Genomic DNA, 115,343 nt, shown 5'->3' with positions numbered 1-115,343 from the left:
ATAATCGTGGAGTTGAACTTGATGGAAAAACAGTTGGAATTATTGGTTATGGCAATATGGGAAAGGCTTTCGCAAAAAAACTTCGAGGTTTTGATGTTAAGCTTATTTGCTATGACATCAAAGAAAATGTTGGCGACGAAAATGCCAAACAAGTATCTCTTGCAGAATTACAAGAACAAACTGATGTTATAAGTCTTCATACACCACAAACGCCATTAACTTTAAATTTGATAAATGCTGAATTAATTAATCAGTTTAAAAAACCATTTTGGTTTATTAATACAGCTCGTGGTAAAAGCGTTGTGACTCAAGATTTGGTAGAAGCACTCAAATCTGGAAAAATACTAGGGGCAGGTTTAGATGTTTTAGAATACGAAAAAGCTTCTTTCGAAAACTTATTTTCTTCTGAAATGCCAGAAGCCTTTCAATATTTAATCAAAGCCCAGAATGTTATTTTGTCTCCTCATATTGCTGGTTGGACCATTGAAAGCAAAGCAAAATTGGCTCAAATTATAGTAAATAAAATAAAAGCAAAATTTTGTTAACTTTAGAAATCTAAAAAGTTGCAAAATGACATACAGTGCCAATACTCCTGAAGAGTATATTTTACAATTGCCAGAAGATAGGCAGGCTGTAATAAGTAAACTTCGCAATACTATCAAGGAGAATCTTCCTAAAGGTTTTGAAGAAGCTATAAGTTATGGAATGATTGGTTTTGTGGTTCCTCATACAAAATATCCTGCAGGGTATCACTGTTCGCCCGAATTGCCTTTGCCTTTTTTAAATATCGCATCACAAAAGAATTTTGTTGCTGTATATCATATGGGAATTTATATTAAAAAAGAATTATTCGATTGGTTTATAAACGAATTTCCAAAGTACAGCAAGACCAAATTAGATATGGGAAAAAGTTGTATCCGTTTTAAAAAAATGGATGATATTCCTTATGAATTATTAGGTGAACTTGCCACAAAAATGACTGTAGATGAATGGATACAAAGTTATGAATCTGTTTTAAAAAAGAATTAATATTTAGCAACCTATAATACCTTGAAACATGAAATTAGGAGCATTTTCAGCAAGTCTTAGTGTTAAAGACATTAAGGCATCTAAACAATTTTACGAAACACTTGGGTTTAATGTGTATGCAGGACAAATGGAGAAAAACTATCTTATCATGAAAAACGGCAATGCACTTATTGGCCTTTTTCAAGGCATGTTTGAAAATAATATTTTAACCTTCAATCCAGGTTGGGATGAAAATGCAAATAAAGTAGAACCTTTTGATGATATAAGGGATATTCAAAAGCACTTAAAGGCGAAAGGTATTAAACTTGAAAAAGAAGTTGATGAAAGTAATTCAGGTCCTGCAAGTTTTATGGTGTATGATCCTGATGGTAACGTAATACTTTTAGACCAACATGTTTAATTATCGTGAAGAGAATTTGGTTGGATATTAGATAATGATGAAAATAAAGTAGAACTTTGGGAACCTATAGACAAAGCTTTTCAATAAATACATAATTTAAAATCTATATTGACTTATTTAGAAATTCTCCAATCCTATAATTTATCATTCTTGCAATGGGCAGCTATTGGTTTAGCTGTTTTTTTATTGGGATTATCAAAAGCGGGTATTAAAGGAATTGGAATTATTATAGTGGTAATTCTTGCCTTTGTTTTTGGTGAAAAAACATCAACAGGAATTTTATTGCCCATGTTAATTTGTGCCGATATTTTAGCGGTTATTTATTACAATCAGCATGCACAATGGAAATACATTTTCAAATTATTGCCCATGATGGTTGTTGGTGTTTTGGTTGGCGTTTGGATGGGAAACGACATTTCTGAAGCAATCTTTAAAAGATTAATGGCTATTATCATAATTGGTTTGGTAATTCTAATGTTTATTTCAGAAAGCAGAAAATTAACAGCAGTGCCCAAAAGCAGATTTTTTTCTTGGATTATGGGTTTTTTGGCGGGCTTTACAACCATGATTGGTAATTTGGCAGGACCAGTTTCAAATATTTATTTTCTGGCAACAAGGCTTCCTAAAAATGAATTTATAGGAACAGCAGCTTGGTTATTTTTTATTGTCAATGTTTTTAAGTTACCGTTTCATTTTTTTGTTTGGAAAACAGTAAGTGTGGAGACGCTGGTTTTAAATTCGGTTATGATTCCAGTGGTTGTTCTTGGGTTTTTTGTAGGTGTAGCTATTGTTAAATTGATTTCAAATTTAAATTACAGACGATTTATTTTAATTGTTACAGCCATTGGTGGGGTCATTTTATTGTTTAGATAATAGGGAAAATGTTTACATAGAGATTTTTTTATTACTTTTAATTGTTTAACCAAATAAAAACCATCATGGCAGAAGAAAATAATTTTAGCGATGACCTTAAAGATAAGGCCAAAGAATTTACAGAGGAAGCAAAAGAATCAGCTTCAGAATTTACAGAAAGCGCTAAAGAAACTTTTACAGGAAGTAACAAAAAAATATTGGCAGGCGTACTTGCTATATTATTGGGAGCACTTGGTGTTCATAAATTTATTTTAGGATATACTAAAGAAGGGATTATTATTCTTGTAATCACTTTAATTCTTGGAATAGCAACTTGTGGCATTGCAGGTTGGGTTATGAGTATTTTAGGATTGATAGAAGGGATTATTTACCTAACAAAATCAGACGAAGAGTTTTACAATATGTACCAAGTAGGTAAAAAGCCTTGGTTTTAATGAACTGATATATTAATAAAAAAAGCCCAAAACTTGTTTTGGGCTTTTTTATTATATTTTTTGAGCTGTTTATGGTTACAAGTTTTCTTCGTTATTCTCTGTAAGCTTGCGTTCCAGTTCTGCCTGGAACTCTTCCATAACAGGTTTTACGGTGCTTTCGGGTAAGTCGGCAATTTTAATGTACATTAAGCCATCAACCGAATTATTAAAAAGTGGGTCAACATTAAAAGCTACCAACCTTGCATTTTGTTTGATATATTTTTTAAGAAGCACCGGTAAACGCAATGCTCCTGGTTCTATCTCGTCAATAACTTTATCGAATTTATTTAAATCGGCTTCAGTTTCATCAAACACAAAATCTTTATCGGCATCTTTAAGTTTTACCTTGAATTCTTTTTTAGGATGAACATATTGCGCCAAATACGGATCGTAATAATGAGATTTCATAAACTCAATCATGAGAGATTTTGAGAAATTTGAAAACTGATTGCTGATACTTACGCCTCCAATTAAAAACTTGTGTTCAGGAAAACGAAGCGTCGTATGCACAATACCTTTCCAAAGTAAAAATAAAGGCATCGGTTTTTGCTGGTATTCTTTAATGATAAACGCACGTCCCATTTCAATGGACTGGCTCATCATTTTGTATAGTTCGGGTTCAAATCTAAAAAGGTCCTGAAGGTAAAATCCATCAATACCAAATTCGGCAAATATTTTTGAGCCTAGACCCATTCTGTAAGCGCCAGCAATAAGTTTGTTTTCATCGTCCCAAAGAAACATATGGTGGTAATAGGTGTCAAACTCATCAAGATCAATGGCTTCATTGGTACCTTCGCCGACTTCTCTAAAGGTTATTTCTCGTAACCTGCCAATCTCTCTTAAAATGTTAGGAATTTTATCGGCCTGGGCCAAAAACACTTCGTAGTTTTTACTTTGCAATAACCTAAAATCTCCTTTTCTAAGTTCTTCAACCTCTTTAGTCATTACCTCTTGTGAGATTGGAGTCACAATACGTTTTGGGATTTTTGTCACTTTTAAAGAAGAAGAAATATTGTCTAATATTTTTGACTTCTCCTCAAAAGAGTTTGAAAGCATATAGGTTTTTCGCCTTAAAAAATCGCAGAATTCTTCAAGTGTTGCATGTTCTTTTTGATCGGCTACCGAAATAGGTTTTCCAATTCTAACTTTAATAACCCTTCGTTTTTGCGTTAATAATTCTGAAGGCAGTTTAGCGGTTCTTAACGTGTCGCTAATTTGTGAAAGTTTATAAAAAAGTCTGCTGTTTTTGGCATGAAAATAAATTGGAACCACAGGAACTTCTGCTTTTTTAACCAGTTTCATGGCAGCTTCTTCCCAAGGTTTATCTACAACAAGTTTTCCGTCTCGATACGTTGAAACTTCTCCCGCAGGAAAAATACCAAGTGGATGACCTTCTTTTAAATGTAAAAGAGAATTTTTAAAACCGGAAACACTAGACTTCACATCTTTTCTGTCCTCAAAAGGATTTACAGGCATGATGTAAGGTTTTAATGGTTCAATTCTATGCAACAAAAAATTGGCAATTATTTTAAAATCTTTACGCTGTTCAAGCATTAATTTTAATAATAAAATGCCATCAATACCTCCAAGTGGATGATTAGAAATGGTAATGTAAGCACCTTCTTTAGGTAATCGTTTTAGGTCCTCTTCCGGGATTTCAAATTTAATTTCAAAATCGTCAAGGATACTATTTAAAAAAGTGAGGTCTTTAAGGTGTTTATTACGTTTATAAATCTTATTAAGCGTCGAAATTTTAAGCAACTTAATAAGCAACCAACCAATAAAAGTTCCTAGGAACCCATAGTTATCTATATTGATAACTTTAGCAACTTCTTTTGCCGAAACTAAGCCTGGTTCTACTTTCTTGGTCATATCTACAAACCTAATCAATTTTTTTATTTTTTTACTCTAATATTTCAGCTCTGTTTGAACATTTTCAATTAAAAAAAACCAAAAAAACTCTTTAAAAAGTTAAAGCGTTACAATTTGAACAGTTCCTTGGGTTAACTGCTTAAGCAATATGGTTTTACCGTGCTCTAATTGTTGAATAGAACTTTCAGAATAATTTCTGATGGTGTAAAGTGATACATTTTCGTGACATGTTACGTTAAATTTTGCTTTTAAATGATGCAATAATTTTTCAAGATTGTTGTAAATATTATCTACACAAACTGAGAAACTAATGGCTGAATTTTGAATAACATCTACCTTCATTTTATATAAATGGAGCAAACTAAAAATCTCACTAATATTTTCTTCTACTATATATGAGAAATCCAGAGAAGATAAAGAAATCAACACCTGATTTTTCTTTACTATAAAACAAGGAATGTTAGGTTCTAACGGAGAGCCTTTGCCTACTTTGGTTCCAGGTTCTTCTGGATTAATAAAGGATTTTACATACAATGGAATTTCTTTGCGCTGTAATGGTTGCAATGTTTTTGGATGAATTACAGAAGCACCATAAAAAGCTAATTCAATAGCTTCTCTATATGATATATTATTAAGCAATTGTGCGTTTTCAAAATAACGTGGATCTGCATTTAAAACACCTGGAACATCTTTCCAAATGGTTACGCTTTCGGCATTTAAGCAATAGGCAAAAATGGCTGCTGTATAATCACTTCCTTCTCTGCCAAGTGTAGTGGTAAAATTATTGGAGTCACTACCTAAAAATCCTTGTGTAATATTTAATGTTGAGGTGTTAAAATTTGCATTTATCAAACTTTGAGTATCATCCCAGTTAACGTTTGCTCGCCTGTAATAGTTGTCGGTTTTTATAAATTCCCTAACATCCAGCCATTGGTTTTTTAATCCAATTTCATTTAAATAGTTACTTATAATAAGGGTTGAAACCAATTCTCCATATCCAATAATTTGATCATAAACAAAATTATAATCAGGAGATTTGTTGCTGTTTAAAAACCTGTTTAGTTCATCAAACAAGTTTGATATATCTTTAAAAACAGTATGCTGTTCATTTTCAAATAAGTCCAGAAGAATGGCATTATGGTATTTTTTTACTTCTTGTAAAGAGCTTTGAAGTTCATTTTTGTTATTAAAGTAATTGTGTATAACAACCTCTAAAGCATTGGTTGTTTTACCCATAGCAGAAACCACAATCAAAGTGTTTTTATAACCAACTTTTTTTAAAACTGACGCTAGATTTTTAACGCCATTGGCATCTTTTACTGAAGCACCACCAAATTTAAATACTTGCATTACAGTTTAGAAATATAATTTTTTATTGCCTGTTCATTTAAGTGTACCACATTCCATTCACGCATCACATGAGCGCCATTTTTTTCATAAAAAACAATAGCTGGCTCGTTCCAATCAAGCACTTCCCAGTTAATACGTTTTACACCTAAATGGTAACCATATTTTACAACTTCATCCAACAGTGCAGAACCTATTCCTGTACCTCTCATGGTTTCATTTACTATTAAATCTTCTAAATGCAGAGCTTTACCTTTCCAAGTGGAATATCGATTATAAACTAAAGCCATTCCTTCAATGCTGCCATTAACTTCTGCAACAAAGCAATGAAATGCAGGATTTTCACCAAATCCATCATTTTCTAAATCGGTTAAGGTTACTTCCACAGCATCTGGCTCTTTTTCAAAAACAGCTAATTGTTTGATTAGATTTAGAACCTGAGGCATGTCATTTTTACTAGCAGTTCTTATAGTAAAGTTCATAGTATTAAATTTAATTCAAAGATAGGTTAAAGTTATTTATTTAAAAACGTCATTATTTAACTAAAACGTTGTAGTTCATTTAAAAAAAATGGATATTTGCGCAACCAAATAATACATTCATGTTTAAAAAAAATCAAACTTTAGGAGAGTTTATTATTGAAAATCAAACCTCTTTTAAATATTCTTCCGGCGAGTTGTCAAGTCTTTTAAACTCCATTCGTTTAGCAGCAAAAGTGGTAAATCATGAAGTTAATAAAGCCGGATTGGTTGATATAATTGGAAGCGCAGGAGAAGTTAATATTCAAGGAGAAAATCAACAAAAGCTAGATGTTTATGCTAATGAAAAATTTATTCAAACATTAACTAACAGAAATATTGTTTGCGGCATTGCCAGTGAAGAAGAAGATGATTTTATTAGTATTAATAGCAATGATGAAAACCATCAAAATAAATACATTGTGCTTATCGACCCTTTAGATGGTTCTTCTAATATTGATGTTAATGTATCTGTTGGAACTATTTTCTCAATTTACAGACGAGTAACACCTGTTGGAACCCCGGTAACTCTTGAAGATTTTTTACAAAAAGGAAACCAACAAGTGGCAGCTGGTTATGTGGTTTATGGTACATCAACCATGCTGGTTTATACTACTGGTGATGGTGTAAATGGATTTACACTAAACCCGGCAATCGGTTCTTTTTACTTGTCACATCCTGATATGCAGTTTCCTGAAGATGGAACAATTTATTCAGTAAATGAGGGTAATTATATACACTTTCCGCAAGGGATTAAAAACTATATCAAATATTGCCAGAAGGAAGAAGATGACAGGCCGTATACCTCAAGATATATTGGCTCTTTAGTTTCTGATTTTCATAGAAACATGATTAAAGGCGGAATATACTTATATCCAAAAAGTTCATTGAATTCTGAAGGAAAGCTAAGATTATTATATGAATGCAATCCTATGGCATTTATTGCCGAACAAGCTAGAGGAAAGGCAAGTGACGGTTTCACAAGAATTTTAGATATTAAACCGACAGAGTTACATCAAAGAGTTCCGTTTATTTGTGGCAGTAAAAATATGGTTGAAAAGTGTGAGGAATTTATGAAAAATGTGATTTAAAAAAGGCAGCATTAACAATAAAATTAATGCCACCTTTTAGGGGTTTTCTTTTTCAAAGTTTTTCTCCCACTAACAATAACAATTATTCAAAAAATGTAACGGCACCTGTGTTTATGTCATACATAGCGCCAATAATCATGATCTCTCCATTTTTTTCCATCTCACTAAGTACTGGGCTTTCCGCATGAATTCTATCAATTGTCAAGTGAACATTCATATGCGATACATTATCAACAAATTCTATGTTTTTAGAATTTCTTAAGCTTGGATCTTTTGGCTCTTCAACCGCATTAACAGCAGGTTTTATTTTGCTTAACATAGCTGTTAAATTGCCAAGTTTAGCATCGTCGCAGGCGCCTTTTACAGCACCACAACTAGTATGACCCAAAACAACAATTAGTTTTGTGCCAGCCAGTTTAGAAGCAAATTCCATACTCCCTAGAATGTCTACGTTTACAAAATTTCCAGCTATACGAACGCTAAAAATATCTCCTAAACCTTGGTCGAAGACCAATTCTGCCGATACTCTGGAATCTATGCAGCTTAAGATAGTGGCAAATGGAAATTGACCATCACTAGTGTCATTTACCTGTTCTAATAAGTTTCGGTTTGCTTTTAAGTTATTTTGAAATCTTTGGTTACCTTCTTTTAAATATTGCAATGACTTTTGTGGAGTCATTGTTGCCTGTGTTTCTCTTGTATGTGCTTTCATAATATTTTCTATTTATTCTTTTTCATGATATTTTAACTTAAACTTAAGTTTGATTTGGGTCTTGTTTTAAAAAACTCGATAAAGCTTGAAGGGTTTTCAACAACACCACGTTTTGAAACTAACTTGATATCAATGTTTCTTTCTTTAGCTTTAAAAAGAAAATCTTCCAGAATTTCAATAATATCATTATCTAAATATCTGGTTTTAATTAGATCAAGTTCTAAATATGTGTTTTCTGGCAAACTATCCAATTCTTTAAGAATAGCTCCTTTGTTAAAGAATGTTACTTCTTCAGCAAGTGTCATTTTTATTTTATGCTTTCCATTGCTTTTATCTTCAATGTGAAGAAAATGCGAGTTTTGATAACTTTTCAATAAAATAACCACGATGCCAACAACAAGCCCTAAACCAATTCCATATAAGAGATCAATAAATACTATACCAAATACGGTTACAGTAAATGGTATCCACTGTTTCCATCCTAAATCGTACATTTTTTTGAATAAAGTTGGTTTAGCTAATTTGTAACCAACGACTAATAATATAGCAGCCAAAACAGATAATGGAATCATATTCAACAATTTCGGGATTAGGATTACCGAGATTAACAATAAGATACCATGTAAAATGGCAGACAGTTTTGTTCTTCCACCAGATTGAATATTAGCAGAACTTCTAACAATTACTTGTGTAATAGGAAGTCCGCCTACTAAACCAGAAAGAATATTTCCTGTGCCTTGGGCAAGTAACTCCCTATTGGTAGGTGTTACATTTTTGTGAGGATCTAATTTATCAGTAGCTTCAACGCATAATAAAGTTTCCAAACTCGCAACCAATGCAATGGTAAATGCCGTAACCCACACATCTGTATTTGTAATAGTACTAAAATTTGGAAAACTAAATTGATTTAAAAATGAAGAAGTATCTTCTGGGATAGGAACACTTACTAAGTGTTTTGGAAGAATGCCAAAAGTTTCCATTCCAGAAGTTACATAAAAATAAACAATTCCAATAACAACAGCTACTAAAGGACCTTGGATAACTTGGAAAAATTTTCCCTTTTTTGAAAGGACTTTATCCCATAATAAAATAATAGCTAACCCAATAAACCCAACAATCATCGAGCCAGTGGTAATATTATCTATAATATTTAGAATAGCTGAAAATGTATTTTCGCCCGACATTTCTATAAAACTGTCAGCCCCTTCTGGTTCAGCATCATAACCAAAAAAATGAGGGATTTGTTTTAGAATAATAATAATTCCAATACCAGTAAGCATCCCTTTAATTACTGAAGAAGGGAAATAATACCCGATAACTCCAGCTTTTAAAACTCCAAACAAAATTTGTATGATGCCTCCTAGAACTACGGCGACTAGAAAGTTTTCATACCCGCCCAAAGCGCCTATAGCTGTTAAAACTATGGCGGCAAGTCCTGCTGCAGGACCACTTACTCCAACTTTAGAGCCACTTAGTCCTCCAACCACAATTCCTCCAATAATACCAGCAATAACTCCTGAAAATAATGGAGCTCCACTAGCTAAAGCAATACCTAGACATAGAGGTAATGCAACAAAAAACACGACTATACTCGCAGGTAAGTCATTTTTAAAATATTTAAACATATTATAATAATTTTATCCTCTTAGTAAAAACTAAAAGGTGTTAAACTGAATTTTGGCTTTTTATAAGCCTAAAAAATAAAAATTATAATATGTGTAACTCTGGAGGAGGTGAAATCAGATTTAAGTGGGGTTTAGAATATTTTTTGAAGTAATATTCTTTATTATTTATTGTTTTAATTAAAGCAAAATCAATTTCATGTGATGATTGAGTGTTTAATAAAACCTTAATATGGCATATTTTTTCTTCTTCTTCAGTGATAGAATAGAAGATTGAGGTGTCAAAAGAATCATCAACCATAGAAATAATTGTAGGCGCAGAAATGAACGCTACAAAAATTAATGTTAAAAAGATTGAACTTATGTTCCTTGACATGCTTTTATAAAAATTTTGAAGTGCAAATATAATAGTTTAACACTTCTGATTTGTTAAATAAAATTTAAATCTCGTCAAACAATTTAGTTTTTTGAACTTAATTTATGGCCTATTAATCTATTCTTAAAACTTAAATTCTTGGTAAATCATTATCATCTTTTAATGGTAAATTAGATTTGCCCATTAAATAAACATCAACATGATGTGCTGCCTGCCTACCTTCAGAGATTGCCCAAACAATTAATGATTGTCCTCTTCTAATATCACCTGCAGCAAATATTCCAGGAACATTAGTCATATAGTTTTTGGTTGAAGCGTCGATATTGGTTCTAAAATCGGTTTTTAAACCAAATTGGTCTACAAGTGTTGTTTCCGGACCAGTAAAGCCTAATGCCAATAAAACCAAATCACAATCCCAATGTTTTTCTGTATTAGGTAATTCTATTAATTGAGGACGTTCACCATTTTTAAATATCCATTCAACTTCGGTAGTAATTAATCCGGTTAAATTCCCATCGTTATCACCTAAAAATTCTTTTGTTGAAATACTAAAAAAGCGCTCAACTCCTTCTTTATGTGAAGAACTGGTACGTAATCGCATTGGCCAATAAGGCCATGGTTGATTAGCAGGCCTTCCAATAGTTGGCTTGCTTAAAATTTCAAAATTTGTAACAGATTTTGCACCATGACGGTTTGATGTTCCTATACAATCTGAACCGGTATCACCACCACCAATTACAATAACATTTTTATTTTTTGCAGTTAAAATCTCATCAAATTGAGTAATGCCATCAACCCGTTGATTGTTTTGTTTTAAAAAGTCCATAGCTTGATGAACTCCTTTTAAATCGGCTCCTTTAATTGGTATTCCACGTCTTTGGGTTGCTCCGCCACATAAAACAATAGCATCAAATTCTTCTTGTAAAGTTTCAACACTTATGTTTTTACCAACATGGGCATTTGTTTTAAATACAATGCCTTCTTCTTCTAAAACAGCTACGCGTCTATCGATAATGGTTTTCTCTAGTTTAAAGTCTGGAATACCAAAACGTAATAAACCACCAACTTTTGCATCGCGTTCAAAAACTGTTACTAAATGGCCTGCTCTATTTAATTGCTGTGCGGCTGCCAATCCTGATGGTCCAGAACCTACTACGGCGACAGATTTGCCTGTTCTTGAAGTTGGAGGTTGAGCAACGATCCATCCTTCTTTAAAAGCAGTTTCTACTATGTTTTTTTCAATATTTTCAATAGTAACCGGATCTTCATTTATTCCTAAAACACAAGCTTCTTCACAAGGTGCTGGACATAATCTACCTGTAAATTCAGGGAAATTATTTGTTGAATGCAATATTTTAGCAGCTTCTTTCCATTTTCCTTTATAGACATTATCATTAAAGTCTGGAATTAAATTTCCTAATGGGCAACCACTATGACAAAAAGGAATACCACAATCCATACATCTAGCCCCTTGATTTTTCAGGGCTTTTTCTTCCATTGGAATGGTAAATTCTTTGTAATTGCTTACTCTGTTTTCAACAGCATCATACTGTTCTATTTCTCTTTTAAATTCTAAAAATCCTGTTGGCTTTCCCATGTTCTTAAAGTTTTATAAGATTTTCTTTCTCTAATCGTATTAATGCTTGTTTATATTCTTCTGGAAGTACTTTAATAAATTTAGGTAATTCAGTTTCCCATTTTTCAAGAATGCGTTGAGCTAAAGGGCTCAATGTGGCATTATAATGGTTTTCAATTAATCCTTTTAATGTGTTAATATCTTCAGTAATTGTTACTGGATCAAGATTTAATCCTTCTAAATTACAGTGTTTTTTAAATGTATTATTAGGATCATAAATATAAGCAACACCACCGCTCATACCGGCTCCAAAATTTCTACCAACTTCACCTAGAATAACCGCAATACCTCCAGTCATGTATTCACAACCATGATCTCCAATACCTTCAACAACTGCTTTAGCACCCGAGTTTCTTACACAGAAACGCTCTCCAGCTTTTCCGTTAATGTATGCCTCACCAGCAGTTGCACCATATAATGCTACATTTCCTACTATCACATTTTTTTCAGGAATAATGGTTGCTTCTTCAGGGACTTTAATGATCAATTTAGCTCCAGACAATCCTTTTCCTAGATAATCATTGGTGTTACCGCTAACCACTAAAGTTAAACCATGTGTTGAAAAACCTCCAAAGCTTTGTCCGGCAGAACCCGTAAAGTTGATTTTTAAAGTATTTTCTGGTAAACCTTGAGCTCCATAAATTTTAGAAATTTCATTGCTTAAGATAGCTCCAACGGTTCTATCCATATTATTTATTTTGAAATCTAAAACTGTTTTTTCCTTTCTGAAAAGTGCTGGATGCGCTTTGTTTATTATTGCAAAATCTAAAGATTTTTCCATATGATGATCTTGATGCTCTGTATTGTAAAGTTTTACATCTGGACCAACAGGAATTCTATGTAGAATTGGTGACAAGTCAATACCTAATGCTTTATAATGTTCAATGGCATTGTTTCTGTTTAGTTTTTGAACCTGTCCAACCATTTCATTAACAGTTCTGAAACCAAGTTTTGCCATGATTTCCCTTAGCTCTTGAGCTATGAAATACATGAAGTTAACCACGTGCTCAGGTTTCCCTTCGAATTTTTTACGTAATTCAGGATTTTGAGTTGCAATACCTACTGGACATGTGTTTAAATGACAAACACGCATCATGATACATCCAGAAGCTACTAAAGGAGCAGTTGCAAAACCAAATTCTTCAGCACCAAGTAAGCATGCAATGGCAACATCTCTACCAGTTTTTAATTGGCCATCACATTCTAAAACAACACGGTTTCTTAGGTTGTTCATCACTAATGTTTGCTGGGCTTCTGCTAAACCTAATTCCCAAGGCAATCCAGCATGTTTAAGTGAAGTTAAAGGAGACGCACCTGTTCCACCATCATGTCCTGAAATTAAAATAACATCGGCTTTTGCTTTTGAAACACCGGCAGCAACTGTACCAACTCCAACTTCGGATACCAGTTTTACGTTGATTCTTGCTTCGCGGTTAGCTGATTTTAAATCATATATTAATTGAGATAAATCTTCAATAGAGTAAATATCGTGATGAGGTGGCGGAGAAATTAAACCAACATAAGGTGTTGAGTTTCTTGTTTTTGCAATACTTGGGTTCACTTTTGGCCCAGGTAATTGACCGCCTTCACCAGGTTTAGCACCTTGTGCCATTTTAATTTGAATCTCAGATGCATTGGTTAGGTAATTTGAAGTCACTCCAAATCGTCCTGATGCCACTTGTTTGATAGCACTGTTTTTCCAGTCGCCATTGGCATCTTTGTAAAAACGTTCTTCATCTTCGCCACCTTCACCAGAATTACTTTTTCCACCAATTCTGTTCATGGCAACCGCTAAATTTTCATGCGCTTCTTTACTGATAGAACCATATGACATAGCACCTGTTTTGAAACGTTTTACAATTTCGGTCCAAGGTTCTACTTCGTCAATTGAAATGGGATCATAATTAGTAAATTCAAACAGTCCTCTAATGGTCATTAAATGACTTGCTTGATTATTTATAAGTTCAGAATATTCTTTATAAGAGCTGTGTTTATTGCTTCTTACAGATTCTTGTAATTTAGCTATAGTTAATGGGTTAAACATGTGCTGTTCTCCATTTCTTCTCCAACGATATTGCCCGCCAACTTCTAAATCTAAATCACCTGCAATGTTTTTGTCTTTGTATGCATTAAGATACCTTTTGCTAATCTCTTTTTCAATTTCATGCAAACAAATACCTTGAATTCTTGTCACTGTATTTGGAAAATATTGATTAACTACATTTGTGTTGATACCAATACATTCAAATAATTGAGAACCTCTGTACGAGTTAAGCGTAGAGATTCCAATTTTATTCATGACTTTTAAAATTCCCTTTCCAACGGCCTTATTAAAGTTTTCAACAGCACATTCAGTAGAGATTTTTACATCTAATTCGTTGATATTATCTTCAATGATTTCATTTACCATATAAGGATTAATAGCACTTGCACCATAACCAAATAGTAAGGCAAAATGATGTACTTCTCTTGGTTCGGCAGATTCTACTATTAAACTAAGCTTTGAACGTTTTCCTAATGTTCTTAAAGCACTATTTATGAATGAACAAGCTAGTAATGCCGGAATGGGAGCCATTTCTTCATTAACATTTCTGTCAGAAAGAATAACAATGTTTGTCCCTCCATTAACCGATTTTAAAATAGTGTTTAAAAGTGATTGTAAAGCTTCTTCTAAACCGTTGTGCCCCTTTTTTATTTCATACAGGATAGGGAACGATTCTACTTTAAAATCTGGATTTTGGTAACTTTTAATTTTATCTAAATCTTGTTTAGAAATTACGGGATTCTTTATTTTTAATTTTTTACAATGATCCTCGTTGATTTCAAAAATATTTGAATCACTACCAAGTGTTAGACTAATATCTGTAATAAGTTCTTCTCTAATACCATCTAAAGGAGGATTGGTTACTTGAGCAAAAAGTTGTTTGAAATAATTGTAGATTAATTGTGGGCGTTCTGATAAAACAGCAATCGGCGTATCTGTTCCCATGGAGCCTATAGGTTCATATCCGCTTTGAGCCATTGGAAGAATGATGGTTTTTATTTCTTCTTGAGTATACCCGAAAATAACCTGTCTTTTGTTTAGTTTTTCTTCATTGAAAAATACAGGGCAATCATTGTAAGGAATATCTTTAAGGTATATCAGGTTTTTGTCTAACCATTTTTTGTAAGGATGTCTGCTGGCAATTTCCTCTTTTATCTCTTCATCATTGATAATTCTTCCTGCATTCATATCAACTAAGAACATTTTTCCAGGTTCTAATCTACCATGGAGTTCAATGTTTTTAGGTTCAATTTCAATTACACCAGTTTCAGAAGACATAATTACATACCCGCTTTTTGTAACTGTATATCTTGAAGGACGTAAACCATTTCTATCTAAAACGGCACCTATATAATTACCGTCTGTAAATGGAATTGAAGCTGGACCATCCCAAGGCTCCATAAGACAGGAATTGAATTCATAAAATGCTCTTTTTGATTCAGACATTTCTGGGTTTTTTTCCCAGGCTTCCGGAATTAACATCATCATAACTTCTGGTAATGATCTGCCTGTCATTAATAATAATTCAACAACCATATCCATCGAGGCTGAATCTGATTTTCCTTGAAGTACAACGGGTAATATATTTTTTATTTCATCGCCAAACCAATCGCTTTTCATTAATTCTTCACGAGAAAACATTCTAGCTATGTTGCCTCTTAAAGTGTTTATTTCACCATTGTGACACATGTATCTAAAAGGTTGGGCCAAATCCCATGTTGGGAAAGTGTTTGTAGAAAAACGTTGATGCACCAATGCTAATCTGGTTACAAACAATGGGTCATTTAAATCTTTGTAGAAAAGTTTAATGTCTTCAGGAACTAACAGACCTTTATATATAATGATTTTAGTTGATAAGCTTGGTAAGTAGAAAAATGAGCTTTCTGAAAGTTTTGAACTATAAATTTCATGTTCAGCTTTTTTTCTGGCAATAAACATTTTAAGGTTAAATTGAAAGTCATCTTGAGCTTCATTTTCTTTTCCAACAAAAACTTGTTTAATAAAAGGTTGGGTTTTAGCAGCCAATTCTCCTAGAACTGTAGTATCTACTGGAACATCTCTCCAGCCTAAAATTTCTAGACCTTGTTCTTTAAAGTGTTTTTCAAAAACTGTTATACAGAATGTTTGTTGATTTTCCTTTTTTGGTAAAAAAACATTGCTCACCGCATAGTTGCCTGCACTAGGCAATTTGAAAGTACAGTTTGCAATAAAAAAATCGTGAGGAATATCAATTAAAATTCCAGCACCATCACCAGTTTTTCCGTCAGAACTAACTGCGCCTCTGTGCTCTAATTTCTCGAGAATTTCTAATGCTTTATGTATAATGTCATTAGACTTGATTCCTTTTAAACTACAAATAAACCCAGCTCCACAATTATCGTGCTCAAATTCTGGCAAATACATTCCTTGTTTCTTCAACATGATCAACAAATTTTAGTTTGAAATAATACTTTTCAAAGCGAATATATGCAGTAGATTTTGAATTACAGCAAGTGCTATTTCATTATTTCGATTTTTTATGTAGAAGCAATATAAAAATAATTATATATCAATAATTAAGTGATTTTTTAATAAATATTCATTTGTTAAATAATTAACAATAATTGACAAAATGTGAATTAATATCAATAAAACAGAGTATTCTCAACAAGAATAGCATGAAACAACAATAATTTCTGTCAATAATTCAAATTCTGGTTTTATCAATAATTCAAAAAATTAAAAAATAAATAATACGCCCCTAAAAAAATAGGGTTAAAATGTAAAATTTGATAAAAGTTAATTAAATACCCCTAATTTTTTAAGGGGTTAATTCTTTTTTATATAAGTTTACGCCACATTAACAAAAAAATAACATTAAAAACATTAACTTAAAATTAAACAATCATGAAAAAAATTATTACACTTTCAATGTTTTTGGTAGCACTGGGCTCGTATGCTCAAGAAGCGCCTGTAGAGGAGCCTAAATTTACTTTAAGTGGTAGCGTTGATGCTTATTATAGAGCTAACTTTACAGCTCCTAATGATGAAAATGCTATTGCTCCTAGGTCTTCTTTTGCTAATCTTCCTGGTTTCGCCTTAGGTATGGCAAATGTAGTTGCTTCTTATGAAGGAGAAAAAGTGGGGTTTGTAGCCGATTTAGTATTTGGACCAAGAGGTACAGATGCAACTTTCAATTCTCCAATGTATTCTTCAACAGGACAAATAATAAATCAATTATATGCTTATTGGAATGTAAGTGAATCTGTAAAACTTACAATGGGTAACTTTAATACCTTTTTAGGATATGAAGTAATTTCTCCAGTAGCAAACTTTAACTATAGTACATCTTATTTATTTTCTTACGGACCATTTAGCCATACTGGGTTAAAAGCTGATTTTGCTTTAGGAGAAGATTTCAGTTTAATGTTAGGGGTAATGAATGATACTGATTTAACCGAGTTTAATCCAACAGGAGACTATGCATTTGGTGCTCAATTAGGATATTCAGGACAATTCTTAAATGTATTAGTTGATCCATCATTCTTTGAAATTGACTATACAGGTGGGTTTGATTTATCAGATTCATTTTTCTTAGGAATCAATGCAGCGTATTTAAAAACAGAAGACAGCGGTCCAGGTTTTGCTGGTGGGGCATTATACCCGCAGCTTGCATTATCAGATACATTTACTTTAGGTTTAAGAGCAGAATATTTTGTTGAAGATGGTGATTTTGGAGCTATAGGTAGTGGTGTTGCAGACACAAGTGTTTTTGCAGCAACTTTAACAGGTAGTTTCGCAATTGACAACTTAACTATTAAGCCAGAGATAAGATTGGATAGTGCTTCTGATGATTCATTTATTGATAATGATTTAGCACCAACAAAAAGCTTAGGATCATTTGTTTTAGCAGCTATTTATAGTTTCTAATTTTAATAATTAAAATAATAAATAATGAAAAAAATAGAAGCAATTATTAGAAAATCAAAATACAGTGCAGTTAAAGAAGCACTGCATGAAATTGGAGTAAAGTTTTTTTCTTACTGGGATGTTACCGGGATAGGAAATGAAAAAGAAGGACACGTATACAGAGGTGTTACTTACAGCACGAGTGATATTCAAAGAAGATATATCTCTATTGTAGTTAATGATGATTTCGAAGAACCCACCATCAATGTTATCTTAACTTATGCAGCAACTGGCGAAGTTGGAGATGGTAAAATCTTCATATCTGATGTTCAAGAAACTTACAGAATAAGAACAGGGGAAAAAGGTGGAGATACCCTAAAATAATAATCAATCATTAAAAATAATTTAAAATGGAAGAAGTAGTAAAAGGAATAGCAGACATAAATGGTGTTCTAGATATCATGTGGATATTAATAGCTGGTATATTGGTATTCTTTATGCAAGCTGGTTTCACATTGGTAGAAACAGGATTTACAAGATCTAAAAACACAATAAACATCATCATGAAAAACTTAATGGATCTTTGTATAGGATCATTAGGGTTTTGGTTAATTGGTTATGCTCTTATGTATGGTGATGATGTAAGTAGTTTTATAGGAAACCCTTCATTATTTTATAATGATGCTGGAGAAATGCATAATTTATTCTTTCAAACAGTATTTTGTGCTACAGCTGCAACTATAGTATCTGGAGCCATTGCTGAAAGAACTAAATTTTCAACGTATTTAATATTTTCCTTATTAATGACAGTACTTATCTACCCAATTTCAGGGCACTGGGTTTGGCAAGGTGATGGTTGGTTAACTAACTTAGGATTTATTGATTTTGCAGGATCTACAGTAGTTCACTCTGTTGGTGGATGGGCTGCATTAGTAGCTGCAGCTATGGTTGGACCAAGAATTGGAAAATATACTAATGGTAAATCAAATGCAATTCCAGGACACAGTATATTGTTTGGAGCATTAGGTGTATTTATCCTTTGGTTAGGATGGTTTGGGTTTAATGCAGGTTCTCAGTTAGCAATTTCAGGGGATAATGCTGGTGCAGTTGCAAACATTGTAATTACAACTAATTTAGCAGCAGCAGCAGGTGCCCTTGCGTCTATGTTTTTAACTTGGGCTAAATATGGTAAACCTGATGCATCCATGACATTAAATGGTGCTCTTGCAGGTTTAGTTGGAGTAACTGCTGGTTGTGCTGCAGTAGATAATTATGGAGCAGTTGCGATAGGAATTATTTGTGGAATAATAGTAGTTTATTCTATAGAATTTGTTGACAAAAAATTAAAAGTTGATGATCCAGTTGGTGCTGTTTCCGTTCACGGTGTTTGTGGTGCAATTGGTACTTTGCTTGTTGGTGTGTTTGCTATTGATGGTGGATTAGCATATGGTGGTGGATTTGGTCAATTAGGTGCTCAAGCTGCAGGTGTTTTTGGTATTGGAGCTTGGTCAATAGTAACATCATTCATCATTTTGTTTATTCTTAAGAAAACAATTGGATTAAGAGTTTCTGAAAAAGAAGAAGTTGAAGGTCTTGATATTCATGAACACGGTATGGAGGCTTATCCAGATTTTAGGTTGAACGAGCATTAATATCAAATTCAATAAATAAGACATTTTAAAAAAAGATCCCTAATTTTTTAGGGGTCTTTTTGTTATATCAATATTTTTTGAATCTATACCCCTAATTTTTACCCCGTTTAGAAATATTTTTTTTTATTTTTAACTTCAAATTTTAAATGATAAGGTCATGAAGAAAATTGAAGCAATTATTAGGAAGTCTAAATTCAGCGTTGTAAAAGATGCTTTGCATAATGTTGGAGTAAACTTTTTCTCTTATTGGGATGTAACTGGAATTGGAAACGAAAAAGAAGGGCATGTATATAGAGGTATCAGCTACAGTACAAGTGATATTCAAAGAAGATACTTGTCTATAGTAGTAAATGATGATTTTGAAGAAGCTACTATTAAAACCATTTTAAGTACTGCAGGGACAGGAGAAGTTGGCGATGGTAAAATTTTTGTGTCAGATATACAAGAATGTTACAGAATTAGAACAGGAGATAAAGGAGGAGAAACATTAAGATAAACTATATTAAAAAACGAACATGGAATTATTAACAACCAACAATGTATGGATGATGATCTGTACAGCACTTGTATTTTTTATGCATCTAGGATTTTCACTCTTAGAAATAGGGTTAACCAGACAAAAAAATACAATAAACATTTTATTTAAAAATATTTTTATAGTTACAATTGGATTGCTTCTATACTGCTTAGTAGGATTCAACCTAATGTATCCTGGTGAATTTAATGGATTTTTAGGATTCTCAGGTTTTGGTCTAAGCTCACCGTTAACAACTGAAGGGGCTTTAGATTTAACATATAATCAAGGGTATACTTATTGGACAGATTTCTTGTTTCAAGGTATGTTTGCAGCAACAGCTGCAACTATTGTTTCAGGAGCTGTTGCTGAACGAGTTAAGATAGTTCCGTTTATGATTTTTACAGTTTTATATGTAGGTTTAGTTTATCCTATTGCTGGTTCCTGGAAATGGGGAGGCGGATTTTTACAAACACTAGAAACACCATTTTACGATTTTGCAGGTTCTACACTTGTTCACTCTGTAGGTGGATGGGCAGCTGTAATAGCAGTTTGTTTATTAGGTCCACGAATTGGTAAATTTAAAGATGGAAAACCTCAAGCTATTCCGGGTCATAACCTCCCATTGGCAACAGCTGGTGTTTTAATATTATGGTTAGGATGGTTTGGATTTAATGGAGGTTCAGTACTTTCTGCAGATCCTGCAGCAACCTCTTTAACTTTAGTTACCACATGTTTAGCAGCGGCAGCTGGTGGGGTTGTAGCAATGTTAGTTTCAACGGCCATGTACAAAAATTTAGATTTAACCATGTTTCTAAATGGAATTTTGGGAGGTTTAGTTGGAATTACTGCTGGAGCAGACCAAATGAGCCCTACGGATGCTATTTTAATAGGTTCCATTGCTGGAACTATTATAGTATTTGCAGTAAGTTTAGTTGATAAATTAAAATTAGATGACCCCGTTGGTGCTATTGCAGTTCATTTAGTATGTGGTGTTTGGGGAACTTTAGCTGTTGGTATTTTTGGAAAATTAGCTGGAATTAATCAATTTATTAGTCAATTAATCGGAATTGCTTCTTATGCTATATTCTGTTCATTAACAGCATTTATTATCATTTATGCACTTAAGAAGACTATGGGAATACGAGTTTCTGAAATAGAAGAATTAGAAGGATTAGATGGCCATGAGCATGGTATGGATGCATATCCAGATTTCAGATTGAATGAACATTAATAAAAATTAACATCTTACATAAAAGGCTATTTGTATTAAACATTTAGCCTTTTTTGATTGATAAAACTAAGGTTTTATGTTAAAAATGAGGTTATATTTTTTAATTTAGATTAATAATAATAATATTAATAGATAATGAAGAAAATAGAAGCAATTATTAGAAAGTCAAAATATCGTGAAGTTAAAAAAGCTTTGCATAATGTAGGCGTAAACTTTTTCTCTTATTGGGATGTAACTGGAATTGGAAACGAAAAAGAAGGGCATGTTTATAGAGGTATCAGCTACAGCACAAGTGATATTCAACGTAGATATTTATCAATAGTTGTAAATGATGATTTTGTAGATCCAACAGTTAATGCTATTCTGGGTTCAGCTGGAACAGGCGAAGTTGGAGACGGAAAAATATTTGTGTCAGAAATTCTAGAGTCATATAGAATCAGAACAGGCGAAAAAGGAGGAAAGACTTTAAAATAAAATAAAAGAAGAGCCTTACAAATTTTGTAAGGCTCTTCTTTTATAAGCTATTATTCGGAATTAAGCCGAATTTCTACTTGCATTAATATTACCAAATAAAGAACGCGTCACTATTTTTTCAAAAATTTTGATTTGTTCTTCATCTTTTACATCAGCTTTTTCTAATTCCTGAATTTTTTTAAGCGCATATTGTTGTATGGTCAATAAAGGCAAAACAATAGATTCTCTAACATCAATAGAAGCTTTTCCAGATGGTTCATTCTCCATTAATTCTTTATATCCAGAAAGCTTTAGAAGTAAATGTTTGCTATTTAGATATTCATCATGGATAATGTTCCAAAAAGCTCCAAATTCCTCATCTTTAGACATGTATTGGGTTAAATCAAAAAATGATTTAGTTAACGACATCATACTGTTATCCAATAACGTTTTAAAGAACTTAGAGTTTTTATATAAAGCTTCCACTTTGTAAAACTCACCTTTGTCTTCATAGGCTTTTAAAGCGGTACCAACTCCAAAGAAACCAGGAACATTTTGCTTTAATTGACTCCATGAGCCTACAAAAGGAATGGCTCTTAAATCAGAAAACACTAATTTATCAGAGTTAGATCTTTTTGAAGGTCTGCTTCCAATATTTGTTTTTGAATAATACTTTAAAGTACTCATGCGCTCCAAATAGGGAATAAACATTGGGTGTCCTTTAAAATCTTTATATGCCTGATAGCTGGTCTCAGCTAAGTCATTCATAACAATTCGGTCTTCATCAGACATAGCAAGTTTATCTTTTCCTATACGGTTAAACATACCAGAGCTTATCAATTGTTCCAAATTGTATTGAGATGAATCCAGGGTTCCAAAATTAGAACTAATGGTTTGCCCTTGAATAGTAAGTTGTACTTCTTTATCTTCAATTTTAGGTCCTAAAGACGCATAAAACTGGTGCGTTTTTCCTCCACCTCTTGCTGGTGGTCCACCGCGACCATCAAAAAATATGGCTGTAATATTGTACTTTCTTGATATTTCTGTAAGTAATTCTTTTGCTATATATATTCCCCAATTAGCCATTAAATAACCTCCGTCTTTTGTGCCATCAGAAAAACCTAGCATAATGGTTTGTTTGTTCCCTCTGTTTTTTAAATGCTCCATATATTTAGGGTTTTTATATAATTGTTCCATAACTTTTGGGGCATTTTCTAAATCGGTAATGGTTTCAAATAACGGCACAACATCAACGGTTAATTCGTCTTTAAATGCAACCATTTTTAGCATTGCAAAAAGCTGCATAACATTTAAAGCTGTTTGATTATTGCTTATAATATATCTGTTAGCACCTTTTTCACCGTTTGTTAGCTGAATCTGTTTAATGGCTTCAATGGTTTTTAAGGTATTGTAAACCATTTCATCTTCAAAGGCATCAATTTCTATTTTAGCTTCTGATACTTTTGATAAAATGTTGATTTGATCTGATTCAGATAAATCATGATAGTTTTTTGGGAATGAAGGATGGTCTGTTTTTATCAAATAGTCTATAACGGTTGTAAAAACTGAATGGTGGATTCTGCTATCCTGCCTAATATCAAGAGTCGCAAAATAATATCCAAATAGACGAATTCTGTTTATTAAATTATTTATTTCTGAAACATACAATGATTGATGTTCTTTAACAATGGCATTTCTAATTTCCAACAATTCATGAATAAGTTCTCTAGAAGTTATTTTTTCGGGAGTATTCAAATTTATACTGAAATTATACATAATAGTTTCTAATTTCACTATACGCTCCTCAATGCCTCTAAAGGTTAGTTTGCGTCTTAAATTTTTAAGATCGGCATAATATTTTTTCAGTATAGATTGTTTTAGTCTTTCAGCAACTTTTATGGTTGTATCTGGTTTTACAAAAGGATTACCATCGCGATCTCCTCCAGGCCAAAAACCAATATTTATGATCTCATTGTGTTTTCTTGTATCATCATAAATGTTTTGTTGTATGTAATTGTAAATTTCGCCAAAAGATTTGTAAAACACATTTTCTAGATACCAAATTAAACTAACAGCTTCGTCATAAGGTGTTGGTTTTTCGTGCTTAAAGAAAGGTGTTTTACCAAGTTGGGCAAATAAATTATTAATCTCTTTTAAGTTGTTCTCTTTTATTGCTTCAGTTAAATCTGTAATAATACCTAAAACAGAACCAGGATAAAACTGTGTTGGATGTGCTGTTAAAACAATACGTACTTTAAACTCATCAAGATAATTTTTTAACTCTTCAAGTCTGTTTTCTGAAACTGCAGATTCTTTAAGGTTTCTAAGCGTTCCAATACCTTCCATATTATTTACTATAGGAAAAGCGGCATCTTCAACCGCATCAAATAGTACCACTTGACGTTCTATATATTGTATAAAGCGAAACAATAAATTTATCTGACTTTCTTTAGTTCTCCTACCTTGATATTTGTTAAAAAAAGTATCAACAATGGTTGTTGGATCATCACCATTTGCAAATCCTTTTTTACAAGTTTCATGGAATAAAGGAAGCAAAACACCGGTTTTAGTAATGGCGTCAAAAGGTAATGTCATAAATATACTGTTGTAAATTTGATATTTTGACAAAACATTTTGTTTGAAACGTGATAATTTTGGTTCTACAGACATAGTATCTTTCTAATATAATTATGTGTAAAAGTAATGAAGCTTATATTAATCAATGCTTCAACTATTAAATTTTATTGATTTTTATAAGATTGTGAATTCTAATTATGAATAATTAAAAAAATAGGGCAGTTAATTAATATCTTTTAATGAGGTTCTGAAATATGTCTTTTATAGATTATTCATTTATAAATATTGAACAAAAAAATTAAAATGGTTTTTTCTTAAATTCTAAAAATAAATTGCATATTTATCTCATAACAAGTAAATTATAGAATTGTTAATAACATGTTTAATAACTCATTTTGCCTAGTCTTTTATATGTTAAAATAGTCTTTATTTTTATAAATCATAAAAAGACCTTTTAATCCTATAAAATTATTTGTAAATGAATTATTACGATTTCCAAGTCGTATTTCAAGAAGTTCCAGGAGAAATTAGCTTATGCTTTTCTATATGTGGATGCCCTTTAAAATGTGAAGGATGTCATTCGCCATATTTATGGAATGAAGATAACGGCTTGATTCTTACTGTTGAGAAATTTGAAAAAATATTAAAACAATATGATGACTTTGCAACTTGTGTACTCTTTATGGGTGGAGAATGGCACGAAGAAGAATTGGTCACCATGTTAAAACTGGCAAAGAAAAATCTATATAAAACGTGTTTGTATACAGGGCAAGATAATGTTTCTAAAAATATACTTAGTCATCTCGATTGGTTAAAGACAGGTAAATGGGATGCTTCTTTAGGAGGATTAGGCAGTAAGAATACAAATCAAAAATTCATTGAACTAAAATCAAATACAATTAAAAACAAATTATTCATCAAAAACTAAAACATGATAAGGCTTACTAACACCCAGGTAAATCAAAAAATAGATTTTATTGACCAGTATATCCATTCAGCAAATGCGGCTGATGGATCTAAAGTTGATGCCAATGCTAACGTGACTTCAAAAAATATTGCAACCATGGAAGCAGAATTAAATAAGGACATCAATATTCAGGTTAATAGGGCTTTAGTAAAACGCAAAATTGCTTCCCTTTTTGGAGAGAATATTGCCAATGAATATATAAGACAGATTGAATCACATGAAATTTATATTCATGACGAAACTTCTTTAAAACCGTATTGTGCTTCTATTAGTATGTATCCTTTTTTGTTTGAAGGGCTCACAAAAATTGGAGGCGAAAGTAGAGCTCCTAAGCACCTCGAAAGCTTTTGTGGTGAATTTGTTAATTTGGTTTTTGCGGTAAGTTCTCAATTTGCAGGTGCTTTAGCAACCGTTGAATTTTTAATGTATTTTGATCATTTTGCATCCAATGATTATGGGGATAACTATTTAGAAACCCATGAAAAAGTTATTGCAAATCATTTACAACATGTAGTATATGCCGTAAATCAGCCAGCAGCGGCAAGAGGATACCAATCCGTATTTTGGAATATTTCATTGTATGACGAAGCTTATTTTAACAGTATGTTTGGAGATTTTGTATTTCCAGAAATGAAAAAACCAAAGTGGGAAAGCTTAAAAAAATTACAGGCTTATTTTATGAAATGGTTTAATGGCGAACGCAATAAAGCCATTCTAACATTTCCAGTTGTAACTGCAGCTATGTTGGTTAAAAACGGGAAACCTGTTGATGTAGATTTTACCAATATGTGTGCTCAAGAATTAAGTGAAGGTAATTCATTCTTCATTTATCAATCTGAAAGTGCAGATAGTTTGGCTTCATGTTGCAGATTAAGAAATGAAATAAGCGATAACACATTTAGTTACTCATTAGGTGCAGGTGGTGTTGCCACAGGTTCAATAAACGTGATTACGTTAAACATGAATCGTTTGGTACAAAAAGGAGCCAATATAGTAGAAGAAGTTCAAAAAATCCAAAAATATCAAGTAGCCTATAGAAAGCTTATTGAAGAATATGAAATAGCTGGACTATTACCAGTTTATAAAGCAGGATTTATTACTCTGGACAAACAGTTTTTAACCATTGGAATTAATGGAATGGTTGAAGCTGCAGAAAGTCAAGGGATAAGTGTTGGTAACAATACAGAATATAAAAAGTTTGTCAATTCTCATTTAAAAGTCATTTATGATGAAAACAAACTTGCCAAAAAAACATATGGTTATATGTTTAATACCGAATTTGTTCCTGCTGAAAACCTAGGAGTAAAAAATGCTAAATGGGATAAAGCAGATGGATTATTTGTTCCAAGAGATTGCTATAACTCCTATTTTTATAAAGTTGAAGACCAGCAAACCAATACACTTGATAAAATTATATTGCATGGTAAGGAAATCATAAAATATCTTGATGGTGGTTCGGCACTTCATCTAAATTTGGAAGAAGCTCCAAACAAAGATGGGTTTATTAAACTTATTCATGCAACAGCAGCTGCAGGATGCAATTATTTTTGTTTTAACATTAAGATTACTATTTGTAACGACTGTAATGCAATTGACAAAAAGACCAACTATGTGTGTACTACCTGTGGTTCTACAGATGTTGACCACGCAACACGTGTTATAGGGTACTTAAAAAGAGTTTCAAGTTTTAGTTCTGGAAGACAGCAAGAACATCAATTAAGATATTATCATTTTGATGAACCATCAAGCAAATTGCCAAATGCTCGTGTAAATACACTCAATAAATTTATAGAACAACAGCAAGAAAAACAACAAGAGGTTATCTTCAAATAATTTGTTGGATATCTAATTTTAACTTAATTATATGATGAATGTCATGTTTCATGAGGTTTAGACAAGATACCTTTACCGATTTACTTATTGAAAACAAATCTTATGAAAAACACACATTCATTTCACATACCGGTTATGGGCATTGGATTCACTATAGACACTCCATTAAAGGTTGCTCAGTATGGTATAGATTCGGTGATTTCTTTAGTTGACGATATTCTATTAGAGAAACTCAGAAAAATGTACAGTGAGAAATTTGAAATTCCATACAAAGAGATTACTGATAAAATAGAAGATTTCAGAGCTAAGAGAATCACATCGTATTTAAACTTAATAAGCGATTTGGCCGAAAAAAACTTCCAGGCATTAAAAAACGTTTCCATTGAGAAAAGCGACGAGATTAAAAAATATATATCAATGCTTCCAGATAGTTCTACTTTAAAATTAGAATTTAAGAAACTAACTGAAAACGGATTTAATATTGCTGAAATCAAAAATTGGGCAAGCAAAAATTTAACCATGGGAAGTATAGATGTTAACATTATGACCAAGGTTGATAAAGACAATTACAGAAAAAACATAAAATTGCCTGTAGAGTATAATGATGCCCATGCAGCACTTAGAGGCTTTGCTCAAAGTAATTTAAAATCTTCTGTCATACTTTCTGCTGGCATGAATCCTAGATTGTATGCCTATATTGGCCAGTTTGATGATTTTTATCCAAATGAATCAGGAGAATTTAACAAGAAAATAATTTTAAAAGTAAGCGATTATAGATCAGCTTTAATTCAAGGAAAATTTTTAGCAAAAAAAGGATTATGGGTTTCAGAATATAGAATTGAATCTGGACTTAATTGTGGTGGGCATGCTTTTGCAACAGATGGGTATCTTTTAGGACCGGTTTTACAGGAGTTTAAAGAAAAGAGAGAAGAGTTAAGAGAAACTATTCAGGATATTTTAAATCAGGAATTGGAAAACCAAGGGCGCCTATTTTCAAAACACTCATTAGAATTAAAAATTTCTGCTCAAGGTGGTGTTGGTACAGAAGAAGAACACGAGTTTTTGTTAGACCATTACCAATTAGATTCCATAGGATGGGGAACACCATTTTTATTGGTTCCAGAAGCAACAACTGTTGATGAAAAAACATTAAACCAATTAGTTGAAGCTAAAGAAGAAGACTTGTATTTAAGCGATATTTCGCCATTAGGTGTTCCATTTAATAATCTTAGAGCAAACACAAAAGATTTAGAAAAAGAAGCATTTATTGCTAAGGGAAGACCAGGAAGTTCTTGCCCTAAAAAGTTTGTTTCCTTAAACAAAGAGTTTAAAGAAACAGGTATTTGTACTGCTTCAAGGGAATACCAATATTTAAAAATAAAAGAACTAGATAATCAACAATTAACAAAAGAAGATTATCAAGAGAAGTTAAATAAAATCACTGAGAAAACTTGTACTTGTGTTGGTTTAGGTACATCAGCATTATTGGCTTATAATTTAGATACTAAAGTTGAAGGAACTGGAGTTTCAATTTGCCCAGGACCAAACATGGCCTACTATTCTAAAATAATGAGTCTAAAAAATATGACCGATCATATTTATGGAAGAGACAATATGATAACGAGAACAGATAGACCAAATATGTTTATTAAAGAACTTCATATATATATTGACTACTTGAAGAATAAGTTAGATGAGGTTAAAAAAAGCATGAATAAAAAAGAAGAAAAATACCTTTTAACTTTTACTAACAATATGAAAGAAGGTATTTTGTACTATCAAAAAATGTTCTCTAACATTACAAATACTTTTGAAGATATTAAACTGTCAGTTTTAAAAGAACTTGAAAAGAGTGTGGAAACCTTACAAAACATTGGTTTAGAAATTGAAAGCCTATCGCCAATAGCTGTTGCAAGTTAAATTTCAAAATCTTTTAGAGATAAAACTTTTCCGGTTTGTTTAATTTCAAAAACATATTGTGAAATAGTTTTATCTCTAAAATTATTTAATAGTTTTTCTTTAAAAGGTGAAACTAAAAAATGAATAGGACAAGGATTTTCGTCACTGCATTTTGATAATCCCAAGAAACAATCATCAAATTTAGTAGTACCATCAATTATTTTTACAATATCCCAAACGGAATTTTCTTTATCATTTTTTGATAAATAAAAGCCGCCATTTGGTCCTTTTGTTGAAGAAACCAAATGTCCTTTATTAAGTTGTTGTAATAATTTTGCTAAAAAAGGCTGAGGTGTTTCTAGGTCATCGGCAATTTTTTTAACACCTATTTTAATGGTTTCATCAGTTTGTATAGCTAAATACAAAATGGCACGTATGGCATACTTACAAGCGTTTGATAACATAGATGTTTTTTTCAAACTTAATAAAAAAAGATGTTTTAATCTTCAATAAAATTTTAATTATGATATTTGTAGTTAAATTGATTTAAATCTATTTGTAGAATACAAACTATAAAAAGAATGCATTTAAAAGAAAAAATTTTACAGCTTAAAAAAGAAAAGAACGCAGTCATTCTTGCACATTATTATCAAACTGCAGACATTCAAGATATAGCAGATTATGTTGGCGATAGCCTACAGTTGTCGCAAAAGGCAGCAGAAACAGATGCCGATATTATTGTGTTTGCAGGAGTTCATTTTATGGCAGAAACCGCTAAAATATTAAACCCTGAAAAAATTGTGGTTTTACCCGATTTAAATGCGGGTTGTTCATTAGCGGATTCTTGTCCACCAGAAGCTTTTTCGGAATTCATAAAACAACATCCCAATCATGTAGTGATAACTTATGTTAATTGTTCGGCAGAAATTAAAGCGTTAAGTGATATCGTTTGTACATCATCAAATGCATTGAAAATTGTTGAATCTGTGCCAAAAGAGGTGCCTATTATTTTTGCACCTGACAAAAATCTTGGAAAGTATATTATGAAAAAGACAGGAAGAGATTTGGTGCTTTGGGATGGTAGCTGCGTTGTACATGAAGCATTTTCCATAGATAAGTTAATCGAACTTCATAAAAAATATCCTGAACACAAAATTATTGCACATCCAGAGTCTGAAGAGCATATTCTAAACACAGCAACCTATATTGGTTCAACTGCAGGAATGATAAACTATGTAAAAAACCATTCTCAAGAAAAATTTATTGTAGCAACAGAAGCCGGAATTTTACATAAGATGCAACAAGAAGTTCCGAATACAGAGCTTATTCCGGCGCCAGCACAAGAAGATAATACATGCGCTTGCAGCGAATGTGCTTATATGAAAGTAAATACCATGCAAAAATTATATGATTGCTTATTGAATGAATCTCCGCAAATTGAAGTTCCTGAACCTATTAGAAAAAAGGCATTATTGCCAATTGAACGCATGTTAGAATTATCGAAATAATTATGATTTCAACAAATTATTTGGTTATTGGTTCAGGAGTTGCAGGATTAACTTTTTCAATTAAAATAGCAGAAAAATTTCCTGATAGAAATGTTGTTATAGTTACCAAGTCTGATGAAGAGGAATCTAACACTAAATATGCCCAAGGAGGCGTTGCAGTAGTTTTAGATAGTGAAACGGACTCTTTTAAAAAACACATTGAAGACACTTTAATTGCCGGCGATGGTTTATGTGACGAGAGTGTTGTTGAAATGGTTATTAAAGAAGGGCCAAAAAGACTGGAAGAGCTCATACTTTGGGGGACTAATTTTGATTTAAACCCAAGTGGGAATTTAGATTTAGGTAAAGAAGGTGGTCATTCAGAGTATAGAGTAGTTCATCATAAAGATATAACCGGGTACGAAATAGAGAGAGCCTTGTTAAAACGAGTTCACCAGTTAAAAAACATCACTATTTTACCTAATCATTTTGCTATAGATTTAATCACTAAACATCAAGTAAAGCAGATTGAAGACAAAGAGTTATCCTGTTTTGGCGCTTATGTTTTAGATCAAAAAACAGGTCATGTTTATACTGTTAAAGCTGACAATACTTTATTGGCTTCAGGAGGTATTGGATGTGTTTACGGCCATACAACAAATCCTATTATCGCAACTGGCGATGGAGTTGCCATGGCATACAGAGCCAAGGCAAAAATTAAGGATATGGAATTTATCCAGTTTCATCCCACGGCATTATATGAAGAAAAAGGAGAGTCATCTTTTTTAATTTCTGAAGCTGTTAGAGGTTTTGGAGCTTATTTAAGAAATAAAGAAGGGTATCGTTTTATGCCTGATTATGATAAAAGAGCTGAATTAGCATCAAGAGATATTGTGTCGCAAAGTATTGATGACCAACTTAAAAAAACAGGAGATTCTCATGTGTTTTTAGATTGTACACATTTAGACATAAAAGCCTTTAAAAACCATTTCCCAAATATTTACGAGAAATGTCTTGAGCATCATATAGATATAGAAAAAGATTGGATACCTGTTGTGCCAGCATCGCATTATTTATGTGGAGGAATTGTTGTGGATAAGGACGGAAAAACATCCATATCAAATTTGTTTGCATGTGGTGAATGTTCTAGAACAGGATTGCATGGCGCTAATAGGTTAGCATCTAATTCCTTGTTGGAAGCGTTGGTTTATGCTCATAATATTTTTAAATATCACAGTGAACATGATGATAGTTTACCAAAAATAGAAATTCCCGATTGGAATGATGAAGGCACAATAATTCCGAAAGAGCATATTTTAATTCAGCACAATTTGAAACAACTACAAGCTTTAATGCGCGATTATGTAGGTATAGTTAGAAGTGATAAACGTTTAAAAAGCGCAATAAAACATTTAGATTTAATATATAATGAAGTTGAAGAACTTTATAAAGAATCTAAAATATCAACATCTCTTTGCGAATTAAGAAACATGATTAATGTCGCACATTTAATTATCAATCAGTCTTTAGAAAGAACTGAAAATAAAGGTGGCTATTATAACATTGACAATATAAAATAACAAACGAGGCTTAACTCAATAAGCCTCGTTTGTATAGTATAACTATAGGTTAAGTAATTATTTTCCTAACATCATTAGTTCGTTACAAACTATTTCGGTGATAAATCGTTTCTCCCCTTCTTTAGTTTCATAAGAACGATTTGTTAATTTTCCTTCAATAGCAACTTCTTTTCCTTTGGTTACATATTTTTCAATAATTTGAGCTGTCTTCCCCCAAGCAACTACGTTGTGCCATTGTGTATCGGTTACTTTTTCACCTTTGTTATTGGTATAACTTTCATTTGTTGCAATTGAAAATTTAGCCAATGTTTTTCCTGATTCAAGATTGATGATTTCTGGATCATTTCCTAAGTTGCCAATCAACTGTACTTTGTTTCTAAGTGTGTTCATAATTTTAAATTTTTTCGTTAAACAGTTAATACTATCGAGTTCCTATGTTTCGACTCTGCAAAGATGTAACTGCTTTCAAAAAATAATCGGTTGATAAATATTTAAAATCGTTTGTAAATGTTTGTAGTCGTTTGTAAACGGATAAAAATTATGTATATTAGCATTTATATACTTGAATGAGATGACCATTAGCCACATTATAAGCCAGTTAGGTAACAACCAAAACATTTTTAAGAGCTTGCTAATCCTTAAAAGCAGTAAAGAATATTTATGGCGACCACAACCAAATAAATGGTGTTTGTTGGAAATAGTTTGCCACTTATTAGATGAAGAACGAGAAGATTTTAAAGCACGGGTGAAACACACACTTGAATTGCCCAATGAGGTCATGAAAGGAATAAATCCTGAAGGATGGGTTGTAGAGCGTAATTATATTGCCCAAAACTATAATGAAAAGGTTTTAGAATTTTTACAGGAGCGGGGCAAATCTGTTGCTTGGCTAAGCAATCTTAACAATGTTCAATGGGAAAACATTTATAAGCACCCAAAGCTTGGTGATTTGTCTGCCAAATTGTTTCTGGTTAATTGGCTGGCACATGATTATTTACACATGAGACAAATTATTAGATATAAGTATGAGTATTTAAAAGATCATATTGATATTGATGTACAGTATGCGGGTAGTTGGTAAAATAAAATTTTAGAAATTATGACAAGAGAATGTTTAGAATGTGGTGAAAAAATTGTTGGCAGAATAGACAAGAAATTTTGCAGTGATGCCTGTAGAAATGCGTACAATAATAACGTTAACAAAGACAGTAAAAACTTAATTAGAAATACAAATAACAGACTGCGTAAAAATTACAGGATTTTAGAGACTTTAAATCCAGAGCAAAAAACAAAAACATCACGTGCAAAACTTATTGAAAAAGGTTTTGATTTTAATTACTTCACAAGTATATATACAACAAAAGCAGGCACAGTATATTATTTTGTTTATGACCAAGGATATTTGGCTATAGATAATGATTTCTATGCGTTAGTAAAACGAGAGAATTAATTTCCTATTTTTTCCAGGTAGAACCTTTTAAAGCCAAAGCGGCTTTTAATATATCTTTTTGACTTATTTGACCCACTAACTTTCCGTTTTCAATGATTGGGAAACGACGTCTTTTTGAATCTAAAAATTTATTTGCAGCATCAAAAATATTCATGTTTCCATCAATAGTTTCAACGTTTTGAACCATATATTTTTCAACGGTATTATTGCCCATTGGCATATTATAATACCTGCTTTCACTTATTTGTTTTATACAGTCTCCTTCTGAGATAACTCCAATTAATTCGTTCTTTTCATTAACTACTGGACCTCCAGATATACGATGTTTAATTATGGCGTTAATAACTTCTTCTATAGGCTGATTAGACTTAAAAGTCACCAAATTTCTGGTCATATAGTCACTAACCGTTAAAGGAGCATCACCAATAGTCTTTTTTTTATTTCGTCTGGCGGCAAGAAAACTTTTTATCCCCATAATATTTGAATTTAAGAATACTAAATATAATTAATTTTTTCGAGTTTACCTAAAACTGTATTTCCTAAAAATGTACGATAAATTAATTATAGGCATAGATAAATAGTGTTATTTTTTAATAAAAAATATTTAAGTAAAATAATTAGCATTCTTTTATGACATTAAATGTTAATTTTTTATAGTTTTATCGCGTTCAAAATAAATTTAAATTATAAAAAAATGAAACGATTATTAGTGTTGATTTTATTAGTTGCTAGTTTTCAATTAAGTGCTCAGAATAATTCTGACTTATTAAAACATTATGACGCTTACTACAAGCAAATGAAAAAGCAAGGAGATGTTCAAGGAATTATTAATGCATTAACACATTTAAATGTTTTAGAGCCATCTCAAGCCAGATTAGACACCTTAGGTTATATTTATATGAGTGAAGGAAGCTATACTCAGGCCTTAAATACTATTGGAATTGATAAAATTGCAAACGATTCTGATATTGCTATTCAGGTGAAAGCCGTTTCATTAAAATCTTTAGGTCAGCCAAAGTTGGCTCTTGGTTTTTTTGAAGAAATGTTTAAAAGAAATCCAAATGCACTTATAGCATATGAATTGGCCGAACTTAATTTACAAACTCAAAATTTAGCTGAAGCCGATAAACACATCGCTTATGGATTGGCAAATTCTAAGGACGATATGACTAAAGCATTTTATGAAACACAAACGCCTTATCAAGTGCCATTAAAATCGGCATTTATGTACATGAATGCGTTAGTGACTTACAATAAAGATAAGAAGGCAAATATTGATGCCGCTGTAGATATTTTAGATTCTGCATTAAAATCTGCTCCTAATTTTAATATGATTCAATTAACAAAAAATGAATTGTTAAGACAAAAGCAAGTACTTCAAGCTGAAGCAGCTCAATCAAAACAATAAGGTTTATCAATTTCATAAAAAAGGGCGTTTTCAAATTTTGAAAACGCCCTTTTTTATTTAGCAAATTTTAAGGTATCTGCTCATTTTTCTTTATTAATTTAAAACCAGTTTTTTGGATAATTTTCCTCCATTTGAAATAATGTTCAAGAAATAAATACCGGCTGAAAATTCACTCATATCTAATTGATATAAGTTGTGTTTAACATTTATATTTTTGGTTTTTAAAACAACCTTTCCAGTGATATCCGTAACATTAAAATCAAAGTTAAATAAGGTTTTAGTTTTAATATTAAAAATGTTTTTTGACGGATTTGGGTATATGGCAATATCGGTTTTATCAAAATCTTTTGTGGCAAGTGTAGAGCCTTCAACAACCAAATCATCTATAATTACACCTTCTCTGTTTTCATATTCATCTGATTGAAAGACAAACCTAAAAATGATATTGGTTTCACTATTTAAAGGCGCCAAATTATAACTGTATTGTTGAATTGTTGTGTTTGAGCCTGTCCATTGTGCTCCGGGACAATTAAAGCAGTCGTTAGAAGCTCCAGAACTGGCATTTGTTCTATCGCTATTATACCAGTTTAGGTCGGTGGCACTTCCTAAAATATTCCAGTTTAAGCCTGAATCTGTAGAGTATTGTACATAAATAACATCCCAGTTTTCTTCAAGATCGTAAGCCATATTAAATTTTAGAATGGGATTAGCGAGCACAGATAAATTATAGCACTTAGTTATTAAGTAGCTTTTCATGCTATCTGAATAATTTCCACTTAGGTTTGTAGCGTAGACATTGCTTCCAGATGTTGCTGTATTAAGCAATATGCCTGTTGGAACCCCTCTTTCCCAATATCCTGAGCTTGAACTAGCATCGGCTTCATTAAATGTTATAAGTTCATCATTAGCAGTTTCAAAATCATTTACAACATTTACAGTTTCAGATGAATTTGCATAAAAAACACTTGTTAACGAGTTGTTAGATTCAAACGTGTCATTATTTATGGTGGTGGTAATCTTTAATTCTTGTTTGCCTAAACTTGAAATTAATAGACTAGGGATATTAATTATTGTCGTTTCATTTTGAGGTAGTGTACCATTCCAAATAGTATTATCAGTAACACCATTTAAGAGTGTTTCAATATTAATTGAATTGATGTTGCTTGATCCTAAGTTTTTAACCAAAATTTTGGCAGTATCTAAGCTACTACAAGAAATAGATTGGTTTACACCTTGAATTTCAACTAAACTAATTTCATTTAAAAGAGTCTCTGTTGGAAGGTTTGATTGCCAAATGCCTCTTCCATAGGTTGCCGCTGTTATATTTGCATCATTTAAATTTATTTCTAAATCAGTTACAGAAACGGTTGGTAAATTATTATCAAATAATTCCCAATCTCCTATAGCATCATCATATCTATAAACTCCTAAACTAGTTCCTAAAAATAATGGATTTTGTGAATGAAAATCTTGATGTTTTATAATGTTTTTAGTAACATTAGGAAGGCTTCCGTTAATACTTGTGAAAGTAAAACCACCATCAGTAGATTTGTAAACTGATCCAAATATACCCGAGGTAGTTACATAAACAATGTTGTTATTGGTATTGTTTACTTCAATAGAAGTTATATCATCTGAAAAGACTTTAGCATTATTAAAGGTAATTCCTTTATCAATACTTTTTTTAAGAGTATTATTAACAGCTATATAAATGACATTAGAGTCTAAATCATCTAGTTCTAAAAAATCAATATTTGTTGTCCCTAAATTGGTTGAAACTTGCTGCCATTCACCATTAAATAAGGTATATAGTTGAGAATAACCTGCAAATAATTCCCCATTTTGATTTATTGATAAAGGAGTTACCCAATTTCCTCCATCATCATTTGTTCCTGTTTCTGCTACAGGGGCATTAATATAAATATTTAAATTAGCTCCAGACTCTGATGATATACACAATGCAGCACCATTTTGTATAAAGCCATACATTAAATTTGAATTACCAGGATTAATGGCAGTATCTATGCCATCAGCTCCATAATAATTTTGCCAAATATTATTGTTAAGTGCATAACCTCCATTATCTTGCAAACCACCTACCATTTTATTTGATGATTGTTTTGAAACAGCAACTCGGTAAAACTGTCCAATTTGTAATCCAGAAGTTAAATCAGTAAAAGTTGTTCCTCCATTTGTTGATTTATAAAAACCACCGTCAGTTCCAGCAAACAAAGTTCCATTAAAAAACCGTAATAAATGAATATCTGCATGCGTGTATGAAGCGGATTCTGGTGATGACCAATTGTTTAGTTTTGTAAATGATGTCCCACCGTTTGTAGATTTCCAGATATTTAAAACGCCCACATAAACTTCATCTTCATTGGTATTTGAAACTGCCAAAGCCATATCGAACCACGATTGCGAACTCTTGTCAAAAAGATTGTCATCATAACCTTCAATAGTTGCGGGAACGGTTGCATCTTTTTTATAAAAGTTAATACCTGAATCAACAGATTTATAAAGGCCTTGAAATGAGTTATCTGTAGCAGAACTTAACACATAGACCACACTGCTGTTGTCAATAGTAACATCGATAACCAATCTTCCAGACGATGCGGGCAATCCGGTTCCAGAAACAGAAAACGAGTTGCCTCCATCTGTTGAAACATAAAAGGTGTTTTCAGAAACAGCATATATTGTGTTTGGATCTCCCGGTTTTAATTTGATGTCTTTAATATTTAAACCTTGTAAACCATTGGTGTTCGACCAGGTAACTCCACTATCAATAGTTTTGTAAACGCCATTATTAGTAGCAACCCATAAAATATTAGAGTTTGCAGGATGAATATAAATATCATTCATTGATGTTGGTGAGTTACTTGTGTTTAACCCAGTTGTGTTCCATGTTGCTCCACTATCAATAGATTTCATTACACCTACGCTATAAGAATTATCTGCATCATCATCTCCAGTTGCAATATAAATGATGTTTGAATTTGAAGAGTCAATTGCTATACCAGAAACACCAATTTGAGGTAAATCATCAGATAAAGGTGTCCAAGTTAACCCAGAGTTTATTGATTTCCAGATGCCCCCTGCTGGAGCTCCGGTATAATATGTAGTTGGTGTATTTGGGTCAACAATAATAGCATTAATCCGCCCTTGACCAGCCGACCAAGAACCAGTATTGGTGTGTTCAAATGGTCCAACTGGTTGCCAGTTACTTAAATCGGCGCTTGTTTGAGATAGTTTAGATTGTGTAGAAGATATCCATGTGTCCCATAATTCCGCAGAAGTAGGTAAAGTTCCGTCTGGTTTTACAAAATTCTTCCAATGTGTTTCCCATCTTTTAAAGGGTTTATATCCACTTCCTTTTACATTTTTATTTCTGGTTTCCCAATACGAATCAAAAGCACCAACAACATCTTTAAAGGTAATTGTAGTTGAAGATTTAGCCATTTTGGAATTGATTTTTTCCATCCATGGAGCATCTTGGTTAAATTGAGCTTGTAAAGTTATTGTTAAGAAAAAAACTGGTATTAGTAATAGTTTTTTCATTTATTTTATTGAATATTAGAATCTTGCGAATCTTTTTCAAGCTTTTTGTTCATTTGTAAATTTAAATTAGAAAGAGACTCCAAAAATTCTTTAATAGTAAAACTTAATTCTTCTTTAGTAGTTGTTGATAAATTAGCTAAGCTTTCAAGTTTGTAAAGTTTAGTTTCTAAAGCAGTTACTCTGGCTTCAACAGAAGGCGTGTTAAGCGTATCAGGAATTTTTTCTTTAAATTCTTTTAAAAATGTTTTTATAGCTTCACTATTATCTTTAAAAAAAGTTAAATCACCTTTTTTAAGTTTCGCCGTTATATCTTCAAGTTCTTTATATTTTTCCCAAGACTCAATAGCTTTTTCAGTTTTAATATCTAAACCATATTCTAAAAATTTGAGTTTTGAGATATCACTCTCTGTGATTTTTTTTGTTGGTACAGTAACCTGAATTGGAACATCATTTTCCTTCTTTTGATTACAAGATAACAAAGAAAAAAATAGGCAAATAATACTCAGAAGAAGTGATCTCATTAATTTTAAATTTTTGTGAACATTACAAATATAATAGAACACAATATTATTTTTTAAATTATATTCAATGACTTTTTAATATTTTTCATTATAATATAAAATCATCAATAAAATCTTTTTAATTTTGAGGGATTCTTATAAAAACATAAATTAATGACTCCTAAAATATTAATTATTGGTGCATGCGGGCAAATAGGTTCTGAATTGACTTTTAAATTAAGAGAAATTTATGGAGATAAAAACGTAATTGCGAGCGATATAAGTTATACCAATTTAGAGATTGTTAATTCAGGAATATTTGAAATTGTAGATGCACAAGATTATTCAGCTATTAAAGTTTGCGTAGAAAAACACCATATAAATACTGTTTATTTAATGGCAGCAATTTTAAGTGCTACAGGAGAAAAATACCCAATGAAAGCGTGGGATTTAAATATGAACTCATTATTTCATGTGTTAAATTTAGCTAAGGCGAAATTTATCCAAAAAGTATTTTGGCCTTCAAGTATTGCTGTTTTCGGGTCGACAACACCAAAAGAAAACACCCCACAATTTACTGTTATGGAACCATCAACGGTTTACGGTATAACAAAGCAAGTAGGAGAACGTTGGTGCGAATATTATCATAACAAATATGCTGTAGATATAAGAAGCGTTCGTTATCCAGGAATTATAAGTTGGAAAACAATGCCAGGAGGTGGTACAACAGATTATGCTGTTGAAATTTATCATAAAGCTATAACCGATAAAAAATATGAGTGTTTTTTAACTGAAGACACGGCGCTTCCAATGATGTTTATGGACGATGCCATTAAAGCTACGGTTGATATTATGAGTGCCGATGATAAGGACGTTAAAATACGATCTTCATACAACCTTTCTGCCATTAGTTTTACACCAAAAGAGTTAGCGGAAACTATAAAGAAAGAAATCCCAGACTTTAAAATAACTTATAATCCAGATTTCAGACAGGCTATTGCCGATAGCTGGCCAAAAAGCATCGATGATTCAAATGCCAGAGAAGATTGGAACTGGAAACATAAATTTTCACTTCAAGACATAACAAAGGAAATGCTAAAACATTTGGGCGAAAAATATAATAATCAATTATAAAAAATCGTGATTAATTGTATATTTGAAAAATTCTAACCCCAAATAATATGCTTGAAAATTTCTGGTTTCATGTAGAATATGGTATTAATCATGTACTTGATATTAATGCCTATGACCATGTTTTATTCCTTATAGTTTTAACAGTTCCTTATATTTTTAAAGATTGGAAACACGTTCTTTTATTAGTATCTACTTTTACCTTAGGACATACCTTGTCATTGGTTTTAGCGGCATATGATATTATTAGGGTTGATGGGAAATTAATAGAGTTTTTAATTCCAATAACCATTTTAATTGTAGCCCTTTTTAATGTGTTTACTGCAGGTAAAGGAGCTCAAAAGGAAAAAATTGGCGTACTGTTTTTTTCGACCTTATTTTTTGGATTAATTCACGGTTTGGGATTTGCACGCGAGTTTCATATGCTTGCTGGAAAGACTGATAGTAAATTGGCTTTACTTGTAGAATTTGCTTTAGGAATTGAAATTTCACAAGTTATTATTGTGTTTTCTGTTTTGTTTTTAGGTTTTTTAACTCAAACATTATTTAGATTTTCTAAACGTGACTGGATTGTGGTAATTTCGGCAATTGTAGTTGGGCTTGTTATTCCAATGATTCTCAAAAGTGATTTTTTAGGCTTGTAATAAGGTCATTAAAGGTTTATTTAGTTAAATTTCATAAAACTTTAACGAATTAGCATTGTAATTAAAATTACAAGCAATTATCTTCGTTATATTATTTTGCGTGAAGGATTGTAACGGAATCCTAATTTTATGTGATATTATAGGTTGATAACATAAAAAATATATAGTGAAAAGCCTGATGTGCCAAACAAAGTAATGGCACACACGCCATAATTTTAATAAAATACATGTCAAAAGATAAACAGCTTAGATACGATAAAGCCTACTTAAGAATTGCTGAAGAATGGGGGAAATTATCATATTGTAAAAGAAAGCAAGTTGGAGCTTTAATAGTAAAAGACAAAATGATAATTTCTGATGGGTATAATGGAACGCCATCAGGTTTTGAGAATTTTTGTGAAGACGAAGCAGGTTATACAAAATGGTACGTATTGCACGCCGAAGCTAATGCTATTTTAAAAGTGGCAGGTTCCACACAATCATGTAAGGGAGCTACACTTTATATAACTTTATCACCTTGTAAAGAATGCAGTAAATTAATACATCAAGCTGGTATTGTTAAAGTTGTTTACTCAAAAACTTATAAAGACGATTCTGGTTTACAATTTTTAAAAAAGGCTGGTATAGAACTTAAGCTTATAGAAGATATAAACGTATAATGAATATTGAAAAGAAATATTTGCCTTTATTATTTGGAATAGCGATAGCTATTGGGATTTTTATTGGCGGAAAATTAAATTTCACGGATTCTCCCGATAGACTGTTTTCTACCAATAGTAAAAAGGATAAGCTAAACAGGCTTATAGATTATATTGATTATGATTATGTTGATGATATAAACACGGATAGTATTGTAGATGTTACTGTAAATGGTATTTTAGAAAATTTAGATCCGCACTCGGTTTATATTCCTAAAGAAGATATGGAACGAGTTGCTGAGAACATGAAAGGCGACTTTGTAGGTATTGGCGTAAGTTTTTACACGTACAAAGATTCAATTGCTGTTATAAGACCTGTTGAAGGTGGGCCTAGTGATAAAGCAGGAATTAAGGGAGGAGATAGAATCATCATGGCTAACGGGGATTCTCTTTATGGAAAATACTTGAATGATGGTGAAATTGTGAAAAAATTAAAAGGACCAATAAATTCAAAAGTAGATTTAAAAGTGTACCGAAGGGGAGAACCAAAACTTTTAAATTTTACAGTAAAACGATCAAATATTCCAATAAAAAGTGTAGATGCGGCCTACATGTTAACCAATAATTTAGGATATATAAAAGTGAATAGGTTTGCAGAAACAACTTATAAAGAATTTAATAAAGGCATTCAAAAGTTATTAAAACTAGGGGCTACTAAAATGGTGTTAGACTTAAGGGATAATCCTGGAGGTTTTCTTGGTATTGCCGAAGAAATTGCTGATGAGTTTTTAGAAAAAGGTAAGCTTATTTTATTTACTAAAAACAAAAGTGGAGCTATTGAAAAAAGCTTTGCCACTAATAAAGGAGATTTTGAAAATGGAAAGGTTTTTGTATTGATTAATGAAAATTCTGCTTCAGCAAGTGAGATTGTTGCAGGGGCACTTCAAGATAATGACAAAGGAACTATAGTTGGAAGACGTTCCTATGGAAAAGGTTTGGTACAACGCGAAATGGAATTAGGCGATGGTAGCGCCATTCGGTTAACAGTATCTCGATATTATACGCCAACAGGAAGATCAATTCAAAGGTCCTATAAAAAAGGAGTTCTAGATTATTTTGATGATTACTACGAGCGTTTAGAAAGTGGTGAGCTTTTAGATTCTGCAAAAATGCAAGTAGCAGATTCATTGAAGTATACCACACCTAAAGGAAAAATTGTTTATGGTGGCGGAGGTATTATTCCTGATGTTTTTGTACCGCTTGATAGGGGCATGCAAAATGAAACCTTAAGTTTTTTACTTAGAAGAGGTTATTTAGGAAATTTTATTTTTGAAGAACTAGAAAAGGATAGAAGTTCTTATAAAGATATAACCAAACAAGACTTTATTGATAACTTTCAAGTTGGTGATGATTTGGTGTTTGCTTTTCAAGATTTTATAAATGCTAGAACAGAATCAAAAATTACATTTGTTGCTTATCATGATGAAGTGAAACAGTATTTAAAAGCAACCTTAGGAGACCAGTTATATGGTGATGGGGCTTTTGAAGAAATTTTCAATCAAAAGGATATCATGATTGAAGAGGTGATTAAATTAAGTGAACAACATTAAATTTTATCATGCACTTTTATGTGCTTTCCACCATTCCACAAAGTCAAAATATCAGTAGCTACCTGCGCTCCACTACCAGAAGCTATGGCGAATTGACTTCTCCATCCGGCTAAAGTGCCAGCAACATAAAGTCCGTCTTCAATAAGATGATCGGTGTTTTTTAACCAAATTCTATTTTTTTCTTTGGCGGCTCTTGGGTGAGCTTCAATATAAGTCTCTAAACCTTTAATGGTCATTAAATTAGTATAACCAACTGCAATAATAACAATGTCGGCGTTGTATGAATTCTTGTTGGTTTTAACTTGAAACTTGTTATCTACCTTTATTATTTCAGAAACCTTTTCGTTATCAATTTGTTCAACATGCGGATAAAGATTGGCTAATTGTTTCTTTCCATCGTTTAGAATAGATGTGCCAGTTGTTCCTGGAGTTAATCCAAGTACGTTATTAAACAAGGCATTTTGAAGATCCGATGTTTTTTGATGGGTTATAATGCCAATTTTTTTGTTTTCTGCAATTGTTATTTTTTTTGCAGAACCTAAAACCAAAGCACATGATAAACCAGCTGCTCCACCACCTATTATTAAAACGTTAAACATTATTTTTTCTTTTTGGACTGAGATTCAATACGTTTTGAAATTCTAAGGATTTGTAAGAGTATCATAGCGCATAAAGCTGCTAAAATAGTAATTAAAGCTAAAGCACTTTCTCCATTGAATGGGTTATTTGTGTCTATTTTTGTGGCGTTAAAAGCAATGAGCCCTAAAGCTATAATGCTTAGTATAATGATGAAAATTTTCATAGTTAAACAAATAATATTTTAATATTATGAGCAAATAATTTTACTGCAATTGCTAACAAAACTACACCAAAAATCTTTCTTATAATATTGATGCCGTTTTGGCCTAAAAAATGTTCAATTTTTTTTGAGGTTTTTAGTACTATAAAAATAACAATAACATTCAATATAATGGCAATGATAATATTTTCTAAATCATATTCAGCTCTTAATGATAATAAGGTTGTTAAACTTCCAGGCCCAGCAATTAACGGAAAAGCTAGTGGAAATACAGAAGCCGTTATAGGGTTAGTTTCTTCTTGTTTGTAAAGTGTAATGCCTAAAATCATTTCTAAAGCAATAAAAAACAATATAAATGAACCGGCAACGGCAAAGGAACTAACATCTATACCAATAAGATTTAAAATGCTTTTTCCTAAAAACAAAAATAATATCATGATGGCACCAGCGATAATGGATGCTTTTTCGCTTTGAATATGTCCAACTTTTTTTCTTAAATCAATAACAATAGGAATATTGCCAACAATATCTATAACGGCAAATAAAACCATAAAAACAGTGAAAATTTCTTTGAAATTTAATTGCATTTTAAAAGGGTTTAAATTTTTTGCAAAAGTATAGTATTAATACTTATCCATAAGTTATTATAACGATAAAGTTTCATTAAATTTGCACTCTTTAAAAGTTAAGTTTCTACTATGTTTCAAATTGGAAAAACCATCGTTTCAGAAGAAATTATTGAAAAAGATTTTTTATGTAATCTTTCTGCTTGTAAAGGCGCGTGTTGTATTGATGGTGAAGCAGGAGCGCCATTAAGCAAGAAAGAAACTAAAATACTTGAAGAGATTTATCCTAAGGTAAAACCTTTTTTAAGAAAGGAAAGTATTAAGGCTATTGAAGAACAAGGTGTTTTTATAACCACTGAGTTTGGAGACTTAGAAACACCATTGATTGACGGGGCGGATTGTGCCTATGTTATATTTGATAAAAGAGGAACTGCGCTTTGTGCTATTGAAGAAGCCTATAATCAAGGAGAGGTTACTTGGAAAAAACCAGTTTCGTGCCATTTATATCCTATAAGGGTTCAAGATTATAGTGAGTTTTCTGCTGTTAATTATGAAAAATGGTCTATTTGTGACGATGCTTGTACACTTGGAAAAGAATTACAAGTTCCGGTTTACAAATTTGTAAAAGAAGCATTAATTAGAAAATTTGGAGAAGATTGGTACTCTGAATTGGAAAAAGTAGCGCTTACTTATAAATAATTCCTTCATTCAAAAAAATAACTTATATTTTTTTTGAAATTCTGTTTTTTGAAGACCTTTTTTTGATATTTTTTTTAACAAACAATCCTTGTTTTATAAGGGTTTAGCAAATTTTATTATTTATAAATATTTGGTAATCAATATTTTATAATCTACAAAAAATGAAGCCAAAAATTTACAAATGTTAAGCTTTGTTAAAAACTTGTTGACAATGTTTATAACTATACCTTTCATTTTCGACTTCAATTTTCAATCTTTGTTAATTCCAAATCGGAGCAATTTTTCGTCTAATTTTAAAAAAACTATACCAGCAATGTCGCAGCCAATGGAGCCCATTTTACAAGAGAATAAAAACCGTTTTGTTATTTTCCCTATTAAACATCATGATATTTGGGAATGGTACAAAAAACAAGAAGCTAGTATATGGACTGCAGAAGAAATTGATCTACATCAAGATTTATCAGACTGGAATAATAAACTAAGTGATGATGAGCGCTATTTTATAAAACATATTTTGGCGTTTTTTGCAGCTAGTGATGGCATTGTTAACGAGAATTTGGCTGAAAATTTTGTGTCTGAAGTTCAATATAGTGAAGCAAAATTCTTTTATGGTTTTCAAATCATGATGGAGAATATCCATTCTGAAGTTTACTCACTTTTAATAGATACCTACGTAAAAGACGAAAAAGAAAAAGATCAATTATTTAAAGCCATAGAAGTTTTTCCAGCAATTAAAGAAAAGGCAGACTGGGCTTTAAAATGGATTGAATCTCCAAGTTTTGCGGAACGTTTAATTGCGTTTGCAGCGGTTGAAGGCATCTTTTTCTCAGGAAGTTTTTGTTCTATTTTTTGGCTTAAAAAGAGAGGCTTGCTTCCAGGGTTAACTTTTTCAAATGAATTAATTTCAAGAGACGAAGGGTTGCATTGTGATTTTGCAGTACACTTACATCAAAATCATATTGTAAACAAAGTGCCGAAAGAAAGAATTACTGAAATATTGACGAATGCTTTAGATATTGAAAGAATGTTTATCACAGAATCATTACCAGTAAGTTTAATTGGAATGAATGCAAAACTGATGACTCAATATTTGGAGTTTGTAACCGATAGATTATTAGGGGAATTTGGTTGCGATAAAGTTTATAATTCAACCAATCCATTTGATTTTATGGACATGATTTCATTACAGGGAAAAACAAATTTCTTTGAGAAACGTGTTTCAGAATACCAAAAAGCAGGGGTTCTTAATAAAGAAGAAGACAAAGATAAATTCAGTTTCGACGCTGATTTCTAGTCTTAAATTAAAACCCTTTATTGATATAAAGAAAAAGCTTTGTTAATTCTAAATTATTAGAATCTAACATTTCATTATCAAAATTAACAAACTAAACTAACTAAGTTTTTCTAATTGTAAATTAGAATAAAAACTAGAATAACTAACTAACCACTTTTCTGAAGGTGTATCAGGAAAATTAAAACCGTGTATTAAAATGTATGTAGTAAAAAGAGATGGCAGAAAAGAACAAATTATGTTCGACAAGATTACCGCAAGAGTGCGTAAATTGTGTTATGGATTGAACGAATTGGTAGATCCTTTAAAAGTAACAATGCGTGTTATTGAAGGATTATATGATGGCGTAACAACTAGTGAACTAGATAATCTTGCAGCAGAAATTGCAGCAACTATGACAACTGCTCACCCAGATTATGCGCGTTTAGCAGCCAGAATTTCTGTGTCTAACTTACACAAAAACACCAAAAAAACCTTTAGTGAGGTAATGCATGATTTATACACCTATGTAAACCCAAGAACAGGCAAAGATGCACCACTTTTGGCTGACGATGTTTACAAGGTCATCATGGAACATAAAGAAACCCTAGATTCTACTATTATATATAATCGTGATTTTGGATATGACTATTTTGGTTTTAAAACCCTTGAACGTTCATATCTTTTAAAATTAAACGGTCAAATTGCTGAACGTCCACAGCATATGCTCATGCGTGTTGCCGTTGGGATACACCTTAATGACATTGAGTCTGCCATAGAAACCTATGAGCTCATGTCGAAAAAATATTTTACACACGCTACACCAACATTATTTAATGCTGGTACACCAAAGCCACAAATGTCATCTTGTTTCTTATTAACCATGAAAGATGATAGTATTGATGGCATTTACGACACCTTAAAGCAAACCGCTAAAATATCGCAATCTGCCGGTGGTATTGGATTGTCAATTCATAATGTTCGTGCTACTGGAAGTTATATTGCTGGTACAAACGGAACAAGTAATGGTATTGTCCCTATGTTGCAGGTGTTTAATGATACAGCGAGATATGTAGATCAAGGTGGAGGAAAACGTAAAGGTAGTTTCGCTATTTATTTAGAACCTTGGCATGCTGATATTTTCGAATTCTTAGAATTGAAGAAAAACCATGGTAAAGAAGAAATGCGTGCACGTGATTTATTTTACGCTATGTGGATTTCAGATTTATTCATGAAACGTGTTCAGGAAGATGGACAGTGGACATTAATGTGCCCTAATGAATGTCCAGGATTGTGTGATGTTCATAGCGAAGAATTTGAAGCTTTATATTTAAAATATGAAGCAGAAGGAAAAGGAAGAAAAACCATCAAGGCACGTGAACTTTGGGAGAAAATTGTTGAATCTCAAATTGAAACAGGAACACCTTATATGTTGTATAAAGATGCGGCAAACCGTAAATCAAATCAACAAAATTTAGGAACTATTAGGTCATCAAATTTATGTACAGAGATTTTAGAATACACATCTCCAGATGAAATTGCGGTATGTAATTTGGCTTCCATAGCGTTACCAATGTTTATTAAAAACGGTGAATTTGATCATAAAGAATTATTCCGTGTTACTAAACGAGTAACCAAAAACTTAAACAAAGTAATTGATAGAAATTACTATCCGGTAAAAGAAGCAGAAAATTCTAATATGCGTCATCGACCAATTGGTTTAGGCGTTCAAGGATTGGCTGATACTTTCATTCAATTGCGTATGCCTTTTACTAGTGATGAAGCTAAAAAATTAAATCAAGATATTTTTGAAACTATTTATTTTGCTGCTGTAACAGCCAGTATGGAAGAAGCTAAAGCCGATGGACCATATCAATCATTTAAAGGTTCTCCAATAAGCAAAGGTGAGTTTCAGTATAATTTATGGGGATTAAAAGATGAAGATTTAAGTGGTCTCTGGGATTGGGCTAAATTACGTAAACAAGTTGTAAAACATGGTGTGCGTAACTCCTTATTGGTAGCACCAATGCCAACAGCATCAACGTCTCAAATTCTTGGGAATAACGAATGTTTTGAGCCTTATACTTCAAACATTTATACACGTCGTGTATTATCGGGTGAGTTTATTGTTGTAAATAAACATTTACTGGAAGATTTAGTTGAGTTAGGTTTATGGAATGATGGATTAAAACAAGAAGTCATGAGAGCTAATGGCTCTATTCAAGGAATTGATGCTATCCCTCAAAATATAAAAGAATTATACAAAACAGTTTGGGAATTAAGCATGAAAGACATCATTGATATGTCTCGTCAAAGAGGTTATTTTATTGACCAATCTCAATCGCTTAACTTGTTTTTAGAAGGAGCTACAATGGCTAAATTAACATCAATGCATTTTTATGCTTGGAAAAGCGGCTTGAAAACAGGTATGTATTATTTACGTACCAAGAGTGCGGTTGATGCTATTAAATTTACTTTAGATAAAGCTAAAAAAGAGGAGCCTATTGAAGAAGTTATTGAAGTTGATGAAGCACAATTGGCGCAACAAAAAAAATTGGCAGTTCAAGCAGCAGCTAAATTTGCACAGCAAAATACAGAAGTAGAACCAATGACAGCTGAAGAAATGAGAGCTTTAATAGCACAAGCAAAAGGTTCTACAGGTGGAGATGATTGTTTAATGTGCGGTTCATAAAAATTAGAATTACCTTTTCTATGAAAAGGAATTAAATTAAGTGTTATTAAAACCATCTCATTTGAGATGGTTTTTTTTGCATTTATTTAAGTAAAATACAATTGCAATAAAAGTTTTTAATTATATTCATATATAAATTAAAAGTTAATTCAATTAAACATTATTATTTATGGAAGAAGATATTGTTACCAAATTACTGGAATGCTCAATATGTAAAACTACTTTGGATTCTGGAAGTGTTTATTGTTCTAACTGTGGCTTTCCTGAAAATGGAACAGAAAAGGAAATAGCTATTTTTCATGCCAATAAGGTAATAGAAAATAGAAAGATAAAGGATGCCGATGATAAAATAAAATCGGCAAGAAATACGCTTTACGTTATGTCTGGGATTAGTCTTGTGTTTGGAGTGATTTTATTTTTTTCTATGAATGACGTCTCCATTTTAATAACCAACGTTGTACTTAGTATTATTTATCTTGTTTTGGCATTCTGGTCATCACAAAAACCTTTAATGGCATTGTTATTAGGGTTGTTATTATATTTAACTACTATTATAATATCTGCAGTTGTTAATCCCACAACAATTATAAAAGGTTTCCTTTGGAAAATTTTAATTATAGCTTATTTAGGAAAAGGTATTTATTCTGCTTCTGCAATAAAAAAACAATAGACTTTTAAGATTGGAAAAATTTTGTAACAGTTGTGGTGAGTTCCTTTTTGAAGAAAGTAAATTTTGTTCAAAATGCGGAAAACAGGTTCAGCAAGGTTATTTAGAAATTAGAACACAATCTTTAAACGTTATCATTACATTTTATGTAACATTTTTAGTTTTTGCATTGGTGAGTTTTTATTTGAACCATGAATATGAGCTAAGTCTATTTACAGAAGGTGTTATTGAATCTGTTTTTGCGGGATTGGTCATTGGATTTTGTGTTTTTGATTATAAGAATATTTTGAATCTCTATAGGCTTCCTAAAGCCAATATAGGAATTTGGATTTTCACATTTATCTTTCCAATTTATTCAAGTTTTTTCGTTTATTTTTTTATTGAATTTGTAAATAGTTTTGTGTTAGAGGTAGAAACTATTAACTACATAGAAACCTATTCTTATTCTGATTATCCCTTATTTTGGGCAGTTATATTTGTTGTTATCTTGCCTCCAATTTTTGAAGAACTGGCTTTTAGAGGATTTTTATTTAATCAACTACAAAAAGTAACCAATAATAATGTAACTGTTATAGCTACGGCGTTTATTTTTGCTTTGGTGCATTTTTCATTTATATCATTTATTTGGATTTTCCCTTTTGGAATGGTTTTAGGATATTTAAGAAGTAAATACAAAACACTATGGCTGGGTATTGTAATACATTTTGTTCATAACCTAATAATCATATTAATAGATTATTATTTTTATACTTTAAATTAAGACATAAAAAAACCATCTTTAATTTGATGGCTTTTTTATGTTTTTAAAATGATATTATTTTATTCTTCTGCTTCAGGTTTTCTTAAGGTTGCAGGTTTTACAGAACGGTCGTGGGCAGCATAATACTCTTCTAAAAGATTCATAGTGGCATTTAATAAATCTTTAGTTTCTAATAATAAACTAAAATACAATGTAGTGTTTTTTGGACTCGATTCTTCTGTACGAGTACGTTCAACTTGTTTTTGAATTTTTGAGGATACTAAACCTAAAATCTCTTGTTTTCTGCCTAAAATAATACCAATTTGTTCAAATGATCTGGAATCGAAAGCATTTTGAGTATTATTGAAGAATGTTTCAAAACGTTCATCAACTTCTTTCAATTCTTTTATCTGGTTGAATTTTAATTTCTTATGGTTATTTTGAACATGTTTATAACTAACTTTAGTAATATATTCCAGAGATTGGGTCATATCTTGTAAATAACCTAAAATATGAATATAAAAATTACTGGCACCAAGGCTCGATTCATCTAAATTTTTTATGAAGTAAAAAATATTATCTCGTAATTCATCTACTTCATCTGATAGTTTTATAATCTGTTTTTTATTCTTTTTTAATAATGCTAAATCTTGTTTTGCCAAGCCATTTATGGCATTCGTATAAATTCTATTGCCTCTTTTAACAACATTTGCAATGTTATTAGCGCTTTCATAAATTACACCTTGTATAGAACTGCTTTCTGCTTTGGTTAAACTATCTTCAGCTTTAACTTCTTTAGATTTTTTCTTAAATGCAATCGAGCTTTTTATTATTAAAGCAAAAGCGGTTACCAATAAAAGAGGGAACATTATAGGTACATTCAGATTTAATAAGTATGCCACTAATGCCGCAGCAAAAAATGCACTTATAGCAGTAAAAAACCATCCTCCAATAACATTTAAAACACCAGCAACTCTATAAACGGCACTTTCTGCCCCCCAAGCTCTGTCTGCCAATGATGTACCCATGGCAACCATAAAGGTTACATAAGTTGTAGATAATGGCAATTTCATTGATGTAGCTAATGAAATTAAAGCAGCAGCAACCATTAAATTTACAGCAGCTCTCACCATATCGAAAGCCGGCAATTCGTAATTTTTATCTTTATTTAAAGTAATTACTGGAACTTCAAATTGCTTATCAATTTTTGCTTGCCAAGACTTTGGTAATACATAAGAGCTTATTTGTGACGATAATATGGCAAATCTCACAAAACCACGGGATAAAAAATTTGGTTGAAAACGTTCTTTTGTATCTCCTTGATTGGCTAAATCTATTTCGGTTTTCATAACATTTTTAGCCTTTGCAGAAAACCAAAGTGTTATAACCATTACAAGACCAGCAATAAACAGCAATAAAGTAGGTGTTGAAGCTTTTGCTCCTAAACTTTCCATTGAAAATTCGTTTGCTGCTAAGCCTAAGGTATTAACTGCAGGGTTTGTGAAATCTAGATACGATTGAAATGCACCTATTGATGGGCCAATAAAATTTACTAGATCGTTACCAGCAAAAGCTAATGCCAATGAAAATGTACCTATTAAAATAATTAACTTAAAAATATTTGTCTTTGCAAACTGTATTAAAGAATAAGATATTAAGAACCATAACACAAAACTTATAAATAAAATATTCAATGCATTATGTTTTAAAAAATCTTTAATGGTTTCTCCACCTGTAAACTCGTAAGATTCTTTTGCAAAACTAGTTCCGCCAATTCCTTTCATAAATATGAAATATACAATAGATGTGATTGCAATGCCTCCAAATAAGGCACCAACCCATTTAGCTTTCTTTTCAAAATTATAAGAAAGCAATAGTCTAGAAACCCACTGAACAAATGCTCCTACCGAAAACGATAAGGCAACAGAAAGCAATATACTTGATACTATTTCGGTTGCTTTCGAGGTGTTGATATAATTTATAAGATCGCTAAAATCTCCTCCTTTATGTCCAATTTTAATAAGTGCGATAGCTACCGAAGCACCTAATAATTCAAATACAATCGATACAGTTGTAGAAGTAGGCATACCAAATGTGTTGAAAAAATCTAATAATAAGATATCGGTTATCATAACCGCCATAAAAATTATCATGATTTCATCAAACATAAATTCACCAGGATTGAAAATACCATTACGGGCAACTTCCATCATACCACTTGAAAATAAAGCCCCAACAGCAATACCTAAACTGGCAACAATCATGATGGTTTTAAATGAAATAGCTCTTGATCCAATTGCTGAGTTTAAAAAGTTTACAGCGTCATTACTTACACCTACAACCAAATCGGCTATCGCTAAAATGGCTAAGGCAATAATCATATATAAGTATATATTTTCCATAATTAATTAAAAATAGTTTGCAAATATCTATAGTGTTTTATTCAACTGTGTTATGTAATTGTTATATTTTAAAAATGTAATTCACATTGTAATCTAAACATTAACTCATTATGGTCATTTTTAATTTGTAAATGACTTATGTCTGACTGCACTTTTAAATTGTGACCCACAATATATTTTGAAATGCCTAATGTATATTGATTTTCAGGATTCTTTCCTGTAATATTTTTATCTAATTCTACATTTGTATAACGACCAGAGACTTCCCAGTTATTTTTAAATAAATATCCAGATTGTAAGTTTAATCCGTGTCCAACTTGAACTTCATCGCCAGTTAGGGTTCCATCAGAATTTTTAGCAAGTGGTTCAGAGGCATCTCTTTCTGCATATTCAGCCATAAACGAAAATCCATCGTATTTAAACATGGCATCAACAAATAATGTGTTAATATTTGTTTCAAATAAGCCATTATCGGTTACCATATAAGATCCTTGGTTACCTCTGTTTCTTACAGCACTATTATTAAAGTCATATGCAGCTCCTAAAGCAAATTTTGGTTTTTGCTCTCTACTTAAATCACCACCTACATAGTCTCCTTTATTACTAAAGTTACCAAAAGGTAAAAGCTCAATCCTACCAGTGTATTCATGACCACCTAAATTTCCAGTGGTAACATTTCTACCTTCTCCTTGTGAGATTGAGAGGATTTCTTTTACAACAAATTTTTCAGAAAGATTAAAATGATGTCTAAGCTGAATTCCCATATCTCTATCAATATTGAATTTGCTATTTAGTAGCGAACGATCTACTAGTTGAAGGCTAGAAGAAGAAATGACCCGTTCTCTATTTCCTGGTAGTTTTGTTTGGCCTACCCATAATTCAAAATTTTCATAAAAATTCCATTGAAGAACAGCATCCATAATAATACGAGGACTATTACTTGTATATGATGAAGTTCCAGAATTATCAAGGTTTGATAAACCAAGCTCTATTTTGTATTTTAATTTCGGACTGTAAGCATAACCATCAAATTTTAGACGAGAGCGTCTTATAAGCATATTTGATTGATTGCTTTCTCCTTTTTGCCAAGTAGAAGTTCCTAAAAATTGAGCTCTAAATCCAACTTTCATGGTCCATGAACTATCTTTACCAACTAAGTTAAAGAGACCTTTTCCAAATTTAGGGGATTTAATTTCTTGAGAATTAACAATATTTATAGCTAAAAGTAGTATAGCTACAATTGAAAGTTTTAGTTTCATTAGAGTTATTAGTTTTTGTCGCTGCAAAGGACTAAAACCAATGTTAACTTAATGTTTCTAAATCATTATTTTTTTAACAAAAAAACTGCCTTGGCCAAAGGCAGTCATTAGATTCATGATAATGTAGTCGACAAAAACTAATAGATTATATGAAATTTCTAATTGTATTTTAAAATACGAGCAAATATCACTTATTAAGATAACCTGATTGTAATGTGAATATTAATTAATCATTAATTATAACAAACTAAATTATCATATAAGTTGTTTTAAATCAATCAATAACAATATCAATGTTAACTTAATGTTACCAAAACATTGTTTTAATGTAAACTTTGTCTTATCTTTGATTATTATTAATTAAAACCCCATAATTATGAAGAAAAACATGTTTATTTTATTTGCTTGTTTTATCAGTATGGTTTCTCTTGCTCAAAAAGAGAGAGTTTTAAAACTTAACAATGAAACTAATTTAATTGAAGTTACTTATTATCATGACAATGGAGTAGTAAGCCAAACAGGTGCTTATACTTTAGATGGAAAACTTCAAGGGAAATGGTTAAGTTTTGATGCTGAAGGCAATAAAACAGTTTTAGCTAATTATGATAATGGGAAGAAAGTCGGCAAATGGTTTTACTGGACTAAAGAAACAGTAAAAGAAGTAGATTATAGTACAAATGTTATTGCTAATTTAAAGGAGTCTGAAAAGACACAAAAAGAAAATCTTTAGAATAAATAACAAATTGTAATAAAAAAGCCTCCTAGAAATAGGAGGCTTTTTTATTTATTGAATATAAGTTATTATTCTACTCTTGACCAACCTGCTCCCCAAGTAGCAAAATCTGTCATTGTAGCATTACCGTCACCTGTAATTAATTCAGTTTCACCCCAAACTTCAGTAGTAGCGTTTTGAGCTTTAGTAATTACATCATCAAAAGTTACGTTATTAAAATGTAAAGAACCATCTAAAACCCATGCTCCTGTTGGATTATCTCCAGCATCACCAACAACTTCAGTTCCTTTTGCAAAACCTTTAATGTAAATATTGTTTAAAGAACCTTTAGTTCCAACTCTTAAACGAACAGCTTCTCCTCCAGTTGAAGAACCATTACCAATAATAGTGATATTAGTTAAAGTAGGGCTTGCCCAAAATTTAGGATCTACATTGTTTCCATAATCTGAGTTATAACCATCAGCTTCAATACCTTTATCATGATCGGCACCTTGTTTAACGTATGCGTTAGTAATTTTTCCAGAGAAACCTTCAGTCCAGTCAATAGAATCATCTTGGTTATTTATTGAATATAAATAGCTTACTTCAACAGTACCACCAAAAAACTCAAAACCATCATCTTTACCTTCAAATGATTCAACATACTTTACAAGAGTACCGTTACCTACACCATAAAAAGATAATCCATTGTTTTCTGATTGACCATCGGCAGCACCACCTGAATACTCAACACGAAGATACTGAATAGAACCAGAATCATCAGCAGGATTACTACCACCATAAGGTAAACTAGCAATTTCTGAAGTAGAAGTAGAACCAGCTAAAACAGAGTTGATAGGAGCTTTTCCTAAAAGGATTAATCCTCCCCAATCTCCAGCTTGTGGATTTGAAGCAGAAGATGTTAATACAATTGGTTCAGAAGCTGTACCGTTAGCTATAATTTTTGCGCCTTGAGAAATAGCGATGTAAACATTAGCTCCAGAAGCTTCAGCTTTAATAGTCATACCAGCAGGTATTGTTAATGTAGTGCCAGAAGCCATAATTAAAGAACCGTTTAATATGTAAGTATTAATTGGATCTAAAGTTAAATTTTCGTTATAAGTTCCAGCTAATTTGATAGTTTGACCAGTTGGAGTTCCACCACCAGTAGTTGTGTTATTAGTTACACTATTATCACTATTATCATTAATAACTATATCAGCTGTATCATCAGTAGTACAAGAGAAAAGCATCGATACAATTGCTAATCCTAAAAATAAATTATTTTTCATCATTTTTTTGTTTAATTAATTTCTATTTAATATTAGTGGTTAAAATTTATATTTTAATTGAAGTCCTAAATCCATGCCTCGTTTATAGTTTGAAACACCTTTTCCATTAGCAGATGTTATTACAACATCGCCAAGAGTAGTTTCTCTAATATATTTAACTGTTGGATTTAGTAAGTTTTTGGCGCTTAGATTGATTTCTAATTTGTTGTTGATATTATTTTTCCAAATGAAATCTAGGGTTGACACACTTTTTTCTATCACATTTCCTAACTGTCCCGATCCTAAAGCGTCAATTCTGTCTGAGAAATATGAAAACACTAAGTTGGCAGTTGGTTTGTAATTGTTAAATACTGGCGAATAGTTAATATCTGCATTCAATATAAATGGAGAAGCTCCTTGCAATTCTTCTTTACTTCTGTTGAAAGACAAGTTATAAGTACCACTTACTTGATCATACAAATCTTGTTCGGTTTTCATATAAGTTGCATTGAAACCAAAAGATAGTATGGCATCTTCGTCTGTGTTGCGCAACAGATTTTTTCTTAATTCTACTTCAACACCATAAATATTGGCTTTATCACCAGTTCTAAAATAACGTTGTGTTCCGGTAGCATCGGCTCCAACAACTAAATTGATTGGATTTTTAATTTCTTTAGCAAAAGCCGATAATGAAAACAATTCACTTTTACTGTAAAACCATTCGTATTTTAAATCTAAATTCAATATTTTTGAATATCCTTTTTTGCCAATGTTTATAGGATCTGGATTAGTTGTTGTTCCCAATAAGTCAGGATTTCCACCTATACGTGTAGAAACACCTTCATAAACAAAAGGGGCTACTTCTTTAAATTCAGGTAGAGACACTGTTTGACTAGCTGTAAAACGCAAGTTTTGATCTTCGTTTATAACATATTTAATGTTTAAACTAGGTAAATAAAAGGTTTCATGAGTTGATACTGTTTCATTACCATTATTCCCAAGATTTATTACATCATAACCAATTTTTTGATCTACCGACTCAACGCGTACACCAGGAACGAACAACCATTTTTCACCTGCTTTTATTTCAGCATCTAAATAGCCTGCATAAATATTTAAAGTTCCATTATAGGTGTTTTCAGGTAATCCAGGACGGTTTGTGTTTGATACTCCCGGAATAGGGTTAATAACTTTAAGAAGGTAAAGACCATTAGTGTCGTTAGAATTTATTCTTAAGTTATCAAGGCTAAAATCATTATTGAAATTATTTGCATCAGTTACAGGATAGTTCGAATCTACGATGTCATAACCATATCTAATGTTATCAAAATTTCTTGTTTTGTTTTTTCCGTCATAACCAAAATTTAATTTAAACATGTCAGAAACTGTATAAGCTAAATTTAAGCGGCTGTTAAATTCTTCATCTTTAATGTTTTGAAAATAACGTTGGTTATCAAAAGGAATATTACTGTAAAAAGTAGGGTTTGTATTTGGGTCGTTATCCAAGGAGTATTGGTAATTCTCTAAAGAGATACGCTTTCTGTCCGGTTGTTTTGAATGCACTAAATTGTAACCAATTCCCCAATCTACTTCCAGTTTATCCGATTTATGATTTCCCTCTAATTGATTAACAGTCATTTGTGTTTGGTCAAACTGAACGTTCATTTGGTAAAACCCTTTATCAGTATCTAATTGAGCATTGAAATTTCTACCAGTTCCGTCAGTACCAAAATAACCAACAACATCTGAAGAGTTATTAATAAAAAGAGAAGTATACTTTAAAGTATTTTTATCATCAATTCTAAAATTAGCACTTCCCATAACGGTTGAAGTAGTAGAATATTCATATTCTTCAGCAACATCAAAGGCTTTTTTCTCAGCCAATGTATAATCAACAGCTGATCCTTTTCTGTATTCATAGCCATTATCAAAAGATCCAGTTACAAATAAACTTAAGCGAGAACCATTTTTAAAGTTGAAAGTCTTTCCTGCAGAACCTCCATAACTAATATTTATAGGTGTTCCAGCATTTACAGGATCTATACCATGAGATAAAATAATGGCAAATGGGTCGTGAGAATAACGTCCATAATATCCAAAGAAACCTGTTCCTTCGCTTCTTACAAAATTTTTGCCAATGGCATTGGTGTTAAAACCTGTACCTAAAGTTATATCGATAAAGCCATTGCCAGTATAATCTTTAGACTTAATATCTACATTACCTGCAGAGAAATCGCCATAGAATTTTGATGAATACGCTTTAGCTACAGAAACATTTTCAATAACATCTGTAGAAAATAAGTTTAAATCAATGTTCTTTTTGTTAACATCGTTTGAAGGTAAAGACAAACCATTTAATGTAGTGTTTAAATAACGGTCTCCTAAACCTCTAACATAAACATTGCTCGATCCTTCCTGTTTTGAAATACCTGAAATTTTGGAAATCGCTCCAGCAGCATCGCTAACACCTTTTCTTGATAATTCTTCGGCACCAATACTTTGCTTAATTTCTACAGCTTTCTTTTGTTCTAATAACAAAGCGGTTTCACTTTCACGTTTTGTAGTTGTTGTAATTACAACTTCATCTAAAGAAGCTGCACTGGCACTCATTGGTACATTAATTTCTGTAACTTTTCCGGCTATAACCTGTGCATTTATTTCTAAAGTTTCATAACCAACAAAGCTGAAAATTAAAGTATAAGAACCGGCATCTAAATTTTCAAAACCGTACAGACCATCTATATCAGAGGTTGTTCCTTTGGTTGTTCCTTTAATTAATACGTTAGCAAAAGCAAGAGGTTCATCATTATATTCTTTGTCCGTTAATTTTCCAACTATCGAACCTGTGTTCTGAGCATAGGAAAATGTAGAAACAAAAAGTATAAATAATAGTATGATTTTTTTCATTAGTTTTTCATGAATTTATTGATGCAAAGGAAGTGATGGTTTGTAAATAGGATGTTACCTTAGAATTAAACAACGGTAACGCAAGAGTTACCTAAACGTTATCTCTTTACTTAAAAACATTTGATTTGTAAACAATAGCTTAACATTAAAAATTAAAGATGATTCTCTATGAATAGACCTTACTTTTCTAAAGTTTAAGAAAGAAAATAATTGTAGTTTAATGCAAATAAATGATAATGAGGATTTTTTTTTGATTGTCCGTAAAAAATCATAAATTATTGTCACCTCGAGCGCAGTCGAGAGGTTATCAAAGTTAATAAATTCATAATGAGGTCTTGACTGCGCTCGACCTGACATGGAAAAGTTAATTATGACAAATTGTGAATATTCAAAAAAAATAAATCTTTAAAGGAAACCTATTTTAAAGAAATTAATTGTTTATGGCGATAGAAGTTTTATCTTCTTTTTTAGCAACACTAGCTAGTGAAGCTAGTTCATTTAATGAAATGGTACTTGGTGCTAATGAAACTTTAACTTCAGTTGGTTCCATTGAACTAACGTGTACCTGTAATTCTTTGGTTTCATAACCAACAAAGTTACATACCAATGTATAATCACCATCAGCTAAATTTTCAAGTAGAAATAAACCGGTAATATCTGAGGTTGACTCAATAGCGGTTCCTTTTATAGAAACGCTTGCAAAAACCAAAGGTTCATTATTCATATCTTTATCCATTACTTTACCAACAATTAAACCCATGTTTTGAGCAAAACCTAAGCTTGAAAAAGTAAATAGTAATAAAGTAATTAATTGTTTCATTGGTTTCTTAAAAATTATAGAGCAAATTAATGGCTTTACTTTAACTAGGATGTTATGTAATTATTAAACAACTGTCATTAAAATGTTATCTTAATGTTACCAAATTATGGGTCTGTTTTTTACTTAATTTAAGTATCTTGCCTACGTTTAAATTTATATAATGAACTGGGAACAACTACTATCCTTAAAACGATTTGGGGACACAAATAAAAGATTAAGAAAAGAGCAAGATGAAACACGTCTTGGGTTTGAAGTAGATTATGACAGAGTTATTTTTTCTTCAGAATTTAGAAGTCTACAAGATAAAACACAGGTCATTCCGCTATCACAAACAGATTTTGTGCATACACGCTTAACGCATAGTTTAGAAGTAAGTGTTGTTGGGCGTTCCATAGGAAGAAAGGTTGGACAAAAATTATTAGAAAAGCATCCACATTTACAAACCGTTCATGGCTATCAAGCCAATGATTTTGGGGCTATTGTTGCGGCTGCCGCTTTAGCACATGATATTGGAAATCCACCATTTGGACATTCGGGTGAAAAAGCCATTGGCGAATTTTTTAAAACAGGTGAAGGAGCACACTATAAAAGTCAATTATCAGACAAAGAATATCAAGATTTATGCGACTTTGAAGGGAATGCAAACGGATTTAAAATTTTAACAGAAAGCAGAGAAGGAAGAGAAGGTGGATTAAGGCTTAGTTATGCAACTCTTGGTGCTTTTATGAAATACCCAAAAGAATCCTTACCAACAAAGCCAACAAAACATATTGCTGATAAAAAGTATGGGTTTTTTCAAAGTGAAACAGAATCTTTTTCTCATGTTGCGGATGAATTGGGCTTAACAAAAAGAAGTAATAAAGATATTAGTTTTTCGCGTCATCCGTTAGCTTATTTGGTTGAAGCTGCAGATGATATTTGTTATACTATTATTGATTTTGAAGATGGTATAAACCTTGGCTTAATTCAAGAAGAATTTGCTTTAGAATACTTGATTAATTTGGTGCGAGATACTATAAATACAAAAAAATATCACCAGTTGCAAAATACTCAAGATAGAGTGAGTTATCTACGTGCTTTAGCAATAAATACCTTAATTAATGAAGTTGTTTCTATTTTTATTAATAATGAAGAGGCCATTTTAAAAGGCGATTTTCAAACAGCGTTATTAGATAAGAGTAAATATGAAGCGCAAATAAATGATATCATTAAAATAAGTATTGAGAATATTTATAAATCTGATGAGGTTATTGATAAGGAAATTGCAGGTTATGAAATTTTAAAAAGCCTTTTAAGCGCCTACACAAAGGCAGTTAATAATAACTATAACGGGAATGCTTCTAATTATGATAAACTTATATTAAACAGATTGCCAAAAACTATGAAAGTTGATCAAGATAACTTGTATTCACGGTTATTATCGGTATGCAACTACGTGTCTTTACTTTCAGATAGTAATGCTATTCTTAATTACAAAAAGATAAAAGGCATGCACTTTTAGTTGTTTTGGACGTTACCACGCTTTGGCGTGGTCGGGCTAGAGTTTACCCTGTGCGGAGTCGAAGGGGTTATATTTTTGCGTCATTGCGAAGAAAATTTCTAATTTTCTGTGGTAATATCTTAATCTAAAGAGATTATGTCGTCATCCTATGTTTGTAAAGCATAAGAATTTACAATTATTATTTTTAGATAAATAATAACAAAAGGAGAAAGAGCAAGACAATAATTCGTCATTAGTTTAAAAACAGTTCGCAATGCTTGTCCCTTTCTCCCGTGCTTAAAGTTTGAACAGTTCATTAGGCGGTTGCCTGGATTCAGGATTGATAAAAAAGAAGCACATTTAAAACATTTGTCATGAGTAAAGTTATAGGAATCGACATTAGTAAACAAACATTTGATGTTAGTTTTAGAGAAGAAAACAAATTATTGCATGAAGTTTATGCTAATAATTTAAAAGGGTTTAAAAGAGTTCATTGAGAGTGATTATTGCAAAAGTGACCTCATAGTTGTTATGGAAGCTTCCGGTCCTTACCATGTTTGTCTTGCAAGTTATTTGTATGACATGCTATTAAGGTATGTGTGGTGAATCCATTAATGGGGCATTCCATCGTTCTGATGAAAAACAAAAATTTAAAACAGATGACTGTCACTCTCAGTATCGTTTAAAGAATGTGCTCTCAATCTTTTCATTTTTTTCAGGACTTAATCCCTTTCAGTTGTTATATATAAAATACTGTTTATTAACTAACTTAAAAAATTAACTATGAAAAATTATTTTAAAATTTTGGTTTTACCTCTAATTGTTATCGTATTCACGTCCTGCAGTAATAATGACGATGATGACTCCACCGTAATGTTTAAGGCAACCATAAATGGCGCAAGCGAAGTGCCTGCGTCGGGTTCAAGTGCAACAGGTACAGCTACGCTTACGTATAATGCCACTACAAAAATATTTACCCTTACAGCCACATATAGTGGAATAACAGCTACTGCAGCCCACATTCACAAAGGAGCCGTTGGTTCATCCGGCGGGGTTGTGTTTCCTTTAACGGCAGCTTCTCCAATTAGTTATACCAGTACTGCACTTGATGCTTCACAAGAGGCAGATTTGTATGCTAATTTGTATTATATCAACATCCATAGCCAAGCTTTTCAAGCAGGGGAAATTAGAGGTCAGCTTATTAAACAATAATGTTTTTCCCTTTTGAGCTCTTAATCAATAAAAAACCATCTGCTTTAGATGGTTTTTTAATTTTAAAATGAATCTCATTGAGATATGAATCTTGTAACTTATATCGGTCTTGTGTATGGTTAGTTGCGTGTTTAAGCAACTAAATTAGTAAACAAAAATGAACCAAAGAAAATTTCGAAGGAATTTTCTAGATAAGCACTTGCCAAAGCAATTAATTATACACGGCTTAAGTTTGTCTTTTGTTAAATTAGATCAATAAACTAGAAAGAACAAATTTTTTCAATTCGGAAGTTGTTTTTTCGTCCACTATTTTACCATCTTTATTTACTTTTCCTTTTACGCCTTTAATTAAAAGCATTGTTTGGTCAGTAAATTTAGCTTGAACGGTTTTCATAATCAATTTAAGTTCCTTGTGACCTTTATCTCCACTAACTGAAGCGGTTATGAGTCCAGTTGGTTTATTCGAGAAAACAGTTTTTGATACGCACCATTCAACAGCATTTTTTAGTCTGCTAGGAATACTGAAAACATATTCGGGCGTACAAATAATAATTCCATCTGAGCCGGTAATTCGATTTCTAAATTCCACGATCTTTTCTGGCACGTTTTTTTCGGTCAATTCTACTTTGAAATGTGGCAGATCGGTCAAGTCATCCAATATATTTAAATCAAAATTAGATTGTCGCAATTCGGCTATAATTTTTAGGATGGAAAGGTTAGCCGAATTTAGGCTTGTACTTCCAGAAATCGCTAATATTTTTTCCTTTCTACCATAAAGTTTTTTTCTTTTTTTAGGACATTGCCCTGTCAAAACCCACAGTATCTCTGTAAACTTGAGGTGAAATGTCAGCATTATTTTTAAAGAATCTACTAAAATAATGTTCGTCTTCATAACCTAATTCATAGGCAATTTCTTTAACGGCTTTATTAGTTAAATACAATTCCCTTTTTGCCTCAATAATTATTCTCTCTGATATTAATTCTGTAAGTGTTTTATTAAAATGTGTCTTGGCTATTTTCGCCAAAGCTTTTGCTGAAATATTTAAAAGATCAGCATAGTCACTAGCAGAATGTTTGGTTTTAAAATGTATTTCGATATAATTTTTTAAATTTTGCAGTATGAAAGGTTCTTTGGATTCGTTAATATTAGATTGAATTTCGGTTTGTTGTTGCGCCTTAATTCGTGAAGCTGTAATTAGAAATATTTTTAAGTAAGAAACCAATAATTCATATTGAGCCAAGGCAGGATTTTGCATTTCTGCTTTTATCTGTTCCAATAACATTTCAAAGGTGTCATTCACATTCTGATCTATAGAAACAAGAGGAGGATTATATATGTTATTAAATAAAACACCATTGCAAGCTACTTCTTGCTGATGTTTATGAATACAGAAAAAATCGGGATGGAAATTTATTACGACCCCTTCAATCGGTTCATTCGTAAGAAACATAAAAGGCTGATAAGGTGAAAACGCAAGCAACATATTTTGAGAAAAACTATATTCTGCAAAATCTACTTTTACCCTACCTTTACCTGTTTTTATCCAAATTAGAGAATAATAATTAAGACGTTGAATATGGTCAAAATGACTATTATTGTCAAATGAAAAAACTTTAAAAGCTAAATTCCCTGTTTGAGGATTGATCAGTGTTGATGTGCTATAATTCATCATTACGATTTAGATATTATTTCAATTTTCTATCTTTTTCATTGATTGCCAAATCATTAATGCTTGCGTATCTTTTTTGCATTAGACCGTTTTCATCAAATTCCCAATTTTCATTTCCGTAGGCACGCCACCATTGTCCTTTAATATCTTGATATTCATATTCAAAACGAACAGCCATCCTATTTTCACGAAAACCCCATAGTTCTTTTTTAAGTTTATAATGTCGTTCCTTTTGCCATTTACGTTGTAGAAATGCTACAACTTCTTCTCGGCCATTGATAAAATCAGTTCTGTTGCGCCATTCGGTATTAAAGGTATATCCTTTTGAAACCTTTTCAGGGTCTTGACTATTCCAAGCATCCTCTGCCAATTGTACTTTTTGTAAAGCAGTTTCCATTGTGAAAGGCGGCAGTGGTAATTTTTGTTCTATATTTTTCATGTTTATGTTGTCGTAAAAAACTAATCGAACCAACTTATTAAGTTGGTTCGATTAAAATTATGAATTAAATTGCTGGTGCTAAAGGAAAATCTACAGGAACTTTTGTAAGGTTGTGTAAATAATTCATAGCTGTTTTATCGCTTATTAGAAGGATTAAGTCAACTAAATTTTCGTTGGTAAACCCTTTTTCAAAAAAAGTATTTACATTAGATTCATGTGCATTACCTCTATTCTTTGTAATGTCAGCAGCCAATGCCACTAGGGCGTTTAATTTACTGTCGGAAGATTTCCCATGTCTAATTTCTAATAATTGATAGTCTGTAAACCCATTCATTTTGCCTAATACTAAATGAGCACTTTGGCAATAAGCACAATTATTTACTTGGCTTACAATTAAATTTACCGCTTCTTTTTCTTTGTTAGAAAGCGATGTTTTGGCATTTTGATATGCCAGATATCTTTCTAGACCATTTTTTGAGTGTGCAATGGTTGCGTATAAATTAGGTACAAATCCTAATGCTTTTTGTAGATTATCAAAAATTATTTGGTTATTTTCTGAAACATGTTCTCTTGTTGGAACTGAAAAAGCTGTTGTAATCATGTTGCTGTTTTTTATTTTAATTAAGATTTTTTACCATTGACCAAGCATCATCAATATGATGTAATAGATTTTGTTCGTCTTTATTCCATTCTGTTAAAGTATTGAATGGCTTTCCTTCAAAATCTCCATTAAAGAACAAATATAATTTGCCGTCTATTATTTTGAAAGTTTCTGGATTTACTGGAAATTTCACATTTTTTTCAGCTACTCCCCAAGCACAATATCCATCGCATTGAGGTAAATATTTTGTTGGATTGGCTTCAAATGTTTTTTTGTTTTTTGCAGATGCGAAATAATAATTGGCCCCATTAAAAGTAGTTGTGTTTTGTTTCTTTCCTTTTGTAGCTTTTTTAACTGTAAAATAAGAAACGACATCATAACCGCCATTGGCCAATTTGTTGCTGTCAACCGGTTTCGTCTGAGCTAGAATCACGTTCGAAAAGAAAGAGATAGCTGCAACAATTAAAAGTGTTTTTAAATTTTTCATTGTACTATAATTTTAGTGTAAATTATTTGTCATTATTGACAGTACAAAGATGCAACCGCTTGTTTTTTTTTAAAATGGATTAATGGCGCATGTTGATGGACGATTTTTTTCGATATGTAGATTTTGATTTTTTAGCTTGCAGATAACTTTTATTCTATGAACTTTTTAATTGTTTATAGCAGACGTTAAACGAAGTTATACCTTTTTTCTGACAAATCAATAAAATCTAAACCAAAAGCATTACAAAAAGCTGTTAAATACTAACCGTAGGTTTTCAGCATCCAAACCAACAGATTTTTGTAATTCTTCAATGCTGCCATGCTCAATAAATGTATCTGGTATTCCTAATATTTTTATCGGGTTGTTATAATTATTTTCAGAAGCAAATTCAAGAATAGCTGAACCAAAACCACCAGCTATAACATTATCTTCCAGTGTTATAATATAATTATATTTTTCAAAAACCTGATGTAATAATGCTTCGTCTAAAGGCTTTACAAAACGCATATCATAATGCGCAATAGCATCATTATTTTCAATTTTTTTTATGGCATCTTCAGCATTTATTGAAATGGTTCCAATACTTAAAACGGCTACATTATCGCCTTCTTTTAATTGAACACCAGTTCCTAATTGTATTTTTTCAAAAGGCTGTTTCCAGTCGATGGTTATTCCTTTTCCACGAGGATATCTAATCGCTATAGGTTGTTTTAAACCAAGTTGTACCGTGTACATCATGTTACGCAATTCCATTTCATTTCTAGGAGCAAAAATGATAAGGTTCGGAATGCATCTTAAATAGGATAAATCGAAAACCCCATGATGAGTGGCTCCATCTTCACCAGCTAAACCAGCTCTATCTAAACAAAAAATGACCGGTAGATTTTGAAGCGCCACATCATGAATAATTTGGTCATAAGCACGTTGTAAAAACGTAGAGTAAATATTGCAAAACGGAATCAAACCTTGAGTTGCCATTCCTGCAGAAAGTGTCACCGCATGTTGTTCTGCAATCCCAACATCAAAAGCACGTTCAGGAATTTGTTCCATCATATATTTTAATGAACTTCCTGTCGGCATAGCAGGAGTAATACCCACAATGTTTTTGTTCTCTTTGGCTAATTCAACTATAGTATAACCAAAAACATCTTGATATTTTGGTGGTTGCTTAGAAGTAGATTTTGCAATTAAATCACCCGTTTCTGCATCAAATTTTCCTGGAGCATGATATTTTACTTGGTCCTCTTCAGCTTGTTTTAACCCTTTTCCTTTGGTAGTGATGACATGCAAAAATTTTGGACCTTTAACTGTTTTTAGTCTTTCTAATTCAGAAATGATTTTATAGATATCATGACCATCAATAGGTCCGGAATAATCGAAATTTAAGGCTTCAAAAATATTGTCCTGTTTTTGTGTGCCTTTTTTAACATTGGTTAAATACTGTTTTAACGCGCCAACGCTTGGGTCGATACCAATGGTATTATCATTTAAAATAACTAATAAATTGGCATTGGTTACGCCTGCATGATTCAGTCCCTCAAAAGCCATTCCACTTGCTATTGAGGCATCTCCAATAACTGCAATATGGTGTTTCAGAAAATCACCTTTTAACTGAGAAGCAATAGCCATTCCTAAAGCCGCCGAGATTGATGTTGAAGAATGACCCACACCAAAACTATCGTAAATGCTTTCGTCTCGTTTAGGAAATCCACTTAAACCACCAATTTGTCTGTTGGTATCAAAATTATCTCGTCTTCCGGTTAAAATTTTATGGCCGTAAGCTTGATGTCCAACATCCCAAATCAATAGGTCTTCAGGTGTATTAAACACATAGTGAAGGGCAATGGTTAATTCCACTACACCAAGACTAGCGCCTAAATGTCCTTCTTTGGCAGCCACTATGTTAATGATAAAATCTCTCAACTCTTTGGCAAGTTGAGGTAATTCATCTTGTGAAAGCTGTCTTAAATCTGTTGGAGAATTTATGTTGGATAAATTTTTTTTCATCAGGATACAAATGTACCATTTGAAATTGTATTTTTGAAAACATAGTTACTTTCAATTATTAATTTACAATCTTTAGTTTTATTTTTTGAAATGATAAATCCGTTTGATGATACCTATTTTATGAAAAAAGCACTTTTAGAAGCAGAAAGAGCTTTTGAAAAAGGTGAAATTCCTGTTGGTGCTGTTATTGTCGTAGAAAATAGAATTATAGCAAAAGGTCATAATCTAACTGAGACTTTAAATGATGTAACAGCGCATGCCGAAATGCAGGCTATTACAGCTGCTGCAAATTTTTTAGGAGGGAAATATCTTCAAAACTGCACACTCTATGTAACTTTAGAACCTTGCCAAATGTGTGCTGGTGCTTTATATTGGAGCCAGATATCAAATATTGTATATGGAACTAGGGATTTTGAACGCGGCTGCATCAATTTAAATACAAAACTGCATCCTAAAACAATAATAAAAGGAGGTGTTATGGAAGATGAAGCAGCAGATTTATTAAAACGTTTTTTTATACAAAGGAGAAATTTAAATTAACGATTACCAAGTAATAATTATTTCCTCTTATCGCCTTCACGTTCACGCATTTTATCTAAATTTTCTTTAGTAAGCAAGTAATCTTTAACATCTTTATCTTTCCAGCGATAGTATGAGAACAAGGGGAATACTATAAAAAACATACCAAGCACTCCAAAACCAATAAGTTTTTCTGAGTTTTCAAAATTCATAAAATATCCAGTAAAAATACTTCCTGCTGATACTATGAAGAAAAATACAATTAGGTATTTCATGTGTTTATGCTTGTTTTTTCTCAATGGTCAAATGTAACATCCAAATAATCATTTCGCTGTTTGATTCAATTTTCAGTTATAGATGTTTCATTATTCTTTAGTAAAGTTAATTAACTGCCTTCTGTAAGCCGTTAAAAGTTTAGATTTTGAAATAAATCCTATGTAAACATCGTCTTTTACAACGGGTAAATTCCAAGCGCTACTATCTTGAAACTTTCTCATGATGTCGGTCATTTTATCTTTATCAACATCAATAATTTCTGGAGCTGGCTGCATAATGTCATGCGCTCGAATTTCTCCGTATAGATCTTGATCAAACATGATTGGCCTTAAATCATCTAAAAGAATAATGCCAACTAATGCTTTGGTTTTAGCATCAATAACAGGAAAAATATTTCTGTTAGACTGAATAACAGCCGTATTAACTATTTCCCCTAAGTTCATATTAGATGTGATACTTACAAAATTGGTTTCTATAACTTTATCTATATCCATTAATGTAAGCACTGCATGATCTTTATCATGTGTTATTAATTCGCCTTTTCTGCCAAGTTGCATATTATAAACAGAATGAGGACTAAAATGTTTTGTGACACTAAATGAAATAACTGCCGTAATCATTAAAGGTATAAAAAGTTCATAGCCCCCAGTTAATTCTGCAATTAAAAAGATAGCTGTTAAAGGTGCATGTAGTACACCAGCCATGAGTCCTGCCATTCCAACAAGGGTAAAATTAGTTTCAGAAACAGGTGTGCTGAATATCCCACAATTATTAATTATTTTGGCTATACAGTTTCCCATAATACTACCCATAAAAAGTGTTGGAGCAAAAATACCACCAACTCCTCCAGCGCCAAAAGTTAAAGCGCTTGCAATGATTTTGAAAAAAACCAAACCAGCTAACAATACGATAACAACCCAAACATTAGATAAATCCATATTCAAGAAATTGTTTTCTAATGCTTTTTCAGGATTACCAGCAATAAGCTTATTAATCACATCGAACCCTTCACCAAAAAGGGGAGGAATTAAATATACTAAAACACCAATGGCAACACCGCCAAATAGAAGTTTTTTAATAGGAGAGTCCAGTTTATCAAATAATTTTTGAATTCGTTCATATACCTGGGTAAAATATATGGAAGTAAAAGCCGCAAACAAGCCTAATATCATGTAAAATGGAGCATCAGAAATAAAAAACTTATCTTCTATTTTGAAAGGTAATATAACATCATCTCCAAAGAAAAAATACGATGTTAAGATGGCTGAAAGAGATGCTAATAAAAGCGGTAACATGGATACAAGTGTTAAATCCAAGCTAAACACTTCAATAGCAAAAACGATGGCAGCAATAGGAGCTTTAAAAATAGAAGATAAGGCACCTGCTGCTGCACAACCAATCAATAAAGTTCTTGTAGTTTGGTTCATATGAAACATCCTTGCAATGTTAGAGCCAATAGCGGCTCCCGTTGCAACGGTTGGTCCTTCAAGCCCAACAGAACCACCAAACCCAACAGTTAATGGAGCGGTAAAAATAGAACCAAACATTTGGTATTGTTTTATAATACCTTTTCGCTTAGAAATAGCATAAAGTGTTGTAGGAATCCCGTGGCTAACTTTGTTTCTAATAATATATTTAATAATTAAATAAACCAGTGTTAAGCCAATAATTGGAAATAAAAAATAAAACGCGTGATGGTAATATTTAACCACTCTTCCTTCTAAAACATGTTGAATAAAATGCGTAAAGTTTTTTAAAACTACGGCTCCTAAACCAGAAACAAGACCAATAACAATACTAAGTATATAAACAAATTGTCTGTGAGAAATATGTTTAGCTCTCCAAACTAATATTTTTTTTAATATGGTTTCTTGTGGCATAATTATAAAATTACTAAAAAATCCTGCTTTTTGCAGGATTTAGTCTTTAGGATTTAATATTAAGCTTTAAACTTAATTCTTCAAGTTGTTTATCATCAATAGGCGCAGGAGCATCAATCATAACATCACGTCCTGAATTGTTTTTTGGAAAGGCTATAAAGTCGCGAATAATTTCTTGTCCAGCTAATATGGCTACTAATCTATCTAAACCAAAAGCCAATCCACCGTGTGGTGGAGCACCATATTGAAATGCGTCCATTAAGAAACCAAATTGGGCTTTTGCTTCTTCAGGAGTGAAACCTAAATAATCAAACATTAAGGATTGTGTTTTTTTATCATGAATTCTTATAGAACCACCGCCAATTTCGTTTCCATTCAAAACTAAATCATAAGCATTGGCTTTAACGTCACCTGGATTTGTTGAAAGTAACTCTAATTGTCCAGGTTTTGGAGAAGTAAATGGATGATGCATGGCGTGATAACGTTTGGTGTCTTCATCCCATTCTAAAAGAGGGAAATCAATCACCCAAAGTGGAGCAAATTCATTTGGCTTGCGTAAACCTAAACGTGTTGCAAGCTCCATCCTTAAAGCACTTAACTGGCCTCTTACTTTGTTTGCTTCTCCGGAAAGAATACAAATTAAATCACCATCTTTAGCTCCTGTTATTTCTGCCCATTTTGCTAAATCTGATTCGTCATAAAATTTATCTACGGATGATTTATATGTTCCGTCTTCGTTACAACGACAGTAAACCATTCCTAAAGCACCAATTTGAGGACGTTTTATCCAGTCAATTAATTGGTCAATTTCTTTTCTGGTAAAATTATTACCACCAGGAACTGCAATACCAACAACCAATTCTGCAGAATTGAAAACGCCAAAATCTTTATGTTGAGTCACACTATTTAATTCTCCAAACTGCATTCCAAAACGAATGTCTGGTTTGTCATTTCCATATAATCTCATGGCGTCATCATAAAGCATCCTAGGGAATTTTTCTATTTCAATACCATTGATTTCTTTAAGTAAGTGACGTGTTAAACCTTCAAAAGCATTTAATATGTCTTCTTGCTCAACAAATGCCATTTCGCAGTCTATCTGAGTGAATTCAGGTTGTCTGTCGGCACGTAAATCTTCGTCCCTAAAACATTTTACAAGTTGAAAATATTTATCCATGCCACCAACCATAAGCAATTGTTTGAAAGTTTGTGGGGATTGAGGCAATGCATAAAATTGACCTGCATTCATTCTGCTCGGTACTACAAAATCACGTGCTCCTTCAGGTGTTGATTTAATCAAATAAGGCGTTTCAACTTCAATAAACCCTTCTTTAGATAAATAATTTCTAACGGCTTGAGCCACTTCATGCCTGAAAATCAAACTATTCTTCACTGGATTACGACGGATATCTAAATAACGGAATTTCATACGTAACTCTTCACCACCATCAGTATCATCTTCAATAGTAAATGGAGGAAGCAAGGCCTTATTTAAAACCGTTAATTCTGAAACTAAAATTTCAATATCACCAGTTGAAAGGTTAGGATTTTTTGAGGTACGTTCAATAACAGTTCCTTTAACCTGAATAACAAATTCTCTACCAAGAGTTTTGGCTTCTTGAATGATATTTTTTGAAGTACGTTCTTCATCAAAAATAAGTTGAGTAATCCCGTAACGATCGCGAAGATCTACCCAAATCATGAATCCTTTATCACGTGATTTTTGTACCCAACCTGCAAGTACAACCTCTTTATTTATATGTGATGCGTTTAATTCACCACAATTATGACTTCTGTACATATTAAGAAATTTGAAAACCCATTATCTGTCGATAAATAAGATGTTAAATAAGATGCAAATTTAGGAAGATATCTGCTTAAAAAACTATCATTTCCAGGATAAATTATTAATATAAGATTTTTATAAATAAATAAATAAATTAACAAATACTACTATATTAATTTAACTTTTTAACCTTAAAATTGTTGAAATTGCAAAAAAATTGTAAATTGGACCAATATATTTTTTAACAATATATTGTTAATTTAATCCAATGAATTATGAAAAAAACTTTACAAATTAAAATTTATTTGTTTTTACTACTATTGTTTCCTGTAGTGATTTTTGCTCAAGAGACCATAACAGGTACCGTGACAGAGACTGGTTCTAAAGACCCTATTCCAGGAGCTAATGTGATAGTTAAAGGAACAACAACAGGAACAATAACTGATTTTGACGGAAATTTTAGTTTAAATGTAGTTAGCCTGCCTGTAACCATTGTTGTATCTTCTTTGGGATACAATACACAGGAAGTAAAGGTTAATTCAGAACAAAAAGTCATGGTTTCGCTAACTGAAGGAGTAGCTTTAGATGAAGTGATGCTTATTGGTACAAGAAACCCAAATCGTTCATCAACAGATACTGCTGTGCCGGTTGATGTTATTGATGTAAAAGAATTGGTTACTGCAGGACCGCAAGTGAATTTAAACCAGATTTTAAATTATGTAGCGCCATCATTTACATCAAATACACAGACCATTTCTGATGGTACAGACCATATTGATCCTGCTTCGTTAAGAGGTTTGGGACCTGATCAAGTTTTAGTATTAATTAATGGAAAGAGAAGACATAATTCTTCTTTAGTAAATGTTAATGGGACTTTTGGACGTGGAAGTGTTGGAACCGATTTAAATGCAATTCCGGCCGCTTCTATTGCACGTATTGAGGTTTTGAGAGACGGAGCAGCTGCACAGTATGGTTCTGACGCCATAGCTGGAGTTATTAATATTGTGCTTAAGAAAAATACCAACGAGTTAAATTTAAACATTACTACCGGGGCTAACTTTACAAAAAATGCAAATGATCAAACAGGTGGTGTTGATGGTGAAACCACTAATGTTAGTGCCAACTATGGGTTAAATATTGGAGACAAAGGAGGATTTATAAACTTTACTGGTGATTTTGATGTGAGAGAAGATTATAGCAGAATGAAAGAATGGGGAGGAGATATTTTTAATCTTTATAATACTGTTGAACGTTTTGCAAATAATGACGACTATGATTTATCATTGTTATTAGATGATGATGTAGCTGATGTTATTAAATATGGTAATCAGGCTGGGCTAGGTTTAAGTCCAACAGCTACGAAGGCAGAGTTACAAGGAATTTTATCTGCAAAAAATAATGAAGCTGAATTGTCGGCTAGAGGTTTAAAACGAAGTGATTTTAATATGAGAGTTGGGCAATCTTCTTTACGTGGAGGTCGTTTCTTCGCAAATTTCTCTCTTCCTTTAGATGATAATGGTACTGAACTCTATTCATTTGCTGGTATAAGTTCAAGAACTGGAAACTCTGCTGGATTTTACAGACAACCTTATGAAAGCAGGACGTATACACCTGCCTATATGAATGGATTTTTACCTGAAATAAATTCAAATATTTCTGATAAATCTTTTGCGATAGGTATTAAAGGTAAAATTAATGAATGGGATGTTGATTTTAGCAATACTTGGGGTAAAAATGCTTTTATGTATACTATTGGAAATACTTTTAATGCTTCTATGCAAAAAGCGTCTCCAACACTTTTTGATGCAGGTGGATTTTCATTTGCACAAAATACAACCAATTTAGATATTAGTAAATTTTATGATGATGTTTTAGCGGGTACAAATGTTGCTTTTGGTGCTGAGTATCGTGTTGAAACTTATGATATTATAGCCGGCGAATTAGGGTCTTACGCACAATATACTGCTGATGGACAAGTAATTACTTTAGCTTCACAAACCCCTTCATTAGACTTTTTTGGAGCCAAAAGACCAGGAGGCTCTCAAGTATTTCCTGGATTTAGTCCCGCAAACGAATTGTCACGTGGAAGGAGTAGTGTTGCAGGTTATTTTGATTTAGAAGCAGATGTTACTGAAAATATTTTGTTAAGTGGAGCATTGCGTTATGAAGATTATTCTGATTTTGGATCTACTCTAAATGTTAAAATTGCTACTAGAATTAAAGCTGGTGAAAACACTAATTTAAGAGCTGCATTTAATACAGGATTTAGAGCACCGTCTTTACATCAGTTAAACTTCAATTCAACGTCTACAATTTTTGATAACTTAGGAAATCCACAAGAAGTTGGAACTTTTGCGAACGATAGTAGAGCGGCACAATTGTTAGGCATTCCACAATTGAAAGAAGAAACGTCTTCAAGTATTAGTTTAGGATTTACATCTAAATTGCCTGATGCTCACTTAACATTTACAGTTGATGGGTATTGGGTAGGCATTAATGATAGAGTTGTATATACAGGACAGTTTGGAATTAACGATACTGATACAAATCCTGATAATGATACAGGTTCTGAGTTAGATTTATTATTAAAACAAGCTAATGCTTCTGCAGCATCCTTTTTTGCAAATGCTATTGATACAGAATCAAAAGGATTGGATATTGTGATTACCCATGATGCTAGAATAGGCAGTTCCGCAAAATTAAAAAGTGATTTATCAGGAACGTTTTCAAAAACGAAAAAAGTGGGTGGAATAAAAGCTTCAAACGTATTAAAAGATGCTGGTCTAGTTGGAACATATTTTCCTGAAGACAGCCGTGTATATTTAGAAGAGGCGGTACCAAGAACCAAGATAAACCTATCAAACAGTTATACAACAGATAAATTCAATATCTTTTTAAGAAATGTTTGGTTTGGTGAAGTAACTGAAGCTACTACAACTGTTGCAAATCAACAAGTATTTGGATCTAAATTAGTGACTGATTTATCTTTTGGGTATAAAGTTGCGGAAAGCACAACAATTACAATAGGAGCAAATAATTTATTTGATATTTATCCTGATAGAGCTGAAGACAAATACAATAACCGTAGTAGCGGTCGTTTTGATTGGTCTAGAAGAGCGCAACAATTTGGAATTGGAGGTCGTTTTCTTTTTGCTAGATTAAGTTTTACTCTTAAATAATCAATTTATGTATTATAAAAAAGCCTCAACATTTGTTGAGGCTTTTTGTTTTAATTAATTATTCAATACGTGATTCTTTTTAGTTGCAACTCTATCGCTAAACAACCACATTTTATATCTAGTTACTAAGTAAAATAATATAGGAACCACTACTAGAGTTAAAAAAGTAGCTACAAATAACCCATAAATAACAGTCCAAGCTAGTGGCCCCCAGAAAATAACGTTATCTCCACCCATATAAATGTTAGCATCAAAATCATTAAAAAAGGTAAAGAAATTAATATTTAAACCAATAGCAAGTGGTATTAAACCTAAAATAGTGGTTATGGCTGTTAATAATACAGGTCTTAAACGTGCTTTCCCGGCTTTAACAATAGCCTCAAAAAGTTCTTCTTTACTTATATATTGATTGTCTTCCAAATCATGTTCAATCTTTTTTCGGTCAATTAATAATTGGGTGTAATCTAAAAGTACCACACCATTATTTACTACAATACCAGCAAGCGATATAATACCCATCATGGTCATCATGATTACAAAAGGACTACCTGTAATAACCATACCACCAAATACTCCAATAAAACTTAAGAAAACGGCCAGCATGATAATGCCTGGTTTTGAAACCGAATTAAACTGGAATATTAAAATAAAGAAAATAAGTCCTAAACCTATAAAGAACGCACTCATTAAAAAAGCCATTTGTTTATTTTGCTCCTCAATTTGACCTGTATAATCAATTTTTATATTATCAGGTTTTTCAGTAAAGGATTGCATTTCATGTTGAATTTTAGAAACGATTGCTCCCGCATCTGTAAAACCGGGTGATAATGCTGAATATAAGGTTACCACACGCTTCACATCTCTATGCTTTATGGCGCTAAAACCAGAGGTGTTATTTTGTTTTGCCACTGCAGATACAGGGATTTCCTTTATTTGACCAGAAGCCATATCTCTAAAAGTTATTTTTTGGTTAAAAATAGCACTAGTATTATATCTGTTTTCTTCATTAAATCTAACATAAATATCATAGTCATCACCATTTTCTTTGTATACACCAGCTTTAGCACCAAAAATAGAATTACGTAATTGTTGGCCTACTTGACCTGATGAAACGCCTAATTCGCCTGCCTTTTTTCTGTCAACATGAACTTGCATTGCAGGTTTTGATTTATTGACATCAATTTTCAATTCATCAATCCCTTGAATATTTTTGGTATTTAAGAAGTTTCTCATTTTTTCTGCTGTATTTATTAATTCAGCATAATCATCACCTTCTAACTCAATATTTATGGGATAACCTGCAGGTGGACCTGCGGCATCTTTTTCAACAGAAATTGCAACACCAGGATATATGTCTTTGAGATCTTCTTGAACTTTTTTAAGAAGTTCTTTACTGTCTGCACCTCTTCTATATTTAAACTCGCGCATGGTAGCAGTAATTTTTCCACGATGAGGCATTTCTGCAGCTGAACCACCATCAGTTTGTGGATTACCTGCACCTTCACCAACTTGAGAAACAGCGCTTTCAGTTAAAAAATTATAATCACCATCCATAAAAATGGGGTCGTTAATTATTTTATAAACACGGTTTTCAATGTCTTTAGTTATGGCATTGGTTTTTTTAATATCAGTACCTTCAGGATATTCTATATATACTATAATTTGTTTAGGTGTATTGTCTGGAAAAAATTCCACTTTAGTTCTTTGACTACCAATAGAGGCACCAAACCCAGCAAATGCTATAATAAGCAACAAGAATGTGCCAATGATGATAAAAAAAGGTCTCTTGCCTTTTAATGCAGCGCGAAGCGTACGTTCATATAAAAGTTCATAACGTGGTAAAATGTCATTTTGAAAGTGATTTGACCATTTTCTTAAGAACAATCGGTAAACCCATAACAATATGGATGTTATAACCATAAGTGTTCCTAAACCTCTATAGCTACCACCAAAGATAAAAATGAGAATTCCAATGATGGCTATAGTTCCAGATAGTTTAATAATTTGTTTTAATGGTAAGTTTTTGTCTTCTGTAGTCATAAACTGCGATACCATTACAGAGTTAAAGAAAATAGCAACAAATAATGATGAACCTAATACCACGGATAGAGTTATTGGGAAATATTTCATGAATTCTCCCATGATTCCTGGCCACATTCCCAAAGGAATAAATGCTGCAACCGTTGTAGCTGTAGAAATGATGATTGGAAAAGCAATTTCACCAATTCCTTTTTTAGCAGCTTCGGTTCTGCTTAAGCCTTCTTCATTCATTAATCGGTACACGTTTTCAACTACCACGATACCGTTGTCTACAAGCATACCCAGACCCATAATCAAACCAAATAAAATCATGGTATTCATGGTATAGCCTAAAAGATTTAATATCATGAGTGACATGAACATGGACATAGGAATGGCAAAACCAACAAACAAGGCATTTTTAAATCCTAAAAAGAACATTAATACGGTTACAACTAGAATAATTCCAAAAAAGATGTTGTTAACCAAGTCATCTACTTGCCCAATAGTTTGTGAAGACTGGTCATTGGCAATGGTCACTTTTAAATCTGGTGGGAATACATTGGCAACAGCATTATCAACAATAGCTTGAATCTGCTCAGCAGCAGCAACCATGTTTTTTCCAGAACGTTTTTTAACATCTAACATAACAACAGGTTTACCAAACTCTCTTGCGTATGTTGTTTTGTCTTCATCTTTAAATGAAACTGTTGCTATATCTTTTAAATAAATAGGGTTGTTATGCTCAGATTTTACAACAAAGTTTTCTAAGTCACTAGGCTTGTCTATTTCACCAATAATTCTGATGGTACGGCGTTGTCCGCTGGTGATTAAGTTACCAGCAGACATGGTCATGTTTTCACCATTTATGGTGTTTATTATATCATTAAAGCTAACTTGGGCAGCCATCATTTTATATATATCTACAGCTACTTCAACTTCTTTGTCTTGAGCACCACGTATATCTACCTGTTTAATTTCTTGCAAACTTTCAATTTCATCTTCAAGATATTCTCCATATTCTTTTAATTTTTCAATTGGATAATCTCCATAGATATTAATGTTTAGAATAGGCATTTCTTCAGAGAGACTTAAATCAAAAACATTAGGTTCTACTTTTGCACCATTAAAAGTCGGCCAATCTTCACCCGAGGTCTCAGAATCTACTTCATCTTTAACTTTTTGCTTTGCAGCTTCAACAGAAATATTTTCATCAAACTCAACAATAATAATAGAGTAATCTTCTTGTGAGGTTGAGGTTATTTCAACTACATTACTTACTGTTTTTAATTTGTCCTCAATTGGATCAGTAATTAGTTTTTCAATATCTTCAGCTGTATTTCCAGGATATATTGAACTAATATAAATTTTGGTTTCTTTTACCTCAGGAAAACTTTCACGAGGCATGCTATAGTAGGCTCCAGCACCAAGAATAAGAATCAGGGTAATTAAAACATACATAGTTGTTTTATTATTGATGGCCCATGATGATAATCCAAACTCCTTATGAGCTTCTTTTTTCTTTTTAGTCATTTTTAAAAACTTTATAGGTTTGAATTATTGCTCTTTATCAACTACTAGGATTTTTATTTCTTGTCCATCTTTAACGCTACGTGCACCTTCATCAATGATCTCATCTTCATGTACTAAACCAGAAAGAATTTCAATATAATCACCTTGTGTTTTACCTGTTTCAATAATGACTTGCTTTGCAATTCCTTTGTCTCCATTTTTATTTGTAATGGTATAAACATATTGTTCGCCTTCAGCATTTTCAGAAATGATACTTTGTGGAATTAATATGGCTTTATTGTTATTGTAATCGTTAATTTTTAGTTTAGCAGTAAGATTGGGTTTTATATTTCCATCATAATTAGGGATAGCGACCTCAACTTTAAAAGTTCTGTTAGCTGGATTAATAAAATTGCCTGCTTGACGCACTTTTGAATCAATAGTTTTTCCTAAGATTGGAAATTCAACCATAACTTCTTTTCCTGAAGTCACATCAGAAATATAGCGTTCTGGAACATCAGCTTCAATATACATGTCTTTTAGGTTAACAATTCTAAATAATTGTGATTGACCTGGCGCAACTACACTTCCTTGATCTGTAATAACATCATCAATGCTTCCTGAAAAAGGGGCTCTAACTACCGTTTTTTCAATTTGCTGGTTTAATTGTTTAATGGCTCTTGATTGTGCTTCGTATGATGATTTTGCTTGTAAATATTGAATTTCACTACCAATTTTTTGATTCCAAAGGCGTTCTTGACGGTCAAAAGTTGTTTTGGCTAAATCGGCTTGGATTTGTAATTGTGCTAATTGTTGGCTTAAGCCTCCATCATCAATTTTTGCTAAAACTTGACCTTTGCTTACAAGTTGCCCTTCTTTAACATATACTTGAGTTAGAACACCAGAAAATTCTGGATATATAATTAAATTTTGTTTGGTGCTAACATTTCCTTGTATTTCTAAATAATGAGTAAAAGCAACTTCTTTTGCTGCAAACGTAGTAACTAATGGCACTTTTTCTAGAGGATCTAATTCTTTAATTTTTGCATCCAATTGTTTTAATTCTGAACTAATAAGTTGCTGCTGCTCATCTAATAGATTTTTTTTTGCTCTGATTTTTTCTAAATTATTGGTAGCAATAACTTCTTCTACAGATTGTTTTTTCTCGCTATTGCATGATGTCAATACAAATGCAAGGGCTATAATTGATATAATATATTTCATAATATTGATTGATTGATTGATTTATTGATTGTTGATTGTGTTTAATACAGTTTCTAATTCAGCTTTTTTATTAATTACATCAAGCATAGCTTGTAAATATTCTTGTTGTGCTGTATATAATTGTGTTTGCGCTTGTCTTAAATCAAAACTAGAAGCAATTCCCTCAAAAAATTTGACTTGATTTTTTTGCTCAATACGTTCAGCAAGCTGAAGGTTTTGTTTTTTATTATCATAATCTTCAACCGAGAATTGATAGTCACTTTTTGCTGAAGCAATTTGAAGTTGTAATTTTTGTTCAGTTTCAATTAAATCATCTTCAGATTTTGATAAATTTATTTTTGCTCTTTGCGTGGCAGCACTTCTTCCTAAAGAACTAAAAATAGGGATATTCATGTTTACACCAAATAATGAAGAACCAAACCATTGCTGGCTTTTTTTAGCAAACTCAAATGAATTACCAAAGCCAGAATAGCCACCATTTAGGAAAGCGTTTAAGGTTGGTAAAGCTTTACTTTTTTCTAGTTTAAGTAATAGTTCTTTTGATTTTTTGTCGTTTTCTGCGATGAGATAATCAATGTTGTTTTCAATATTGGATTCTTTCTCAAGCAATTCAAGCGATATATTTTGTAGCGTTAAACTTTCAAGATCATCAGTAAGTTTAGTGTTATTATAAACATCAAGCCCCATAGTTATGTTAAGCATTTGATAGGCTAATGTTTTTAAACGCATAACATTTTTTAGAGAACTTTCAACACTAGAGAAGGTGATTTGCATTTGCTCCACACTTTCTTCTTCTTCTAAACCATTTTCATAAATTTTGGTTAATTCGAATAAGTTCTTTTCTAGAACAGCCTTATTGCGTTCTAGTATTTGAACACTTTGTTCTGCAAGTAATACATTTCCGTAGGCATTTATAACAGCTTTTCTAACTTCTAAATCGGTTTTTGTTTTTGCGTTTTCTGAAATTTCTAAATATACTTTTGCCGATTGTAGACCAACTAAATACGAGCCATCAAATATTTTTTGATTTAATGTAGCAGTTGCAGAAATATTTTGTTTGGTTCCAAAAGTAACTTCAGCAAATTCTCCTGGATTTCCACCAAAAAATTCAGCAGGAATTAAAGATACTTGTTGCTTTAAAAAGTTTTGATAATCTATTGAAGCGCTTATTTGTGGTAATCCGGTTGAAATTGTTTCCCATTTTTGTTTTTTTGCGGCTTCAATATCACATTGTGCATTTTTGACCGTTCTGTTATGCTCTAAAGCATAGTCTATAGCTTGCTGTAAACTAAAACTCTGTGTTTTTTCTTGTGAAAACACTAGAGTCGTGCATAAAAAAAGTAAAATCAATAGTTTTTTATTTGTCATGTTTTATGATTGATTATTGATGAATTTGTGTAATGTTAATAGTCCTTTTTCTGTACAAATGCCCCTTAAATGATATTCTAAATAATATTCCATAAGCGTATTCATTGAGAAATTATTTAATGGAAATAGTTCTTTATCTTTTAATGTAACCATACAGTTAAAATATATTCTTGAGATAAATTCTATATTAATATTTGACCTGTATAAACCTTGCTCAACACCTCTTGTAAGATTGTCTTTTACACACTCTTGCATTACTTCAAACTGTTTCTTTTTAAGTGTGCTAAAAATTTTAGGGTAATATTTTTGTAATTGATATTGAGGTGAAGATTTTTCATCCTTTAAATGCTCCAATACAAATTGTTTGACGTCGTAAATTTCTTCAATAGGATTCTTTTTTAGAGCACATATACCACTAATACCACAAGAAATATTTTCAAAAACATGTAAGCTTACTGCTTCAACAAGCGATGTTTTGTTGTCAAAATGTTGATAAATTGTTTTTTTTGATATTCCTAAATGATTTGAAATATCATCCATAGTAATACTTTTAAACCCATAGTTTAAAAATAATTCCGCCGCGTTACTTAATATCTTTTCTCTCATAATGGTTGCAAATATATAACAGGAAACTTTTAAAACAAAAAAAGTTTCCAAAGTTTTAATGATTTTTTAACTTATTATTTACATTGAGACTTTTAAATGTGATGAATTGCTTTATTTTTGTTTTATGCTAACAATAGAAACATACCAACAAAAATTTGTTGAATATCTTGAAGAATATTCCATTATTAAAGAACCCAAAAGTTTATACGAACCCATTCAATATATACTAAAATTGGGAGGTAAACGCTTGCGTCCTGTTTTAACCTTAATGGCTGCTGAAATTTTTGATTGTGATTATAAAAAAGCCTTAAATGCCGCCTTGAGCATAGAAGTGTTTCATAATTTTTCATTGATTCATGATGATATTATGGATGATGCCCCTTTGCGAAGAGGTTGCCAAACAGTTCACGAAAAATGGGATGTAAATACGGGGATTCTTTCTGGTGACGCCATGCTTATTATGGCCTATCAGTTATTTGAAAGCTATGATAATAAAATCTTTAGAAATTTGGCGGAATTGTTTAGTAAAACCGCTTTAGAAGTTTGTGAAGGACAGCAATATGATGTTGATTTTGAAACTAGAAGTGATGTCACTATTTCAGAATACTTAAAAATGATTGAGTATAAAACTGCTGTTTTAATTGGTGCTGCCATGAAAATGGGCGCTATTGTTGCTGAGGTTTCGGTTTCAGACCAGGAGAGCATTTATGATTTTGGAAAAAATTTAGGAATTGCTTTTCAGTTACAAGACGATTATTTAGATGCTTTTGGAGATCCTAAAACCTTTGGTAAGCAAATAGGCGGTGATATTATTGAAAACAAAAAAACGATTTTATATATCAATGCATTAAATGGCTCCAAGCCAGAAGACCGTTTGCAACTCCAGCATTTATTTAGTGTAACTTCTAGCAATCCAGAAGAGAAAATTCAAATAGCAAAGCAAATTTTTATAGAAAGTGGTTCTACAAAAGCAACAAAAGAAGCCATTTGGGAATATACTCAAAAAGCATTTGCTGTTTTAGAAACCTTAAACGTTTCTGAAGATAAAAAATTGATTTTGAAAAAGTTTGGAGAACAATTAATGAATAGAAATTTATAATGCAATTTCCTGACACATTTGAAGCTTTAGTTGATGAAGCAAATAATCTTAATTTGTATAAAAAACTTATTGAACAACTCAATAAAGATTTTTTATTAGCAAATATTAATGCTGATTTTCATGAAGAAGTACTGCCAACAAGTCTAAAATTAATCCTTCAAGAAACTATTTACAATCTCATTCAAAATAAGTTCACCGAGTATCTTAACTTACTCTATATCATTGATGTGTCTGAACGACAAATAAAACAATTGGATGGAGAAGATACCTTGCTGCTTTCAGAACAAGTTTCCTTTTTAATTCTAAAAAGAGAATGGCAAAAGGTTTGGTATAGAAACGTGTATTAAAACTTATTTTAAAGTTCTGTAATATTCTAAAATGGCTCGAGCATCATCTTGAGTTATATCCTGTTTAATCATAGGAGCATAATTAAACTCTATAAGTAATTCCTTAGCTAAAGGGTCTTTTCTTAACATTTCTTCTGGATTTAAAATCATATTCATAATCCACTCGGGTGTTCTTGTATTTATAATACCTTTAGCTGCAGGGCCAATAAATTTTTTATCAGGTCTGTGGCAGGCAGTACACTTTGCTTTAAAGATAGCTTCACCATTTTTGGCTAAGGCATAATCAATTTCAGTTGGTAATTCAAGTGATGAAACAGGGCCAATTCCTTTATTTGTCAAATCTATTTTTTCTGAAGCTAATACCTTTGTGTTGGTTACCTTTTTAGTGGTATTGGTATTAATGTTTTCATAAGTGAAACCATCTTTTTCTTTTTCTTTTGCGTCTACACAAGAAAGTAAGATTAATACAAAAGTGAAAATTATAATTGTGTGAATTTTTAACATTCTATCTCAATTTTTTAAGAGGCAAAACTAATAAAAAAAAAATACTACTGAAAAACAGGCCAGTTTACAGGCTTAATTTGGGTTTTTGCTGTGTCTATTTATATGTAAAAATGTTTGTTATAAATATTATAAAACAATATCTAGTTTTGTTAAAAGTTGTATTTTTGGAAAAATTTCTTTAAATAAAAGATTGTTTGAAAAACTATAATGGATAAATATTCCTTTCTTAATGCAGCTCACACATCTTATTTTGCCGAGCTATATGATCAATATTTACAAAACCCAGATTCTGTTGAGCCAAGTTGGCGAGCGTTTTTTCAGGGTTATGATTTTGGGTCTGAAAATTATGGGCTTAATGGTGAAATAATTGAAGGTGTTTCAACTCAAATTCCTGAATACGTACAAAAGGAATTTCAAGTTATAAGGCTTATTGACGGATATAGAACCAGAGGACATTTGTTTACCAGAACAAACCCGGTTAGAACCAGAAGAACTTATGAGCCAACATTAGATATTGAAAATTTTGGTCTTTCTGAAAATGATTTAGATACCGTTTTTAACGCTGGTGAGGTTCTTGGAATTGGGGCGCAAACGTTACGTGAAATTTTAGTTCACTTAAATAGGATTTATTGTAGTTCAATTGGCGTTGAATACATGTATCTTAGAAATCCAGAAGTCATTCAATGGTGGCAAAGTAAGCTAAACGTTAACGATAATCACCCAAGTTATTCAGAAAGTGCCAAAAAATACATTCTTTCCAAATTAAACCAGGCAGTTACTTTTGAAAACTTTTTGCAAACCAAATATGTTGGGCAAAAGCGTTTTTCGCTTGAAGGAGGAGAAAGCTTAATACCTGCAATAAGTGTTGCTCTAATTAATGCAGCAGAATTATACGATGTAAAAGAATGTGTGTTAGGAATGGCCCATCGTGGACGTTTAAATACACTTGTAAATATTTTCAGAAAACCAATTAAAGAACTTTTTAGTGAGTTTGATGGTAAAGATTTTGAAGATGAAGATATTGATGGTGATGTAAAGTATCATTTAGGGTTAACCCTTGAAAAAACTTATCAAAACGGAAAAACCATTAGAATGAATCTGGTGCCTAACCCTTCACATCTTGAAACAGTAGCTTCTGTAGCTGAAGGTATTACACGTGCCAAAATTGATAATGATTATAATGGTGACGATTCAAAAATATTACCAATTGTTGTACATGGCGATGCCGCTGTTGCAGGACAAGGTATTGTTTATGAAGTTGCACAAATGAGCCAGTTAAAAGGCTATAAAACAGGTGGAACAATCCATATAGTGGTTAATAACCAAATCGGGTTCACAACTAATTATTTAGATGCGCGTTCAAGTACCTATTGTACAGATGTTGCAAAGGTGACACTATCACCAGTTTTACACGTAAATGCAGATGATGCCGAAGCTGTTGTTCATGCAGTTGAATTGGCCTTAGATTATAGAATGCGTTATAAACGTGATGTTTATATAGACTTGCTTGGTTATAGAAAATATGGTCATAACGAAGGCGATGAACCTCGTTTTACTCAACCAAAATTATATAAGGAAATAGCAAAGCATTCAAACCCATTTGAAATATATTCTGATAAATTAATTTCAGAAAATACGGTTGATAAAGCTTATACTAATTCAATTGTTGAAGAGTTTAAAGACATGTTGGAAAGAGAATATGCAAAATCAAAAGAGGAGCATAATTCTATAGTAAGAGAGTTTATGGAAGAGCGTTGGACTGGTTTCCAGCGAAAAGGTCTTGAAGAAATGCTTGAAACAGTTGATACAAGCTATCCAAAAGACAAACTAGAAAAAATTGCTAAGGTAGTTTCTACAGTTCCAGAAGGTGTTAAGTTTTTAAGGAAAGCAGAAAAAATACTGGATGGTAGAGCTTCAATGGTTTTTGAAAGTGATTCATTAGATTGGGGAATGGCAGAAACATTAGCCTATGGTAGTTTGTTAGAAGAAGGTTTTAATGTTCGTATGTCTGGTCAAGATGTTGAGCGCGGAACCTTTAGTCATCGCCATGCCATATTAAGAGATGAAATATCTGAAGAACGGATCAATTTATTAAACACCAATCCAGCTAGTATAGGCGAAATGTATATTTATAATTCCTTACTGTCTGAATATGCGGTTTTAGGTTTTGATTATGGATATGCCATGGCAAACCCAAATACCTTAACGCTTTGGGAAGCACAATTTGGTGATTTTAGTAATGGTGCTCAGATTATTTTTGATCAATATCTGTCTGCAGCAGAAGACAAGTGGAAATCTCAAAATGGAATCGTTGTTTTATTACCTCATGGTTATGAAGGTCAAGGTTCAGAACATTCATCTGCCAGAATTGAACGTTATTTACAATTATGTGGAGATGATAATATGACGGTTGCAGATTGCACAACTCCAGCAAATATTTTCCATTTATTACGCAGACAAATGAAGCGTGATTTCAGAAAACCATTAATTGTATTTACACCAAAAAGTTTATTGCGTCACCCAAAAGCGGTTTCTTCTTTAAATGAATTGGTAAATGAACAATTCAAAGAGGTAATTGATGATACAATAAATCCGGAGCATGTAAAACGATTGGTTTTCTGTACAGGAAAATTCTATTATGATTTATTAGCTGAACGTGAAAAACTGAATAGAGAAGATGTAGCATTAGTTAGAATAGAACAGTTATTTCCTTTACATTTAGATAAAATACAACAAGTTATAAATCGTTATCCAAATGTTAAAGAATATGCTTGGGCTCAAGAAGAGCCTAAAAATATGGGAGCATGGACTTTTATGGCTCAACGTATGGATTTAGTAAAATTAAATGTGATATCAAGACCTTATAATTCAGTACCAGCTCCAGGGTCTAGCACAAGAGATAAACGAAGACAACAACGAGTTATTGATGCTGTTTTTGAAACGCTATAAAAAGATTGAACTAAGAAAAAATAAAATTTAAAGAATGATTTTAGAAATGAAAGTCCCTTCTCCAGGGGAATCAATAAAAGAAGTAGAAATTGCTACTTGGTTAGTACAAGATGGTGATTATGTGGAAAAAGACCAAGCCATAGCTGAGGTAGATAGCGATAAAGCTACTCTAGAACTTCCTGCAGAAGCAAGTGGAATCATTACATTAAAAGCTGAAGAAGGAGATGCTGTAGCTGTTGGTGCTATTGTTTGCTTAATTGATACAAGTGCAGAAAAACCAGAAGGTACTACTCCAAAGGAAGAAAAGAAAGAAGAAGCTCCAAAAGTTGAAGCTTCTAAGTCAGTTCAACCAAAAGCAGAGGAGAAAACATATGCAACAGGAAGTGCAAGTCCAGCTGCCAAAAAGATTTTAGCAGAGAAAGGAATATCTGCTTCAGAAGTAAACGGAACTGGAAAAGACGGTAGAGTTACTAAAGAAGATGCTGTAAATGCAACACCTTCCATGGGAACCCCAACTGGAGGAAACAGAGGAACAACCAGAACTAAATTATCAATGCTTCGTCGTAAAGTAGCAGAGCGTTTGGTGGAAGCAAAAAATACTACAGCCATGTTAACAACCTTTAATGAGGTTGATATGTCTCCAATTTTTGCTTTACGAAATGAATATAAAGATGCATTTAAAGACAAGCACAATGTTGGTTTAGGATTTATGAGTTTCTTTTCATTAGCAGTTGTAAGAGCATTAAAAATGTATCCTGCAGTTAACTCAATGATTGATGATAAGGAAATGATTACTTACGATTTTTGCGATATAAGCATTGCGGTTTCTGGACCAAAAGGATTAATGGTTCCTGTAATGAGAAACGTAGAAAACATGACTTTTAGAGGAGTTGAGTCTGAAGTGAAAAGGTTGGCTTTAAGAGCACGTGACGGTCAAATTACTGTTGATGAAATGACAGGAGGAACCTTCACCATTTCTAATGGAGGTGTTTTTGGAAGTATGTTATCAACCCCAATTATAAATCCACCACAAAGTGGCATTTTAGGAATGCATAATATTGTGGAACGACCAGTTGCAATACAAGGTAAAGTAGAAATTCGTCCAATTATGTACGTGGCCTTATCTTATGATCATAGAATTATTGATGGTAAAGAAAGCGTTGGGTTTTTAGTAGCTGTAAAAGAAGCATTAGAAAACCCTATTGAATTGTTAATGAACAATGATGTAAAAAAAGCTTTAGAGTTATAATAAAATTTTCTTGTAATAAAAAAAGGAGAGCTTCTACAAAAACTCTCCTTTTTTTTAACATATAACATTAACTAAAAAAAATTAACAATAACATTAATTGCTATAACAAGAATAACTAATATAACTAAGCTTATTGTGAAGTATTTATCTAAACTGTTACTAGCATTATTCATAATTTAAAAATTTACTTAAGGCTTTTCAAATTCTTTAATTGAAAACTCTGTGTCATTACAACACAGAGTCTTCGTAAATTCTCCCTAAGAATTAATTAATAGCAGTGTAAAGGTATGTCATACATACGTAATAAAAAATACGCACTTGTGCGTATTTTTCAAAAATATTTTTTGTGAAGATTAGCCCATATTAAAAGAGAAGTTGGCTTATTATCTAAATCAAGTTTGGCTATAATATGACTTCTGTGTTTATGAATGGTTTTAATTGAAACTGATAATTCGCTGGCTATTTCCTGGCTTGTATTATTTTCAGCTACTAAAGAAAGAATTTTTCTTTCTGTCTTAGTAAGAGATTCAATTATGTCTAAATTAGGTTTTGTTATTTCTAAAATATCTTTCAAATCTTCACTAAAATAAGGGTTTCCTTTTAAAACATTTTTAATGCAAATTTCAATTTCTTCAATGGCAAATTCTTTTAAAATGTAGCCATAGACATTAAATTCTTTTGCTTTTTGAAATAATTCTTCTTCTTTGTCAAAGGTTATTAAGATTATTTTGGTATCGATATTGTTTTTTTTGCAATCTTCAGCTATTTCCAAACCGGTTTTATGAGGCATTCTAATGTCTAAAATAGCAATTTCTGGTTTTAATTTTACAATTAAATTATAAGCACTATTTCCGTCTTCAGCAATGCCAACGATATTAAAACCTTTTGAAACTAAAAAATCTTTCAACCCTCTTAACATTAAAGGGTGATCGTCTGCAATTACAATATTTATGGCCATTAAGCTATCTGAGGGATTACTATTAATTCTCTGTTAAATTTAATGATAATTAATTTTTTTTTCACTCTTTTAAGTACAAATATTTTTTTTTATAATCTATTACTGCTTTAGCTTTTTTTAAAATATCTGCGCCAATTATACCATCAACAGGTTTTGATTTATGATTGATTAATGCAGAGTTTACATGCGTTAGATTAAATAAAATGAGAGCTACATTTTTTTCTTTCCAAGAACCAATCTTTAAATTGTTCTTTTTTGAAACTTGTGTTTCCATGTCTGTAGCACCAGCTCCAGCAGCTTTAACTAATGAATCTTCTGCTACTAATTTAAAAGTATTAATAGCTTCAAAGCCGACACATGAACTTGAAGCGCCAGTGTCTAAAATAAACAAACCTTTCACACCATTTATGGTAGCCAATATTTCAAAATGATTGGTTTTGGTAAGTTTAAGTTTTACTTTGGTATAACCTTTTTCAAGAAGGAATTGGTTAAGTGACTGCATCTAAATTAATTTTAAAACAAATATACTCATGTAAAACAATTATTTTTGTGTCAATGAAACCGTTTATAACTTTTTAACATAACCTTAGTGATTATTACAGATACCCATACTCATTTATATAGTGAGGCTTTTGAAGATGATAGAAAAGACATGATTGAACGAGCAATTCAATTAAATGTATCCCGCTTTTTTATACCGGCCATAGATTCAACATATACTGAATCTATGTTACAGTTGGAGAATGATTATCCCGATAATGTGTTTTTAATGATGGGGTTGCATCCCACTCATGTTAAAGATAATTATAAAGAAGAGTTGAATCATGTTGAAGAAATGCTAGCAAAGAGAAAATTTTATGCTGTTGGCGAGATTGGGATAGATTTGTATTGGGATAAAACCACGTTGTTAATTCAGCAAGACGCATTTAAACATCAAATAAAATTAGCAAAACAATACAAGCTGCCTATTGTTATTCACTGCAGAGACGCTTTTGATGAAATTTTTGAAATTCTAGAACAAGAAAAAGGGAATGATTTATTTGGGATTTTTCATTGCTTTTCTGGCAATATAAAACAGGCGCATCAAGCTATGTCATATAATATGAAATTAGGTATTGGTGGAGTTGCTACCTTTAAAAATGGAAAAATTGATCAGTTTTTAAACCAGATAGATTTAAAGCATATAGTTTTAGAAACAGATTCACCGTATTTGGCACCTGCACCTTATAGAGGAAAGCGAAATGAAAGCGCATATATTACTAAAGTATTAGAAAAATTAGCTGAAATTTATAATGTTACTCAAGAACATATAGCATCAGTAACAACACAAAATTCAAAAGATATCTTCAATACATAAATATGAATAAATCAAGACCAAACATACTCCTTATATATACCGGCGGCACCATAGGTATGGTAAAAGATCCAAAAACTGGGGTATTACGAGCATTTGATTTTAAAAATCTTTTAAAGAGAATACCAGAAATACAACTGTTAGATTGTAAAATTGATACAATTTCGTTTAAAACCCCAATTGATTCAAGTAATATGAATCCTAAGTATTGGGTTCAAATAGCAGAAATTATTGAATCAAACTATGAAAAGTTTGATGGCTTTGTTGTATTGCACGGAAGTGATACTATGAGTTACACGGCATCTGCGTTAAGCTTTATGTTAGAGAATTTAGCTAAACCTGTAGTTTTCACTGGTTCTCAGTTGCCAATAGGTGATTTACGTACCGATGCTAAGGAAAATTTAATAACCTCCATTCAAGTTGCTTCATTGCAACATCAAAAAAAGCCAGTTATTAAAGAAGTTAGTCTGTATTTTGAATATAAATTATACAGAGCCAATAGAACAACTAAGATTAATGCAGAACACTTTGAAGCTTTTGCCTCTTTAAATTACCCAGATTTAGCCGAATCTGGTGTGCATTTAAAGGTTAATCATGATTATTTATTTAAGCCAAATTTAAAGAAGAAGTTCATAGTTCATAAGCATTTAGACACAAATATTGCCCTTGTGAAATTATTCCCAGGGATTTCTGAAATTTTATTAAAGAGTATATTTAATACACCAAATTTAAAAGGTATTATTTTAGAAACTTATGGGGCTGGAAACTGTACTACAGAAAAATGGTTTATAGATTTACTTGAAGAAACGATTAAAAAAGGTATACATATTATCAATATTACTCAATGTTCTGGCGGAAGTGTTATTATGGGACACTATGAAACGAGTGAAAACTTAGTAAAAATAGGAGTTATTTCAGGAAAAGACATTACAACTGAGGCTGCTACAAGTAAATTAATGTACTTATTGGGGCATAATATTTCATCTAAATTGTTCAAAACCATGTATGAAGCATCTTTACGAGGAGAAATGACTTAAAATTAACGGTTAAAGTTTTATCATTTAACATTTTTTTTGTTATTTGAGCCCTCGTAATTAAAGCTATTTGAAATACAGAGAGGTGGCCGAGTGGTCGAAGGCGCACGCCTGGAAAGTGTGTATACGCCAAAAGCGTATCGAGGGTTCGAATCCCTTCCTCTCTGCTGGTTTTTTTATTTTTAATTGCTATTTTTTTTTATATCTTTAACACTTTAACTAATAAAATTAAGATCTAGAACATGAAAAGATTATTTTCTATCCTAGCCATCGCTGGAATGATGGCTTTTGGTACTGTTAATGCAACTACAAATGCAAACACAACCACTGCAACTACAGTTGCAAGTATGACTCAAGATGAACCGGCACCTGCAGAAGAACTTGGGTTTCATCAAGAATTGAAAAAACGTTTTATTGAAGGAGGTCCAGGCTTCATGGGAATTGTATTGTTATGTTTAATACTTGGATTAGCAATTGCTATTGAAAGAATTATCTTTTTAAACCTTTCAACAACAAATACAAAAAAATTAACTGCTGATGTTGAAGAAGCTTTAGCTTCTGGTGGAGTTACTGCTGCAAAAGAAGTTTGCAGAAACACAAAAGGACCTGTTGCATCTATCTACTATCAAGGATTAGACAGAACCGATGAAGGCTTAGAGGCTGTTGAAAAAGCTGTTGTTGCTTACGGTGGTGTTCAAATGGGACAATTAGAGAAAAACGTATCTTGGATTTCATTATTTATTGCTTTAGCACCGATGTTAGGGTTCATGGGAACTGTAATTGGTATGATTCAAGCATTCGATAAAATTGAAGCAGCTGGAGATATGCAACCATCACTTGTTGCCGGAGGTATTAAAGTAGCACTTTTAACAACTGTATTTGGTTTAGTAGTAGCTATTATACTTCAAATTTTCTATAATTACATTATTGCTAAAATTGATAGTATCGTTAATGATATGGAAGATGCTTCTATTACATTAATGGATTTACTAATCAGACAAAAAAAGTAATAATCTAAAAAATAATAATAATGAAAAAATTATCAACTATATTAGTTGGAATTGTAGGCATTCTTTCAATCATTTTTCTTGTTGTAATAATAGGAGCAGGTGATGATGCCATCAAAGCAGGCGAATCTAGCGGAGCAGTTAATACCTTTATGTATCTTGCTTATGCTATTTTAATTGTTACTATTGCTTTGGTGCTTGTATTTACTTTGAAAGGTTTGTTTACTAATTCAGCTTCATTAAAAAGTGCCTTGATAGGAGCTGGTGCTTTTCTGGCAGTTCTTGTAATATCGTATGCTGTTTCTGGCGGAGACACTAGAGAATATTTATATGGAGGTGTACCTGCAACTGATGGTGAATCACACATGGTAGGAGCAGGAATTGTAGCTTTCTATATTTTAATGGCTGGTACTGTTGTTGCAATGTTATTAGCTGGAGTAAAAAAACTTTTTAATAAATAATAATTATGGCAAAAAGAGCAGCACCAGAAGTTAATGCAGGCTCCATGGCCGACATTGCGTTTTTACTATTGATATTTTTCTTAGTAACTACTACCATTGAAACAGATACCGGGATTAGTCGAAAACTTCCTCCAATTGAGGATAGTGATATAACGCCACCTGTTATTAAGCAAAAAAATATTTTTACAGTTTTGCTTAATGGAAAAGATCAGTTGCTTGTTGAAGATGAGTTAATGGAGTTAAAAGATTTAAGAAAAGCAGCCGTGGAATTTTTAGATAACGGAGGAGACGGAACTTGTGATTATTGTCACGGTAAGAAAAATCCAAGTTCATCTGATAATCCAGATAAAGCTATTATTTCACTTAAGAACGAAAGAGAAACATCTTATAAAATGTATATTTCCGTTCAAAATGAGTTAGTAGCAGCTTATAATGAGTTAAGAAATAAGCGCGCGCAGTCATTATATGGTAAGTCTTTTATTGATATGCAAGCAGATTACGATAATGTAAACTGGGTAGGAAATAAAACAAAGTTAAAGGAACAACTTGAAAAAATAAAAGTTGAGTATCCTCAAAAACTTTCAGAGGTACAATAAATTGAAATTTAACACATTTATATATGGGTAAATTTAAAAAGAAAACAGGAGGCGAACTGCCAGCAATTTCAACAGCGTCATTGCCAGATATTGTATTTATGTTATTATTCTTTTTCATGGTTGCAACGGTTATGAGAGAGAATACATTAAAAATTAAAAACAACTTACCATTTGCTGATCAGGTTGAAAAGCTTGATAAGAAGGATTTAGTAATGTATATTTATGCTGGCAAACCAAGTGAGGCTTATAAGCAATATGGTACAGAGGCTAGAATACAGCTTAATGATAAGTTTGCTGGTGTTGAAGATATCGCTGCTTTTATAGCTGCAGAACGCGCTTCAAAAAGAGAAGAATTGGTTCCGTTTTTAACAACAGCCTTAAAGGTTGATTCTGATGCTAACATGGGACTAATTGGTGATATTAAACAAGAATTGCGAAAAGTAAATGCTTTAAAAATTAATTACACTACTAGAAAAGGTAATGTTTTTGATAAGCATTAATTTTAAATCTTAATTTATATTAGAAAAAAGGCGTTTTGATATTTCAAAACGCCTTTTTTTATACTTTTATAATTCTAATTTAATTTATGAAAGCTTTACTATTTATATTTTTTCTAATTACTATTACTCAATGTTCCTTTGCTCAAGAAACAGAAGCTAAAATAGTAGATTCTTTGTATAAAGAAGATCAGTTTTATGCTGGGATTTCTTATAATATATTAGGGAAGAAACCTTCAAATTTTTCTCAAAATGGTTTTTCACTTGGGTTTCACTTGGGGTTTATTAAAGATATACCATTAAATAAAGACAGAAATGTAGGCATTGGGATTGGGCTTGGATATTCTGCTAATTCATTCAATCAAAACCTTCAAATAAATAAAAATGTCGATGGAGGTTATAATTATCAGCTTTTAGGAGATGTTAATACCTATTCCAAAAATAAGTTTTCTGAACATTTAATAGAATTACCAATTGAGTTTAGGTGGAGAACATCAAACGCTTTAAAATATGATTTTTGGCGTATTTATACGGGGTTTAAATTAGGGTATGTAGTTGCTAATACCAGTAAGTATGTTGATGCTACAGGAACTTTTAAAAATAGTGGTATAAATAGCTTTAATGAATTCCAATATGGACTTACACTTTGTTTTGGCTATAACACATGGAATTTTTATGCGTATTATGCTTTAAATCCTATATTCTCTAATGAAGTAACTATTGATGGACAAACATTAGATATGAATGCTATAAAAATTGGATTAATGTTTTATATTTTATAACCAGTATTTCAATAGTATGAGCTGTGGAATAAAACCCACAAAAAATCCAATAATAAGTTCAATATTAGAATGTGCCTTTAAATGTAACCTTGATGTTGCTATGGCACCTGTAAGAATACACATGATTGCCAAAGTACCATTAATATTAATGCTGAAATGAACACTGATAGCAATAAAAAACATAAACAATCCAGCAATAGATATCATATGCATACTTACTTTAAATTTCAAGATAGCAAGAAATAGGCAAGTTAGTGTTGAAATTAAGATCCCAATAAAAAAATAATATAATTCTAAAATTTGGTTAGCTGTTAAAATTCTATTTATTACTAAAAGAATTACAATACAATTAACGATCAATGGAAATATGCGTTCTTTGGTGGTTTCCAGATAAATAGATTTAGCTTTACCTAAGGTTTTTAATAAAAAATATAATAAAATAGGTAGAACAATTGTAAGTATAAGTATTGAAATTAGTTTTGCTTCAATGATTTGTAAAGGAATGTATCTTGGTGATTTTGTAAAATAAAAGATAACGCCAAGAATAGGAATAATTAATGGATGAAAAATAAACGAGATACTCTTTAAAATATTATTCATTACATTTTTTTGCGTAATCTGGCCACAGGAATATCTAATTGTTCTCTATATTTTGCAACGGTTCTTCTTGCAATAGGATACCCTTTTTCTTTTAAAATTAATGCCAATGCTTCATCGGTAATTGGTTTTCTTTTATCTTCTTCTTCAATGACCGTTTCAAGAATTTTTTTAATTTCCCTTGTTGAAACATCTTCTCCCTGATCATTCTTCATGGATTCCGAAAAGAATTCTTTTATAAGTTTGGTCCCATAAGGCGTATCAACATATTTACTATTAGCAACTCTGGAAACTGTTGAAACATCCATGTCAATTTCATCAGCAATATCCTTTAAGATCATGGGTCTTAAGTTGCGTTCATCACCAGTTAAGAAATAGTCACTTTGGTAGTGCATAATGGCGCTCATGGTAATGAATAATGTTTGCTGACGTTGTTTAATGGCTTCAATAAACCATTTTGCAGCATCTAATTTTTGCTTTATAAAAATGACTGCATCTTTAGAACTAGATTTGTCTTTGGAGTCTTTATAGGTTTTAAGCATATTATGATACTCTCTTGACACATGAAGTTCTGGTGCATTTCTTCCATTCAGCGTTAGCTCTAATTCTCCATCAACAATTTTAATGGCAAAATCGGGTACAATATGTTCAACGATTCTGTTATTGCCGGAATATGATCCACCTGGTTTAGGATTCAAGCGTTCAATCTCAGAAATAGCGTCTTTTAATTGAATTTCAGAAACATCAAATTTTTGAATCAGTTTGTCATAATGCTTTTTTGTAAATTGTTCAAAAGCATCGTCAATGATATTTGTTGCTAATTCAATATCTAAAGTTTTCTCTTTTCTGTGCAATTGAATACTTAAACATTCTTGAAGATTTCTTGCACCAACCCCAGCAGGATCTAATTGATGAACAATTTTTAAAACATGTTCAATTTTATCCTCTGTTGTATAGATGTTTTGTGTAAAAGCCAAATCATCCATAATGTCTGAAATTGACCTACGGATATAACCACTATCATCAACACTTCCAACCAAAAATTCCGCAATATCGTGCTCTTCGTCAGAAAGGCGGTAGGTATTTAATTGGTCGATTAATGATTGTGTGAATGAGGTACCGGCAGCATATGGAACAGTTTTCTCTTCATCATCTGCGCTGTAATTATTTGCTTGAGTTCTATAGTCTGGTACTTCATCGTCACTCAAGTATTCATCAACATTAATATCTTCAGTATTTATAGAATCACCATCATTAAAATCATCTGTAGAATTGTCTAAATCAGAATCGTAATCATTTTCTATTTCTTCTTTTCCACCTTCAAGCGCTGGATTTTCTTCTAACTCTTGCTTTAAGCGTTGCTCAAAAGCTTGTGTAGGCAACTGTATCAATTTCATTAATTGAATTTGTTGCGGTGACAATTTTTGGGATAGTTTAAACTGTAAGTGTTGCTTAAGCATATTTAAAAACTAGTTTAGATAAAAGTATAAAAACTATATTAAAAACCCTACTTGATTTTAAAAACCAAATAGGGCTAAATTATTTTAAAATTCGGCGTTTTGTGGTGTTCTTGGAAATGGAATAACATCTCTAATATTAGTCATTCCTGTAGCAAACATTACTAAACGCTCAAACCCTAGTCCAAAACCAGAATGTACAGCAGAGCCATATTTACGGAGATCTAAATACCACCACAATTCTTTTTTGTCAATATCGAGAGCGGCCATTTTTTCTTTAAGAACTTCTAAGCGTTCTTCACGTTGAGAACCTCCAACCATTTCTCCAATACCTGGGAATAAAATATCCATTGCTCTAACTGTTTTCCCGTCTTCATTTAAACGCATATAAAATGCTTTTATGTTGGCAGGATAATCAAATAATATTACCGGACAGTTAAAGTGTTTTTCTACAAGGAAACGCTCGTGTTCACTTTGTAAATCTGCACCCCATTCGTTAATAATATATTTAAATTTCTTTTTCTTGTTTGGTGTACTGTTTCGAAGAATATCAATGGCCTCTGTATAGCTTACACGTTTAAAGTTGTTTTCAATAACAAAGTTTAATTTTTCAATTAAACTCATTTCACTACGTTCTGCTTGAGGTTTTGATTTTTCTTCATCTAATAATCTGCTTTCTAAAAAGTCTAAATCTTCTCGATTGTTAACCAAAACATATTTTAAAACATATTTTAAAAAGTCTTCAGCTAAATCCATATTTCCAGCCAAATCCATAAAAGCAACTTCTGGTTCAATCATCCAGAACTCAGCTAAATGACGCGATGTATTTGAATTTTCAGCTCTAAATGTTGGCCCGAAAGTATAGACTTTTCCTAATGACATGGCATAAGTTTCGGCCTCTAACTGACCAGAAACCGTTAGATTAGTTTCTTTTCCAAAAAAGTCTTCGGTAAAATCTACTTTTCCATCTTCTGTTAAAGGAGGATTTTTAGCATCTAAAGCACTTACTCTAAACATTTCTCCGGCACCTTCAGCATCGCTTCCTGTAATAATTGGGGCGTGCATATAGAAAAAACCGTTTTCATTAAAGTATTTATGAATGGCAAATGATAAAGCTGAACGCAATCTCATAACGGCACTAAACGTATTGGTACGAGTACGTAAATGGGCGTTTTCTCTTAAAAATTCAAAAGAATGTTTTTTAGGTTGGATTGGATAGGTTTCAGGATCTGAATCGCCTAAAATTTTAATGGTTTTGACATTAATTTCAACCTTTTGTCCTTTACCCAAACTTTCAACTAATTCACCAATAATATGAACAGCAGCACCTGTAGTAATACGCTTTAAAATGGCTTCATCGGTATTTTCAAAATCTACTACACACTGGATATTATTAATAGTTGAACCATCATTTAATGCTATAAAACGATTGGCTCTAAAAGTTCTTACCCAGCCTTTAATATTTACTTCTGGCAGTATGGTGTTATTTGATAATAATTCTGAAACGGTATATGATTTCATTGATGTTAAATTTTAAAGTGCAAATATAAAGGTTTCAATTATCAAAATTCAAATATCAAATTCCAAAATCAAGACAAATTTGAAATTGAAATCTAAAAATTTAATTTTGCTTGTCTTCTTCCTCTTCTTCAGGAATGATATTGATAGCTGGTTCTTTTAGTACATTTTTATTGGCAATACTTCGTTCTAATGAAAGTAATAAAGATGGCAATAAAACTAAGTTTGAAAGCATAGCAAATAAAAGTGTTATAGATACTAATCCTCCTAAAGCAACTGTACCACCAAAGCTTGATATTGTAAATACCGAGAACCCAAAAAACAGTACAATAGACGTATAGAACATACTAACTCCGGTTTCGCGAAGTGCCGCATAAACGGATTTATTAATCCTCCAATGATTGGCTTGTAGCTCTTGCCTATATTTTGCTAAAAAGTGAATGGTATCATCTACAGATATTCCAAAAGCAATACTAAAAACTAAAATTGTTGATGGTTTTATAGGAACTCCTAAATACCCCATTAACCCTGCAGTTATTAATAAAGGAAGTAAGTTAGGAATTAAAGAAACGATGATCATTTTAAATGACCTAAACATATAAGCCATAAATAATGATATTAAAAATATAGCAAGTGTTAATGAAACTGCCAGATTTTTTACTAAGTATTTTGTTCCTTTTTGAAACACCAAAGCCTTTCCAGTCATGGTAACATTGTACTGGTCTTTTGGAAAAACATTATTTATTTTGTTCTGAATATTTTCTTCAATATGCTCCATTTTATCAGTTCCAATATCTTTCATAAAGGTTGTGATACGTGCATATTGACCCGTACTATCAACAAAGTTTTTAAACAGATCTACATTTGATGTTGAGTTTTTAGCGTATGATAAAATAAAATTGTTTTCTTGTGATGTTGGTAACTGGTAATGTTTAGGATTCCCATTGTAGTAAGCTTGTTTAGAATACTTTACTAAACTAACCACTGAAATTGGTTTGGATAATTCCGGAGTTTCAATAATTAAATCTTCAAGTTCATTCATGCGTTTTAAGGTGGATAATTTCATAACACCTTTTTTACGCTTAGTGTCAACCATGATTTCTAATGGCATAATACCATTAAACTCTTCCTCAAAAAATTTGATATCATTATAAAACTCAGTCTTTTTGGGCATATCTTCAATTAAACTCCCAGAAATTCTAATTTGATAAATACCTATAAAACTTAAAATAAGTAGTAAAACAGAGATTCCATAAATGGCGATTCGTTTTTGTTTTACTATACGCTCAATCCAACTTACAAAATAAGTAACCCAACGCCTGTTTAAGTGTTCTAAATGACGATCTTTTGGATAAGGCAAAAACGAATATAAAATGGGGATAATAAGTACGCATAATATGAAAATAGATAAGATGCTTAGTGAAGCGACCGTACCAAATTCTTTCAATAATGTACTCTCGGTTAAAATAAATGTAGCAAAACCAGATGCTGTAGTTACATTTGTCATTAACGTAGCATTTCCTATTTTGGTAATAACACGCTGTAATGATTTTACTTTATTACCATGTAGTTTAACCTCATTTTGATATTTATTAATTAAGAAAATACAGTTAGGTATTCCAATAACAATAATTAATGGAGGAATAAGTGCCGTTAAAACAGTGATTTCATAATTTAATAAACCTAGAATACCAAAAGTCCACATAACACCAGTGCAAACCACAATAAGTGAAATTAAAGTAGCTCTAATAGACCTGAAAAAGAAAAAGAAAATAAGCGAAGTAATTAACAGTGCAGCAACAATAAACAAGCCTATTTCATCAACGATGTTTTGTGAATTTAATGTGCGAATGTAAGGCATTCCAGAAACCCTGACATCTAAATTATTTGCTGCTTCAAAAGCCTCAATTTTAGGTTGCAACACAGAAATAACAAAGTCTTTTCTAACGCCAGTATTCACAATATCTTTTTTAAGATAGATGGCGGTTCTTATGGTTTTTGTTTCTTTATTAAACAAAAAGTTGTCGTAAAAAGGATATTTTTTGAAAAGATCGTCTTCTAAGGTTCCAATTTGCTGCATGGAAGCAATAGAATCTTTTATAAAAGGTTCCAGAATAAATTTTTCATTTATGGTGTCTTTTACAAGCTTTTGTAAATCTTTAATGGATACAACACTTTCAACTTCTTTATATTTCTTAAAAGAGTCTGAAAGCTTGTTCCAAGCGTTTAATTTTTCAACTGTAAAAAGGGTAGAGTCTTTTACTCCAAGAACTATAAGGTTTCCTTCTTCACCAAATATTTTTAAAAAGTTGTTGTAGGTAATATTTGCTTCATTGTCATCTGGTAACAAATTGGCTTCAGTATAAGAAAAACGCATATTCTTCCACTGGAAACTGAAGAAAATGGTTATGACTATTAGAACGACAAGAATGGTTATTTTATTACGTAAAATTACCCTAGCAACGATGTCCCAAAAATCTTTTGTAAATAGTTTAAACATGCTTAATCTAAAAGATTGGCAAAGGTAGAAAAAACTATGTATTAGATGGGTTTTAGCGTTATAATGTTAAGTTAAATGTAAACTTAAAGGCAATATTGTCGCCAATATCTGGTAAATGATAAGCTCCATAGCGATATGTGAAACTTAACCCAAAGCCATATAACAGTTTATTGAGTTCGAAACCAGACTCGGTATAACCTTTATTTAATTTATCAAAACTAATATTTTGGTGCCTTTCCATATTATTTATATCACCTAAGGCATATCTTGAAATTAATACGAGTTGTGGTTTAAATCTTGACGAAATATCAAAAGGATTGAAGTAGTGTTTAAATTGTGCGGTTATGAGTTTGTCTGAAAAAAACTCATTAAAAAACATGGTTTCAAAACTGGAGATGCCAGCAACTGAAAAACGTTGTAATATGGTTTCTTTGTTTAGATTGTTTGGATATGCATGGTATAAATGCGTTAACGGAGTCTCTCCTTTTGTTATTCCAGACACTATTATTAGTTCAGAAAGTGAATTGTTCGCGTGTTTTATTTGATGGACAGTCCTAAAATCAATTTTGTAGAAACTAAAATTATTTTCACTTAAATCTTTTATACTTTTAGTGTATTGAAGTGTAAATTTTGGGTAGCCGTTTTTTACCTCCTTGTAACTGTTATTTACCAATTCAAATTTGCTAAACGGATCCCATTGTAACGATGTTTTTAATAAACTTAGATGAAAAGTTTCGTAATCATTACCATTTATTTCGAATGCATAGTTGTAAGTTGGAACTATATAACTAAGAGCTAGCTGAGTTTCGGTTTGAATTTTTGGACTAAACTGATGTTCTATCGAAACTGCTCTTGTTGTATGCTTGTGAAATAAACTTATGTTTAATAAACGGGGCTCGAATAATTGAAAAAAACGCTTATCTGTTAAAAATATTGAACTTCCAGATTCTTGTAAATCATCTGTATATGAAGCATTTATCCAAGTATTTGTTTTTTCATTTATTCTTAGGCCAGCACCAAAGCTATATTTAAACCTATGGTCTCTAAAACCATAAACTACATAAGTGTTTAATCTAAGTTTTTTTGAAAAGGCGTCATTAGTAATGCCTCCAAGTCCAGTTCTTAAGGCTTCATACTGGTTATACTTTATCAAGTATTTTAAATCGAAGTTAAAATATTTCGTTGGGAAGTAACCATTTCCTAACTGTTTAAAAAACTCGCTTTGCTTTAAAGTGTCCTTTTCTTTTATTGAAGAGTTTAATGAGTCATTTTGTGAGTACAGCACACTTGAAAATATAATTAAGAAAAAAAATGTGCCTATTTTCAACATTGCTAAAAATGAAAAATTAAATATTTAAAAAAGAAGCGACTTAAATGTCGCTTCTTAATTTATACTGTCATGATTTCTCTCTCTTTGACTTCAAGAATATCATCAATTTTTTTAACGTATTTATCTGTTAAATGTTGTATATCAATTTCTGCATTCTTTTTAAGATCTTCAGAGACATCATCAGATTTTTTAATTTCATTATTGGCATCTTTTCTAGCGCTTCTAACACCAATTTTAGCATCTTCAGCTTCAGCTTTGGCCTGTTTTGCAAGGTCTCTACGACGTTCTTCTGTTAATGGTGGAACATTAATAATTATTGTTTCTCCATTATTCATAGGGTTGAAGCCTAAATTGGCAATCATAATACCTTTTTCAATTTCTTGAAGCATACTTCTTTCCCAAGGTTGAACCGTAATAGTTCTCCCGTCTGGTGTATTCACATTGGAAACTTGGCTTAATGGTGTTTGAGAACCATAATAATTAACCATAACACTTCCTAACATTGCCGGACTTGCTTTTCCTGCTCTAATATTTGCTAATTGTTTTTCTAAATGCTTAAGGGCATTATCCATAGACTCCTGTGCTGAGTCTAAAATGAATTGTATGTCTTCATTCATTATTATAAAACTTTAAATTTCAATTAATATAAAAAACGATACTGTTTAACAATTAACTTCTGTACCAATATTTTCGCCAGAAACTACTTTAAACAAGTTTCCTTTTTTATTCATATCAAATACAATAATTGGTAGTTCGTTTTCTTGGCTTAATGTAAACGCTGTTGTATCCATGACTTTCAATCCTTTTCTAATAACTTCGTCGAAAGAAATAGTATCAAATTTAATGGCTTTTGAATCTTTTTCTGGGTCTACATTATAAATACCGTCTACACGGGTTCCTTTTAAAATAACATCGGCTTCAATTTCTATAGCTCTTAAAACTGCTGCAGAATCTGTAGTAAAATAGGGATTTCCAGTACCACCACCAAAAATAACAACACGCCCTTTTTCTAAATGTCGTATGGCTCTTCTTCTTATAAATGGTTCTGCTACTTCGTTAATCTTAATGGCAGATTGTAATCGAGTAGGAATTCCGGCATTTTCTAAAGCACTTTGTAATGCCAAACCATTTATTACAGTTGCAAGCATACCCATATGATCTCCTTGTACTCTATCCATACCTTTGCTAGCACCAGCTACACCTCTAAAAATGTTTCCACCACCAATAACAATGGCTACTTCTACACCTTGGTCTGTTATTGATTTAATGTCTTGGGCATATTCTGATAATCGCTCTGGGTCAATACCATATTGGCGGGTTCCCATTAAGGCTTCACCAGATAATTTTAGTAGGATTCTTTTGTACTTCATAACGTCTTTAAAAGTTTAGCAAAATTACATAATTTTTTTTGTTTTTAAATTATAAAAAAAGCCTCTCAAATTAATGAGAAGCTTTTTAAAATATGGTTATACTTTAAGATTAACCTAAAGCAACTCTTTTAAAGTTTACAACTTTTACATCTTTACCAATTGATTTTACATAATCAGCTACACTTAATTTGCTGTCTTTAATAAAATCTTGATTTACTAATGTATTGTCTTTAAAGAAACGGTTTAATTTACCTTTAGCGATATTGTCTAACATGGCTTCTGGTTTTCCTTCTTGACGTAATTGATCTTTAGCGATTTCAATTTCTTTATCAATAATAGAAGCATCAACTGCATCTTGGTCTAATGCAATAGGATTCATTGCAGCAGCTTGCATTGCAACGTCTTTAGCTACAGTTTCAGATCCGTCAACACTAGCAGATAAACCTACTAAGGTTGCGATTTTGTTTCCAGAATGTATGTATGAACCAACAAAAGGAGCTTGAATTTTTTCAAATGCAGTGATCTCTAATTTTTCACCAATAACACCTGTTTGTTCAATTAATTTTTCAGCTACAGAAAGGCCACCAAAATCGGCAGATAAAAATTCTTCTTTCGAAGCATAATTAAAAGCTAATTCAGCTAATTGGTTAGCTAAATTTACAAAGCTTTCATTTTTACCAACAAAGTCAGTTTCACATCCTAATACAATAGCAACGCCAACAGTTTTGTCGTCGCTTACTTTTGCAATTGCAGCACCTTCGGTTGACGCTCTGTCTGCTCTGTTAGCTGCAACTTTTTGACCTTTTTTACGTAAAATTTCAATAGCTTTTTCAAAATCTCCTTCAGCTTCAACTAAAGCTTTTTTACAATCCATCATTCCTGCACCAGTAGTTTGTCTTAATTTGTTTACTTCAGCAGCGGTTATATTTGCCATAGATTTATTTTTTAAAAATTTAAAAAGTCGTTCAATTGGTTTCTATAAAGAAAAGAATTAAACGACTTAATGTATGTTATATTAATATTATTTATTCTTCTTCTTCAGCAACAAATTTCTTAGCTTTTGCTAATGCATTTGCTTTTTCAGTTGCAACTACTTCATCGTTAAAAGTATCATCGCCTTCTTCTGAAGCATCTTTTTCAGCTTTACGTTCTAATAATCCTTCACTGATTGAATTTGTAACATGAGTTAAAATTTTATCAATTGATTTTGAAGCGTCATCATTTGCTGGGATAACATAATCAACTTGACGTGGGTCTGAGTTGGTATCTACCATTGCAAAAATTGGAATGTTTAATTTTTGTGCTTCTTTAATTGCTATGTGCTCACGTTTGATGTCAACAACAAATAATGCCCCTGGTAAACGTGTCATGTCACTAATAGAACCTAAGTTTTTTTCTAACTTAGCTCTTAAACGATCTACTTGTAAACGTTCCTTTTTAGAAAGCGTTAAAAAAGTACCGTCTTTCTTCATTCTATCAATTGAAGCCATTTTTTTAACGGCTTTTCTAATAGTAACAAAGTTAGTTAACATACCACCTGGCCATCTTTCAGTGATGTAAGGCATGTTGATTGCTGTTGCTTTTTCAGCAACTATATCTTTTGCTTGTTTTTTTGTTGCAACAAATAAAATTTTACGGCCAGAGTTAGCAATTTTGCTAAGCGCTGCTCCTGCTTCTTCTATTTTAGCTGCTGTTTTATAAAGGTTGATAATATGGATACCATTGCGCTCCATATATACGTAAGGAGCCATGTTTGGATCCCACTTACGTGTGAGGTGACCGAAGTGAACACCTGCTTCAAGTAATTCTTTTACTTCTACTTTTGCCATTTTGTAATAGTTTACGTTCTGTTGATTAGCAATGATTAAGTGGTCATTTTTTTAAATCGCCTTAACCATTTAGATGCTTAACTAAATCCTGACTTTTAGGTCATGGACAACAATAACTGGTTTAATTTTTTCTTTGTGCTGAATACTATAAAAAGTAAAGCAGCTAATTTGATATTAACGTTTAGAGAATTGGAATTTCTTACGCGCTTTTTTCTGACCGAATTTTTTACGTTCAACCATTCTTGGGTCTCTTGTTAATAATCCTTCTGGTTTTAAAGTCAATCTGTTTTCAGCATCTACTTCGCACATTGCGCGAGAAATTGCTAAACGAACTGCTTCTGCTTGACCAGTAATACCTCCTCCTAGTACATTTACTGTAATATCAAAGTTACCTTCGTTATTAGTCATAGCTAATGGTTGGTTTACTTTGTATTGTAACGTAGACGTAGTGAAGTAAGCATTCAATTCTTTTTTGTTTACTGTGATGTTACCTTTACCTGGAACAACATAAACACGAGCAACAGCCGTTTTTCTACGGCCAATTTTGTGAATTACTTCCATTTACTTGAATTCGTTTAAGTTAATTGTTTTTGGCTTTTGAGCTTCGTGAGTATGAGCTGAACCAACAACAACATTTAAATTACGGAATAAATCTGCACCTAATTTGTTTTTAGGTAACATTCCTTTAACTGACTTTTCTACTAATCTTGCTGGATCTTTTCCAAACATTTCTGTAGCAGATAAGCTTCTTTGACCACCTGGATAACCTGTGTGACGAATGTACGTTTTATCGTTCCACTTGTTTCCTGTTAAGTTGATTTTTTCGGCATTGATAACAATTACGTTATCACCGCAATCAGCATGTGGTGTGAAGTTAGGTTTGTGTTTACCTCTTAATAGTTTTGCAACTTTTGAAGCTAAACGACCTAAGCTTTGCGATTCAGCATCAACCAATAACCACTCCTTGTTAGCAGTAGCTTTGTTGCCTGAAATTGTTTTGTAGCTTAATGTATCCACACTTATTATTTTTTCAAATTAAACATTCCTCTTTCAAAAAGAGTTTGCAAATTTACGATAATCTATTTGATTACCAAATAGTATGCTATAATTTTTATAAGCTATTTGATTGTTAGAAAAATCTAGAGTAAAACTAATGATTAATACTATTTTATTATCAATTAAAAATTGTAATCAGTTAAAATAATATTTTCATTTTTTAATTATTTAATAACACTTTATAACTTGAAGAAGTTTCATTTGTTGAAACATTGATAATATAAATGCCATTAGCATTATCTGATAAATCAATACTTTGACTTTTTTTAGATTTTGAAGGATCTATTTTTATGGATTTTACAACTTGTCCAAATATATTTACTACATTAATTTTGCTTACAGGAATATCATCGTACAATACGTTAATAATACCATTGCTAGGATTAGGGTAGATAGATACTTTAGTTTTATAAACACTATCAAGGCTTAAAGCTGTTGGTGTCCAAGTAATTGTCATCGCAGATAATGGCCCTACATTTCCAGGATTAGTAGTAGTGATTGAAGTTCCTTTTGTAAAGGCAAACCCAGTATTAACAAAATCATGGGTATTACTGCTGCCATCTGTCCATGTAGCTTCATACCAAACAGTATAAGTCCCATCTGCCACTACTGAACCATTAACATCTGTACCATTCCAAGTTATGGAATAAGGACCCAATGCAGCAGGAGTAGTTCCACTTTTACGAGTGGCACCTGTAATAGCATCTACAACATTAGCTGTCATAGAATTATTTACAGTAGTCCAACCTGCTTTAGCACCAAAGATTGGCAAGTGATCTTTTGTCCCATTACTTAAATAACGATTGTTTGTTTTTACAAATGTTGTTCCGTTTTGAATCCAAACAGCCAATACAACACCACCATCTGCAGTGTTAGCTGGTGAACCTTGTGTAAAATTAAAAGTTAAAGTTCCATCTGTTTGTGCATAAAGAAATTCAGAGGAAAAAAATATTAGTCCTATTAGTATGATTATTTTTGTTTTCATGATTGCCTAAATTTGATGTTAGACCAAATTGACAACATTTTCATGAATCAGAAAATGATATTAATCATGAAACAACTAAAAAAAGTGCTACGGTTCAGTTAGTTAACAAAATCACATTAATGTGCTTCTAACCAGTCATTTCCAATACCTAAATCAACATCAAGCGGAACTTCTAAAGTATAAGCATTTTCCATTTCTGTTTTCACTAATGTTTTAATAGTATCTAATTCTGGTTTATAAACATCAAAAACCAATTCGTCGTGTACCTGTAATAACATTTTGGTTTTGTAGTTGCCTGCTTCTAGCTTATCATGAATATGTATCATGGCAATTTTAATAATATCGGCTGCACTACCTTGAATTGGTGCATTTACAGCATTTCGTTCGGCAGCACCTCTAACCACAGCATTCCTTGAATTGATATCGTTTAAATATCGTCTTCTTCCTAAAACTGTTTGTACATATCCATGTTCTCTGGCGAAATGAATTTGATCATTTATGTATTTCCTCAATTTCGGATAGGTTTCATAATATGTGTCTATTAATTCTTTTGACTCACCTCTTGTTAAATCGGTTTGATTGCTTAATCCAAAAGCAGAAACGCCATAAATGATTCCGAAATTGACTGTTTTCGCATTGCTTCGTTGCTCACGAGTTACTTCAGATAATGGGACATTGAATACTTTGGATGCTGTTGATGCATGAATATCTTCACCATGTTTAAAAGCATTAATCATATTCTCTTCTTTGCTTAATGCAGCTATAATACGAAGTTCAATTTGTGAATAATCCGCTGCTAACAAAATATAGTTCTCATCTCTTGGAATAAATGCTTTTCGCACCTGACGACCACGTTCTGTTCTAATTGGAATATTTTGAAGATTCGGATTATTACTGCTTAAACGTCCGGTTGCTGCAACAGTTTGCATATAATCGGTATGAACACGTCCTGTAGAGGGTTCTACCTGAGTTGGTAATGCATCAACATAAGTGCTTTTTAATTTTGCTAATCCACGATAGTCTAAAATATGTTGAATAATTTCATGGTCCTTTGCCAGATAACTTAATATATCTTCACTAGTTGCATATTGCCCTGTTTTAGTCTTTTTAGGTTTGTCAATCAGTTTTAGTTTTTCAAATAAAATATCGCCCAATTGTTTTGGCGAAGCAATATTAAATTCTTCTCCTGCTTCTTTATAAATATTTGATTCTAAGGTTTTTATATCACTATCTAATTGTTTAGATAATGAATTAAGAAATGCTTCATCTAGATTAATGCCTTCTAATTCCATGTCGGCTAAAACGCGAAGCAATGGAATTTCGATCTCATCAAAAAGCTTTTGTGTATTGGCTTCACCTAATTCTTTCTCAAAATGTTCTTTTAATTGCAATGTTATATCAGCATCTTCAACAGCATATTCAGTTTGTTTTTCTAAAGGAACTTCTCTCATTGTGAGTTGGTTTTTTCCTTTTTTCCCAATAAGTGTTTCTATAGATATTGGTGTGTAATTTAAATAGGTTTCTGCCAGCACATCCATATTATGGCGCATATCTGGATTGATAAGATAATGTGCTAACATGGTGTCGAAAAGCGTTCCTTTTACTTTTATGTTGTATTTACGAAGAACTTTAATATCATATTTTAAATTCTGCCCAACTTTTTGAATAGCATCGTTTTCAAAAAAAGGACGTAATTGTTCTATTAAAACTTGAGCTTCGTCTTTATTTTCTGGAAATGGCAAATAATAACCTTTACCAACTTCCCAAGAAAATGCAATTCCAACCAATTCGGCTGTAATAGGATTAATGCTCGTAGTTTCAGTATCAAAACATACACTGGTTTGCTTTAACAAATTTTGAACAAAAAGTTTTGTAGCCATTCCAGAAGCGATACTCTGATAAAAATGAGATGTTGTTTCAGCAGTATTTCTGCTGCTATGGGATATTATAACATCATTATCATTTTCATCGCCTCCAAATAAGGAGAATTGACCTGCACCAGCTTTTGAGGCAGGTTTTTTAGTTTCAATTTTTTGGCCTTCAGTTGTTGTTTGATTGCTTGAAGGTTCTGCTATTTTTGTTTCATTTTCAAATGAAAATGTTTTTTGAAAATTAACCAGTAATTGTCTGAATTCTAGTTCTTCAAAAATCTCTGTTACTTTAGCAATATCAGGTTGGTCTAATTCAAAATCTTTTGCGTCAAATTCAACAGGAACATCTAGCATAATTGTAGCCAATTTTTTTGAAAGCATTCCCAGCTCTTTATTGGCTTCTATGTTTTCTTTCATTTTCCCTTTAAGCTCGTGCGTATTTGCTAAAAGATTTTCCATACTGCCATATTCGGTCAACAATTTTTTTGCTGTTTTTTCACCAACACCAGGAAGCCCAGGAATGTTATCACTAGAGTCTCCCATCATGCCCAAAAAGTCAATAACTTGTAGGGGGTCTTCAATTTCAAATTTTTTCTTTACTTCTTCAATTCCCCAAGTTTCATAACCACCACCAAAAACTGGGCGATACATAAATATATTATCACTTACTAATTGAGCAAAATCTTTATCTGGTGTTACCATAAAGGTTTTATAGCCTTCTTTTTCGGCCTGTTTTGAAAGCGTTCCAATCACGTCATCTGCCTCAAATCCTTCCTTAACCATGATAGGAATATGCATGGCTTTTAAAATTTGTTCAATATAAGGAACAGCTATTTTTATCGCTTCAGGAGTTTCATCTCTGTTGGCTTTATAAGCTTCAAACATTTCAACACGGTCAACGCTGCCACCTCTATCGAAACAAACGGCTAAATGGTCTGGACGTTCTCGTTTAATGACATCAAGTAATGAATTCATGAAACCCATAATGGCCGAGGTATCTGTTCCTTTCGAATTTATTCTAGGATTTTTTATAAAGGCATAATACCCACGAAAAATTAAGGCATAAGCGTCAACTAAGAAGAGGCGTTTTTGATCTGACATAGTGTTTATTTTGATAGAAAACCAAAACTACAAAAAGTTATTACCGAATAGAAATTAATTGATTATTGTTATTTAAATAATAGTTGAATTTTATGTAATAGCTATCTTTGATAACATATTTGAAAAATTATGACTGTAGAAGTGTGTGCAAACTCTTTTGAATCGGCAATCAATGCAGAAAAAGCAGGCGCGCACCGTATTGAATTGTTTAGTGAATTAGCAGTTGGCGGTATAACTCCTTCCTTTGGACTAATAAAAAAGGTTGTTGAAAAATTATCTATTCCTGTATTTGTGTTAATTCGTCCAAGAAGCGGGAATTTTACATATAGCGAAGAGGATTTTGAAATTATGAAACAAGATATTCAACTTTGCAAGGATTTAGGTTGTGCAGGTATTGTTTCTGGTGTGTTGAATGAAGATAACACTATTGATATTGATAGGACCAAAGAACTTTTTCAATTATCTTATCCATTACAATTTACATTTCATCGCGCATTTGACTGGGTTCCAAATCCAAACGAAGCTTTAGAACAGTTAATAAAATTAAAAGTTAATAGGGTTCTTACATCTGGACAAAAAGGGTCTTCACAAAAAGGAATCACATTACTTACTGAATTAAAAGAAAGAGCAAAAAATAAAATTATAATATTACCAGGCGGCGGTATTAATGTAAACAATGCCATATTGTTTAAAGATGCTGGATTTTCTGAGATACATCTTTCTGCTTCAAAAATAGAAATTGTAAATAAATTGCCAGCAGTTTCAATGAATAGTAGTAAGCTTTTTGATGAAACAATTAAAACATATTCTGATATAACTATTATGAAAAAAATAATAGATGTTATAAAAGCAAAATGATTATTGATATATTTTTAGATGATAGTTACGATTTAATAAATTGTTAATCTTACATTCAATACACGTAATTGTATCTTTAACTTTTTAAATTTGAAAAAAAGTTGCCATGTCCAGATTTTTTGTTGCGCTTATTATTTTTTCAATAATCTTTTTTTTAGTTGAGCTTTATGCCTTTCAAGCAATTAAAACCAATACAAAAAACAGATATATAAAAATTGCTTGGATACTTATTGCTCTAGCAATTTATATAAATTTGTTTTATACGCTTTACTCAACGCCTAGAAGTGCTGGCCAAACAAAAGGTTTTCAGCTAGCTTTAGGGCTTGTACTAACATTTTTTATTCCAAAATTGGTTATTGTAATAGTCATGTTTGGTGAAGATGTTGTTAGGGTTTTTCAAAAAATAATATCTTATTTTTCAAGTGGAGCTACAAAACCTATTCCAAGCAGAAGATTGTTTATTTCAAGGCTAGCCTTAGGTTTGGCAGCAATCCCTTTTGCATCGTTTATATACGGAATTGTTCAAGGAAGATATAATTATAAAGTTTTAAAATATCAGTTGTCTTTTGAAGATTTACCAGAAGCTTTTGATGGGTTTACAATTACCCAAATTTCAGACATTCATTCGGGGAGTTTTACAAACCCTGATAAAATTCAGTATGGAATTGATTTAATTAACCAGCAAAAGTCTGATTTGCTTCTTTTTACAGGCGATATTGTTAATAATAAAGCTGATGAAATGGACGCTTGGATTGATGCTTTTAAAAATTTCGAAGCCCCTTATGGCAAGTTTTCTATTTTAGGAAATCATGATTATGGTGATTATGTAGAATGGGATTCAAAAGAAGATAAAGCAAGAAATTTTCAGGCAGTTAAAGATGTGCATCCTAAAATTGGGTTTGATTTGTTGTTAAATGAACATAGATATATTGAAAGAGATGGCCAAAAAATTGCCTTAATTGGGATAGAAAACTGGGGAAAAGGCTTTAATCAGGCTGGAGATTTGGACAGAGCTTCACAGGGAGTAAAAAAGGAAGATTTTAAAATTTTAATGTCACATGATCCATCACATTGGGAATATAAAGTGAAGCATGACGATTTTAATTATCATCTAACTTTAAGTGGGCACACGCACGGTCTTCAAATGGGTATAGAAATCCCTGGATTTTTTAGATGGAGTCCTTCGCAGTATGTGTATAAACAATGGGCAGGACTTTACACTGAATTTGGAAGGTTTATAAATGTAAATAGAGGTTTTGGGTACCATGCATTTCCGGGAAGAGTTGGAATATGGCCAGAAATTACGGTTATAGAACTTAAAAAAGGAACAAGTAACGCATAATGAGGCTTATTTACACCAGTTTTTGATGTAAAATGTTAAAATTATAATGAAATTGTTTATTTTTAATTTGTTAAGGAATTGAACCTATTTCATAACGAATAATGGTAATATCAAAAAAATATGTAGGTTTGTATAAGTACATTTGACTAATAAATAATATAGTATGTCAAAATTTGGGGAACTAATAGATATAGACATTCCTGTTTTGTTAGATTTTTTTACCGAATGGAATGATCAATCTACAGCGATGCATCCGGTTTTAAGAGATGTAGCTGCAGCACTTGGCGATAAGGCTAAAGTGATAAAGATTGATGTTGAAAAGAACCAAGAGTTAGCAGAAGCACTAAGAGTAAAAGGCTTGCCAACATTAATTATTTATAAAAATGGTGAAATGAAATGGCGCCAAAGCGGTGAGCAAGATGCTAACACTTTAATAGGTATTATTAAACAATACCTGTAAAATCAAGCGATTTAAAAGTAAACCCCAGTTTACTGTAATATTCTAGCACTTTAGGTAGTGCATATTTCATGTTTTTTGAAGCTTTTACGCTATCATGAAATACAATGATACTTCCTTTATCTGAGTTTTTAATAACATTTTCCAAACATTTTTCATTGGAAACTTCTTTATCCCAATCAAAAGAAATAACATCCCACATAATAATTTGATATCCCAATTCTTTAAGTTGTTTACCTTGTTTAGGTTTTATTCTTCCATAAGGTGGGCGAAAAAGTTTATTTCCAGATACTTTATTGTTTATTACTGAATGGGCTTTTAAAACATTTTCAATATAATCTTTGGTTAAAGTTTTCCAACCTTTCAAATGGTTATGCGTATGATTGCCAATGGCATGACCATGATCTATGACACTTTGAAAAACATCTGGATACTTTTCAATGTTATTACCTATACAAAAGAATGTTGCCTTTGCATTAAATTTTTTTAACTGCTGTAAAGTCCATTCTGTTATTTCAGGAGTTGGGCCATCATCAAAAGTCAAGTAAATAACATCTTCAGTAGTTGGAATGCTCCAAGTATAATTTGGAAACATTTTTTTAACTACTGAAGGTGTTTTTATAGGAACTAAAGTCATGTTTAGTTAGCTTCTAAACTGGAATCATTTGGAATATCTATATCTGAGTGCTTCTCGTTAGATGAATCATCTTCATAAAAATGATTGAAAAGTTTTAAATATGAATTAAATATTTCGCTTTCAGTTTTTGCAAATTCTTTATCATAGGTTATCAATACATCCACAAGACTTTTATATCGTTGAATGTCGGTATAAATATCTTCAAACATATGCTCTTGATTGGTTTTGGTCAATCCGCTATAATATGTTAGATTTTCTTGATATTTTTTTGCAACATCTTTAAAGAGCTTTTCTGCCTTTTCTTTGTTTCCAACTTCGTAATATGCACTAATATATGGTTCTAATAGTGTGTAATACCCGTAGTATTCAACAGGCATGTTAACCATAGCTATATCTGCAATTTCTTCAGCTTTTTTTAGCTTATCTTCATTTATTAATTGTTCAATTAAACGGGCTAAATTGCCTCTGTAAGAAATGGAGTTTTTGCGTGTTTCTGGATCATGATAAATATCTGGGCTACCACTATTTCCCCAATCCCATTTTTTTACTTTTTCATACATTAAATCGCTATCTACTCTTCCCATATCGAATGGGTTTGCTTTATCAACAGGCGTTTTAATAGGAACTAATTTGTAGCACATGCCATCCAGTTGCAAATAGTCTTTCATCCAGATGTAATCATCATCACCAAAACTTCCACCTGTAAAATAAATAGGGCGTTTCCAGTCATTATTTGCAACAATGTCGAGCATTAACAATCTGTTTTTGTAAAGCGCACTTTCTTTAATTTTTATATCAATATAAGGCACTATTTTATCGGCATCTTTTTGTTTTACAATGCCATATTTCAGAGCATTTTCTTTATTTACAGGAATTCTTAAAAACTCAGTTGGCAAGTATTTAGCATTTAAATCCTGGTTTCTTATTCCGCTAATATCTACTCCTTGTTGTTGTAAAATGTGTTTATATTTAGTAACATCATCATTTCTTGTTATAAAATTCAAGAGATCTTTTACTTCAATAGTGTCTTTAAAAATTGGCTCTTTAATAATATAATCATTAGTGCCATATTTATATTGGTCATGTGTAAGTTGAGATGGAACAGGATCACTATCATAAGCTCTTCGTTTCATCTGATCAATATACCAATCCGTTTGAAATAAACTTGTGTTTACAACTCTCACGTCTGTTCTATAACCTTCAATTTCTTGGGCATACCAAAGCGCAAAGGTGTCATTGTCGCCAATAGAAAATAAAATACCATCTTTTCCGCAAGAATCTAAATACATTTTGGCCATTGATTTGGCAGTGTATTTATCAGATCTATCATGGTCATCCCAATTGTTTGCAGCCATAATTCCGGGAACTAAAACTAAACAAACTATAGTAATTGCTGGTGCCAAAAATTTTGAAGATGAGTATTTTTTTAAGCTATTAAATATGGCAAATACACCAAATCCAATCCAAATTGCAAACACATAAAAAGAGCCAACAACTGAATAATCTCGTTCTCT

At 31.9% G+C, this 115,343-nt stretch carries 102 protein-coding genes and 1 tRNA gene (2 of these 103 cut by a window edge); 50 read left to right on the top strand and 53 right to left on the bottom strand.

Annotation, left to right across the window (positions count from 1 at the left end; translation table 11 throughout):
• From V8G69_RS07035 to V8G69_RS07015, 5 genes are all read left to right on the top strand, one after another.
• A protein-coding gene (locus tag V8G69_RS07035; protein ID WP_394881122.1) for a 2-hydroxyacid dehydrogenase crosses the window boundary here: on the top strand, positions 1-545 show its 3' portion. The gene continues 391 nt to the left of window position 1, outside the view; the window shows 545 of its 936 coding nt (coding positions 392-936); its start codon lies off the left edge, out of view; its stop codon occupies positions 543-545.
• A gap of 25 nt (positions 546-570) precedes the next feature.
• Positions 571-1,029: a DUF1801 domain-containing protein gene (locus V8G69_RS07030; protein WP_394881121.1), complete on the top strand. Its 459-nt coding sequence runs from the start codon at positions 571-573 to the stop codon at positions 1,027-1,029.
• Positions 1,030-1,057: 28 nt separating this feature from the next.
• The gene (locus tag V8G69_RS07025) at positions 1,058-1,429 is read left to right on the top strand and encodes a VOC family protein (RefSeq protein WP_394881120.1); all 372 of its coding nucleotides are present in this window, start codon (positions 1,058-1,060) and stop codon (positions 1,427-1,429) included.
• Between the two features lie 108 nt (positions 1,430-1,537).
• Positions 1,538-2,302, top strand: a complete 765-nt coding sequence (locus V8G69_RS07020) for a TSUP family transporter (protein ID WP_394881119.1) — start codon at positions 1,538-1,540, stop codon at positions 2,300-2,302.
• 65 nt (positions 2,303-2,367) lie between these two features.
• A complete protein-coding gene (locus V8G69_RS07015) occupies positions 2,368-2,736 on the top strand; it encodes an NINE protein (protein ID WP_394881118.1) in 369 nt (122 codons plus the stop codon).
• A gap of 75 nt (positions 2,737-2,811) precedes the next feature.
• Here V8G69_RS07015 and V8G69_RS07010 read toward each other — a convergent pair whose 3' ends face one another.
• The 3 genes from V8G69_RS07010 to V8G69_RS07000 all read right to left on the bottom strand — a co-directional run bounded on the left by V8G69_RS07010 (position 2,812) and on the right by V8G69_RS07000 (position 6,476).
• Complete coding sequence (locus tag V8G69_RS07010; RefSeq protein ID WP_394881117.1) at positions 2,812-4,647, bottom strand: GNAT family N-acyltransferase; 1,836 nt, start codon at positions 4,645-4,647, stop codon at positions 2,812-2,814.
• 99 nt (positions 4,648-4,746) lie between these two features.
• Complete coding sequence (locus V8G69_RS07005; RefSeq protein ID WP_394881116.1) at positions 4,747-5,997, bottom strand: aspartate kinase; 1,251 nt, start codon at positions 5,995-5,997, stop codon at positions 4,747-4,749.
• Entirely contained in the window at positions 5,997-6,476 is a 480-nt protein-coding gene (locus tag V8G69_RS07000) for a GNAT family N-acetyltransferase (RefSeq protein WP_394881115.1), read from the bottom strand. Before V8G69_RS07000 ends, V8G69_RS07005 begins: the two co-directional genes overlap by 1 nt.
• 119 nt (positions 6,477-6,595) lie before the next feature.
• On the opposite strand from V8G69_RS07000, the gene fbp reads away from it, so the two are divergent.
• Entirely contained in the window at positions 6,596-7,603 is a 1,008-nt protein-coding gene (gene fbp, locus V8G69_RS06995) for a class 1 fructose-bisphosphatase (RefSeq protein ID WP_394881114.1), read from the top strand.
• Positions 7,604-7,685: 82 nt separating this feature from the next.
• Here the strand turns inward: fbp and V8G69_RS06990 are convergent, their stop codons facing one another.
• The 5 genes from V8G69_RS06990 to gltB form a co-directional block, all read right to left on the bottom strand.
• Positions 7,686-8,315: a carbonic anhydrase family protein gene (locus tag V8G69_RS06990; RefSeq protein WP_394881113.1), complete on the bottom strand. Its 630-nt coding sequence runs from the start codon at positions 8,313-8,315 to the stop codon at positions 7,686-7,688.
• Between the two features lie 32 nt (positions 8,316-8,347).
• Positions 8,348-9,940, bottom strand: a complete 1,593-nt coding sequence (locus V8G69_RS06985; RefSeq protein ID WP_394881112.1) for a SulP family inorganic anion transporter — start codon at positions 9,938-9,940, stop codon at positions 8,348-8,350.
• Positions 9,941-10,022: 82 nt separating this feature from the next.
• The gene (locus V8G69_RS06980) at positions 10,023-10,313 is read right to left on the bottom strand and encodes a hypothetical protein (RefSeq protein WP_394881111.1); all 291 of its coding nucleotides are present in this window, start codon (positions 10,311-10,313) and stop codon (positions 10,023-10,025) included.
• 130 nt (positions 10,314-10,443) lie between these two features.
• Positions 10,444-11,910, bottom strand: a complete 1,467-nt coding sequence (locus tag V8G69_RS06975) for a glutamate synthase subunit beta (RefSeq protein ID WP_394881110.1) — start codon at positions 11,908-11,910, stop codon at positions 10,444-10,446.
• 4 nt (positions 11,911-11,914) lie between these two features.
• Positions 11,915-16,414, bottom strand: coding sequence for a glutamate synthase large subunit (gltB, locus tag V8G69_RS06970; protein ID WP_394881109.1), 4,500 nt, complete (start codon positions 16,412-16,414; stop codon positions 11,915-11,917).
• 465 nt (positions 16,415-16,879) lie between these two features.
• Between gltB and V8G69_RS06965 the strand changes: the two genes are divergently transcribed.
• The 6 genes from V8G69_RS06965 (at position 16,880) to V8G69_RS06940 (ending at position 21,755) form a co-directional block, all read left to right on the top strand.
• Positions 16,880-17,902, top strand: a complete 1,023-nt coding sequence (locus V8G69_RS06965) for an outer membrane beta-barrel protein (RefSeq protein ID WP_394881108.1) — start codon at positions 16,880-16,882, stop codon at positions 17,900-17,902.
• 24 nt (positions 17,903-17,926) lie between these two features.
• A complete protein-coding gene (locus V8G69_RS06960) occupies positions 17,927-18,265 on the top strand; it encodes a P-II family nitrogen regulator (protein ID WP_394881107.1) in 339 nt (112 codons plus the stop codon).
• Between the two features lie 26 nt (positions 18,266-18,291).
• The gene (locus V8G69_RS06955) at positions 18,292-19,533 is read left to right on the top strand and encodes an ammonium transporter (RefSeq protein WP_394881106.1); all 1,242 of its coding nucleotides are present in this window, start codon (positions 18,292-18,294) and stop codon (positions 19,531-19,533) included.
• Positions 19,534-19,690: 157 nt separating this feature from the next.
• The gene (locus V8G69_RS06950) at positions 19,691-20,029 is read left to right on the top strand and encodes a P-II family nitrogen regulator (protein ID WP_394881105.1); all 339 of its coding nucleotides are present in this window, start codon (positions 19,691-19,693) and stop codon (positions 20,027-20,029) included.
• Positions 20,030-20,048: 19 nt separating this feature from the next.
• On the top strand, positions 20,049-21,281 hold the full coding sequence (locus tag V8G69_RS06945) for an ammonium transporter (protein ID WP_394881104.1): 1,233 nt from the start codon (positions 20,049-20,051) through the stop codon (positions 21,279-21,281).
• Positions 21,282-21,416: 135 nt separating this feature from the next.
• On the top strand, positions 21,417-21,755 hold the full coding sequence (locus V8G69_RS06940) for a P-II family nitrogen regulator (protein ID WP_394881103.1): 339 nt from the start codon (positions 21,417-21,419) through the stop codon (positions 21,753-21,755).
• A 60-nt stretch (positions 21,756-21,815) separates the two neighbouring features.
• Here V8G69_RS06940 and V8G69_RS06935 read toward each other — a convergent pair whose 3' ends face one another.
• A complete protein-coding gene (locus V8G69_RS06935; RefSeq protein WP_394881102.1) occupies positions 21,816-24,404 on the bottom strand; it encodes a phosphoenolpyruvate carboxylase in 2,589 nt (862 codons plus the stop codon).
• Positions 24,405-24,789: 385 nt separating this feature from the next.
• On the opposite strand from V8G69_RS06935, the gene nrdG reads away from it, so the two are divergent.
• The 3 genes from nrdG to V8G69_RS06920 all read left to right on the top strand — a co-directional run bounded on the left by nrdG (position 24,790) and on the right by V8G69_RS06920 (position 29,031).
• Complete coding sequence (gene nrdG, locus V8G69_RS06930) at positions 24,790-25,239, top strand: anaerobic ribonucleoside-triphosphate reductase activating protein (protein WP_394881101.1); 450 nt, start codon at positions 24,790-24,792, stop codon at positions 25,237-25,239.
• A gap of 3 nt (positions 25,240-25,242) precedes the next feature.
• Complete coding sequence (gene nrdD / locus V8G69_RS06925; protein WP_394881100.1) at positions 25,243-27,111, top strand: anaerobic ribonucleoside-triphosphate reductase; 1,869 nt, start codon at positions 25,243-25,245, stop codon at positions 27,109-27,111.
• Positions 27,112-27,213: 102 nt separating this feature from the next.
• Positions 27,214-29,031, top strand: coding sequence for a hypothetical protein (locus V8G69_RS06920; protein WP_394881099.1), 1,818 nt, complete (start codon positions 27,214-27,216; stop codon positions 29,029-29,031).
• Here V8G69_RS06920 and V8G69_RS06915 read toward each other — a convergent pair.
• The gene (locus V8G69_RS06915; RefSeq protein ID WP_394881098.1) at positions 29,028-29,474 is read right to left on the bottom strand and encodes an RrF2 family transcriptional regulator; all 447 of its coding nucleotides are present in this window, start codon (positions 29,472-29,474) and stop codon (positions 29,028-29,030) included. The genes V8G69_RS06920 and V8G69_RS06915 overlap by 4 nt on opposite strands.
• A 117-nt stretch (positions 29,475-29,591) precedes the next feature.
• On the opposite strand from V8G69_RS06915, the gene nadA reads away from it, so the two are divergent.
• A complete protein-coding gene (gene nadA / locus V8G69_RS06910) occupies positions 29,592-30,518 on the top strand; it encodes a quinolinate synthase NadA (protein ID WP_394881097.1) in 927 nt (308 codons plus the stop codon).
• A 2-nt stretch (positions 30,519-30,520) separates the two neighbouring features.
• Entirely contained in the window at positions 30,521-32,077 is a 1,557-nt protein-coding gene (gene nadB / locus V8G69_RS06905; RefSeq protein WP_394881096.1) for an L-aspartate oxidase, read from the top strand.
• Between the two features lie 57 nt (positions 32,078-32,134).
• Here the strand turns inward: nadB and V8G69_RS06900 are convergent, their stop codons facing one another.
• Complete coding sequence (locus V8G69_RS06900) at positions 32,135-32,467, bottom strand: single-stranded DNA-binding protein (protein ID WP_394881095.1); 333 nt, start codon at positions 32,465-32,467, stop codon at positions 32,135-32,137.
• Positions 32,468-32,705: 238 nt separating this feature from the next.
• Between V8G69_RS06900 and V8G69_RS06895 the strand changes: the two genes are divergently transcribed.
• Together V8G69_RS06895 and V8G69_RS06890 are read left to right on the top strand one after the other, a co-directional pair.
• Complete coding sequence (locus tag V8G69_RS06895) at positions 32,706-33,158, top strand: DinB family protein (protein ID WP_394881094.1); 453 nt, start codon at positions 32,706-32,708, stop codon at positions 33,156-33,158.
• An 18-nt stretch (positions 33,159-33,176) separates the two neighbouring features.
• Positions 33,177-33,527, top strand: coding sequence for a hypothetical protein (locus tag V8G69_RS06890; protein WP_394881093.1), 351 nt, complete (start codon positions 33,177-33,179; stop codon positions 33,525-33,527).
• Positions 33,528-33,531: 4 nt separating this feature from the next.
• Here V8G69_RS06890 and V8G69_RS06885 read toward each other — a convergent pair whose 3' ends face one another.
• Positions 33,532-34,002, bottom strand: a complete 471-nt coding sequence (locus tag V8G69_RS06885; RefSeq protein ID WP_394881092.1) for a CBS domain-containing protein — start codon at positions 34,000-34,002, stop codon at positions 33,532-33,534.
• 219 nt (positions 34,003-34,221) lie between these two features.
• On the opposite strand from V8G69_RS06885, the gene V8G69_RS06880 reads away from it, so the two are divergent.
• The gene (locus tag V8G69_RS06880) at positions 34,222-34,935 is read left to right on the top strand and encodes a tetratricopeptide repeat protein (RefSeq protein WP_394881091.1); all 714 of its coding nucleotides are present in this window, start codon (positions 34,222-34,224) and stop codon (positions 34,933-34,935) included.
• A gap of 93 nt (positions 34,936-35,028) precedes the next feature.
• Here the strand turns inward: V8G69_RS06880 and V8G69_RS06875 are convergent, their stop codons facing one another.
• Together V8G69_RS06875 and V8G69_RS06870 are read right to left on the bottom strand one after the other, a co-directional pair.
• Positions 35,029-38,493 (bottom strand): T9SS type A sorting domain-containing protein, encoded by a 3,465-nt coding sequence (locus tag V8G69_RS06875; protein WP_394881090.1) that lies wholly within the window; start codon positions 38,491-38,493, stop codon positions 35,029-35,031.
• Positions 38,494-38,498: 5 nt separating this feature from the next.
• A complete protein-coding gene (locus tag V8G69_RS06870; RefSeq protein WP_394881089.1) occupies positions 38,499-39,014 on the bottom strand; it encodes a hypothetical protein in 516 nt (171 codons plus the stop codon).
• Positions 39,015-39,167: 153 nt separating this feature from the next.
• Between V8G69_RS06870 and V8G69_RS06865 the strand changes: the two genes are divergently transcribed.
• The 4 genes from V8G69_RS06865 (at position 39,168) to V8G69_RS06850 (ending at position 43,016) form a co-directional block, all read left to right on the top strand.
• Complete coding sequence (locus tag V8G69_RS06865; RefSeq protein ID WP_394881088.1) at positions 39,168-40,127, top strand: NAD-dependent epimerase/dehydratase family protein; 960 nt, start codon at positions 39,168-39,170, stop codon at positions 40,125-40,127.
• A gap of 47 nt (positions 40,128-40,174) precedes the next feature.
• Positions 40,175-40,768, top strand: a complete 594-nt coding sequence (locus V8G69_RS06860; protein ID WP_394881087.1) for a HupE/UreJ family protein — start codon at positions 40,175-40,177, stop codon at positions 40,766-40,768.
• 227 nt (positions 40,769-40,995) lie between these two features.
• Positions 40,996-41,427: a deoxycytidylate deaminase gene (locus V8G69_RS06855; protein ID WP_394881086.1), complete on the top strand. Its 432-nt coding sequence runs from the start codon at positions 40,996-40,998 to the stop codon at positions 41,425-41,427.
• Complete coding sequence (locus tag V8G69_RS06850) at positions 41,427-43,016, top strand: S41 family peptidase (RefSeq protein WP_394881085.1); 1,590 nt, start codon at positions 41,427-41,429, stop codon at positions 43,014-43,016. The genes V8G69_RS06855 and V8G69_RS06850 overlap by 1 nt, the downstream gene beginning before the upstream one ends.
• Here the strand turns inward: V8G69_RS06850 and V8G69_RS06845 are convergent.
• From V8G69_RS06845 to V8G69_RS06835, 3 genes are read right to left on the bottom strand one after another with little or no spacing between them, the layout of a single operon-like run.
• Complete coding sequence (locus tag V8G69_RS06845) at positions 43,013-43,615, bottom strand: NAD(P)-binding domain-containing protein (RefSeq protein ID WP_394881084.1); 603 nt, start codon at positions 43,613-43,615, stop codon at positions 43,013-43,015. The genes V8G69_RS06850 and V8G69_RS06845 overlap by 4 nt on opposite strands.
• Positions 43,615-43,818, bottom strand: a complete 204-nt coding sequence (locus V8G69_RS06840; RefSeq protein WP_394881083.1) for a hypothetical protein — start codon at positions 43,816-43,818, stop codon at positions 43,615-43,617. Before V8G69_RS06840 ends, V8G69_RS06845 begins: the two co-directional genes overlap by 1 nt.
• 2 nt (positions 43,819-43,820) lie before the next feature.
• Positions 43,821-44,402 (bottom strand): MarC family protein, encoded by a 582-nt coding sequence (locus V8G69_RS06835; RefSeq protein WP_394881082.1) that lies wholly within the window; start codon positions 44,400-44,402, stop codon positions 43,821-43,823.
• A 111-nt stretch (positions 44,403-44,513) separates the two neighbouring features.
• Between V8G69_RS06835 and V8G69_RS06830 the strand changes: the two genes are divergently transcribed.
• From V8G69_RS06830 to V8G69_RS06810, 5 genes are all read left to right on the top strand, one after another.
• Complete coding sequence (locus V8G69_RS06830) at positions 44,514-45,080, top strand: DUF3109 family protein (RefSeq protein ID WP_394881081.1); 567 nt, start codon at positions 44,514-44,516, stop codon at positions 45,078-45,080.
• A gap of 313 nt (positions 45,081-45,393) precedes the next feature.
• Complete coding sequence (locus V8G69_RS06825; RefSeq protein ID WP_394881080.1) at positions 45,394-46,374, top strand: ribonucleotide-diphosphate reductase subunit beta; 981 nt, start codon at positions 45,394-45,396, stop codon at positions 46,372-46,374.
• Positions 46,375-46,570: 196 nt separating this feature from the next.
• A complete protein-coding gene (locus V8G69_RS06820) occupies positions 46,571-49,042 on the top strand; it encodes a ribonucleoside-diphosphate reductase subunit alpha (protein ID WP_394881079.1) in 2,472 nt (823 codons plus the stop codon).
• A 169-nt stretch (positions 49,043-49,211) separates the two neighbouring features.
• The gene (locus V8G69_RS06815) at positions 49,212-49,712 is read left to right on the top strand and encodes a hypothetical protein (protein ID WP_394881078.1); all 501 of its coding nucleotides are present in this window, start codon (positions 49,212-49,214) and stop codon (positions 49,710-49,712) included.
• Positions 49,713-49,722: 10 nt separating this feature from the next.
• Entirely contained in the window at positions 49,723-50,469 is a 747-nt protein-coding gene (locus tag V8G69_RS06810; RefSeq protein WP_394881077.1) for a type II CAAX prenyl endopeptidase Rce1 family protein, read from the top strand.
• A 59-nt stretch (positions 50,470-50,528) separates the two neighbouring features.
• Here the strand turns inward: V8G69_RS06810 and V8G69_RS06805 are convergent, their stop codons facing one another.
• Both V8G69_RS06805 and V8G69_RS06800 read right to left on the bottom strand, forming a co-directional pair.
• Positions 50,529-52,850: an inorganic phosphate transporter gene (locus tag V8G69_RS06805; protein ID WP_394881076.1), complete on the bottom strand. Its 2,322-nt coding sequence runs from the start codon at positions 52,848-52,850 to the stop codon at positions 50,529-50,531.
• 68 nt (positions 52,851-52,918) lie between these two features.
• The gene (locus V8G69_RS06800; protein WP_394881075.1) at positions 52,919-54,109 is read right to left on the bottom strand and encodes a porin; all 1,191 of its coding nucleotides are present in this window, start codon (positions 54,107-54,109) and stop codon (positions 52,919-52,921) included.
• A gap of 376 nt (positions 54,110-54,485) precedes the next feature.
• Between V8G69_RS06800 and V8G69_RS06795 the strand changes: the two genes are divergently transcribed.
• Complete coding sequence (locus V8G69_RS06795) at positions 54,486-54,839, top strand: nicotinic acid mononucleotide adenyltransferase (RefSeq protein ID WP_394881074.1); 354 nt, start codon at positions 54,486-54,488, stop codon at positions 54,837-54,839.
• 71 nt (positions 54,840-54,910) lie between these two features.
• On the opposite strand, the gene V8G69_RS06790 is transcribed toward V8G69_RS06795, so the two are convergent.
• The 3 genes from V8G69_RS06790 to V8G69_RS06780 form a co-directional block, all read right to left on the bottom strand.
• A complete protein-coding gene (locus V8G69_RS06790) occupies positions 54,911-56,113 on the bottom strand; it encodes a multidrug transporter (protein ID WP_394881073.1) in 1,203 nt (400 codons plus the stop codon).
• 39 nt (positions 56,114-56,152) lie between these two features.
• Positions 56,153-58,999 (bottom strand): TonB-dependent receptor domain-containing protein, encoded by a 2,847-nt coding sequence (locus tag V8G69_RS06785; protein WP_394881072.1) that lies wholly within the window; start codon positions 58,997-58,999, stop codon positions 56,153-56,155.
• 430 nt (positions 59,000-59,429) lie between these two features.
• Entirely contained in the window at positions 59,430-59,819 is a 390-nt protein-coding gene (locus V8G69_RS06780) for a carboxypeptidase-like regulatory domain-containing protein (RefSeq protein ID WP_394881071.1), read from the bottom strand.
• A gap of 160 nt (positions 59,820-59,979) precedes the next feature.
• Between V8G69_RS06780 and V8G69_RS06775 the strand changes: the two genes are divergently transcribed.
• The 3 genes from V8G69_RS06775 (at position 59,980) to V8G69_RS06765 (ending at position 62,511) form a co-directional block, all read left to right on the top strand.
• Positions 59,980-61,320 (top strand): deoxyguanosinetriphosphate triphosphohydrolase, encoded by a 1,341-nt coding sequence (locus tag V8G69_RS06775; RefSeq protein WP_394881070.1) that lies wholly within the window; start codon positions 59,980-59,982, stop codon positions 61,318-61,320.
• Positions 61,321-61,673: 353 nt separating this feature from the next.
• Entirely contained in the window at positions 61,674-61,796 is a 123-nt protein-coding gene (locus V8G69_RS06770; RefSeq protein WP_394881069.1) for a hypothetical protein, read from the top strand.
• A gap of 286 nt (positions 61,797-62,082) precedes the next feature.
• Positions 62,083-62,511, top strand: a complete 429-nt coding sequence (locus V8G69_RS06765; RefSeq protein WP_394881068.1) for a CHRD domain-containing protein — start codon at positions 62,083-62,085, stop codon at positions 62,509-62,511.
• Between the two features lie 247 nt (positions 62,512-62,758).
• Here the strand turns inward: V8G69_RS06765 and V8G69_RS06760 are convergent, their stop codons facing one another.
• The 6 genes from V8G69_RS06760 to dxs form a co-directional block, all read right to left on the bottom strand.
• The gene (locus V8G69_RS06760) at positions 62,759-63,322 is read right to left on the bottom strand and encodes an NADPH-dependent FMN reductase (RefSeq protein WP_394881067.1); all 564 of its coding nucleotides are present in this window, start codon (positions 63,320-63,322) and stop codon (positions 62,759-62,761) included.
• Entirely contained in the window at positions 63,303-64,184 is an 882-nt protein-coding gene (locus tag V8G69_RS06755; RefSeq protein WP_394881066.1) for a helix-turn-helix domain-containing protein, read from the bottom strand. The genes V8G69_RS06760 and V8G69_RS06755 overlap by 20 nt, the downstream gene beginning before the upstream one ends.
• Positions 64,185-64,197: 13 nt before the next feature.
• Complete coding sequence (locus V8G69_RS06750; protein ID WP_394881197.1) at positions 64,198-64,611, bottom strand: DUF1348 family protein; 414 nt, start codon at positions 64,609-64,611, stop codon at positions 64,198-64,200.
• A 73-nt stretch (positions 64,612-64,684) separates the two neighbouring features.
• The gene (locus V8G69_RS06745) at positions 64,685-65,221 is read right to left on the bottom strand and encodes a carboxymuconolactone decarboxylase family protein (RefSeq protein ID WP_394881065.1); all 537 of its coding nucleotides are present in this window, start codon (positions 65,219-65,221) and stop codon (positions 64,685-64,687) included.
• 16 nt (positions 65,222-65,237) lie between these two features.
• The gene (locus V8G69_RS06740) at positions 65,238-65,708 is read right to left on the bottom strand and encodes a YHS domain-containing (seleno)protein (RefSeq protein WP_394881064.1); all 471 of its coding nucleotides are present in this window, start codon (positions 65,706-65,708) and stop codon (positions 65,238-65,240) included.
• A gap of 240 nt (positions 65,709-65,948) precedes the next feature.
• Positions 65,949-67,715 carry a 1-deoxy-D-xylulose-5-phosphate synthase gene (gene dxs, locus V8G69_RS06735; RefSeq protein WP_394881063.1) on the bottom strand — a complete coding sequence of 589 codons (1,767 nt, stop codon included), beginning with the start codon at positions 67,713-67,715 and terminating at the stop codon, positions 65,949-65,951.
• A gap of 90 nt (positions 67,716-67,805) precedes the next feature.
• Between dxs and V8G69_RS06730 the strand changes: the two genes are divergently transcribed.
• Positions 67,806-68,255: a nucleoside deaminase gene (locus V8G69_RS06730; RefSeq protein ID WP_394881062.1), complete on the top strand. Its 450-nt coding sequence runs from the start codon at positions 67,806-67,808 to the stop codon at positions 68,253-68,255.
• Between the two features lie 17 nt (positions 68,256-68,272).
• On the opposite strand, the gene V8G69_RS06725 is transcribed toward V8G69_RS06730, so the two are convergent.
• From V8G69_RS06725 to aspS, 3 genes are all read right to left on the bottom strand, one after another.
• Positions 68,273-68,509 (bottom strand): hypothetical protein, encoded by a 237-nt coding sequence (locus tag V8G69_RS06725; protein ID WP_394881061.1) that lies wholly within the window; start codon positions 68,507-68,509, stop codon positions 68,273-68,275.
• A gap of 90 nt (positions 68,510-68,599) precedes the next feature.
• A complete protein-coding gene (locus V8G69_RS06720) occupies positions 68,600-70,390 on the bottom strand; it encodes a chloride channel protein (RefSeq protein WP_394881060.1) in 1,791 nt (596 codons plus the stop codon).
• A 46-nt stretch (positions 70,391-70,436) separates the two neighbouring features.
• Positions 70,437-72,191: an aspartate--tRNA ligase gene (aspS, locus tag V8G69_RS06715; RefSeq protein ID WP_394881059.1), complete on the bottom strand. Its 1,755-nt coding sequence runs from the start codon at positions 72,189-72,191 to the stop codon at positions 70,437-70,439.
• 260 nt (positions 72,192-72,451) lie between these two features.
• On the opposite strand from aspS, the gene V8G69_RS06710 reads away from it, so the two are divergent.
• Positions 72,452-75,355: a TonB-dependent receptor domain-containing protein gene (locus V8G69_RS06710; protein WP_394881058.1), complete on the top strand. Its 2,904-nt coding sequence runs from the start codon at positions 72,452-72,454 to the stop codon at positions 75,353-75,355.
• 54 nt (positions 75,356-75,409) lie between these two features.
• Here V8G69_RS06710 and V8G69_RS06705 read toward each other — a convergent pair whose 3' ends face one another.
• The 4 genes from V8G69_RS06705 to V8G69_RS06690 are packed head-to-tail and all read right to left on the bottom strand — an operon-like array spanning position 75,410 to position 82,084.
• A complete protein-coding gene (locus V8G69_RS06705) occupies positions 75,410-78,907 on the bottom strand; it encodes an efflux RND transporter permease subunit (RefSeq protein WP_394881057.1) in 3,498 nt (1,165 codons plus the stop codon).
• 24 nt (positions 78,908-78,931) lie between these two features.
• On the bottom strand, positions 78,932-80,110 hold the full coding sequence (locus V8G69_RS06700; RefSeq protein ID WP_394881056.1) for an efflux RND transporter periplasmic adaptor subunit: 1,179 nt from the start codon (positions 80,108-80,110) through the stop codon (positions 78,932-78,934).
• Positions 80,111-80,131: 21 nt separating this feature from the next.
• On the bottom strand, positions 80,132-81,478 hold the full coding sequence (locus V8G69_RS06695; RefSeq protein ID WP_394881055.1) for a TolC family protein: 1,347 nt from the start codon (positions 81,476-81,478) through the stop codon (positions 80,132-80,134).
• 3 nt (positions 81,479-81,481) lie between these two features.
• A complete protein-coding gene (locus V8G69_RS06690) occupies positions 81,482-82,084 on the bottom strand; it encodes a TetR/AcrR family transcriptional regulator (RefSeq protein ID WP_394881196.1) in 603 nt (200 codons plus the stop codon).
• A gap of 124 nt (positions 82,085-82,208) precedes the next feature.
• On the opposite strand from V8G69_RS06690, the gene V8G69_RS06685 reads away from it, so the two are divergent.
• Positions 82,209-83,183, top strand: coding sequence for a polyprenyl synthetase family protein (locus tag V8G69_RS06685; protein ID WP_394881054.1), 975 nt, complete (start codon positions 82,209-82,211; stop codon positions 83,181-83,183).
• Positions 83,183-83,530, top strand: a complete 348-nt coding sequence (locus V8G69_RS06680; RefSeq protein ID WP_394881053.1) for a hypothetical protein — start codon at positions 83,183-83,185, stop codon at positions 83,528-83,530. Before V8G69_RS06685 ends, V8G69_RS06680 begins: the two co-directional genes overlap by 1 nt.
• A gap of 3 nt (positions 83,531-83,533) precedes the next feature.
• Here V8G69_RS06680 and V8G69_RS06675 read toward each other — a convergent pair whose 3' ends face one another.
• Entirely contained in the window at positions 83,534-84,034 is a 501-nt protein-coding gene (locus V8G69_RS06675) for a c-type cytochrome (RefSeq protein WP_394881052.1), read from the bottom strand.
• A 207-nt stretch (positions 84,035-84,241) separates the two neighbouring features.
• Here V8G69_RS06675 and V8G69_RS06670 point away from each other — a divergent pair, with 207 nt between their 5' ends.
• Positions 84,242-86,983 (top strand): 2-oxoglutarate dehydrogenase E1 component, encoded by a 2,742-nt coding sequence (locus tag V8G69_RS06670; RefSeq protein WP_394881051.1) that lies wholly within the window; start codon positions 84,242-84,244, stop codon positions 86,981-86,983.
• Positions 86,984-87,017: 34 nt separating this feature from the next.
• On the top strand, positions 87,018-88,232 hold the full coding sequence (odhB, locus tag V8G69_RS06665; RefSeq protein ID WP_394881050.1) for a 2-oxoglutarate dehydrogenase complex dihydrolipoyllysine-residue succinyltransferase: 1,215 nt from the start codon (positions 87,018-87,020) through the stop codon (positions 88,230-88,232).
• Between the two features lie 331 nt (positions 88,233-88,563).
• Here the strand turns inward: odhB and V8G69_RS06660 are convergent, their stop codons facing one another.
• Entirely contained in the window at positions 88,564-89,190 is a 627-nt protein-coding gene (locus tag V8G69_RS06660) for a response regulator (RefSeq protein ID WP_394881049.1), read from the bottom strand.
• Between the two features lie 61 nt (positions 89,191-89,251).
• Entirely contained in the window at positions 89,252-89,692 is a 441-nt protein-coding gene (locus V8G69_RS06655; RefSeq protein ID WP_394881048.1) for a TIGR02281 family clan AA aspartic protease, read from the bottom strand.
• Positions 89,693-89,779: 87 nt separating this feature from the next.
• Here V8G69_RS06655 and V8G69_RS06650 point away from each other — a divergent pair, with 87 nt between their 5' ends.
• The 8 genes from V8G69_RS06650 to V8G69_RS06615 all read left to right on the top strand — a co-directional run bounded on the left by V8G69_RS06650 (position 89,780) and on the right by V8G69_RS06615 (position 94,921).
• Positions 89,780-90,547, top strand: coding sequence for a TatD family hydrolase (locus tag V8G69_RS06650; protein ID WP_394881047.1), 768 nt, complete (start codon positions 89,780-89,782; stop codon positions 90,545-90,547).
• A 2-nt stretch (positions 90,548-90,549) separates the two neighbouring features.
• Positions 90,550-91,581, top strand: a complete 1,032-nt coding sequence (locus tag V8G69_RS06645) for an asparaginase (protein ID WP_394881046.1) — start codon at positions 90,550-90,552, stop codon at positions 91,579-91,581.
• A gap of 76 nt (positions 91,582-91,657) precedes the next feature.
• Positions 91,658-91,745 (top strand) — tRNA-Ser (locus tag V8G69_RS06640).
• A gap of 75 nt (positions 91,746-91,820) precedes the next feature.
• Positions 91,821-92,588, top strand: coding sequence for a MotA/TolQ/ExbB proton channel family protein (locus V8G69_RS06635; RefSeq protein WP_394881045.1), 768 nt, complete (start codon positions 91,821-91,823; stop codon positions 92,586-92,588).
• Positions 92,589-92,608: 20 nt separating this feature from the next.
• Positions 92,609-93,046, top strand: coding sequence for a hypothetical protein (locus V8G69_RS06630; RefSeq protein WP_394881044.1), 438 nt, complete (start codon positions 92,609-92,611; stop codon positions 93,044-93,046).
• 5 nt (positions 93,047-93,051) lie between these two features.
• The gene (locus tag V8G69_RS06625) at positions 93,052-93,642 is read left to right on the top strand and encodes an ExbD/TolR family protein (RefSeq protein ID WP_394881043.1); all 591 of its coding nucleotides are present in this window, start codon (positions 93,052-93,054) and stop codon (positions 93,640-93,642) included.
• Positions 93,643-93,665: 23 nt separating this feature from the next.
• On the top strand, positions 93,666-94,142 hold the full coding sequence (locus tag V8G69_RS06620) for an ExbD/TolR family protein (protein ID WP_394881042.1): 477 nt from the start codon (positions 93,666-93,668) through the stop codon (positions 94,140-94,142).
• Between the two features lie 86 nt (positions 94,143-94,228).
• Complete coding sequence (locus tag V8G69_RS06615; RefSeq protein WP_394881041.1) at positions 94,229-94,921, top strand: porin family protein; 693 nt, start codon at positions 94,229-94,231, stop codon at positions 94,919-94,921.
• Here V8G69_RS06615 and V8G69_RS06610 read toward each other — a convergent pair.
• From V8G69_RS06610 to polA, 13 genes are all read right to left on the bottom strand, one after another.
• Positions 94,916-95,521: a hypothetical protein gene (locus V8G69_RS06610; protein WP_394881040.1), complete on the bottom strand. Its 606-nt coding sequence runs from the start codon at positions 95,519-95,521 to the stop codon at positions 94,916-94,918. The genes V8G69_RS06615 and V8G69_RS06610 overlap by 6 nt on opposite strands.
• The gene (gene rpoN, locus V8G69_RS06605; protein ID WP_394881039.1) at positions 95,521-96,978 is read right to left on the bottom strand and encodes an RNA polymerase factor sigma-54; all 1,458 of its coding nucleotides are present in this window, start codon (positions 96,976-96,978) and stop codon (positions 95,521-95,523) included. Before rpoN ends, V8G69_RS06610 begins: the two co-directional genes overlap by 1 nt.
• A gap of 84 nt (positions 96,979-97,062) precedes the next feature.
• Complete coding sequence (gene asnS, locus V8G69_RS06600) at positions 97,063-98,496, bottom strand: asparagine--tRNA ligase (protein ID WP_394881038.1); 1,434 nt, start codon at positions 98,494-98,496, stop codon at positions 97,063-97,065.
• A 100-nt stretch (positions 98,497-98,596) separates the two neighbouring features.
• On the bottom strand, positions 98,597-100,993 hold the full coding sequence (locus V8G69_RS06595) for an RND family transporter (RefSeq protein ID WP_394881037.1): 2,397 nt from the start codon (positions 100,991-100,993) through the stop codon (positions 98,597-98,599).
• 58 nt (positions 100,994-101,051) lie between these two features.
• A complete protein-coding gene (locus V8G69_RS06590; protein WP_394881036.1) occupies positions 101,052-102,278 on the bottom strand; it encodes a hypothetical protein in 1,227 nt (408 codons plus the stop codon).
• 104 nt (positions 102,279-102,382) lie between these two features.
• Positions 102,383-102,940 (bottom strand): ribosome recycling factor, encoded by a 558-nt coding sequence (gene frr, locus V8G69_RS06585; protein WP_394881035.1) that lies wholly within the window; start codon positions 102,938-102,940, stop codon positions 102,383-102,385.
• Between the two features lie 45 nt (positions 102,941-102,985).
• Positions 102,986-103,693 carry a UMP kinase gene (gene pyrH / locus V8G69_RS06580; protein WP_394881034.1) on the bottom strand — a complete coding sequence of 236 codons (708 nt, stop codon included), beginning with the start codon at positions 103,691-103,693 and terminating at the stop codon, positions 102,986-102,988.
• A 109-nt stretch (positions 103,694-103,802) separates the two neighbouring features.
• Positions 103,803-104,627, bottom strand: a complete 825-nt coding sequence (tsf, locus tag V8G69_RS06575) for a translation elongation factor Ts (RefSeq protein ID WP_394881033.1) — start codon at positions 104,625-104,627, stop codon at positions 103,803-103,805.
• 91 nt (positions 104,628-104,718) lie between these two features.
• On the bottom strand, positions 104,719-105,522 hold the full coding sequence (gene rpsB / locus V8G69_RS06570) for a 30S ribosomal protein S2 (RefSeq protein ID WP_394881032.1): 804 nt from the start codon (positions 105,520-105,522) through the stop codon (positions 104,719-104,721).
• Positions 105,523-105,696: 174 nt separating this feature from the next.
• Complete coding sequence (gene rpsI, locus V8G69_RS06565; RefSeq protein WP_394881031.1) at positions 105,697-106,083, bottom strand: 30S ribosomal protein S9; 387 nt, start codon at positions 106,081-106,083, stop codon at positions 105,697-105,699.
• Positions 106,084-106,539 carry a 50S ribosomal protein L13 gene (gene rplM, locus V8G69_RS06560; RefSeq protein WP_394881030.1) on the bottom strand — a complete coding sequence of 152 codons (456 nt, stop codon included), beginning with the start codon at positions 106,537-106,539 and terminating at the stop codon, positions 106,084-106,086.
• Between the two features lie 199 nt (positions 106,540-106,738).
• Positions 106,739-107,563: a T9SS type A sorting domain-containing protein gene (locus V8G69_RS06555; RefSeq protein WP_394881029.1), complete on the bottom strand. Its 825-nt coding sequence runs from the start codon at positions 107,561-107,563 to the stop codon at positions 106,739-106,741.
• A 116-nt stretch (positions 107,564-107,679) separates the two neighbouring features.
• On the bottom strand, positions 107,680-110,535 hold the full coding sequence (polA, locus tag V8G69_RS06550; protein ID WP_394881028.1) for a DNA polymerase I: 2,856 nt from the start codon (positions 110,533-110,535) through the stop codon (positions 107,680-107,682).
• A 129-nt stretch (positions 110,536-110,664) separates the two neighbouring features.
• Here polA and V8G69_RS06545 point away from each other — a divergent pair, with 129 nt between their 5' ends.
• The 3 genes from V8G69_RS06545 (at position 110,665) to V8G69_RS06535 (ending at position 113,195) form a co-directional block, all read left to right on the top strand.
• Positions 110,665-111,393, top strand: coding sequence for a copper homeostasis protein CutC (locus V8G69_RS06545; RefSeq protein WP_394881027.1), 729 nt, complete (start codon positions 110,665-110,667; stop codon positions 111,391-111,393).
• Between the two features lie 106 nt (positions 111,394-111,499).
• Positions 111,500-112,735: a metallophosphoesterase gene (locus tag V8G69_RS06540; protein ID WP_394881026.1), complete on the top strand. Its 1,236-nt coding sequence runs from the start codon at positions 111,500-111,502 to the stop codon at positions 112,733-112,735.
• A 163-nt stretch (positions 112,736-112,898) separates the two neighbouring features.
• Positions 112,899-113,195 (top strand): co-chaperone YbbN, encoded by a 297-nt coding sequence (locus V8G69_RS06535; protein WP_188649607.1) that lies wholly within the window; start codon positions 112,899-112,901, stop codon positions 113,193-113,195.
• Here the strand turns inward: V8G69_RS06535 and V8G69_RS06530 are convergent.
• Both V8G69_RS06530 and V8G69_RS06525 read right to left on the bottom strand, forming a co-directional pair.
• Entirely contained in the window at positions 113,179-113,829 is a 651-nt protein-coding gene (locus tag V8G69_RS06530; RefSeq protein WP_394881025.1) for a polysaccharide deacetylase family protein, read from the bottom strand. The genes V8G69_RS06535 and V8G69_RS06530 overlap by 17 nt on opposite strands.
• 2 nt (positions 113,830-113,831) lie before the next feature.
• Positions 113,832-115,343: the end of a DUF2723 domain-containing protein gene (locus V8G69_RS06525; protein WP_394881024.1), read on the bottom strand. Its footprint extends 1,785 nt past the window's final position; the window shows 1,512 of its 3,297 coding nt (coding positions 1,786-3,297); its start codon lies beyond the right edge, outside the window; the stop codon is at positions 113,832-113,834.

The sequence above is a fragment of the Gaetbulibacter sp. M235 genome, assembly GCF_043876835.1.
Lineage (GTDB): Bacteria > Bacteroidota > Bacteroidia > Flavobacteriales > Flavobacteriaceae > Yeosuana.
This window is presented reverse-complemented; position numbering and strand designations above follow the sequence as displayed.

Excerpts from the sequence above, each read along its gene's own strand:
- V8G69_RS07030 (WP_394881121.1), top strand. The coding sequence starts at position 571 with ATGACATACAGTGCCAATACTCCTGAAGAGTATATTTTACAATTGCCA.
- V8G69_RS07025 (WP_394881120.1), top strand. The coding sequence starts at position 1,058 with ATGAAATTAGGAGCATTTTCAGCAAGTCTTAGTGTTAAAGACATTAAG.
- V8G69_RS07015 (WP_394881118.1), top strand. The coding sequence starts at position 2,368 with ATGGCAGAAGAAAATAATTTTAGCGATGACCTTAAAGATAAGGCCAAA.
- V8G69_RS07010 (WP_394881117.1), bottom strand. The coding sequence starts at position 4,647 with ATGACCAAGAAAGTAGAACCAGGCTTAGTTTCGGCAAAAGAAGTTGCT.
- V8G69_RS07005 (WP_394881116.1), bottom strand. The coding sequence starts at position 5,997 with ATGCAAGTATTTAAATTTGGTGGTGCTTCAGTAAAAGATGCCAATGGC.
- V8G69_RS07000 (WP_394881115.1), bottom strand. The coding sequence starts at position 6,476 with ATGAACTTTACTATAAGAACTGCTAGTAAAAATGACATGCCTCAGGTT.
- fbp (WP_394881114.1), top strand. The coding sequence starts at position 6,596 with ATGTTTAAAAAAAATCAAACTTTAGGAGAGTTTATTATTGAAAATCAA.
- V8G69_RS06990 (WP_394881113.1), bottom strand. The coding sequence starts at position 8,315 with ATGAAAGCACATACAAGAGAAACACAGGCAACAATGACTCCACAAAAG.
- V8G69_RS06985 (WP_394881112.1), bottom strand. The coding sequence starts at position 9,940 with ATGTTTAAATATTTTAAAAATGACTTACCTGCGAGTATAGTCGTGTTT.
- V8G69_RS06980 (WP_394881111.1), bottom strand. The coding sequence starts at position 10,313 with ATGTCAAGGAACATAAGTTCAATCTTTTTAACATTAATTTTTGTAGCG.
- V8G69_RS06975 (WP_394881110.1), bottom strand. The coding sequence starts at position 11,910 with ATGGGAAAGCCAACAGGATTTTTAGAATTTAAAAGAGAAATAGAACAG.
- gltB (WP_394881109.1), bottom strand. The coding sequence starts at position 16,414 with ATGTTGAAGAAACAAGGAATGTATTTGCCAGAATTTGAGCACGATAAT.
- V8G69_RS06965 (WP_394881108.1), top strand. The coding sequence starts at position 16,880 with ATGAAAAAAATTATTACACTTTCAATGTTTTTGGTAGCACTGGGCTCG.
- V8G69_RS06960 (WP_394881107.1), top strand. The coding sequence starts at position 17,927 with ATGAAAAAAATAGAAGCAATTATTAGAAAATCAAAATACAGTGCAGTT.
- V8G69_RS06955 (WP_394881106.1), top strand. The coding sequence starts at position 18,292 with ATGGAAGAAGTAGTAAAAGGAATAGCAGACATAAATGGTGTTCTAGAT.
- V8G69_RS06950 (WP_394881105.1), top strand. The coding sequence starts at position 19,691 with ATGAAGAAAATTGAAGCAATTATTAGGAAGTCTAAATTCAGCGTTGTA.
- V8G69_RS06945 (WP_394881104.1), top strand. The coding sequence starts at position 20,049 with ATGGAATTATTAACAACCAACAATGTATGGATGATGATCTGTACAGCA.
- V8G69_RS06940 (WP_394881103.1), top strand. The coding sequence starts at position 21,417 with ATGAAGAAAATAGAAGCAATTATTAGAAAGTCAAAATATCGTGAAGTT.
- V8G69_RS06935 (WP_394881102.1), bottom strand. The coding sequence starts at position 24,404 with ATGTCTGTAGAACCAAAATTATCACGTTTCAAACAAAATGTTTTGTCA.
- nrdG (WP_394881101.1), top strand. The coding sequence starts at position 24,790 with ATGAATTATTACGATTTCCAAGTCGTATTTCAAGAAGTTCCAGGAGAA.
- nrdD (WP_394881100.1), top strand. The coding sequence starts at position 25,243 with ATGATAAGGCTTACTAACACCCAGGTAAATCAAAAAATAGATTTTATT.
- V8G69_RS06920 (WP_394881099.1), top strand. The coding sequence starts at position 27,214 with ATGAAAAACACACATTCATTTCACATACCGGTTATGGGCATTGGATTC.
- V8G69_RS06915 (WP_394881098.1), bottom strand. The coding sequence starts at position 29,474 with ATGTTATCAAACGCTTGTAAGTATGCCATACGTGCCATTTTGTATTTA.
- nadA (WP_394881097.1), top strand. The coding sequence starts at position 29,592 with ATGCATTTAAAAGAAAAAATTTTACAGCTTAAAAAAGAAAAGAACGCA.
- nadB (WP_394881096.1), top strand. The coding sequence starts at position 30,521 with ATGATTTCAACAAATTATTTGGTTATTGGTTCAGGAGTTGCAGGATTA.
- V8G69_RS06900 (WP_394881095.1), bottom strand. The coding sequence starts at position 32,467 with ATGAACACACTTAGAAACAAAGTACAGTTGATTGGCAACTTAGGAAAT.
- V8G69_RS06890 (WP_394881093.1), top strand. The coding sequence starts at position 33,177 with ATGACAAGAGAATGTTTAGAATGTGGTGAAAAAATTGTTGGCAGAATA.
- V8G69_RS06885 (WP_394881092.1), bottom strand. The coding sequence starts at position 34,002 with ATGGGGATAAAAAGTTTTCTTGCCGCCAGACGAAATAAAAAAAAGACT.
- V8G69_RS06880 (WP_394881091.1), top strand. The coding sequence starts at position 34,222 with ATGAAACGATTATTAGTGTTGATTTTATTAGTTGCTAGTTTTCAATTA.
- V8G69_RS06875 (WP_394881090.1), bottom strand. The coding sequence starts at position 38,493 with ATGAAAAAACTATTACTAATACCAGTTTTTTTCTTAACAATAACTTTA.
- V8G69_RS06870 (WP_394881089.1), bottom strand. The coding sequence starts at position 39,014 with ATGAGATCACTTCTTCTGAGTATTATTTGCCTATTTTTTTCTTTGTTA.
- V8G69_RS06865 (WP_394881088.1), top strand. The coding sequence starts at position 39,168 with ATGACTCCTAAAATATTAATTATTGGTGCATGCGGGCAAATAGGTTCT.
- V8G69_RS06860 (WP_394881087.1), top strand. The coding sequence starts at position 40,175 with ATGCTTGAAAATTTCTGGTTTCATGTAGAATATGGTATTAATCATGTA.
- V8G69_RS06855 (WP_394881086.1), top strand. The coding sequence starts at position 40,996 with ATGTCAAAAGATAAACAGCTTAGATACGATAAAGCCTACTTAAGAATT.
- V8G69_RS06850 (WP_394881085.1), top strand. The coding sequence starts at position 41,427 with ATGAATATTGAAAAGAAATATTTGCCTTTATTATTTGGAATAGCGATA.
- V8G69_RS06845 (WP_394881084.1), bottom strand. The coding sequence starts at position 43,615 with ATGTTTAACGTTTTAATAATAGGTGGTGGAGCAGCTGGTTTATCATGT.
- V8G69_RS06840 (WP_394881083.1), bottom strand. The coding sequence starts at position 43,818 with ATGAAAATTTTCATCATTATACTAAGCATTATAGCTTTAGGGCTCATT.
- V8G69_RS06835 (WP_394881082.1), bottom strand. The coding sequence starts at position 44,402 with ATGCAATTAAATTTCAAAGAAATTTTCACTGTTTTTATGGTTTTATTT.
- V8G69_RS06830 (WP_394881081.1), top strand. The coding sequence starts at position 44,514 with ATGTTTCAAATTGGAAAAACCATCGTTTCAGAAGAAATTATTGAAAAA.
- V8G69_RS06825 (WP_394881080.1), top strand. The coding sequence starts at position 45,394 with ATGTCGCAGCCAATGGAGCCCATTTTACAAGAGAATAAAAACCGTTTT.
- V8G69_RS06820 (WP_394881079.1), top strand. The coding sequence starts at position 46,571 with ATGTATGTAGTAAAAAGAGATGGCAGAAAAGAACAAATTATGTTCGAC.
- V8G69_RS06815 (WP_394881078.1), top strand. The coding sequence starts at position 49,212 with ATGGAAGAAGATATTGTTACCAAATTACTGGAATGCTCAATATGTAAA.
- V8G69_RS06805 (WP_394881076.1), bottom strand. The coding sequence starts at position 52,850 with ATGGAAAATATATACTTATATATGATTATTGCCTTAGCCATTTTAGCG.
- V8G69_RS06800 (WP_394881075.1), bottom strand. The coding sequence starts at position 54,109 with ATGAAACTAAAACTTTCAATTGTAGCTATACTACTTTTAGCTATAAAT.
- V8G69_RS06795 (WP_394881074.1), top strand. The coding sequence starts at position 54,486 with ATGAAGAAAAACATGTTTATTTTATTTGCTTGTTTTATCAGTATGGTT.
- V8G69_RS06790 (WP_394881073.1), bottom strand. The coding sequence starts at position 56,113 with ATGAAAAATAATTTATTTTTAGGATTAGCAATTGTATCGATGCTTTTC.
- V8G69_RS06785 (WP_394881072.1), bottom strand. The coding sequence starts at position 58,999 with ATGAAAAAAATCATACTATTATTTATACTTTTTGTTTCTACATTTTCC.
- V8G69_RS06780 (WP_394881071.1), bottom strand. The coding sequence starts at position 59,819 with ATGAAACAATTAATTACTTTATTACTATTTACTTTTTCAAGCTTAGGT.
- V8G69_RS06775 (WP_394881070.1), top strand. The coding sequence starts at position 59,980 with ATGAACTGGGAACAACTACTATCCTTAAAACGATTTGGGGACACAAAT.
- V8G69_RS06770 (WP_394881069.1), top strand. The coding sequence starts at position 61,674 with ATGAGTAAAGTTATAGGAATCGACATTAGTAAACAAACATTTGATGTT.
- V8G69_RS06765 (WP_394881068.1), top strand. The coding sequence starts at position 62,083 with ATGAAAAATTATTTTAAAATTTTGGTTTTACCTCTAATTGTTATCGTA.
- V8G69_RS06755 (WP_394881066.1), bottom strand. The coding sequence starts at position 64,184 with ATGATGAATTATAGCACATCAACACTGATCAATCCTCAAACAGGGAAT.
- V8G69_RS06745 (WP_394881065.1), bottom strand. The coding sequence starts at position 65,221 with ATGATTACAACAGCTTTTTCAGTTCCAACAAGAGAACATGTTTCAGAA.
- V8G69_RS06740 (WP_394881064.1), bottom strand. The coding sequence starts at position 65,708 with ATGAAAAATTTAAAAACACTTTTAATTGTTGCAGCTATCTCTTTCTTT.
- dxs (WP_394881063.1), bottom strand. The coding sequence starts at position 67,715 with ATGAAAAAAAATTTATCCAACATAAATTCTCCAACAGATTTAAGACAG.
- V8G69_RS06730 (WP_394881062.1), top strand. The coding sequence starts at position 67,806 with ATGATAAATCCGTTTGATGATACCTATTTTATGAAAAAAGCACTTTTA.
- V8G69_RS06725 (WP_394881061.1), bottom strand. The coding sequence starts at position 68,509 with ATGAAATACCTAATTGTATTTTTCTTCATAGTATCAGCAGGAAGTATT.
- V8G69_RS06720 (WP_394881060.1), bottom strand. The coding sequence starts at position 70,390 with ATGCCACAAGAAACCATATTAAAAAAAATATTAGTTTGGAGAGCTAAA.
- aspS (WP_394881059.1), bottom strand. The coding sequence starts at position 72,191 with ATGTACAGAAGTCATAATTGTGGTGAATTAAACGCATCACATATAAAT.
- V8G69_RS06710 (WP_394881058.1), top strand. The coding sequence starts at position 72,452 with ATGAAAAAAACTTTACAAATTAAAATTTATTTGTTTTTACTACTATTG.
- V8G69_RS06705 (WP_394881057.1), bottom strand. The coding sequence starts at position 78,907 with ATGACTAAAAAGAAAAAAGAAGCTCATAAGGAGTTTGGATTATCATCA.
- V8G69_RS06700 (WP_394881056.1), bottom strand. The coding sequence starts at position 80,110 with ATGAAATATATTATATCAATTATAGCCCTTGCATTTGTATTGACATCA.
- V8G69_RS06695 (WP_394881055.1), bottom strand. The coding sequence starts at position 81,478 with ATGACAAATAAAAAACTATTGATTTTACTTTTTTTATGCACGACTCTA.
- V8G69_RS06690 (WP_394881196.1), bottom strand. The coding sequence starts at position 82,084 with ATGAGAGAAAAGATATTAAGTAACGCGGCGGAATTATTTTTAAACTAT.
- V8G69_RS06685 (WP_394881054.1), top strand. The coding sequence starts at position 82,209 with ATGCTAACAATAGAAACATACCAACAAAAATTTGTTGAATATCTTGAA.
- V8G69_RS06680 (WP_394881053.1), top strand. The coding sequence starts at position 83,183 with ATGCAATTTCCTGACACATTTGAAGCTTTAGTTGATGAAGCAAATAAT.
- V8G69_RS06675 (WP_394881052.1), bottom strand. The coding sequence starts at position 84,034 with ATGTTAAAAATTCACACAATTATAATTTTCACTTTTGTATTAATCTTA.
- V8G69_RS06670 (WP_394881051.1), top strand. The coding sequence starts at position 84,242 with ATGGATAAATATTCCTTTCTTAATGCAGCTCACACATCTTATTTTGCC.
- odhB (WP_394881050.1), top strand. The coding sequence starts at position 87,018 with ATGATTTTAGAAATGAAAGTCCCTTCTCCAGGGGAATCAATAAAAGAA.
- V8G69_RS06660 (WP_394881049.1), bottom strand. The coding sequence starts at position 89,190 with ATGGCCATAAATATTGTAATTGCAGACGATCACCCTTTAATGTTAAGA.
- V8G69_RS06655 (WP_394881048.1), bottom strand. The coding sequence starts at position 89,692 with ATGCAGTCACTTAACCAATTCCTTCTTGAAAAAGGTTATACCAAAGTA.
- V8G69_RS06645 (WP_394881046.1), top strand. The coding sequence starts at position 90,550 with ATGAATAAATCAAGACCAAACATACTCCTTATATATACCGGCGGCACC.
- V8G69_RS06635 (WP_394881045.1), top strand. The coding sequence starts at position 91,821 with ATGAAAAGATTATTTTCTATCCTAGCCATCGCTGGAATGATGGCTTTT.
- V8G69_RS06630 (WP_394881044.1), top strand. The coding sequence starts at position 92,609 with ATGAAAAAATTATCAACTATATTAGTTGGAATTGTAGGCATTCTTTCA.
- V8G69_RS06625 (WP_394881043.1), top strand. The coding sequence starts at position 93,052 with ATGGCAAAAAGAGCAGCACCAGAAGTTAATGCAGGCTCCATGGCCGAC.
- V8G69_RS06620 (WP_394881042.1), top strand. The coding sequence starts at position 93,666 with ATGGGTAAATTTAAAAAGAAAACAGGAGGCGAACTGCCAGCAATTTCA.
- V8G69_RS06615 (WP_394881041.1), top strand. The coding sequence starts at position 94,229 with ATGAAAGCTTTACTATTTATATTTTTTCTAATTACTATTACTCAATGT.
- V8G69_RS06610 (WP_394881040.1), bottom strand. The coding sequence starts at position 95,521 with ATGAATAATATTTTAAAGAGTATCTCGTTTATTTTTCATCCATTAATT.
- rpoN (WP_394881039.1), bottom strand. The coding sequence starts at position 96,978 with ATGCTTAAGCAACACTTACAGTTTAAACTATCCCAAAAATTGTCACCG.
- asnS (WP_394881038.1), bottom strand. The coding sequence starts at position 98,496 with ATGAAATCATATACCGTTTCAGAATTATTATCAAATAACACCATACTG.
- V8G69_RS06595 (WP_394881037.1), bottom strand. The coding sequence starts at position 100,993 with ATGTTTAAACTATTTACAAAAGATTTTTGGGACATCGTTGCTAGGGTA.
- frr (WP_394881035.1), bottom strand. The coding sequence starts at position 102,940 with ATGAATGAAGACATACAATTCATTTTAGACTCAGCACAGGAGTCTATG.
- pyrH (WP_394881034.1), bottom strand. The coding sequence starts at position 103,693 with ATGAAGTACAAAAGAATCCTACTAAAATTATCTGGTGAAGCCTTAATG.
- tsf (WP_394881033.1), bottom strand. The coding sequence starts at position 104,627 with ATGGCAAATATAACCGCTGCTGAAGTAAACAAATTAAGACAAACTACT.
- rpsB (WP_394881032.1), bottom strand. The coding sequence starts at position 105,522 with ATGGCAAAAGTAGAAGTAAAAGAATTACTTGAAGCAGGTGTTCACTTC.
- rpsI (WP_394881031.1), bottom strand. The coding sequence starts at position 106,083 with ATGGAAGTAATTCACAAAATTGGCCGTAGAAAAACGGCTGTTGCTCGT.
- V8G69_RS06555 (WP_394881029.1), bottom strand. The coding sequence starts at position 107,563 with ATGAAAACAAAAATAATCATACTAATAGGACTAATATTTTTTTCCTCT.
- polA (WP_394881028.1), bottom strand. The coding sequence starts at position 110,535 with ATGTCAGATCAAAAACGCCTCTTCTTAGTTGACGCTTATGCCTTAATT.
- V8G69_RS06545 (WP_394881027.1), top strand. The coding sequence starts at position 110,665 with ATGACTGTAGAAGTGTGTGCAAACTCTTTTGAATCGGCAATCAATGCA.
- V8G69_RS06540 (WP_394881026.1), top strand. The coding sequence starts at position 111,500 with ATGTCCAGATTTTTTGTTGCGCTTATTATTTTTTCAATAATCTTTTTT.
- V8G69_RS06535 (WP_188649607.1), top strand. The coding sequence starts at position 112,899 with ATGTCAAAATTTGGGGAACTAATAGATATAGACATTCCTGTTTTGTTA.
- V8G69_RS06530 (WP_394881025.1), bottom strand. The coding sequence starts at position 113,829 with ATGACTTTAGTTCCTATAAAAACACCTTCAGTAGTTAAAAAAATGTTT.